A 115343-nucleotide genomic window follows, 5' to 3' on the forward strand; every position below is an offset into this window, starting at 1 on the left:
AGTTCTTCTAAATTAAACATGCCTGAGGATCTCCACGATTTTGTTTTCTTTGACAAAAACTTTGATCGTGCCTCAGGCACTTAGTTCCCTTCTTAAGCAAACCTCAGGTTATATTAGATAATCTCTAACCTTTCTGTTATTAAAAAACCGGAAGATCTATATAGTCTTCCAACTATTTTCTCCAATGTGAGTTAAATAAATCTCATGTAAATGCAACTGGCCTGGGCAGGACGGCTGTTCACCTGGGGAGAGCTGGAGTTCTGGGCCATCTCAGTCCGGAAAGAGGAAACGGTTAGCTGCAATATTCAGTTCTGCGGGCAATATGAAGATGAAGAAAGCAGTTTATTTTATGAAAGGAAGATTAATTACATTTAATCGGAAATCATTAACCATTAATCGCAAGTTGAAAAGAAAACACACGTAAAAGGATATTATCCAAATAGATAGGTAGTAAAGCGCTTTCTCGCCGATTATTTAACAGCGTCAGTAAAGATAAAATGAATATGATCCGCGCTCATTAAACGTAACCCTATGATAATTAAACTTAATAAAAAACCGGTGGTAAAAGGAGTCAAAACAACGGTTAAAACCTCATATCGCTTAAAACCACAAGTTAAAAAAACGGCTTTTAATAGTAGCTCAAATCCTGCCTATCATAAGACTCATAGCGGGATTCACTTTTTTACCCTGTCCTGTTTAATTCGTTTATCTACGATCCTATACTCCACTTATTTTACATTTTTCTGACCTGCCTAATCATTTAAAAACGCGAATAACAAAGTATTAAAACTTCATATCAAGGACGGATTTAAATCAATAAATGCACCTTTTTAAAAGAATAGTTAATGGTATTCAATTGGAAATCATTAATCGCAAGTTGAAAAAAATCGAACGTAAAAGGATATTATCTAAATAGGTGGATATTAAAGTACTTTCTCACCAATTAGTTAACAGCGTCAGTAAAGATAAATCGAATATGATCCGCGTTCATTAAACGTAATCCTATGATGAGTAAATTTAATAAAAAACCGGTGGTAAAAGGAGTAAAAACAACGGTTAAAAAGCTATACCAATTAAAGCCATCCGTTAAAAAACAACGTTTAATAACAGATTAAATCCTGCCCATTATAAAACTCTGAACTGGTTCCCACTTTTTTACCCTGTCCTGTTTAATTCGTTTATCTACGATTCTACATTCCATTTATTTTACATTTTACTGACCTGCTTAATCATTTAAAAAACGAATGCCAAAGTATTAAAGCTTTTATATCAAGGAAGGATTTAACTCAATAAATGCGCCTTTTTAAAAGGACAGTCAATGGCATTTAATCGAAAATCATTAACCATTAATCGCAAGTTGAAAAGAAATCGCACGTAAAAAGATATTATCCGAATAGGTAGGCATTAAAGTACTTTCTCACCAATTAGTTAACAGCGTCAGTAAAGATAAATCGAATATGATCCGCGTTCATTAAACGTAATCCTATGATGGGTAAATTTAATAAAAAACCGGTGGTAAAAGGAGTAAAAACAACGGTTAAAAAGCTATACCAATTAAAGCCATCCGTTAAAAAATAACGTTTAATAACAGTTTAAATCCTGCCCATTATAAAACTCTGAACTGGTTCCCACTTTTTTACCCTGTCCTGTTTAATTCATTTATCCGCGATTCTACATTCCACTTATTTTACATTTTCCTGACCTGACTAATCATTTAAAAAAACGAATGCCAAAGTATTAAATATTTTATATCAAGGACGGATTTAACTTAATAAATACACCTTTTTAAAAGGCCAGTTAATGGTATTTAATCGAAAATCATTAACCGTTAATAGTGAGTTGGAAAGAAAATACATGTAAAAGGATATTATCCGAATAGGTAGGTATTAAAGTGCTTTCTCACCAGCTACTTAACAGCGTCAGTAAAGATAAAATGAATATGATCCGCGTCCATTAAACATAATCCGATGATGAGTAAACTTAATAAAAAACCGGTTGTAAAAGGGGTAAAAACAACAGTTAAAAAGTTATACCAATTAAAGCCATCCGTTAAAAAACAGCGTTTAATAAAAGTTTAAATCCTGCACATTATAAAACTCTGAACTGGTTCCCACTTTTTTACCCTGTCCTGTTTAGTTCATTTATCCACGATTCTATACTCCACTTATTTTATATTTTCCTGACCTGCCTAATCATTTAAAAAAAACGAATACCAAAGTATTAAAGCTTTTATATCAAGGACGGATTTAACTTAATAAATACACCTTTTTAAAAGGCCAGTTAATGGTATTTAATCGAAAATCATTAACCGTTAATAGTGAGTTGAAAAGAAAACACACGTAAAAGGATATTATCCAAATAGGTGGATATTAAAGCGCTTTCTCGCCGATTATTTAACAACGTCAGTAAAGATAAAATGAATATAATCCGCGTTCATTAAACGTAATCCAATGATGAGTAAACTTAATAAAAAACCGGTGGTAAAAGGAGTAAAAACAACGGTTAAAACTTTATACCGATTAACACCATCAGTTAAAAAAATGAATTTTAATCACAGGTTAAATCCTGCCAATAATAAAACGCATGGCAGAATTCACTTTATTTACTCTGCCTTGTTTAATTTATTTATTAGTGTTCCTATCCTCCCTTTATTTTATATTTACCTGACCTGCTATAATCATTTAAAAGCGCGAATACCGCAGTATTAAAGCCTTTATATCATGGTGGATTAAATGCAACAAATACCGTTTTTCAGAAAGAAAGTTAATGATATTTAATCGAAAATCAATAACCGTTAATAGCAAGTTGAAAAGAAATTAGCACGTAAAAGGATATCATCCGAACAGATGGATATCAAACGCTTTATCGCCGGTTATTTAACAGCGTCAGCAAAGATAAAAAGTGGATATAATTAGTGTTTGTTAAACGTAATCCGACAATGATTAAATTGAAGAAAGCAGGGGTTAAAAGTGATAAAAACAACGGTTAAAACTTTATACCGATTAACACCATCAGTTAAAAAAACGACTTTTAATCACAGGTTAAATCCTGCCCATTATAAAACTCATGGCAGGATTCATTTTGTTTACCCTGCCCTGTTTAATCCATTTATCAATGATCCTATCCTCCCCTTATTTTACATTTACCTGACCTGCTATAATCATTTAAAAGCGTGAATGCCGAAGTGTTAAAGCTTTTATATCAGGGCGGATTAAACGTAATACATGCAACTTTTCAGAGGATAGTTAATCGCATTTAATCGAAAATCATTAACCGTTAATAACAAATTGAAAATAAATCTGTACGTAAAAGAATATTATCAGAACAAATGAGTATTAAAGCATTTTCTCGCCAGTTATTTAACAACGTCAGTAAAGATAAAAAGTGGATATGATTAGCGTTCGTTAAGCGTAATCCGATGATGATTAAACTTAATAAAAAACTGGGGTTAAAAAGGGTAAAAATGACCGTAAAAATTTTACATCGATTAACACCATCAGTTTAAAAAATGATTTTTAATCACAGGTTAAATCCTGCCAATAATAAAACGCATAGCAGAGTTCACTTTATTTACTCTTCCCTGTTTAATTTATTCATCAATGATTCTATATTCCACTTATTTTATATTTACCTAACCTGTTATAATAATTTAAAAACGCGAATACCGCCGTATTAAAATCTTATATCAAAGCGGATTTAACGTAATAAATGAGCATTTTCAAAGGGAAATCAATCGCATTTAATCGAAGATCATTAACCATTAATAGTGAATTGAAAATAAATCTGTACGTAAAAGGATATTATCCAAGTAGATGAGTATTAAAGTGTTTTCTCGCCAGTTATTTAACAGCGTCAGTAAAGATAAAAAGTAGATATAATTTTCGTTCGTTAAGCGTAATCCGATGATGATTAAACTTAACAAAAAACAGGGGTTAAAAGTGATAAAAACAACGATTAAAACTTTATACCGATTAACACCATCAGTTAAAAAAATGACTTTTAATAACAGATTAAATCCTGCCCATTATAAAACTCTGAATAACATTTATGGAGATCACTGAATAACAAAACGGGTCAAAAGTGATCTCCATAAATGTTATTCAGCGATCCAGTCAAGTGTTATTACCCAATCTCGACGGATGTTATTGGGTGATCTCCGAGGACGAAAATACTCAGTCGTCGTTCAAGCGCTATGCTAGCAGTTCTTTAACGAATTTAAATGATTTATGAAAATCGGCTTTAGGATCTTTAATTTCACCCGACCCATCCTGATTGAACTCTAAAGACCAGTGATATGGGTAACGCTGTTTCAATTGCTGTAGTTCGTCATAAGTTAATACCGTATAGCCGTGTTGTTTCATGTAAGAAGCAAATACCTCAAGTTTTGGTTCGGCTATAGTAGTAATAACCGCTCGGTCGCAAAGATATTTAGCATAGTGCTGACCAATTTCTTTATTTTCTGCCTCAGCTGCCTGTAAAGCCGCCTCTACAATGTGAAGCGGCGCCTGCTGCGACACAATTGCACTACAAGTTTCGGATAAGTCATTAATAGTAGGATTATTCATAATGATTTTGCCTTTCTTTTTTAATTTTCAATGGTTTGTGCTATTTGTTTTGCGACCTGATGTGCACTAGGATCAGATTGAGTACGCAAGCCTTCTATAATGGCTAAGCGGTCATCAACGTTACGTTGCTGCATCAACTGCCTTTTTCCCAGTAGATTGTGAATAGTCAGCTCGATCCCAACGACATGCTGTTTTAAGCCGTCTATGAAATCTTTCGGTGCTTCTGCAACTTGCCATGGATCCGGTAATCCTGCTTCAAAACAATTAACGGATTGCTCAAAATGCGCCTTTATCCAACTGTCATCATCAATAAACTTGATGGAACACATGGCATGAACTGCCGTGTAAGCCCAACTAGGTTGAACTCGACCATTAATATGTCGTCTAGGTAACCAACTAGGTGAAATATAAGCGTCTGGTCCTTGGAAAATAACCATCACTTCATTAGTTTCAGCCACGCTTTTGTGCAAAGGATTTCCGCGTGCAATGTGTGTTTTCAGCACGCCTAGCTCTAAACCATGCCTATCTAAAGTAAAAGGCAGATGATCAGCACTCAATCCATAACTGCCATAGACGGTCAAAGTCCCCAGAGGGTTTTGCTCTATCAAGTCATGCAAAACAGAGATTCGATTTTCTTCAAATACTTTTTGTATATACATTGCTTGAATCTTATGAGTTCAAAGAAGATAAAGGCTCACTATAACCTTGTTCTTCAAGCTCCCGTTGTGCACGGTCGTTTTTCTTCAAGTCTGCTAATCCCATACCATTGAGAACACCAGGAGACTTAGTAAATTTAATATTCTCGTAGCTGACCACTTCGATATGATTGCCCCAAGGATCCAGAAAACCCAAAAATCGACCAGGCAAAGGTTCAATATTGAATTGCTTTAATGCCTCACGAACCTTTTCTTTATCATCAACAACGAACCCAAAGTGACCAGGTTTGTGAGCTTGTTCTCCTTGGCTGCAAGTAAAGGCAATAAACTGATCACCCAGTTCAATCGATCCCTCAGTCTCTGATAACGGCCCAGGTTTAATGCGCATAAGCGCACCATAAAATGCAGCGGCTTCATTAATGTTACCAACTTCAATTGATACATGGTTGATCCCTACGGCTCTGGCCTTCTCTGTCATGATTCCCTCTTCATCAAATTTTTTTTAAGTTCAATTTGTCTACAACGATATCAAGTGCCGAAATAAATTTTTCGCAATGTTCGAGCTGTGAAATGGTTACTCTCAGCCAACCTTTTAAATTGCTCTGTTCAAACGGACGTCTGATTAAAATACCCTGCTCTTGAAACAATTGTTCTATCTCTTTTGAATCGTATCCGGCAAACTGTACCAACATGAAATTGCCGTGAGTATCTTTGAAAGTCTGTTTTCTTTCGGTTAAAGCTTCTCTCATATAGGCTTTTGCCTGCCTCATCTTCTCCTGAAAACGTTCAAGCACTTCAGGATGATCTAGCTGCCATTCCGCAGCCCATGCCGATAACGCACTAATCTCATATAACGGTCTGACATTTGAAATATGGCCGATTAACTCTGTCTCTCCGATCAAAAAGCCGACTCTTGCTCCTGCCAATCCATGAGCTTTAGAAAGGGTTTGCGCCAAAATAACGTTCGGAAATTTCTGCAAGATATTCAGGTTTGCGCTTTGTTTTCCTTCTACATATAGATAGGCTTCATCAATCAGCAGCAACACACCCTTGTTATAAAGCGCTTCAGCCAAGCCATGCATTTGGGAATAAGATAAACGCGTGCCGACAAAACCACTCGGATCTTCTACAACCACTAATTTGGTATTTTCTTTGACTGCATCGATAATAGCCGCTACATCAGGTTTCCAATCTTCAGTGACCGGTGTTGACGAGATTGATACCCCAGCATACTTTGCATAGTTTTCAAACATAAAGTAGCAAGGGTTATGTAAAACCACATGGTCTCCCTCTCTTAAGCATGCATCAAATAATGCTTTTATCGCTAGGTCTGAACCCGAGCCGAGGTAGATGTTGCGCTCTTCAACGCCAACCAGTTCGGCTATTTTTTTATATAAGTTATTTAGCACCGGATAATTACACAAATGCTCTGGTTTTAATGAGGCTCGAAACGCTTCAAAAAGATCTTCATCCATTGGATGGTGATTCTCATTTTTATCTAGCATCAAGTAATTGGGACGTTCTTCCAGATAGCTCCATAAGCTTTCCCTTTTATTTTCAACTACATGCTCTTTGATTACTGCTTGTATATTGAACATTTATTTTTTCCCTAACTTTTAAGAGTGAGCCATTTGTCCATCTAAGATGAGGATTTGCTTTCAATGGCTAGTGATTGTTTTATGCTGATTGCAACAAATAAAATCTGACCAATAGTAATTACAGCTGCGGTTGCAAGTGCGTATTGGAAGCCTAATTCATGTGCGTAAGAGACCACCATGGCGACAATCCCGATATGTACTGAGGATACGATATACTTAATACTACTTAGCCTACCTATCATGTGAGATGGCAGCTGTTTATGTAGCAGCGTGCGCCAGTAAATACCGGAGTAACTTTGAAACAAGCCGATACTCACAATCGCGAGCGGCATCAAATAGACCGCCTGTTCTGTAAAACATAAACCTAGATAGATTAGAAAAGCGACCTGAATAGCGATAACATCTCTTAGAGAAGTACTTTTGTTCCTTATTTGCTTCGCAATAACAGCGCCACCAACAAACGCACCAATAGCGAATGAGGCATCTAATCCGGCAAGCCAGTATGTGCTGCCGTCAAATGCCTGACTGACGACGGAAACCAGCATAATGTTGAATATGGCTACAGTGACGAAGTCAAAATTACTTAGAACAAAATAGCGCATGTAGGGTTTACTCGCTTTAAACAACTGCCACAGGTTTTCTGGATCTTCACGTTTATCTATATCTGAAGGAGACTCAGCTAACGTCAAATTGGCTGTTGCTCGCCAGTAAAAAAAACTCGCGGCACTATATAGACAGACGACAAATGTCAAAATTGCTATAAAGTCAAACTTATCCAGCAACCAGGCAGATAAGGCCATACCAATCAACTGACCGCCCTGAAATGCGGAAGTCAGTGTACCGTTATCTTTTTCTAAGCGATCATGTTGGGAAAGAAGTGGTGTAACACTGAATAAGGCCATTTTTGAAATTGGCCCAAGAAAACTCAAAAACACCGATATTAGCAATAAAATCGACACGGACATGCCCAATTGCGTCAATGCCAATACACCTGCCAAACAAAAGACAACATGACAAACGGCTGAACCAATAAGCACCTTTTTAATACCTTGGTTATCAACCGACTTGCCAACCAATATTGGTAAAATGGTTGAGATCAAGATTTCAGCTATGAAGATTAAGCTGATTTGCCATATTTGACCCGTTTCATCATACATAAATTTGGCAAAGCTCAGTAGCAATATAGCTTTACCTATATTGATGAACAACTCTGCAATTGCTAACGACTTCATTCATGTTTCCCTTCAGTTAGATACAGTACTAAGTACTTGGATGAACCTATGGTTACACTACTTACCTACAACAAATTCAAGTTTCTGAATGGCTTCCTCTGCAATACTTAGCGCCTGTTCAGCACTGTCGCACAACACCAACACTGAGGCTGAGCGGTCGAAGCTGTTTCCTATTTGGGGCAATACTTCACCTGCCTGATGAGTGATAGATACATCTTCAACACCACTCCAATTTTTGATTTCTTCCTCGCCGTTTACTCGAATCACCTTTTTCCCAGGATGATCGTTGAGTTTAAATTTGATACACGCATGTTTACCGTTTAGTTTTGGTGTTAATTCGTCTTCACCGATAGGCAAACCCAAACTTTGCAGAGCTTGCAGACGATACATATCTATTCCTGTCGTCATCTGTACCAGGTCAAAAATTCTATCTCCGCCTACTCGAGTGTGTGTTTCTATTAGCTCTATCTTTTCACCCAACATAATTTCGCTGTGCGTAATACCCGACACGACCCCTAGAGCAGGTAGCACTTTGGCAATGAATGCAGCAATTTTCTCGTGCTCATCGCTAGATAAACGGGCAGGCACCAAATGCCCTGTCTCGATAAAACTTTGCGCATGTTTGAATTTTTCAGTGATTGCAAAAATATGGCATTTGCCTTCTTGCATGAATGCTTCGACACTGAATTCGCGACCTTCGACAAACTGTTCCACCAGCACAGGGTAAACGTTGTCTAAGTTAGCGGTTTCAAGCTCTTTACGTTCTAGCGATCGAACATTTTCACTGCCTGTACCAGCAACTGGTTTAACGATAACTTTATTTACTTGTGGATAAATCTTGAAAAAATCATGTAAATCTTGCTCATTCTCCGCTATCGCCGATTGCACTTCTGTCAGGTTTTTTTCGCGTAAAATCCGGCGACTTAATTGTTTATCTCTCGTGTTGACTATAGCCCCCATTGACAAACTAAAAGGCAGCTCTAGAGCATTTGCAATAGTCAATGCATCAAGCTGGGCTCCATCGTGAAAAGACACAACTGAATCGATTTTTTGTAGTTGATCAATTGAACGCGCTAAACTGATTAACTGAGTTGCAGACTCGTTGCTGTACATTAATATTCGCTCGCAACGATTGTGATCTTCAGTCGCATGCGTAAAATTAGGTACTTTTTTATACATCCAAGAAATAGCATATCCCTGTGCTTCCAGTGTCTTATGAGGTTGGCGAATATTGCCAATCACAAGAACGTGTTTCTTTTTCTGGGGTATACACTCGCTGTAAGGCAAAGGAGTATCGACAGATATTAGTTGTAACTGTCCAAACAACCTATCAATCAGATCTGTTAGTTCTTTAGCGGATTTGGCTTTTAATAATCCGGCTAACGGAATTTCACTTTCTTTATAAGTGACCGCTTTGACCAAAGGTTGTTGTATCGTAAGCTGATTCAGCATTACAACCTCTTCCTTGCCATAAAGAAACTCATGCCCCGACACCAAGCCATAGTTTCCTGGCAGCTGGTGTCCAGGCACAATAAACCACGCATATTTGTACCCGGTATCATAGTTAAGTTCGAATTTGAAGTCTGGGTCTAGCAACAATCCAAGTTCCAGTATCGATGGATGAATCCCTGTCTGTAACGTCAACGTTTCAGCTATTCTAGCTCCCCCGATACGATGAGCGACTTCAAGAAACACCGGCCCTGTATCTGTTTGAATCGCTTCAAGGTGGAACGCCCCCAAAGATATATCAACCGCATTTAGGATTTGAAGCGCCCAGGTTTTCATCTCTTCCGTGGTTTCTAACTGCACAGACCCTGCTGGATAGCCGTTGGCAAAATCCAGCAATGTATTGATATATTGGCTGACGACAATCATCTCTATTTGTCCGTTACGGATCATGCCGTCGATATGCAATACAGGACCGGATACAAATTCTTCAACTTCAAAGTTTTCAATCCGTTCAGGTGTTTCTTTATCAAGAGCCACAATTCCAGTTGTGCGATCTATAAGCGCCTGTTCCAAAACTTTCTGACTGTCAAACTTGACCACATCAACTGACGAAGCGCCATCCAGAGGCTTTAAAATAACTGGTGAAGAGGGAGGAATCGCTAGTCGTTCTGAGTTCATAAAATCGGACAAAGACATGTACTGCGGAGTACGAATATTTGCAGCGCCAACACAGTGTTTCATCACAATTTTGTTTCGAACTTTTTCGACATCGGCCACTTTAGGGCCCGCAATGTTGAGCTTTTCTCGTATCAAGGCAGCCTCAATCAATTCAAACTCATTAATTGAAACAACGTGATCAAAGCAAACATCAAGATTTTCTATTTGTTTGAGGACTTCTTTGTGTACAGCATCCACGCCGGGTCTTACTATTTTTGTACAACGTAGATCGCCAGGGATTTCATTCAGATTTTCTTCGATACCAATGTAGTAAACATTATGTAGTTCGTGATCGATAGACTGATGGTAAAGTACGTCAACGTACCTAACTCGGTGTAAAATAAGTATATTCATTAGCTTTCACCCATTCCGAAAATTTGTTCAGTCAATTGTTGTGTAAGCATCAGGTACTCTTTCGGTTTTCCATTTAGCTCATAGTCTGGCCAGAAGAATTCAACATAACCCTCAAGTTCTGCGTTGCTGTATAGCGGATTGACCCGAGCTCCTTCGGATGTCCAAAGTTGTAGTCCAAACGCCTCTTTTGGTAACTCATGCTGAGCCGGCAACTTAATTCGCTCAATCGTCCCTTGCTTAGCTTTCATAAATCCAATCGCAGCTAGTCCAGACATGTGATATGCAGGTACTTCAACTTCATCGTATAGATAAGAGCGAGAGTGAAGCTCGAGCATATTCACTCCAGCTATTTTCTCGAATATTTCAGGAATGCCGCCGCCTGGAGTACGCGCATTCAACTCCAGTAGGTAAATCTTGCCACTGTGATCAATCATAAATTCAACATGAGCTATACCATGTTCAACATCCAAGACTTCACAGGCTTTAAGCGCTGCTTGTTTAAGCGCTTCGTTATCAGATTCTATACTGGGTAAGGAATGGCCGATTTCAACAAAATGAGGCAACGGGGTCAGTTCTTTATCGGTCACTGCCAATACACGTCTTCCCGTTTTAGTATTTAGTACTTCAACCGAAAGCTCAATTCTAGCATCGACAAACTGTTCTATCTGATAGTCGTTATCTGCCATACCAAACTTACTACCATAATTTTCGGTCACTCGACGCAAGTTAGCAAAAGCACTAGCCAAATCATCTTTGCCAGCTACGTAGGTTACACCTTCACTGCCCCCGGCGTTGGTCGGCTTTACAACTGCTGGAAAAGGAAAATCTTCAGCAAGGGTCGCTAGCTGCTCAAGGTGATTAAAACGTGCAAATTTCGGAACGTTCAACCCACCTGCATGTGCAGCCTTACGCATTTCAAATTTGTTGCGGGTTAATGTCAGCGCTTTTTCAGACAAATAATTTAAATTATAGTACTGCGCGATACGAGCTCCCGGGGCTATCGTCATTTCTGTCAATGGAACAACTGCGCCTGGTTGCATTCCTTCTCGCTCAGCAAAGGCCTGTACTGCAACCAGAGCTTGTTCAATGTTTTCTGGGTTACCCTCAATCACTAGATCAGCGTAACGGTTTCCATTAACATAACCACTTGGGGCCATGATCGCTATTTTCATGTTGGTTGCCCTAGCCGTAGCAACCAATGCACGAAATCTGTTTTTCTCTGTTCCTAGTAACAAGCAGTACTTTGAAGACATCGACTTTTCCTTAAAAACTCTTCGCAAATTAACTTTGTGTTATTCAACAAGCGCCAACACCCTGCAAGGGCTTCCTGAACCACCAACAATGGGAAGCGGCGCTATCATGATCACTGCACCTGTTGGCGGTAACTTTGCCAGGTTCTTCAACTGAGTCAGGCCATATTTTCCCGCCCCATGAAAGTACCAGTGTACGGGGTAAGGTTGTTCAAATTTTCCGGCTTGACCTGCGTCGGTTCCAACAGTCTCCACCCCGATACCTATAATTGGTGTTTGCTCAGCCAACCATTTTGCACAAGCTTCACTTACCCCTGGAGTATGACCATGATTAAGAAAGGTATCAGCATCTGAGTCTCGACTGTCCCAACCTGAGCGGAATAACAACCAACCACCTTCAGGTAAAGGTCCATGGACTTCGCACCATTGATCGACATGTTCACGTTCGAGTAAAAAATCTGGGACTGTTACTTGATCAGATACATCAATTACAACGGCAGGCGCGACCAAGTGCCTAGGAGGTACACTTGAGACATCGATAGAATCTTTGCCTGACCGCCAATGGATAGGGGCATCAAAATGAGTCCCTGTATGCTCGGACATCTGGATATTATTCCAATAAACTTCTTTGCCTTTTTCGTCATAACGGCTTATTTTTTCCAACTTAAAAGGCCAAGGTTGCCCTCGTTCAGGCGGCAAACGGATCACAGGTGTTTCCGTTGACAACGGCGCTGTAAGGTCAAGTATCTCAACTTTCCCCTGCATGAACTTCGCATAGATTGAAGATGTCATCGTATTAAGATTTCCTTATTCTTATTATGGGTTTAATAGACAGGGGTTGAATATTCAGATGTCGAATTCGACATCACCTCGTCTTCATAAGCAACCTGAAGCTTACGGGTCATCAAACCAGGACGCCCGTCCCCAATAGACTTTCGGTCAACACTAATCACAGGAACGATTTCAGCGAGAGTGCCACAGGTGAAAACTTCATCAGCCAAATACAACTCGGTACGATCAATTTCTCTTCGTTCACATTCAACCAAAAGCTTATCCTTCGCTAGTCTTATAATGCTATCTACCGTAATCCCTTCAAGTACGCCTGCTGAACCTGGCGGCGTGATCAGTCGGTTATTTTTGACCATCATGATGCAAGATCCAGGGCCTTCAGCCACAGTGCCTCTGTGATTTAGAAAAAACGCAGTATCAAAACCATTTCGCATCGCTTCATGCTGAGCTAAGCGGCTATTATGGTAATTTGCTCCTGTTTTAATCCTCGGCGGCATTGAATCGTCACTGATTCGTCTCCAAGTTGAAAACGAAGCCGTCATCCCTGTGTCATAACGCGCAGACCTTGGCATAGGTAATGCTGTAATATGCATACCCGTGTCTTCGGTATAAATAAGTGGATCGAAGTTTTTCCCCATCGCAAAATAAGGCGCGATAACCAGATGCACATGTTGCTTAAAGTTGTTTTTTCGTACTAGGTCGATGCAAGCTTCAACAATCTCTTGATCTGTGAAAGTGACAGGCATGTCAACACACTTCATGGAATCGCGCAGGCGCTTGATATGCTCTCGTATCCGATACATATACATTTGCTTATCCGTTTTATTCCAATAGACTCGCACACCTTCAAAAACATTTGCGCCCCAAAAAGCGCCCTGCGTTCTGGCATGTAAGGTACACTTTTCCCAAGGCACGCATTCACCATTTAGCCATGCGAATTCTGGCGTATTGTGGGTAGACGACATAAGTTAATCTCCGTTTATGATGCTTCACGCTGAAACGTTAAGGAATCAGTACCACTGACTTTTTCCAGGATTAAACTAAGAGACGGTGCGTTATCAAGCAGGTAATGTCCGGCTAAATGGCCATCAGGACGGATAACAAACAATGAATCTTGTTTTTCTGTCAGGGTTTCAAAAAACAGAATATCGTCGTAAGTAACACTGATAAGTCTCTCGTCCACTTTTGGCGAGAAATATCCTTTTGGTACAGCAGTAACCAAACTAAAATCCAAACCATTATAGGTGTGGCTTTGCTTATTTAAATACTGCTTCACCCTATTTGGGTCTGCGCAAAAAAGACAAACAAACCCTTCCCCGAACAACTTACGTAAGCGGCTTTTTTTTCCGTCGATATAAACCACTACATCCGGAGCGAACGCACCGACATAGGGTGTCCGATGGTTATAATCAATCAAACTAGAAGATTCGTAGGTAAAAGGTTCTGTCATTTTCCCGTGATTCACTTGCTTACGAAACGGTTTCCAGACTTCTGAAATTCGCAGCACGGTGTCACGCCAGATTTGCTTCAAAGGTGTTGGCGGAACCATGAACTGTATCGTGGCTTCCGTCAGTCTCAAATTCTCTTTCGCTGCAAGGAACCTTTCCTCATGATAAGTATCCAACAATTCATCCCCTGCGCTTCCTCTAATTACTAGCGCCAATTTCCATGCCAGGTTGTCTGCGTCTTGAATCCCGCTGTTCATGCCGCGAGAGCCATAAGGTGGAAATGAGTGAGCCGCATCACCAGCAAAAAACAGTCGATTGAGTCTGAACTTCTCCACGACTCGCTGGTTAAAACGATAGGTACTGATCCAGTCAATCTGATACGGAATATCACCGATGACAGACTTGATACGCTTGTCTAGTTGACCATTTTTCTTTTCAGCTTCAATATCCGCATCTGGAGGCAATTGCCAGTCGATACGCCATATATTGTCGGGCTGAGGATGCATCACCAACTGACGGCCTGGATTAAACTGAGGATCAAAATGAAAGTGACGTTCTTTGGTTAAAGCAATATTTGCTTTAATATCAGTAACTAAAAAACGATCTTGGTGAGTGTATCCGGTAAAGTTAACCCCTGTCAGATCGCGTAACGTGCTTCTAACTCCATCGCAGGCAATTACATAATCAAATTCTAGGGTCTCTGTTCCGGTACAGTGTTTTACCTCTAGCTTAACCTTGTCCTGTTGTTGTGAATAACCAACGACTTCACTTGACCACCTGAGTTCACATAGGGGATTAGCTTCCAACAGCTTAACGAGCTCTTGCTCTATACGGTATTGGGAAATATTGACAAATTCACCATAACCCGGACGTTCGGGGTATTCTTGGGTGATCCTTTCAACATTTCGAATATAGGTGTGCGCTATCCGCCAATGAATCCCTTCTTTTGCAATCTGTTCTCCACACCCGACTTTATCAAGTACTTCTAGCGCATCGCCGTGGATCAGGCAGGCTTTAGAACCTTTTCGAAGCAGATAAGAGGCTTTATCCATCACGATGCTCGTAATACCGAATGAAGCCAGTCGAGCTGATAAAATCAGGCCAACTGGACCTGCGCCAATAATAGCAATCTTGGTTTTATTTGAACTATTCATCTTAGTAATCTACTTATCAAGCTGGGTTTCAAAAACAGGAATGTCTTTGACAGAAGCCAAGTAAGGAGTGCCTTCCGTGTAACCAGTACCCGAGCCCTCACCCAACATCTTCATCGCAAGACCATAATGGGTTTGCTTCCAACGTTTCAACGTCGTAGCAAAACTTTTCATGGCTTGTTTGACCTCACCAAAGTCGTTGCTATCGAAACGACCACTCTGTTGCGCTTGACTCAATGCAAGGTCTAAGTTATTTGGCCGCGCCAACAGTTTTTCTTGAACTTCAGGGACAGAGCCGTAAGCAATAGAGTTCAACCGATCCTCATCCGGTTGTCTGCATAGTGATTCAATACGCTTGTAGTTTCTTGATTGGATCGCGCTTGCGCCTTCAGTATATGCACGAAACACCTTAAAGGATTCTGCACGCATAGAAGACAGTAAATGGAAAAAACCGATGGCTTCTTTAATTTTTTTCTCGCAACTTTCAACCAGAATACTTGTCTGGCTAGGCGAATCAGTGCAAGCTTCAATTGCCGCCCTCAAACCAACTGCAATCCAAGAGAAAGTGTATTCGAACGTTTGTAAGACCCGAATGAACATATATTCGTCGTGAATGAGATAGACAGGTAAATTAGTTGTCATCAGCATTTGCTCATCGTTGTGTGTTTTCCTTTGCTCTACTGCGGCAATAAAATGTTTTGCTGATTCGATAACACATTCCGATGAAATATAGGACAACTTAGCCCGTTGTACGTATGGAGTCACCGCTTTTAAAGCCATAACACAACGTTTTTCAACTAAAGTACGTTCTGGCAACTGATGTCTGAAATTTTCCTCTGTTTCTAACCCGCCAAGTTCAAATTTGAGTAGATCCGCTGTAAGCAGCAACGTCATACGGTCAATGTGGGATTGCGCTTCTGCGTATGCTTTAATCTCTGTCTGGTCATCAGGCATGTTTAACAGTTCAAGCGCCAGATAAGAGCGGTAGTCATAAGTACCGTCGTATTTATCCAACAAGACATTCAAAAAACGTGTGACTTGCTCGATTTCCTCACTGTTTAATTTTGCGCACTCTTTTCTAATAATATTCAACAGCTCGAGAAAATATTCAGGAACGAAATGTTTACCTGTCTTATGATACATGCGAACAACATCCTGATATGGGAAGGTTGTTTTATTTTCCTTGGCAAACCGCAATATGGTGTGAATGCTAAGATTAATAGTGATTTTTTCTGAATCACTGTAATCACAAAGCAAACTAGTAAATTTTGGATGCTCAAGTTCTAATATATCCAGCACAGTAAAACTTTCCTTTTATTATAATTTATTGAAATAATTAACCTATATTCACCATATTTGGGTTTTGAAGTACGCGCAAATCAATCTACATGTTTGAACAACTTCGTCTGCCGTATTAAAGTGATGAAACGCAAGTCTGAGCATCTCACCTCGCGGGCTTGTAATTATCTTGTGCTGCTTTAAGTACCTGTCCAATGCAGGAACATTTGGAACAAGTAAAGCAATATGCGCCGAAAATAATGTTCCGGGGACCTTTACGATTGTCACGTCGCCTTTTTCCAAAATGTCGATAGCAAGTTCAACTAATGTCTGAATATGCAGCCGACCTTGCTCAAAATCTAAAGTCAAAAGCGCAGTTAAGGCGCTGCTTGCCGCATAAAGCGCGGGCACAGCGGGAGTTCCGGTTTCAAATCGTTTGGCGCAATCGGGGAAATCCACCAACGATGGGTTAAAAGCAAATGGCTCTTTACGTCCTTGCCATCCAGTCAGCCCCAGTGCAACGGTGTTACGAATGCCATCTTTTACATAAAGGAATGCAATACCTGGCAAACCTAACATGTACTTCATGCTGCCGCAGATCAGGTAATCACAATTCAATTCACTGACATTAATTTTTTCAGCGCCTAGCCCTTGGTATGCATCGACTAATATTGGAACTTGTGATTGATTAGCGAGTTCTGTTATTAATTCGACCGGGTATCGTCTACCTGTGCGGAAACTGGCTAACGGTACTGAAACTAAACATGTATTGCTGCCCAACATTGCGCGGGTAATGGCGACAAAACTTTCGTCTGAAACCTGACTTTCTATGCAACGCGTGACGAGTCCACGATTCGCTTGTTGCAACCAAACATGGGACAGAGACGGAAATTCATCTTCCGTACAAAGAATTTGTTCTCCGTAATTGGCTACTAGCGTTGAAATAACCTGATAAGCAGCTATCGTTGCGTTTGGCAAAATCGCTATTTGTGATGCATCTGCGCCTATAAACTCAGCAAACAAGCGCCTGGCCTGTTCGGTTTGCTGCTCGAAATACACCCACGCCAGCTCATTTTTTGCCATATCACCTAGCATCGTTTCCATCGCTGCATCAAGGAACTGAGAACGAGGAGAAATACTACAACTGGCAAGATGAACAAGGCCATGCAACCCGCTAAAATAATTGTCCCGAAATGCTTGAGGTGAATACATAGCGACTAGTAACTGTTGGCATTAGTCATTTCGGTACGCAATTCCCACAGTTCTGGAAAGAATTGCTTATTCATCAGCACCGTCAGTTTTTCAACCGGAGTTCCCTTGGTGCCTATCGTGTTAAGTCCGATAGTACGTATTGCGATTTTATAATGTCTGCTGCGCCATAAACTGACCATTTCATCCCAGCTCACCATCTCCTCCATTAGGAAATAAAGCGGCGACTTGTCTTCCTCGGTATAAACGCCCATCAGGTCGATACTCATAGATTTAACAATACGAATAAAAGTTTGATGGAGTTCCCGCCCAACTGATTGCAACCGCCTCCAGCCTGGAGATTCGAAGCCTGAGCCGTTGCCTAATGCAGGTCTGACTTTCTGAAAGTCATACGGAGTCATGTATTTGAACATTTCGAGTTGCTTAGTAATTAACTCAATAGGATAGCTGGACCGCTTAATTAATTCAGTTGCAGCAACAAAGTCTTTCTTGGATAGCTTTTTTATCGCTTCAGCTAACTCATTATTGCTCAGTTTCAGCCAAAGCTCAGTAGATTGATGAACCACCTGAAATAATAATTCATCGCGGTGGAGCATCTCTTCTGGCGTTACTTGCAAATTGAGCAGCGCAGGAATGCGCATATACTTCTCATAATCGCTATCCCCTTCACCAGACAGTACACTTGTTGAATAATCCCTATTTCCTATCACGTTCTTTCTCCTTCTCAAAAACGGATCAAAGACAGCCTTTTATTTGCAAAATATCAGCCGTCAATGTAGTGAATTAATAACTCTAACGGGTGTCAATGTATATAAAATAGCGAGAAATCGCAACATAAAAAAACAATAAAAATAACAAAAAACACACATATAAATAACCTAATGCGTATTTCGGTGATTGTGATCACCTATTTCCGCTTTTTCTCTCTCTTCCTATTTTTACGCCGCTGTTTTTCAAGTTTGGCGTAAAAGCGCTGCAAAGGATAAGGATGCGCAATTCGTGAGCTGCATCCCGACCGCAGTGGCCGTTATGCACAGAGCATGGGGTATCACGCAATCCTGACGTCACTCCGGCAGGCAAATCACACTGGCTTATATCGCCGTTCACAATCACCGTGACATTTTCCCCAAGCCGGGTCAGAAACATTTTCATCTGGTTGATCGTCACATTCTGAGCTTCATCCAAGATCACGAATGCATTTTCAAACGTTCGGCCACGCATATAGGCAAAAGGGACAATTTCTACTTTACTAATTTCAGGCCGCAACTAACGAATCATCATGACAATATAATGACAATCTTTACGTTATGACAAATAAGCCAAAAACTTTCCATTAAAAATAATCGATAGTATTGTCTGTTTATTTTTATGGGAATTTTAACTTATAGCTGTTGTTGGCAAGTGTTGATCTATTTACTACGATATTCGGTTGCCATTGGGTAAGAAAGTCACTATCTGAGGTAATCTTTTTTCACCCTATGGCAACCATTTTATTAAGATGCCTGCTGCTGACAACAGAACAATAGTTAATTATCTGTATTGTTAAGTACGCTTACAATTTCCAGCCAATCGGAAGCCAGCATTTTTTGCTTCAGCTTCTGTTTGAAAATAAATAGCATTCTTCTCCAAAATCCCCTTATATCCTGGACAATGAGAGAAATGATAAATTTTGCTATTGTTATTACCTTTGATTAATCCTGTATGTGACGAATCAGATGACACTCGTTTTTTCTGAGTATCTGTTTGATTACGCTTTCCCTGCCCCTTTCTCTGCTCTGCGGGTGAAACACCAATAGCTGAATTCTTATGCCATAATTCCCATTTCTGCTCACCGGTAACAAAAGGATTATGATGCCCCATAATGCCGGCAATTCGGTTATCTCTCTCCCGTTCCCATTGATTTGGTGGATATTGACGATCCCAGGCCATAAATAACTGCTGCTGTTGACGCGACATAGAAAGGTTGTAACGATCGTGCATATAAAAATTGATCCGGGCAATTTGCCCTTTTACTGCATCCCGCGGCTCGAACGTGCGAGATTTAGCATCGACTTTGCTAGTACAAACACCATAATCATTCGGTTTATTCTTTGGCAACATTCCATAACTGAAATTACTGCGATCACCGTTAACCTCACCAATGGATGGAGACAAATTATGTATATCCGATTCCATTGCCCTGAAAACCGGATCTGTGGATACACAATTTTTCCTGCCTCCCTTTTGCCAACACTGCCGCTGATGCCCAAAAACCCAGGCAGGAACAATATGTTCCCATTCAATCCGTTCGGCCCGATTCCGATTCTGTTGTGACCTGATTTGATAACCACACGAAGACAGATTGACACGTCCCCCACTCTTCCCCGTCCACTGCCAATGACAGCCACAATACAATGTTCCCGTCTTTGATCTAAATTGATCATGATAAACATGATGACGCAGTTCAGTTTTAGCTTGTTCAAATGTAGCCGGAACGGCAAAAGAAGATAAAGGAACAATTAAACTTAAACACCCAATATAAATCGCCAAAAAATTAATTTTTCGTTTCAATGACATACCCTATTATTCAAAATATCATTTTGATCTTTCCCTTTTATGTTGCCTCATAATCGACCTATAAGACAAATATTGTTTATTTGCATTTCTTCCTAAACGCTCCTTTTAAAACGAAAGACTATCTAACAAGCAGGTTGAGATACCACATTAATTTTACCTGACAAAAGATTATTGATGTTAAAACGAACAATAAAAGGGAGGTTATTGCATTATTGAGCAGTGGTTAATATACAGAGGCCACGCTATCGCGTGGCCTTAAAGCAAAGTCACTCCACCAGTAAAAATCATTGTTTTTCAGCGAGCAGTAACCTGTAGACAACACCACCCACAATCCCGCCAATAATCGGCATAACCCAGAATAGCCATAACTGCTCTAAAGCCCAGGTATTCTGGAATATAGCAACAGCAGTGCTTCGTGCCGGGTTAACCGAGGTGTTTGTAACAGGAATACTGACCAAGTGAATTAAAGTCAACGCCAAACCTATTGCTAATGGCGCAAAACCCGCATAGGCTCGTTTATCTGTTACACCAATAATGACAAGCAAGAAAATAGCCGTCAAAACAACTTCAGCAATAATAGCTGACTGAAGTGAAAATCCACCAGGTGAATGCTCACCATAACCATTGGATGCAAAACCACTGGCTGTCGCATCAAAACCAGCTTGTCCGCTGGCAATAACATACAACACAGCTGCCGCAAGAATACCGCCTATAACTTGAGAAATAATATAAGGAATAATTTCTGCGGCCCTAAAACGTCCCCCCGCCCAAAGGCCAATTGTCACCGCAGGATTAAAGTGCCCGCCAGAAATATGTCCTACCGCATACACCATCGCCACAATGGTTAAACCAGATGCTAAAGAGACACCAACAAAGCCAATACCTAATTCAGGAAATCCAGCAGCTAATACAGCACTACCACATCCCCCAAAAACCAGCACGAATGTCCCAAGCAATTCAGCCGTTAGCTTTTTTAACATATTTTATCCTCACCCAGTTATCGAATAGAGTCACCTGACTGGAATTAACTATAGCCAATAAATGAAAATCATGCTTATTTTTGACACAACCACATAACTTGCTGATTAGTTAGATATATTTATACCGCATTCACTTTAAACACAATATTCAATGTATAATTTACCCTATTGGATCAACTTTTCGATTAAATATGGATAATTTAAAATCAATTATCTCCAAAATAAACTTAACATTCTTTTTAAAATATAAAAATCCGGTGCAGAATATAGGCACCGGATTATCACATAAGTATTGAATAGCTCAATATATATTAAACAATGGGTACAATACAGAAGATAGTCTTTTCACTACTAAATAAATAACTTACCTGACTACCAAAACGGAAATATTCGCATATCCGACAATTCCTGAAGCATTTGAACCTAATAAATGCGTCGAAATATTAGGTCGCCTGGAGCCAATGATAATTAAATCGGCTTTAATCTCATTTGCTGTTGATAATACTTTGTCTCTTGGTGATCCAAAAGCGACAGAGAAAGAGATCCGCTCTTTTGGTAAGTTTATTTTTTCAACAACTTTTGCCAGTTCTTCTTCTGATCTTGCAATAGATTTCTTGGCAAAAGAGTTGATCAAGTCATAATGATAACTATAACTAACTGAAAATCTCGGTACATCAGGAATGGAATGGAAAAGATGTATATTGGCATTAGACAACTTAGCCAAATACTCTGCATGTGCAATCGCTTTATCGGTCAATTCATCTTCTGAAATTTCCACCGGCACTAAAATAGTCTTGTACATATGCACTCCTATATTTATATACCAAACCGAACTACTTCAATGAGTATATAAAATATTCCATTATTTGCTGTGAGTTGTTTAACTAAATCAAACAAATTACTGTGTAACTCATTTTTCATTACTCAACGTCAAGATGCCATTTGTGTAATATCCGGTGGATGAACGGTGTTACAACAAGCCCTAAAGTAATCAAGAACACACTTTCCAGAAATAACCCATATATCGCAATAAAATATTTACCAGGCAAACTAACAGGGGCAGGATCTAACCCCTGTGCTCCAAGCATAGATAAGGCGTTAAGCAAAGACTCAGAAAATGAGTGCCCTTCTATCAGGTAAAAACCCAACACACCCGGAATTATTCCAATAAAGAAAAATGTGGCGGCGATAAGGTAAAAACGCGCCACTCGCCATAGAAAATGATCCAGACGAATCAGTTTATCAGTAAATTTTTCCATAATTATTTCATCCGCAATAATTCTGCACAGTCACATGCAATCTCAATGAAAATGAAGCCAAATCAAGATTTACTAAACAGTTTTAACTAATGGTAAGCCATACTAAGATGGCTTACCAATTTACCTAATTAAGAGCCCATCCCATTAGGGCTATTTTATTTACCATTTTGTCAAAAAGAGCGAACACTCCTCACGTACTCCGTATACGCCCCGGTTTTCTGAACACTGTCTATGCTCACTGTTCATTCACAAGAACAGTCTGCAACAATTACGCCTACTGGGATAGGCTCTAAATTTCAGCTATCTTACCTGATAACCAAAACAGATATTTTCGAGTATTTGACAACGCCTGCTGCATTAGATCCTAATAAATGCGTTGTGATATTGGGTCTCCTTGATCCAATAACAATAAGATCAGCATTAATTTCTATAGCAGTTGCGGTTATTTCGTCTCTTGGTGAACCAAATGCAATGGAATAGGATAGCTTATCATCAGGAATATCCATCTTATCAAGCAGCACTTTTAAATCATCTTCTGCTTTAATTGTCGCTTTATCCCTAATTTCCTCATATCCTAATGAATATGCATTAACAATCGCCGATGAGATTGGCAACACATGAAGTATATGGAGCTGCGCACCCGTTTCTTTAGCTAAAGACAGTGCATGCTTAACCGCTTTACTCGTTAGTTCATCTTCTGAAATATCTACCGGTACTAAAATAGTTTTGTACATATGCACTCTCCTATATTTACATACCAAACCAGACTACTACAATTTAGTATACTCTATATCTGGTTAATTACTATGAGTTATTTAATCAAACGAAAACAATGATAAAAAGAAAAAATATTTATAAAAATAAAAATCAATCATCATGATAATAATAAATCTATTACTGTTTGTCATCAATGATTATAGATTAAGGATTTTTCACCTATCACACCTGCTTACCTATCCTTTCTCTATCGCGTTTTTAAGGTATGCCAAAAGTGACATGTACAGGGGCAATAACGTCAACCCCTGAAGCCTATTTTACTGCCGGTATAACACTTTTATTTGCTGGACGGTATTTTCAAATATCTTAGCTTGTGTTTCATCGCCCATTTCTGCAATAGCACGCTCCACGTTCAGTATAACTTTCCCGGCATTAGCTTGCCCCAGCGTTTTAAGAACCGAAGCCAACAACATTTTTAAACATGTCACTTCTGTTGCCAAGATTTCGATATCGGAAGATGAAGCCAAATCAATGTTACCCATAGTCGTTACCTGCTTAAGTACTAATTACGTCATGAAAATAATAATTATATCACATAATCCAGCCCCTATTTTTATACATATGGTAAATATATCTACAAAAATAAATGTTGGGAAATTGTTAAAATCATTTATTTTATAACTATTTTTTCAGTTATTAATTCTATGATAATCAGAATATGCGGGATGTTATTGTTTTAAATAAATAATACATGTTACCATATAAGATAATTCTCTTTTGTCTTTGAGAGATATAAGTATAATATTCACATTCCTGATGAATTTTTGCGATAATTTATCTATTCTATTGTTTTATATAATTTTTACTAAAAATCAAAAAATAGATTACTGAAGTTCACTCTTCTGAAACAAATTTAATTCACAAGCAATATCAATGAAAGCTCATGTATGAGCATAGGGCCAGTTGGAGATACTTTTTTGATAAATGTTTTGTTAGTCGATGATCATGAATTGGTCAGGGTTGGTGTAAAACGTATTCTTGATGACGTGAAAGGGATAACAGTTACAGGAGAAGTCAATTGTGGTGAAGACGCGATAAAATGGTGCCGGACGAATAAAGTAGATATCGTGTTAATGGATATGAATATGCCAGGCATCGGTGGCCTGGAGACAACAAAAAGAATCCTGCGTTACCATCCTGATGTTCGGGTAATTATGTTGACTATCTATACTGAAAATCCATTACCGATGAAGGTGATGCAGGCAGGCGCCAGAGGGTATCTCAGTAAAGCCTCTACCCCTCAGGATATGGTCAATGCGATTCGTACGGTTAATGCCGGGCAGCGCTATATCGCACCCGATATTGCACAACAGATGGCCCTTAGCCAAATTAACCCACAGACAGATAATCCACTCAGTTGCCTGTCTGATCGTGAATTACAGATTATGCTGATGATCACAAAAGGACAAAAAGTGAGTGATATCTCTGAACAACTTAACCTCAGCCCCAAGACCATCAATAGCTATCGCTATAGAATGTTTAGTAAACTCAATATCAACGGTGATGTAGAATTAACACATATGGCAATACGTTATGGGCTGTTCGACACAGAGAGTCTGTTAAATAGTGACGGAACAATTTGATTCAAAAGCATTTTTAAAAACAGTAACCAGTCAGCCTGGTGTTTATCGTATGTATGACACCTCGGGAACGGTTATTTATGTCGGTAAAGCTAAAGATTTAAAAAAGCGGCTTTCCAGTTATTTTCGGGCGCAGGTCGCCAGCCGTAAAACCGAATCGCTGGTTAAAAACATTGCTCAAATAGACGTTACTGTCACACATACAGAAACCGAAGCGTTGTTACTGGAGCATAATTACATCAAGCTTTATCAGCCCCGATATAACGTTTTACTGCGAGATGATAAATCTTATCCTTATATTTTTCTCAGCGCAGATAAACACCCGCGACTGACAATGTATCGGGGCGCTAAACATTCTAAAGGTGAATACTTTGGCCCATTTCCAAGCTCTTATGCAGTACGTGAATCATTAATCTTACTGCAAAAACTTTTTCCTATCCGGCAATGTGAGGACAGTGTCTACCGCAATCGCTCCCGGCCATGCCTTCAATATCAAATTGGCCGATGTCTTGGACCTTGCGTTAACGGGTTGGTAAGTGAAGAAGAATATCAACAACAAGTTGATTATATTCGCCTGTTCCTTTCAGGCAAAGATCAGCAAGTTTTAACCAAATTGATTAGCCGAATGGAAGAAGCCAGCCAGCAACTGAAGTTTGAAGATGCTGCAAGATATCGCGATCAAATTCAAACCGTTCGTCAGGTCACTGAAAGACAATTTGTTTCAGGCACAGACGACGACTTGGATGTTATCAGCATTGCATTTGAAACGGGCATGGCGTGTCTGCATGTCCTGTTTATACGTCAGGGCAAAGTACTGGGAAGCCGAAGTTATTACCCTAAAATACCCGCCGGAACAAAACCCGACGAGATTGTGCAAACATTTCTTGGTCAATTTTATTTACAAGGTAGCCAAAACCGGACTTTGCCATCAGAAATTTTGCTGGATTTTGCTCTGCAAGAGAAAGATATTTTATCTGATTCTTTATCTGAAATATCTGGTCGAAAAATTCATATTCAAACCCGCCCTCGCGGAGATAGGGCTCGTTATCTGAAGCTCGCCCGGACAAATGCAGCAACAGCGTTGATTACCCGCTTATCTCAACAATCCACCATTCACCAAAGACTAGAATCTCTCGCCCATTTAGTTCAGTTGGTAAAAATTCAGAGAATGGAATGTTTTGATATCAGTCACACTATGGGGGAACAAACTGTTGCATCTTGTGTTGTTTTTGACAGTAATGGCCCACTACGTTCTGAATATCGGCGCTATAATATTAGTGGCATCACGCCCGGTGATGATTACGCTGCCATGAATCAAGTATTGCGCCGTCGATACGGAAAGGCATTGGATGAATCAAAAATCCCCGACATTATTTTTATTGATGGCGGTAAAGGGCAATTAGCTCAGGCAATAGATGTATTCCAGTCTCTTGATGTTGAATGGGACAAAACACGCCCACAATTGATAGGCGTTGCCAAAGGAAGTGATCGCAAAGCCGGGCTTGAAACGCTATTTTTCGCGGCAGAAGGTGAAGGTATGGCGCTGCCACCGGACTCACCGGCCCTGCATGTGATTCAACATATCCGTGACGAATCACATAACCATGCGATAACGGGGCACCGCCAGCGGAGAGATAAAGTGAGAAAAACCAGTACGCTGGAATCTATTGCCGGTGTTGGTCCAAAACGCCGGCAAATGTTACTGAAATATATGGGGGGGTTACAGCCTTTACGCAACGCAAGTGTCGAAGAGATCGCAAAAGTACCGACTATTTCCTATGCATTAGCAGAAAAAATTCATAATGCATTGAAACACTAGGTGCATTGATGCACCATACTTATAAATTCCACTATAGCCAGATAGTTAAGAAGCACTATGCAATTAAATATACCAACATGGCTCACCCTATTCCGTATCGCCCTGATCCCATTTTTTGTTCTGGCATTTTATTTGCCATTCAAATGGGCGCCGATGGTCTGTGCCATAATTTTTGTTGTCGCTGCGGCGACAGACTGGTTTGACGGCTTTCTTGCCCGTCTTTGGAAGCAGACAACTCGCTTTGGCGCATTTCTTGATCCTGTCGCTGACAAAATCATGGTTGCCGCCGCATTAGTATTGGTTTCCGAGCATTATCATACATGGTGGATAACACTCCCCGCGGCAACCATGATAGCACGTGAAATTATCATCTCTTCTCTCAGGGAATGGATGGCTGAATTAGGAAAGCGCAGTAACGTTGCCGTTTCCTGGATGGGTAAGGTAAAAACAACAGCACAGATGGCGGCCTTAATTGCCTTATTATGGCGCCCTAATTTTGAATTCGAACTGGGTGGATTCATATTACTTTATGTTGCTACAGTGATGACATTTTGGTCAATGTTTCAATATGTCAACGCGGCGTGGTCTGACTTGCGTGAAGCTTGATCGAAATGACGTAAAAACCATCGAACAAACACACCCTAACAATAATTGTGTTGACTCAATACGTGAAGTAAGTAGAATGCAACGCATCGAACGGCACATGAGATTTACGAAAACAAATAAGTAAATCAGCCAGTTCGAAGCGGTGCGGGAATAGCTCAGTTGGTAGAGCACAACCTTGCCAAGGTTGGGGTCGCGAGTTCGAGTCTCGTTTCCCGCTCCAAGTTACTAGTTAGGATAATGATTGGTAGCTTAATAGCTGATAAGTAAGGCGCGTTGGCAGAGTGGCCATGCAGCGGATTGCAAATCCGTCAACCTCGGTTCGACTCCGGGACGCGCCTCCAAATTCAGCCCAGGTGGTGAAATCGGTAGACACAAGGGATTTAAAATCCCTCGGCTGTAAGGCTGTGCGGGTTCAAGTCCCGCCCTGGGCACCAAATAAAATTCACTGATAAAACAGTGAGTTAGGGAAAAAGAAAAGGCCACCGAAAGGTGGCTTTTTTGAATGTCGAGATGGCATAAAAATTGAAAAGTGGCGGCAAAATGGCGACACTTTGGCACCACTGTGTAAATATACATTATCTATTTCAGGCAATCTCTTCCCCTCAAAACATCATCAGAAAAATATTTTTCACATAAAAAAAACACATCTGAACGAATCATAATGTGCTTTTTATGATTTTTTATTCATTTGGTCTAATCAAGAAGACATTAACATCAGCTATCCTGTCTAATATGATGTTACGTTCTGACACGGCACTGATACGGCCGCCGATAATTCTACCGGCGCGATTTCTATTGGCAACCCCGATGATGTGACCGGGTAGCGGGATTTGTCCCTCAAGGCCGACACTGAACGATATGGCATCATCTTCGTTGTTGGTCAGTAAAATCCATCTTCCTCGCCGATTAGCTTCGCTCTGTCGTGTACACCCGATTGCTGTGATTTCAGTCTGATTGTTAAGCGGCTAGACATGAATAAAATGACGAGATAGCAATTAATGGCTGGTGGTAGGGCGCTTGAGAGCCATGCTCAACAACAGAGATGGCGGGGATTGCTCCCCGCCGTTGCTCTTACTTGGGTTCGTAATCCATGAAAACAGCAACCTCCGTTTGACCGCTTCGGATGCGAACCTCACAGAGGTCCTTCCTCGTGACCAGCACAGCCGCCAAAGCGGCAATACAAATAACGATGGCGATAAATATCGCTTTTTGCTGTTTCATGGTTAGCGTCTCCTTGCCTTTCGGCGTGTAAGAGGCTAATCTTATGTTGCTATGCATAAAGAATTGGCCTCAAATTGATTGAAAGATCATTTGGGGCTTTCTTCTATCTGCTCCAGCGCGCCAGAGACAGATAGTCCCAAGCGCCCGCCAAAAATATACCAAAGCAAAATGTATATACCCATTACATTACGCTACTGAATTTATTTATAGTGAGCCATCCCTAGCTTGTGATTTACTGTTGATCTTCGGTATATATCCCGGCAGAAATGATAGCTCCACCGATTTCACGGGTTCCGTACAAGACAGCAACCGGATTACCCTGCACCGTTGTGTTAACCGGGCCGCCAAATGCGTAAGAGGATTTATTGTCCGGTGACTCTCGCATTCCCAAACCCGGCATCTGTGGCGATAACATTTGAACAACACCGCCGAGTGCCGTTGACGCGCCTACCATAGCCAGAGCCCCGCCCCAAGTACCCGTTGCACCAAGTATTAATTGCTTTTTTTGCATCCAACGCTTTATATTTAAATTCTTTTCCAAAGCGTTTAATTAAAGGTCCGTGCATACGAATGGTTCGCATTGGTACGTCAATATAAGCCATAAATGAACCCCAATAAATATCCGACCGGAGATAGGTTGTTAATGCTAAATTTAATTATTGATAATCATAGAATTCCATCAGGAAATAATTTTTACTTTTTTGCATGACATTCTGAGTAATGAATATTCACTATATTCAGCAACAATTACTTCACTTTTTTTGTTGACCTCTATCATCTGCACTAAGTCGTCACCGTTATCTTTTTTTAAAATTACCTGCCTACAAATATCAAATGATGGTACATCCATAGGGTAATCCGATGCTTTTATAACATCTGGCTTCCTACCATCCTTAAGCATGGATTTTATTTCATCTAGTAGATACCCTTTATTTCCTATAAAAGGGTTATTTTTAGTTGAAAACTCTAAAATATTTTCACCATTTTCATAAATGGTTATCTCTATTAGAATTTTCTTAGACCACTACACTGCTCTCACTATGTAGTTAAATGCGATATTGCGTGGCTTTGAGACTCCTATAAAACCAGTATTAGCAGTCCATCTATATGCGTTTGCACTTACATACCTAGCCCCCAATGAAATAGCTTTATCTTGAGGAGTATCCCACTTTAGCGCCGCACGATCATGAGATGAGAAACTAACAACATTATTAACTGGATTAACATCCTGTAACAAATAAGATCCCTCCTGCCATGACAATAATGAACGAGATGAATCTACCCCTCTTCCATCATCCCATCCCCGGATAAACTCCCCTCTTAAATCAGGTAATCTACCATCAGGATAAGCTTCCGCTAATTTTGGGTACTGTAATTTATTAAAAGCTGAACCATTACAAGTGAAATAACCAATAGGTGGATGGGGTAACGGCCACGGAATAGGAGAACCGATAGGAATTTCATTGGCTGTTTTAATCCGGTTAAAAATCAGCCACGACAGATGATATCGTTGATGCCTGACGTAATACTTTATTTAACATATGAGTAGGAACATCATTTGGTGGAAACCCAGCCAGCAAACTCTCACTTTCTTCATATTTTCTCTGACTCACTACGTTCGCATTATCATTAATAGAAAAAGCCTTAAAATCACTCTTGTAACTCATATATATCCCTTACATTAAATGATGTTATAATCAATATATTGAATTGTTGTAAAAACAACCTTCTGTAATTAACGACAATCAAAGTATAGTTCAGGAAAATAATAACGTGGCATCCTTATTAATTACAAAGTTAACTTTTTTATATAATGACAGAAATAATCAGTTCAACATTTTTGAGTCAAAAATATATCCAAAAATTTATATTAAACATCTGAAAACTATTTTTCTTTTATTCCCTCCATCTCTTCCTGCCACTCCCTATGCTATATTTTTCATCATAAAAGAAACAAACCCCGTTCTTTTAAACGAGGTTTGTCAGGTGGTCCGAAGCCGCCATCAGGTAGCTTTTTTATCGATTTAAATCACATTCATAATATGATTTCAAAATATGTTTTTTAAAATTGAATAAACATTTTTCCACTGCGACTATCTATTAACAAAACTATCAATAGCAATTAGAACCACAATGGCCCTGTTTATCACTCCGGCGCCTCCGGCCATTCAACATCGGGAACCTGTGAAGTATCTACCCTGCTCAGTAATACCCGATATTTCTTCCATGCCAATAAAGCGGCTTCTTCGGACTTTGTCGAGATTTCCAAGTCAACAGAATCTTGGAGTAACGACAATATTTCATTCGCTTGTCGTAACCGTGTTGCTTTCTGCTGCTTGGCTTCTTCAATTTGATGGGATTTCAGTAGGTCTTTATCAGCTACCCACTCTTGACCATCCCACTTATCGTAGTCAGTGACGGGTTCTTTAAAAGTCAGGGTTTCAGGTAGTTCACCGATTTCAATAACTTCCTGCGGCAAGCGTGTCTGCTTGTTATAAGCTGTTTTTCCACGGTAATCGGGTACAATCAGCCAATGGGTTAAATCAGATGAACGGCAAGCGACATATCCCTCCTTAATATCAGGTGGCGCATCTGTGCAAGCATGAGCAGGAAGACCGACACCAACAGGAAGATACTCATCAGTACTGTTTAAATATTCCAGCGTAATCGCATCGTAATTAAACACAATGATACTTCCGGTACTGATAGCAATATTATTTTTATCCAGTACAGCCTTATTCATCAGGCAATCCTCACAATGTAATTAAATGCTACGTTTCGCGGACGTGTTTCTGTTCCTGTTGAAGCAGCAACCGCATTATCCATATAACCGAAACCACCAGATCCCATTCCGATAGCAATACCTAGTCCGCGAGAATCAATCCCGTAGTTAACATTTTGGTAGACACTATTGAGAATACGGCTTGGTGTACCCAAACCCTCGGCTCCAGCATTTGAGTTGGACCACATCCGGCCAATCCTGTGAATATGTGGAGCAATATCTGCCAGTTGATTGGAAAGTAGATATCGATTAACGTCCACCCCACGCCCATCATCCCAACCACGAATAAATTCACCCCGTAAATCGGGTAATACGCCACTAGGATAAGCTTCCGCTAATTTTGGATATAAATATTTGTCAAAGATAGCTCCATTACATTTCGCCCACCCATTTGGTGGTATGTTAGTCGGCCAAGGAAGAGGTATTCCTACCGGGATTTCTTCAAGTAAAGATATGTTCATTATGCTGCCCTTACAATATAGTTAAATACCATGTTTCGTGGTCTTGACGCCCCTATAAAACTAGAATCCGCTAACCATTCCGCTCCAGTTGAATAATTTACAGCTTTTACTGAAAAATAGGGCAACGAGATAGGAGAACCCACAGGTATATTAATTTCTTCACGTAATAAATTTATTATTTTCTGAACAAGCTTTTGTGTAACCGCTAATGTATTGCTATTACCCAAATTTAATTGATCGATGAATTTGGCTCTATTCATATCTTTCTTGACTCACGACATTAGCATTATCATTAATAGATAAAGCCTTAAAATTATTTTCCTTGCTCATATACTCCTCTTAAATTAAATAATTTTCACATGAAATAAGCATATTAAGTTATTGTAAAAAACTCCCTATGCAATTCACATCAATCAAAGTCTAGTTCATAAAAATAATAATGCGGCATTCCTATTTATTATAAGATTAACTGTTTTATATAATTAATAACAATAAGTAGTTAAATATTTTGGAATCGAAAATATATTCAAAGTTTACATTTAACATCTGAAAACTATTCTTCTCTTCCATCTTTTCCTAATATGACGTAAAGAGTATTTTTATTCAGTCATTATTCTGCTCTCACTATGTAGTTAAATGCGATATTGCGGGGGCGAGTAACGCCAACAAAATTTGCACCCGCAATAAAATTTCCCGTTGCTGATACTGATCGTCCATTTACTTGCACATTACCGGCGGGAACATCCCAGTTTAGTGCTGCTCTATTATTTAGCGAGAAGTTAACAACATTATTAGGTGGATTATTAATTTCTTGTACTAAATAAGACCCTTCTTGCCATGACAATATTGAACGAGATGGATCCACATTTCGACCACTGTCCCAACCACGGATAAATTCTCCCCTTAGATCAGGTAATCTGCCGTCAGGATAAGCTTCTGCTAACTTTGGATACTGTAATTTATTGAAAAATGCACCGTTACAAATGAGATAGTCAACAGGTGGATAAGGCAACGGCCACGGAATAGGAGAACCAACAGGAATGTTAGAGATACTTGAAATTTTTTGTTCTAACGCTCTGTTTAATTGCACGGTGAGTTTGTCTGTATCACCATCATCCAAAACATCATTACCAGATTGTATCGCAATAAAATCAGCCACAACAGAGGCTATTGTTGACGATTGGCGTAATACCTTATTTAACGAATGCGTAGTAATATTCTCTAGTGGAAACCCTGCCTGCAAATTCTGACTTTCTTCATACTTTTCCTGACTCACTACATTCGCATTATCACTAATAGAAAAAGCCTTAAAATCATTCTTAGGATTCATATATCCTCCTCGAATTAAATAACATTATTTTATAATTAACATATTAAATTATTATATAGACAATTTCTCGCAATTCATGCCAATTAAAACCTAGTACAAAAAAATGATAATAATATATTCCCATTGCTTATAAAGTTAATTATTTTTTACATAATCACAGTAATAATAAATTCAACATGTTAGAGTCAAAAACACATCCAACAATCTATATTTAATCTCTAGAAACTATTTTTCCTTCACTCTTTCCGACAATTCAATAAATATCTATCATCAACTTCAATGAGTAAAAAAATAAACCCCATAGAGGCTTTATTTAATATTGTTCAACAGAACTTCCTGCGTTACTACCTCCAGATTATTTAGCAGCTTCAATCCGCTGGGTTTCGAGCATGATTGGTGTATGGTGATGTCCGGAACGCGCATACATAATGGTTCCAGTTACGCTTACACGATGCCCGACAAGGCTTCGATACTCGTTATAAAATTCGGACTGAACTACCAGCTGCATAAAGTTACGCTCCCCCCATTCTGGCGCACCCTTAGCATATCCTATCGTCTTATCCGGTTGCAGCGCCAATAAGTCTCAGGGATATCCCCGTTTTCCACGTTTTCGTAATTTGGTGGGCCAGGATAGGTAATCCTTAATAACGTACCATCAAGAGTCAATTTTTGCCCTTCTTCATGGCAGTTCTCTGTTGTTTTACCTGCTGCAATTCTTCTGTACATTTCTCACTAAGTTTCCAATAAAAATAACCCTGTGAATTCAGGGCTATATTTTCAGAATAATATTCAATCAATTACTACGTATCCTGCCACTATATCGTAGCTACATAGTTTTATTTCTTTCAGACCAGAGTCGGCCATACCCGCAATAGTGCAGCAAAAGATAATCATGCAGAGCGATGACTTCAGCCAAGGTAACGTGCTTAATCATTTATTAGTCAGAGCTTTGTTAGTTACATCAAATTGACCAATAAGCTGTGAAAATTCCGCATTTAACATTGCCTTACAATACTCTTCAAAACTGGCTTTGCTGATCACAATAGCGGATTCATTGTTACGTCGGGTTATCTCTACTGGTTCGCCAGCAATAGCTTGATCGAGGACTACCCCAAGGTTTTCCCGAGCTCTGCTGTAAGTGACCGTGATCATAATTCAATTCCTTCTCTGGTTAGTTGTACTTATTTTTTGTACATATTTTGTGTAATTAATGCAATCTTTATACGCTACAATTGGACAAAAACAAGACAGAAAGCACAAAAAAGCATCAAATTGGGCTGTCAAAATTTTCAGCGACTTTGGTGTACTTCCAAACAGTATTAAAAAAGTTCTACTGATGCCGGATTTTCGCCCCAAATAACCCGTATCAACCATTGCCCGCTAACGTTTATTTATTAAATAAATAGATTAACTCCGCAACTAATTTAATAAGAATTTAATCTACAATGGCATATATAATTAAACAATCCTCGTAATAAAATAGTCATAATCATTATGTTCTCAAAAAATTTGTCTTTACTGGTAATAAAGTATTAAACTGACGACACAACTCAAACATACCACGATTGACGTCCAAAAGCTGTGGAAAAAGGAATTATAATATGAGCCATCACACCACCCTATCACCTCAAATTATCAACACACTGGCAGCAAGTAATGATCCTTGGGGAATCAAAGATAAAAATTCATGCTTTATTTACGGCAATCTGGCATTAAAATCTCTTCAGAATTTTTCAAATTCATTTGAATTTGAGGGGTTTTATGAGAATGAACTTCCTTGGGATAGTGCTAAATTTGCAGAAGAATTTATTAAGCATGATAAGAAAGTGATAGAAAAACAACAAAGAATATGTTCAGTTGAAACACATATATTTGGCAGAGAACAAGTTCTGTCATCTTATTTTTTCGAAAAATTTCCTTTTTATCATGAAGACGGAAACTGTATAGGAGTCATATATCATGGCTGGAAAGCTCAGAATTATTCATTAACTCATCTGTATCAATATCATGATAAACTACCCGCCTCCATTATTCTCCAACCACCGACTGATCTTTTTACTCAACGTGAATGGGATATCATTTTCCTCTTTCTACAGAAAAATACCAGAAGACAGATCGGGCGGATATTGAATATTGCCTATCGTACTGTTGAATCTTATATGGCTAGAATATATCGCAAGATAGATATTAACTCCGCTCAACAACTGGAAGAATATTGTCGGGCCAATAATTTTAATCACTATATACCGGAAAAATTTTTACTATCTTAAATTAAATATTTATTCTTGTTTTCATATATTGTGTATAAACCGTACTGTTTCTTAGCGCCTTACTGAGCGCTTATTAAATTCATCACAATAGTTAACTTTTTAGTGCCCAGATGTATATTTTAGTATTAATCTCCCTATGATAAGTAAATTATTAATTAGCACTTTAACATCAATTACCATTATTCATAATGATTTGCAGTAATACAGGGCTACATAGCCCTGATTACATTATTATTATGGTTTTTCAGGCAATTGCACGCGAACATTTATTACTCTTCCATCTGGAATATCGCATAGCTCACCATCATTGTAATAAATGATTTCCCCTGTTGCAATTACGCTTTTGACACGCTTATTTTGAGCAAATCTTGGAGCATCTGTATTTTGACGGTGGTAACATTCAATTGTTATATCTCCGTTGGATGTGTCTACCGATTCATAAACCCAAATAAGATTTAACCCGTTGTTGTCTGCTGGGACAATAGTACCGCTATGAATTACCCGCGCACCATCTTTAGCAAAACCGTTGCAGCCGCTGATACGATATTTCCCTGTATCTATGTGCTTAACAGTAACGCCTTCAGCTTCGCTAGTTAACTCGTAAGTTCCGTCAGGATGAATATCTACAATTGAGCTGGATACTCTGAGATTGCCATTAGCATCGGGACGCGCATTTTTATCTGTCCAAAGCCGGCTAACTTTTGTATCACCGCCCCCATCATGTCCATGGATGAAACTAATACCGGTATGCCCATACTGTGCGATAAATCCAGCCCATACGTCATGCATTCTTGTTACATAACCGCCTGACCATGGATATCCAATGCCACCATGATTTTCACTAAATCTGAATGCATGACCGCCCTGCGGTAATGATCTTATCCATGCTGTAAAATCACTTATATTTGCTTGAGTAACATATTTTGCCTGGATAAATTCAGATCCTTCGGATTTTGTATATGCCCCAATATCCGCCGCAGTCGGTTTATTTTTTGTTGTATAAATATCAATCCAACCTTCCTCAAAACCATAATTATCACGGGCTGAACGATAAGCAATTCCCCCATTCCTGTACCGCACTTTCAACTGAAAAGCGGGGCAACTCCCAACACCATTATTGAAATGAGCAACATGCGCAGAATCTACTCCGGGGTTCAATAAATCATATAATCCTGTATCTGCATTCCAAGGGACTTGGTTATTAACAGAGTATTTTCCTGTTAATCCGAGCCGAAATGCTCCCACATCCCCGGCATTCAGAATGACATCCCCGGTTAACACCTTCCCGTTAATTTTTCTACTATTCGGTACAGCATTAGCAGCCTGATTTACCGTCTCCAACAAACCGATATTCTTCACAAACGCATTTTTATCAGGAATATCTGCACCATTTTGGTTTTTTACTAATCTGCTGTTAGCATTATTATTGACATCAGAAACAAATTTCTGAGTTGCTGCCAATGAATGACTATCGCCTGTTTTATCTGTAAGTTGAACTATTCCTTTTTGGATTAATGAGGCATTTGGAACTGTTGCTGTGATTTTTTGTTCTAAAGCTCTACTTAATTGTGTGATGAGTTTAGCTATGTCCCCATCATCCAGAACATCATCTCCACACTGTGTAGCAATAAAATTAGCCAGTACAGATGATATCGCTGACGACTGACGTAATACCTTATTGAGCAAATGAGTAGTAATATTCTCTGGTGGAAAACCCATTTTTAAAGGCGGGCTTTTTTCATATTTTTCTTGACTCACTACATTAGCATTATTACTAATAGAAAAAGCTTTAAAATCATTCTTAGGATTCATATACTTTCCTCAGATTAAATAATACTATTTTATAATCAACATATTGAATTATTGTAAAAATAATTCCTCCGAAACTTACGCCAATCACAGTCTAGTCCGAGGCAAGAATAATGAAATATTCTTATGACTTAGAAGGTTAACTATTTTTATATAATTGATGAAAATAAATATCCCGACAATTTTTGACCGAAAATATATCCAAACCATTTATATTTATCACATGAAATCTCTCCTTTTATTTCATTATTCTCCAAAAATTAAATTAAGAAGAATTTACCTAACTTTGATTTAATTTAAGAATAGCGCTTTCCATCCCCGGTTTATGACAGAAAATTTTTAACACATGTCACTTAATTATTCATGACTGAAAAATCAAAGTCATTAATTTATCTGATTACTATTCATCATAAAATATTTTTATATAAAATAGTATTATTTGTTACATTTACTCAAAATTAAAGTTACAATATAAAATAATAATAAGGTTTAATTAATAAACATATGTATTTTGACGCGAAAGTTATTATATTCTATTATGAGTTCAAGATATTTTAAGTATAGTGAATGTCTAATTAGCAAGCAGCCCTCGCAGATAATGGCTGAAATAATCATTCAGGAGTCAAAATGCAACAGATAAAAAACAAACCCAGTAATATTACCCCACAATTAATTCGCATGTGGGAAAGAAGCAGCGAACCTTGGGGCGCTAAAGATCGCCAATCAAGGTTTATCTATGCCAACTCCGCTTTTTATCAATTACTCAATCTACCAGAAGATTTCGATATTACCGGGCTTTCTACCGGTGAATTACCTTCTCCTGTTGCAGAATATGCAGAAGCGTTCTACCGTCAGGATCAGAAAGTTATTCAAACCATGCAACGAGTTACTTCATTAGAAACCCATCCATTTGAAGAGCATAGGATTAAGCAAATCTATTTTTGTAATAAATATCCACTTTGTGATGAAGATGGCAATTGTATTGGTATTACTTTTCATATGTGCAAAACTGAAAACTTTTCCATTGCCTATTATTATGAAAAAACCTCTCCGTCAGCACTGCAATTCGTACCACCTAACGACACGCTGACGCAAACTGAATGGGAAGTTCTCTTTCTGACCCTTCGTTCATTGGATGAAGAGAGTATCAGCGAGGAATTAATGATAAGTACGGAAGATGTGGTTAATCATATTCAGTCAATTTACCGAAAATTTAATTTACCATTGCATGCAGAATTAAAAGATTTCTGCAAAGAAAACAAATTTGATCTTTATGTTCCAGAAAGATTTGTCACTATTGGTAGCATAGCGTTAGATCGACCATAAAATTAAATATCAATATCTTAACCCTAAATTTAAAAAGAGGAATGATACTATGAATAGTAAATTAGCCCTTTCTTCCCAAGTAATTAATACATTACAGCAAAGTAATGACCCTTGGGGAATTAAAGATATAAATTCATGTTATATTTATGGTAATTCAGCATCAAAAAAACTTCATAATTTTGAAGAATCGTTTGATTATGAAGGGCTTTATGATGATGAGCTTCCCTGGGCTGGCGCTGAATTTGCCAAAGAATTTATTTCTCACGATAAAAAAGTGATGGAAATAGAACAGAGAGTATGTTCCCTTCAAACACAGATACACGGGAAAGATAAGTTTCTATCATCTTATTTTTTCGCGAAATATCCTCTTTATCATGAAGATGGAAGTTGTATGGGTATTTTATATCACGGTTGGCAAGCTCAGGACTATTCTTTAACCCGTCTATACCATGGAAAACTCCCTGCATCTATTATGTTCCAGCCACCGACTGATTTATTTACTCAGCGTGAATGGGATATTATTTTCCTTCTTTTACAAAAGTATACCAGTAAGCAAATGGGTAAAATGTTAGATATCTCCTATCGCACCGTTGAAACGCATATCGCACGGATATATAGAAAAATTGGTGTTAATTCCAGTTATCAGTTGGAAGAGTATTGCCGGCTGAATGATTATGATCTCTATGTACCAGAAAGATTTGTGCATCCAGAAAGTAAAATGTTTCTTTAAGTCATAGGTTATAAAGGATTTCATATGAATATGAAGAAGAACTATACAATATCGCCTCAGATTATTAACACAATGGAAATAAGCAATGAGCCATGGGGCATAAAATATAGTTCTTCAAATTTTTATAATGGGATGTCCTAAATAAGCCACTGACTCTAGGATATGCAATTAAATTGGCTTTTAAAAAAACCTTGATTCCCGGTGTGGGCTGGAACCTGAAACTCCTGTTCGTTCGGCATCCATAATATCGTTGGCCGATTTTCTCCCGGCTCCCAGAATTCATAATTACCGGTGGCCCAATTCAGCCTCATTATATGAACCAGGCACTTTATCCAGACCAACGACCCCTAAACCGTCATCCTGCTGCTTTCTTCATCTCTGATCCAGCGGAAACGAGCACGAATCGGGGCATGACCAAACTGTTCGGCAATCTCACTCAGGCAATACGGATTTGAAACTACCAACCAACACCCAGAACTGAATAAAAACCCATTGAGACAAATTTCGGGAAATAGGGTAAAGCTCCGGTTGCTACAAATATCTAAGTTGAACTTAAAATACAATTTTATATCTTGTAGCTATACCATTTTAAGTAAGTTTTTTATTTCATTATTCTTCAAAAATTAAATTAATCAGAATTTACCTAACCTTAATTTTATTTAAGTTTAATTATTCCAACAGCCAAAAATTTCAAACCCGGTTTTTGAGTTAAAAAGCCAATATAGTTGATTATGCTGATAATTCCTAAATATGTCTTATCGAATTACAATATCTCGCAGACTCTATTTAAGCAGCATTCTTTAATTAATCACACATTATTTCAATTAAATACTATTTTATTCGCATTATTCTGGCCCAGAGATAACACCTCTTCCTTCATCCTATTACATGTCATCGTTATAAGAGTAGCTCTCTCCATCCCCCAGTTTATGACAGAAAATTCTTAACACATATCACTTAATTACTCATGACTGAAAAATTAAATTCATTAATTTATTTTATAAGTAAACATTATTAAATATTTTCATATAGAATAGTGTTTATTATTATATTTACCCGTAATTAAAGTTCCTATACAAAACAATAATAAGAATTAATTAATAAATATATGTATTTTGACGCGCAAGTTATTATATTCTATTATGTGGTCAAGATATTTTAAGTATAGTGAAGGTATAATTAGCAGGCAGACCTTGCAGATTAACGGCTGAAATAATCATTCAGGAGTCACAATGCAACAGATAAAAAACAAACCCAGTAATATTACCCCACAATTAATTCGCATGTGGGAAAGAAGCAGCGAACCTTGGGGCGCTAAAGATCGCCAATCAAGGTTTATCTATGCCAACTCCGCTTTTTATCAACTACTCAATCTACCAGAAGATTTCGATATTACCGGGCTTTCTACCGGTGAATTACCTTCTCCTGTTGCAGAATATGCAGAAGCGTTCTACCGTCAGGATCAGAAAGTTATTCAAACCATGCAACGAGTTACTTCATTAGAAACCCATCCATTTGAAGAACATAGGATTAAGCAAATCTATTTTTGTAATAAATATCCACTTTGTGATGAAGATGGCAATTGTATTGGTATTACTTTTCATATGTACAAAACTGAAAACTTTTCCGTTGCCTATTATTATGAAAAAACCTCTCCGTCAGCACTGCAATTCGTACCACCTAACGACACGCTGACGCAAACTGAATGGGAAGTTCTCTTTCTGACCCTTCGTTCATTGGATGAAGAGAGTATCAGCGAGGAATTAATGATAAGTACGGAAGATGTGGTTAATCATATTCAGTCAATTTACCGAAAATTTAATTTACCATTGCATGCAGAATTAAAAGATTTCTGCAAAGAAAATAAATTTGATCTTTATATTCCAGAAAGATTTGTCACTATTGGTAGCATAACGTTAGATCGACCATAAACTTAAATATCAATATCTTAGCCCTAAATTTAAAAAGAGAAATGATACTATGAATAGTAAATTAACCCTTTCACTTCAAGTAATTAATACATTAGAACAAAGTAATGACCCATGGGGAATAAAAGATGAAAATTCATGCTGGATTTATGGTAATCAGGCATTTAAAAATCTTCAAAATTTTCCAGATTCGTTTAATTATGAAGGCCATTATGAGTATGAACTTCCCTGGGATGGTGCTGAATTTGCCAAAGAATACATGCTCCATGATAAAAAAGTGATAGAAAGAGAAGACAGAATATGTTCACTGGAAACACATGTATATGGAAAAGAACAAATTCTGTCATCTTATTTTTGTGAAAAAAACCCTATTTACCGTGATGATGGAAGTTGTATAGGCGTTATATTTCATGGTTGGCAAGCTCAGGACTATTCATTAACCCGTCTATACCATGGAAAACTCCCTGCATCTATTTTGTTCCAGCCACCGACTGATTTATTTACTCAGCGGGAATGGGATATTATTTTCCTTCTTTTACAAAAGTATACCAGTAAGCAAATGGGCAAAATGTTGGATATCTCCTATCGCACCGTTGAAACGCATATCGCACGGATATATAGAAAAATTGGTGTTAATTCCAGTTATCAGTTGGAAGAGTATTGCCGGCTGAATGATTATGATCTCTATGTACCAGAAAGATTTGTGCATCCAGAAAGTATAATGTTTCTTTAACCTACAGATTAAAAAGGAGTTTTTCCTTAACATGAAGAAGAACTATACAATATCGCCTCAGATTATTAACACAATGGAAATAAGCAATGAGCCATGGGGCATAAAATATAGTTCTTCAAATTTTTATAATGGAATGTCCTAAGTAAGCCACTGACTCTAGGATATGCAAATAAATTGGCTTTTAAAAAACCTCCCATCTATTATTAATTACCAACCCACTTCTGATGTGGGTAAAAAAGTCATATATTCTACACGCTCAAGCAGTTCATAAGATATCTGCATACTCGTAGGAATATGAAAATCAAGCAGTGTGTATAATTCTTTCCAACCAAACTGATGTTTCGGAGGATGTGACCTCTCAAGTTCACCAAAATGTTCATGAATCCATTGACGAGACATCATAGGAATTAATGGCGGTGGTAATTCATTAAAGAATTGATATGATAATTTATCACTATCAAACAAAATAATTGTTACAACAAATAAAGCCTTATTATCTCTTCTAAATGCTAGATATACATCTTCTTTGATCATATCTAATGATATGTGGTCACTCCCCAAATATCCTTTTTATTTAGTTTTGTAAGGAATTAATCCATCATCAAAAATCTCCTGATAGGTTTTCCCCAAACTATTAATTAGGGCTTCAACGTTGATAGTCATTTACACACAAAATCTGGCGTATGTGGAACAAAACCTATGTTAAACACGGATAGTGGTTTATTGCTCACTATCGCACTATCCGCTGAATTTCTGTTCACCACAAGTCTCGATAATCAAAAGAGATTTGATAATCATAAGCTGATAAATCAATTTGATGACAGAAGTAAGGCTGTAAAGCGCTCACCCATTTAGATTCCACATCAAAGCCGCCATTATTTATATTATCTTCTGTTGATATTCCCAACCCACTAGCCATAACATCAGCATTATCTCCAAAATCCTTGGAATACTCACACCCTTCCCCTAATTCTGTTTGTTTATCAAACCACTCCAATCTTAATTTCAATCCCATTATATACCTCACAAATACTGTTTAATATTTCGTCCTTTGACAGCAGGCTTTAACTCTTTCCCAGTCTTATAATCTACAGAGCAAAGGTGCTCACCATCACTTACCCGGTAAACCTCCAATTCACCATGTTGAGAGTCCCATTCATAAATTCGGCGGCCTTTGCTATCGATCCATCTATCTCGTTTACCACCTCCGCTTTGTTTTGGCGTTTTTTTCTTAGCTGACCGTAACCCAGAAACCCCAGTAATTTCCTCTGTTTTTGGGGCTGGATGATAGTCGTGTCCATCTTGAGGCAATCCATTTCTAGGTTTACTCAAATACACATACACCGGCGGCATATTCGGGATCGGGAAGATCAGAATATAATCGCGGAAATCCTTCTCTTCCGGCATCGGCAACGATTCAATATCGCTGCCCACTTTTTCCGGGATTGGCAATACGGTGATTTGCGACGGAATAAATGGCCGCTCTTCATTCCCGGTATGAGCTGGAACCTGAAATTCCTGTTCGTTCGGCGTCCATAATATCGTTGGCCGATGTTCTCCCGGTTCCCAGAATTCATAATTCCCCGTGGTCCGATTCAGCCTCATCATATGAACCGGCACTTTATCCAGACCACTTTCCGCGCTGACGTGATACCCCTGAACCGTCATCCTGCCGCTTTTTTCATCTCTGATTCAGCGGAAACGCACACGAGTCGGGGCTTTGCCAAACTGTTCGGCAATCTCACTCAGGCGATAGCAGTTTAAGTAGTCTTCTTCGCCTTCATTCAGCTTCGGTGAATAAAACAATCCCATTAACCCGACCGTCAACGGATTTGGGGCCGCCAGCCAGCGCCCGGAGCTGGCAGCGCCACCGCCAATGTAACGCATCACCAGCGCTTCCCCATCCGCTGCCATGCTGCGGGTGGTGGCCGCCACTGCCGTAGCAGCCGCTTCAGCTTTCTCTTTTCCACCGCGAAACCAGCGTTTATACCATGGTAATTTTTTATCCTGCGGCTTATCCGGCTCTGGCGGGGGTTTCTTGCCCTGGGGTGGCGGTTCTGGCTTTTGCGCCGTTACCGGAGCGGGAGATGACGGCACCTGATATATCCCCATTCTGCCAAAGTTATCTGCGGGTTCAGCCTCGGTTCCGGCATCCGTACAACCTTTTCCCCGCTGGCAGGATTTCGTAAACACCGCTATCGGCGGTGGGGGAGCCTGCGTTACAGGCGGTGGACCGGGCTGAACACTTCCCGCCGCTTTCGCCGGAGAAGAGACATTCTGCGCCGCCATATTAGTGGGAGCGACAACCTGCTCAGCAGTCTCATCCTGCTTTTCATAGCTGTCCATTACGGAATTGATCAGCCGGGCCTGACAGGGGCAGGTGCTGACACTATCTAATGTGCCCGCCCATCGCCGTCCCATGCTAAACATGCTGGCTACGCCCCCGACAATCATGTAAGTACCGGAATGTTTACCACAGGTGACGTGATCCCCTTCACGCGCAGTTGCTCGCCCGTTAAATGTGATGGTCTGGTCACCGGTGATGATAACGCCACCACAGGTCGTTTTATCACCAACGAGCAGATAATAGCCTTTTGCCATTCTATTGACTTCCCCATTGATTTACAGTACGAAGAGTGGGTCTAACTAAAATGGTCATCATATCCTTACCACTTATAGGTTAATAGATAATCAATAGTGCAATGAATTTTACTTAAAAAGATATAGGAATATTCCGAAAATTATAGAAATGAGGTTGATTAATGCCGGCAATTCATCATGTTTATTAATATATAAAATACAATTAATTAACAAAAATAGAATATAACAAGCTGACAGGATTGCACGGTAAGTTTTCTCAAGTACTGACCAAAAGACCGGCACGTTGCCATTAATGTTATAAAATGCAAAGAGACAACACTGTCACCCATTTCTGTTTTTTCCTATAATCATCCCCCTTTTTTATTGGGATATTTTTTACGTGCGGGTTCCTTTTCAACTCTCTATTGATGGTTAATTATTTTCAATTAAATGCAATTCATTCTCTTTTTAAAAAGTCTCATTTATTTGATAGGTAGGATTTAAGCTGTGATTAAAAGTTATTTTTGTGAGGCAAAATACCATGTTGTTACAAATATCTAAGTTGAACTTAAAATACAACTTTATATCTTGTAGCTATACCATTTTAAGTAAGTTTTTTATTTCATTATTCTTCAAAAATTAAATTAATCAGAATTTACCTAACCTTAATTTTATTTAAGTTTAGTTATTCCAGCAGCCAAAAATTTCAAACCCGATTTTTGAGTTAAAAAGCCAATATAGTTGATTATGCTGATAATTCCTAAATATGTCTTATCGAATTACAATATCTCGCAGACTCTATTTAAGCAGCATTCTTTAATTAATCACACATTATTTCAATTAAATACTATTTTATTCGCATTATTCTGGCCCAGAGATAACACTTTTTCTATCATCCTATTACATGTCATCGTTATAAGAGTAGCTCTCTCCATCCCCCGGTTTATGACAGAAAATTCTTAACACATATCACTTAATTAATCATGACTGAAAAATCAAATTCATTAATTTATTTTATTAATAATCATTATTAAATATTTTCATATAGAATAGTGTTTATTATTATATTTACCCGTAATTAAAGTTCCTATACAAAACAATAATAAGAATTAATTAATAAATATATGTATTTTGACGCGAAAATTATTATATTCTATTATGTGGTCAAGATATTTTAAGTATAGTGAAGGTATAATTATCAGGCAGACCTTGCAGATTAACGGCTGAAATAATCATTCAGGAGTCACAATGCAACAGATAAAAAACAAACCCAGTAATATCACCCCACAATTAATTCGCATGTGGGAAAGAAGCAGCGAACCTTGGGGCGCTAAAGATCGCCAATCAAGGTTTATCTATGCCAACTCCGCTTTTTATCAATTACTCAATCTACCAGAAGATTTCGATATTACCGGGCTTTCTACCGGTGAATTACCTTCTCCTGTTGCAGAATATGCAGAAACGTTCTACCGTCAGGATCAGAAAGTTATTCAAACCATGCAACGAGTTACTTCATTGGAAACCCATCCATTTGAAGAACATAGGATTAAGCAAATCTATTTTTGTAATAAATATCCACTTTGTGATGAAGATGGCAATTGTATTGGTATTACTTTTCATATGTACAAAACTGAAAATTTTTCCGTTGCCTATTATTATGAAAAAACCTCTCCGTCAGCACTGCAATTCGTACCACCTAACGACACGCTGACGCAAACTGAATGGGAAGTTCTCTTTCTGACCCTTCGTTCATTGGATGAAGAGAGTATCAGCGAGGAATTAATGATAAGTACGGAAGATGTGGTTAATCATATTCAGTCAATTTACCGAAAATTTGATTTGCCATTGCATGCAGAATTAAAAGATTTCTGCAAAGAAAACAAATTTGATCTTTATGTTCCAGAAAGATTTGTCACTATTGGTAGCATAGCGTTAGATCGACCATAAACTTAAATATCAATATCTTAGCCCTAAATTTAAAAAGAGGAATGATACTATGAATAGTAAATTAACCCTTTCACTTCAAGTAATTAATACATTAGAACAAAGTAATGACCCATGGGGAATAAAAGATGAAAATTCATGCTGGATTTATGGTAATCAGGCATTTAAAAATCTTCAAAATTTTCCAGATTCGTTTAATTATGAAGGCCATTATGAGTATGAACTTCCCTGGGATGGTGCTGAATTTGCCAAAGAATACATGCTCCATGATAAAAAAGTGATAGAAAGAGAAGACAGAATATGTTCACTGGAAACACATGTATATGGAAAAGAACAAATTCTGTCATCTTATTTTTTTGAAAAAAACCCTATTTACCGTGATGATGGAAGTTGTATAGGCGTTATATTTCACGGTTGGCAAGCTCAGGACTATTCATTAACCCGTCTATACCATGGAAAACTCCCTGCATCTATTATGTTCCAACCACCAACTGATTTATTTACTCAGCGGGAATGGGATATTATTTTCCTTCTTTTACAAAAGTATACCAGCAAGCAAATGGGCAAAATGTTAGATATTTCCTATCGCACCGTTGAAACACATATCGCACGGATATATAGAAAAATTGGTGTTAATTCCAGTTATCAGTTGGAAGAGTATTGCCGGCTGAATGATTATGATCTCTATGTACCAGAAAGATTTGTGCATCCAGAAAGTATAATGTTTCTTTAACCTACAGATTAAAAAGGAGTTTTTCCTTAACATGAAGAAGAACTATACAATATCGCCTCAGATTATTAACACAATGGAAATAAGCAATGAGCCATGGGAGATAAAATATAGTTCTTCAAATTTTTATAATGGAATGTCCTAAGTAAGCCACTGACTCTAGGATATGCAAATAAATTGGCTTTTAAAAAAACCTTCATTCCCGGTATGGGCTGGAACCTGAAACTCCTGTTCGTTCGGCATCCATAATATCGTTGGCCGATTTTCTCCCGGCTCCCAGAATTCATAATTACCGGTGGTCCGATTCAGCCTCATTATATGAACCAGGCACTTTATCCAGACCAACGACCCCTAAACCGTCATCCTGCTGCTTTCTTCATCTCTGATCCAGCGGAAACGAGCACGAATCGGGGCATGACCAAACTATTCGGCAATCTCACTCAGGCGATACGGATTTGAAACTACCAACCAACACCCAGAACTGAATAAAAACCCATTGAGACAAATTTCGGGAAATAGGGTAAAGCTCCGGTTGTTACAAATATCTAAGTTGAACTTAAAATGCAACTTTATATTTTGTAGCTATACCATTTTAAGTAAGTTTTTTATTTCATTATTCTTCAAAAATTAAATTAATCAGAATTTACCTAACCTTAATTTTATTTAAGTTTAGTTATTCCAGCAGCCAAAAATTTCAAACCCGATTTTTGAGTTAAAAAGCCAATATAGTTGATTATGCTGATAATTCCTAAATATGTCTTATCGAATTACAATATCTCGCAGACTCTATTTAAGCAGCATTCTTTAATTAATCACACATTATTTCAATTAAATACTATTTTATTCGCATTATTCTGGCCCAGAGATAACACCTCTTCCTTCATCCTATTACATGTCATCGTTATAAGAGTAGCTCTCTCCATTCCCAGGTTTATGACAGAAAATTCTTAACACATATCACTTAATTAATTATGACTGAAAAATCAAATTCATTAATTTATTTTATAAGTAAACATTATAAAATATTTTTATATATAATAGTGTTTATTGTTACATTTACCCATAATTAAAGTTCACATATAAAATAATAATAAGGTTTAATTAATAAATATATGTATTTTGACGTGCAAGTTATTATATTCTATTATAAGACCAAGGTATTTTAAGTTATAGTGAAGGTATAATTAGCAGGCAGACCTTGCAGATAATGGCTGAAATAATCATTCAGGAGTCACAATGCAACAGATAAAAAACAAACCCAGTAATATCACCCCACAATTAATTCACACGTGGGAAAGAAGCAGCGAACCTTGGGGAGCTAAAGATCGCCAATCAAGGTTTATCTATGCCAATTCCGCTTTTTATCAATTACTCAATCTACCAGAAGATTTCGATATTACCGGGCTTTCTACCGGTGAATTACCTTCTCCTGTTGCAAAATATGCAGAAGCGTTCTACCGTCAGGATCAGAAAGTTATTCAAACCATGCAACGAGTTACTTCATTGGAAACCCATCCATTTGAAGAACATAGGATTAAGCAAATCTATTTTTGTAATAAATATCCACTTTGTGATGAAGATGGCAATTGTATTGGTATTACTTTTCATATGTACAAAACTGAAAATTTTTCCGTTGCCTATTATTATGAAAAAACCCCTCCGTCAGCACTGCAATTCGTACCACCTAATGACACGCTGACGCAAACTGAATGGGAAGTTCTCTTCCTAACCCTTCGTTCATTAGATGAAGAGAGTATCAGCGAGGAATTAATGATAAGTACCGAAGATGTGGTTAGTCATATTCAGTCAATTTACCGAAAATTTGATTTGCCATTGCATGCAGAATTAAAAGATTTCTGCAAAGAAAACAAATTTGATCTTTATGTTCCAGAAAGATTTGTCACTATTGGTAGCATAGAGTTAGATCGACTATAAACTTAAATATCAATACCTTAATCCTAAATTTTAAAAGAGGAATGATACTATGAATAGTAAATTAACCCTTTCACCTCAAGTGATTAATACATTAGAGCAAAGTAATGACCCGTGGGGAATAAAAGATGAAAATTCATGTTTTATTTATGCTAATTTAGCATTCAAAAATCTTCAAAATCTTTCAAATTCTTTTAGCTATGAAGGAATTTTTGATGATGAAATTCCTTGGGATGGTGCAGAGTTTGCAAAAGAATTTATTACTCATGATAAAACTGTAATGACAAAAGAAGACAGAATATGTTCACTTGAAACACATGTATATGGAAAAGAGCGAATTCTTTCGTCTTATTTTTTTGAAAAATCACCTATCTATCATGTAAACGAGAGTTGTATGGGAATAATATTTCACGGTTGGCAAGCTCAGGACTATTCATTAACCCGTCTATACCATGGAAAACTCCCTGCATCTATTATGTTCCAGCCACCAACTGATTTATTTACGCAGCGGGAATGGGATATTATTTTCCTTCTTTTACAAAAGTATACCAGTAAGCAAATGGGTAAAATGTTAAATATCTCCTATCGCACCGTTGAAACGCATATCGCACGGATATATAGAAAAATTGGTGTTAATTCCAGTTATCAGTTGGAAGAGTATTGCCGGCTGAATGATTATGATCTCTATGTACCAGAAAGATTTGTGCATCCAGAAAGTAAAATGTTTCTTTAACCTCTAGATTAAAAAGGAGTTTTTCTTAACATGAAGAAGAACTATACAATATCACCGCAGATTATTAACACAATGGAAATGAGCAATGAGCCGTGGGGAATAAAAGATAGTTCTTCTAGCTTCATTTACGGTAATTCTGCAACAAAAAAATTCGTTCATAATTTTAAGGAATCGTTTGATTACGAAGGGCTTTATGATCATGAGCTTCCATGGGGTGGTGCTGAATTTGCAAAAGAGTTTATTATTCACGATAAAAATGTCATGACAAAAGGGAAAAGAGTATGTTCAATTGAAACTCATGTATTCGGCCAAGAGCAAATTCAGTCATCCTATTTTTGTGAAAAATTACCTCTTTATCATGACAATGGTAACTGTGTGGGAATTATGTACCATATGTGGAAAGCTAAGGAATACTCATTAACCCAATTATGTCAATATTATGAAAAATTACCATCATCCATTATACTCCAACCACCGACTGATCTTTTTACTCAACCCGAGTGGGATATGATCTTTCTCTTTTTACAGAAACACTCCAGGAAACAGATTGGAAAAATGCTGAATATCACCTATCATACGGTTGAAAAACATATGACCAAAATATACCGTAAAATAGGCATTAACTCTGGTCAACAGCTGGAAGAATACTGTCTGGACAATAATTTCGATCACTATATCCCAGAAAAGTTTTTATTGTCTTAGATTACGTATTACTTCCCGGTTTATATATACTACCTTTGTTCGTTATTTATTGATAAAATAGACAGCGCTACAGAATTTTTTCCTTGTTTTTAATAAGTATTTATGTTCAATAATTTTAAAAAACAATAATTGCCTTAAAGGATATATATGAGTCAATCAGAATTTAAAAAAGTCCCCTTTATTACTCCTCAGTTAACACATACGTGGGATAAAGGCTCTGATCCTTGGTTTGTAAAAGACAAAGAATCTCGTTTTATTTACGCAAACAACGTGTTTATTAAAGCCAATAAGTTACCTGAAAACTTTAATGTTATAGGATATACTGATGAAGAATTACCAACACCAGTTAGTGGTTTCGCTCACCATTTTAAAGAACATGAGCGCAAAGTCTTAGCATGTATGCAACGAATATCCTCTATTGGTACTTATCCTCAAGGTAGTGGTCAGTTACCTAAATCCTATTATTGCGAAAAATATCCACTGATGTGTGAAAATAATCAATGTATCGGAATTATTTCTCATGCCAAAGAAATAGATCATTTTACCGTATCTCATTATATTAAAAATAATATACCAATATCTATCTGCCCCAGGCCGCCCAATAATTTATTGAAAGATAAAGAGTGGACAATTATTTTTTTATTTTGCTGCGGCATTAGTAATAAAGATATAGCCACTGAAATGAATATTTCATGCCGTACTGTAGAAAAGCATTTTGAAAATATTTATGAAAAATTTTCCGTCACATCGGTTTTGGAGTTAAGGTTACTTTGCAAAGAAAATGGTTATGACCTCTATATTCCACCAAGATATTCTGAGTCTATAGGTCATTTCTTATTATAAATAGTCGATTTTACTATTAACTGTTTCTCACTAAACTATTGATCATTGCAATAATAATCAGGGATACAATAATGGCGTCACAGATTTTTCTACTCCCTCAAACGATAGAGTTTTATGCCGACAAAACATATTGAAAACGTTTTGGATGACTGATGATATATACCGCCCATTGCGGCGGATGTTAGTGTGTCCAGAATAATCTTCTGCTTACTTTAGCCTCTTACTTACAGCAAGGCGACGGCCTGCGCACAACTTTGACTCAGAATCCTCATTACCGTCTCCGCACCACTTCGATTGGGGTTTATTCTTATCATTCGTTTCTCTAATGTGGGATCAGACTGACGGAATGTACCAGACACCCGGTAAAACAAAGGCGGTATTTCAAATTTTGATTCGGCGCCTACTGGATAAGGCAGTGCACCAAGTTGATGGGCGAAACAAAGCACCTGCTCTGCAATCCCTTCATAAAATTCCACCAGCAATACTTTCGATTGTGCATTTGCGACAAATGCCTGTTTTACCTGCGGTATAACGCCCTGATTAAGCCAGATAACCAGCGTTTCATTAACCTGAGCCTGTACCGCATGCATCACTGGCGCAAATACCAGTCCACGCAATACTTCTAACGCCTGGAATCCCTGTATCTGACTTCCACCGGAATACATACTGCGCCGGATGCTGTTTATTAGCGCTTGTTGACCTGCCACAATACCGACACCTTGCGGGCCGAACAGTTTAAAGCTGGAAAAAGTCGATAATGCAGCACCACATTCACAACCGATATGTTCCACTTTCATAGCAGCATAGTTATCGTCAACCAGAGCCGGTAGTAACGCCGAGTTCATCAGTGATATGACAGCCGCCAGCTCATAAGAATCATCAATTTTCTGCCGCGTATGCTGTACCAGCCCGGCCACCGGCCGATGTTGCAAAATCGCAGTCCGTATTTGTTCTGGTTGATTAAAATCCGCCCGAATAAGATGTAATCCCATCTGTTCAGCAATCATCGCTGTCGTAGGATATAACGGCGCATCATGAATCAGCAGGGTATCGCCTGCGTTGAGTAATGTCGCTAACCCACAACGTATTGCGCCAGTTCCCGCCCCTTGCACCAACACAGCAGCCTCTGCGGAAAAGAAATCAGCAATGACCCGCTCAACCCGCTGTGTCATCTGTGGCTGGTTTAACCCCGGTGCCAACCCTAAATCTCCCGTGGTAAGAAAGTCCGCGCCAGGAAAATGGCGGCAGATAATATCAACCAAACGAAACTGTTTTTGCTGTGCCTGCGCCATATTCAGGCTATGTAATGGATAAGTATTCAACATCTGCTCTCCGGCACTCCCCCTCTATTTTTTCATCGCAAAATAAGGGGGAGATCTATTCGATTAACCGATGCCTATCAGATGGATAATGTTAGCCAAAATACCAACAATAATCGTTGCAATAGGCCCAATAGCCATTTCAACCAAAGGACGTTTAGACGTACGGTTGAGCAGATAAATGCCCGCCACCACCATAAATCCCATTCCCGGCAGGATAGCGTTGGCAGCAATCATTCCCCCTACCAATAGCGCCACTTCCAGCATACGGGTAATGACAGTACGAATATGGTCGCCACATGCTTTTACGCCAGGGTATTTATCCAACCAGATAGCAATTTTTGCCAGTAGTTTGATTTCCATAAACATAATCACACTGCCGGCAATGAAGGCGATCCACAGGTTATTCGTGACTAATCCAGCGACAAACACGAACTTCATGCCGACCGGGCTATAAACCCCGGTGGCAATTGCCGTCATCCCCACTAACGGAACAAAACTGATCGCCCTGGCAAGCGCGACCAACATGGCGTTAGCCCCTTCTCCTTGTGCCATCAGTTGCAGTGATACAGGACCTTCCGCCAATAAACTGAGTGACATCGAGGCCGCTACCGCAGTTAAGCCCCCACTGAGTACCAGTAACCAGATGTTGTTTTGAATACGTTGGATCCGCGTGGAAAACAAGCCTACCAGCATCTCATTCGCGCCTTTAGCCGGGGCTGGCTCATCTCCTGCTTTGGGCGCACGTTCTTTCATGGCAAAGTAAAACATCACAATCATCGAAATCAGCAACGCTATCCCGTTAGGATCCAGTTGTACCGGCTTATCCAGGGAACCGCCAAAACTCAGTGAGCCTATCGCTTTGGTCGCGACATACCCCGCCAGTGTCGCAATCAGTACCCATATTCCTTTGCCATATCCGTATTGATAGGCCACAACAATGGCAGGAAACAATGCGAAGCAGGCAACAATGGGATCGCCAACTTTACTCAGGTTATTCATGAAATTAACCGGCAAATGGGCAAAGATATCGACAACAGATCGTAAACCCGTCATCAAAGCAACGGCATACAGCGCCCCCAAAACACCAGAAAGTATGAAACCTTTTTTACTGTTTGCGCACCAGGTACCAATGACGTCGGTTCCCAGCAACAGGCTATGCACCAGAATAATTGGCGCCGTCAGCGAGAAAGGGATACCAAAACCGATAACCAGGCCAAAACTTAACGCAAAACTGGTCGCAGCCAGGGTTTTACGATTCATCCGTCCTTCAAGATGTTCCGGGATCAAAGGGCGCAACCCGTCATGAAACACCGCAATACCACGGTTAGCCATCATGGTGGATATTCCACCAATAATGGCCAGCAAACCAGCTTTAAACGGATCAATTTCCATTAAACGTGTGAAAAATTCATATTCCATCTTCCTGTCCTTATGAAGAAAAAATAGCCCTGATAACCACCGGAATAACCGCTTCTATGTCCTGACCGGTAAAACCAAACGCCGTTTTCCCAGCGTTAATATGGGCAATTATTTCTTCATCAGGCAGGATTTTCCCCGGCATGCTGATGGTAACGCATTGATCAATACCCACGATGGCAATCGCCATTGCCAAAGCGCCTCCACCGGTATTACAGGCCCCCAGGTAGTAATCCGCATTGCCGCTCTTGAGGGCCATAGCGGCATCAATGTCACCCATTATGGTAATGGATGAGGCTTTATCCCCGGCCAGACGGCGTAAGGTTTCAGCAATTTTTTCTTTCTCAATTTGTCCTCCAATAACAAATCTCATATGTTTTTCCTTTATTTGAAAAATACAGCAGGGTTATCACGTAACATCAAATCAATTTCTGTCTGCCTTAATCCGGCATTGCTCAACATCGGCACAAAAGTGCTGATTAAATATTCAAACCCATTGCCGCCATTGGCCCTCAAATGGGAACGGCGGGTAATATCCATCGACAACATGACGCGGTTAAGCAAGCCGCGTTGGGCCAGTGTCTGTAACATGGCAATCCGTTTTTCATCCGGGTAGTAATCGTTTTTGCCAATTGTGTCGAACTGTATATAGGCCCCCTGTTCAATCATGCGCAGTATGTTGTCAAGATTGTCTCTGAGATCACAGTGACCAATAACCACCCGTTCAGTATCTACGCCCCGCTTTTTCAGTAACGCCAATTGCTCAAGCCCCATCGTGCTTAATGAAGTATGGGTAGAGACAGGACGCCCGGTTTCCAAATGCGCGATAGCCGCGGCGTGAAATATTTTTTCTTCATCAGGCGTAATCACCCCTTTGCTGGAACCAATTTCCCCAATGACCCCGGCTTTTAACGTCGTGCCATCAATACCCTGCTCAATCTCAGCGATCATTTCATCCGCCAGTTGCCGGGCTGTGGTGTGCGTCACATGCTGAGGAAAAAAAGCAGACTGGTAATAACCGGTTGAAGCCATCACATGAATGCCGGAATCCCGCATCAAATCCAGCATAAACTGTGGGTTACGTCCCATGTAGCGATTGGTCATTTCTACAATATTGCGTACCCCCAGGCTGACCAATGTTTTCATCTCATCACAAATCAGGTCGTATTGATCCAGCCGGCAGTCAAGGTTGTTTTTAAATGACGATAAATCAATATGCAGATGCTCATGCGCATAGGTATAGCCCGATGCATCAAACCTGTTTTGCTTAGTCATGAGGACGCTGCCCATTAGCAGGGATACAATTTCCCTGGCTATCATAAAGCCCTTCCAATAGCGGATATCCGGACTGGATGCCACTGACCAACGCCACATCACTGCGGGTGGCAAATATCTGAGTGCGAAAGCACAACACGACAGCACACCCGATCGGAAATTCACCGCTAAGGGAAAAGTGGTAATCAATACTGCTGTTATCCATCGGTAACAGGCGAGTAGATATGATTTGGCCGTTTGGCATGAATATCAGCGCGTTATGAGCTCGCCCGCGGCGATAATAACCGCCTCCATAGCAATAGCTGTTGCCGTTAAACCGATGAGATACTTCTGTCAAATACAGCATAGCAATACGTTCGGGCTGTTCTCCCTGAAAATTGGCAAGGATTGTTCCGGTTAGTGCATGTCCGGGTTCTGTATGGGTAACACCATATTTTGCCAGTAACGGCAACGTGCTACAGCTTGACGCCGACGGTGCATTTATCTGTGTTACCTCAACTCCTGCCCGCTGTAGAATCTCTTTTGCTTTCAGCAAAGTAAATAAGTTCGGCGCCGGCAGCGTCTGTTGCAGCGCCTCTTGCCACAATAAGCAAGGAAAATGTGTTAATCCCATCAGTTTTACGCCGGGCATTGCCATAATGCGTCGCACAACGGTGTTCAATGCCGATAAATGAAAACCGGCTTCCTGTCCGGGATATAAATGATCATTATCATCATAGATCTTCAGCATAATGCATTGCACATTTCCCTCATACTGTGCCAGACAAGAAATTTCTTCCGCTTTTTCCAAAGAAAATACCGTGATCACTTCCGGGTGTTGCTGTATCACTGAGGAGATAATGTTACGGGGGAGCTGCACCAGATGACCGGCATGGATAACCGGGATCTTCCTGCTCATTAATATCCTGGCTTCTTTAAAATCCACCGCAGTGACCCCCTGATAGCCCAGTACTATCAGCTTATGCGCCAACCAGGGGTTGCGCCCAACCTGTTTGGTCATCAGGTACAGCGCAATATCATGGTGCTTCGCTACTGCAAGCAATCGTCCGGCATTTTCCAATACCTGATCAACGTCAATGACATAAGTATCAGGCAGTAAAACTCCTTGCGCCCATAATGTATGGGCGGCCTCAATCAGTGCAGGATTTTGTTTTTTTAGTGCGTGAATAAACATGCTGTACCTCCTTGTACGCCTGACAGCGATCAATGCCAAAGCAAGAAATAAATAAATGTTTAAATAATTATTTTTTTGAATATTTGATGGAAAAAAAATTCCTTCACCTCTGTTGCCGTGCTACTCCTGATCTTTTGCCGCCCAAAGGCTAAACAAGTTCGCCAGCAGATAACCCTCTTCACAGGGATGTAATTGCACGTCAAATTGTGCCAGCAATGAAGCGTTAATCGCCTGCAAATATGCAAAAGCATCAGATTGACGTACTTCCATCAGCAGTTCAGCATCCATTGAACCGATTTGTTCTCCCCGGCGCGAGCGCATCAACGCATTTGCCATATGTGTTATTACCATTTCACCCAGCCCGTTCCTGACAGGGATTTCCCAATCATTCTCAAGCTGAGTCACAACTTGCAGCATGCCATCGCAGATGTCCTGATCGATGACATTTCCCTGACAGAGCAGATACAGTCGATTTTCCATTTCATTTACTTCGTCCATTTCAAACTAATAACTTGGATCCTGTTGGCCTGTCAGTACACGTTGTTGATGAGCCAACAACTCTGTTTTATTCACTGTAGTACGTAAAAGTTGTTGAATCGGAATGTCATCAACTCTGGTTAAAATTACCGCCTCAGAAGCTTGTATAAAGAACGGGCTTCCATGAAGCGGCACCGCGATAAGCTCCCGGGAAATCAGTTCATCCTCTCTGCTAACGTTCCAGATCACGGCATCAATGTCGCCTTTCGCCACCTTGTCCAGGCTTTCGTGGTAAGAGATATCCACTAGCGTGATATCCTGCCCGGCAAAGTACACTTCTGTCATGATCTTCTGGTCGGCAGAATGATTATCCAACCCAACACGACGGATGTTATGTTCACCTCCCTTGCGATAAATCAGTTGATGTGCCCCAACATAGGTATGTGGGCCTAATTCAAGTACAGCGCACACATCATGCTGTTCCAGATACGTTTGCGCCGCCAGATGAGATACCACTGCCAGGTCATAAATACCATTACGCAGACATTCCACCCTGGCGTCTGAACCTCTCATATGGGCGAAGTAAAACGGAATACCATCAAATTGCGCTTTCAGACCACTCGCCAGCCCTTCGTACAATCGGGTATAAGGCAGCGGCATCACACAAACCACGTTACCAATATCGGCATGTGCTAACAGCGCCTTGTGATTCAGACTGACCAGGTAACTGCCGTTACGCCCCCGCCGATCCACACAAATTGCACCAGAATTCTCCAATTTTTTTAATGCAAATTGTACCAACCCAACAGACAACGCATAGTCAGACGACAGCTCTTCAATGGTCCTCAAGCGGTTACCATTGCACTCACCTAGCAGATAACGCGCCAGACATGCCTGAGCAACCCCCTCTTTTTTAAGCAGACCACGACTCATAATTATTCTTCATTTTTTTGAATGTATTTATATCCAATTTAAGGAGACAAATAACAATCTAAAAATAGCAAAAATGCGGGCGAGGTCACGATAAAATGAGTTTTTTTTTGAAATTACCGCAAAATTCGGCTTTTTCTTAAACTATTTTTACGCATTGGTTGTAGCCGGCTCCGGACGTTTCAGCACGGCATAAGCTAACCCTCCCAACAGTGTACCGATAATAATCGACATCAAATAACCCAGTACTGGTGTGATAGCGCCTGGGATCAACAGCACAAACAAGCCGCCATGCGGTGCCATCAGTTGTGCACTCACTGCCATCGAAATCGCCCCGGTCACCGCACCACCGACGATACAGCATGGGAGCACACGCATCGGATCACGGACAGCAAAAGGGATCGCCCCTTCGGAAATAAAGCACAGGCCCAGCACCAGTGCTGCCTTGCCGCTTTCTCGCTGAACGCTATCGAATTTCTTCCGGGCAATCAGTGTCGCCACGCCCATGGCCAACGGTGGGACCATTCCCGCCGCCATAATGGCCGCCATTGGCGCGTAGGTTTGTGAACTGAGCAAACCGACACCAAACGCATAGGCGGCTTTGTTTACCGCGCCTCCCATATCGGCACACATCATCCCGCCCAAAATGGCGCCTAACAGGAGCGCGTTGGTTGTGCCCATATTTGAGAGCCAATATGTTAAACCCGCCATGATGCCGGCGACCGGTTTACCAACAACGTAAATCATAATTAGACCGGTAATCAGGCTGGCGAATAGCGGGATGATCAAGATCGGTTTTAGCGCGGACATACTCTGCGGCAGCTTCACTTTTGCGCTGATCAACTTCGCCGTGTAACCGGCAAGGAAACCGGCAATAATGCCGCCGATAAATCCCGCGTTCGTGCTGACTGCCAACATGCCGCCAATCAGGCCGGGCGTCAGACCAGGGCGATCAGAGATGGAGAAAGCGATATAGCCTGCCAGCACGGGCACCATCAAGGCGAAAGCCGATCCACCTCCGATCTGCATCAGCGCCGCCGCCAATGTGCCCGGTTCTTTAAATGCGTTGATACCAAAGGCAAATGACAGCGCGATACATAGCCCACCCGCCACCACCATCGGCAACATATAAGAGACGCCGGTCAACAAGTGACGATAAACGCCGGTGTTCTCTTCCCCTTGTCCAGCTTTAGCATCTTGCCTTTCCGGCTCGAAAAGCGTTGCTTCAACCAATGCTTTATCAAACTCTTGAGCCGTTTTCTTCAGCGCCAGACTAGTTGAGGTGCGGTACATCGGCTTACCGGCAAATTTCGCCAGATCCACGTCAATATCCGCGACTATCAGCACCAGATCCGCATCTGCCGCCTCTTCCGGCGTAATAACATTACCCGCCCCCACTGAACCACGGGTTTCCACTTTCACCCACCAGCCACGCTTTTTGGCTTCGGTTTCGATGGCTTCGGCGGCCATAAAAGTATGCGCTACCCCTGTAGGACAGGCGGTAACCGCAACAATGCGTTTTGTGTCGCAACTCAGGTCGGTTGCCGGTATCTGATATGGCTTCGCGTCAGTTTTTGCTTGCCGAAAGAAATCTTCCGGCGCATGCAATGCCTGTTCCGTGTTGCCAAGATAAACCCGTTTGCCATTCAGGGTGTTATCGGCGGGTATGGTATCGCCGGTCACGGCTACCAAATCGGCTTCAGCCGGATTTTTTGTCAGTATCAGCCCATTTTCCGCCGCAGCGGCACTGAGGACGGTTTTCACCAGATAGCTTCCGGCCAGTCCCAACGCAGGATCAACGATAAGCAACATTTTCATTACATCTCTCCCTCACCCAAACCGGAAGCAATCGCTTCACCAATGGCAGCTATCGCCTGCTGCGCATCATCACCGTTGGCAGTGACGTGAAGCCGATGACCTTTTTTCACGCCCAGCGCCATGATTTTCATCAGGCTGCGGCCATTTACCGGTTGACCGGTACCATCAAGGTTGATGATAGTAATTTCACTGGAGAATTGCCGGATCACGTTAACCAACACGGCACCGGGACGAGCATGCAAACCGTGGTCGTTACGCACGACGAACTCTGCGCTAAATATTTCGCTCCGCTCCGATGCGCCACTGGTCAGCAATGCCAGCACTGTCGGCGCATCAGCCTTCAGCAAGTGTTCCGCTTTTCGTGCTAATAGCAAGTTGCTCAGGTGATGCAACACATTCAGCGGCTGATCGTCGGTAACCGCAACGGTCAACAACATCACCACCACCGGTTCGTTGCCTCGCGTGCATAACCGGCTGACAGCTACCGCGCTGGTTAAGTTACCGTCGGGGCTGTCGCTCAACCAAATACCTTGCCCGAGATCCAGCGGCTTACTGTTAATCACTTTACTGACAAAAGTAGTATCCACTGCACCCGCTTGCTGTAACCGCCCGGCATTCAACGCCTGTAGCGTCATCAGATCGCCGGCATTAATATCCAGCATAATCAGGCTGGTATCGAATTTAAACTCGGCTTGCCGGCCTTCGCCCATTAGCAAGCTACGCAGTGCCTGGGCTGAATCAATAGCTTTTAGCCGCCCGGCAATGCGATCATCGCTCAACAAGTGCGCTAACTGACGCAATAGTGACAAATGCTCATCGGAACATGCAGCGATACCGATGACCACATAACATATAGCGCCTTTATCCCATTCCACACCCTGTGGGAAGTGAAATACCTGTACGTCGGTTTTCAGCACCAAATCACGAGCATTAATCGTGCCATGCGGTATGGCAATCCCGTTGCCAAGGTAAGTGGAAATTTGCCTTTCGCGTTGCAGCATGCCATCAACATAGGCATCACTGACGTTACCGCTAGCGGCTAGCATGGCCGCTACCTGACGGATGGCGTCCTCTTTACTGGTTGCAGTTGCACCAGTGTGGATATTTTGCAGAGCCAACTGGAACATAATTTTCCCCCTCTTACTGAAGATAAAATCGTCTCAGTTATGCTGAGAAAAAAGCATTAATATCCACCGTGAAGGAAAAAGCAATAAAACTGAAACGTTTCAATCAGTGTGGGATACGATTGATTTTTATTCAATAGTTGCGCTAAATAAGATTGTAATTTTTTGAGATTACGCACATTTTTCCCGGTATCGTTCTTTGAGTATTTCCAGTTCAAGGCATTAGCAAATAGATGACCACCAAGAATATCTCCCCCAATTGCCAAGAACCTTCAAGGAAACCGGCCAACAACGGAATATAATCGATTGGGAAAAATAGTAATATCATTATCCTCGGTATTTAATGAAGAGCGAGCTATTAGTGAAATAATTAAATTGATGGCGTTATTAGTTATCACAGCAGGTTGGGTAAGTATATTTTTTAATTAAAAAAATCAATGCATTATTCTGTCACAATGATAATTAGACGGAATTTAAGTGAATGAGAAGTTGTTTTACCTATCGTGGATTATTTTTCTGAAAAAATGGCATGTCACTATCCGTTTCATAATTTATTAGATTGAAGACAATTGAATTTATATTGAGTCTGTCATGCTTTCTTACAGTTTGTAACAATTTCTTACAAATTTATATTTTTGTAAATTTATAAAAAATGCTTGCTATCTGATGAAAGTTTAATAATTATTACTTTAAATTCCATCATATGAACAATATGAAAGGAATTTTAACCTCTGTTCCCTTTATTCAAAAGGGATTAATCGATTGGAATACATTGCTGTCTTCCTGTCGTTCAATCTGTCATGACTCACTGCATAAGCTGTGCTTTTTGTCTGTGGTAATAGGATTTTTGCTACCTTATTCTTAGGGTTGATGGTCAGACAGGAGAAATCTTGTGGCATTTTCACCGGCTGATGTTCGGGCTGCATGCCTATATTTAATAATAAGCAGAGGAAACAGCACTGATGAGTAGATTAGATCCGCGTGAAACTCTTGATTGCAGGCGTTTGAAACACTGGGTGGAATTTCAGTTGATGGATGAACAGGGAAAACCGCTCATCAATGTGCCTTATGGCTTGGTAAGCTGGGGATTACCGAATCATGTGCGCAAGGGGACGACAGATGGTTTCGGGGTACTCAGGGAAGAAAACCTGTCAGCTCATCCCGTGATAGTGTCTATCCATGCCCAATCGTTGGCCGATGAGATGGAACAGCGCCCGTTGCGGGAAATACGCGGTGAAGCGGCATCAGTGGTGAAGCCCAAAGCAGAAGCGGAAGGCCACCAATATCACTATGTGACTATCGGGCAGATTAGTGATGGGCTGCCGATGATTGAGGATTGGAATGACCCTAAAAAAATTCCACCCCCCTATCATTTCCCAGACCCGGAGCCAAGTGGCTACACGGTTCATCCATTAAATCAACGGTATGTCTTGGAAGTATGCCCGTTTCGGGCCTGGGCCTTGCAGCTACATCATCAAAAAGAGTATTCCATTGTCAATGCGTATAACCAGTGTTTGATGAGTGTGTTGGCTTATGCCGGTGGGGATGTTGATACTGAAGGCTCTGTGACTCACTTTTTTAATCGGCAGATGGTGGATGTTTCAACGTTGCCCTATAAGGTGGAAGAATTGTCTGCGACTCCTGTGGTTTATGATGTGCCGTTCAGTGAACGTTATTCCCGAGTAGAGTTTATTAATTCAAAATCGGGAGATAAACAGGGTGATACCCAGCTGTTTTATGTGGCCAGTCAGCGTGATGTGATTGTTAGCTGGCGGGGTACAACTAATATGACGGATGCTATCACTGATGAACGTAATCCCAGTAATCATGTACGACTCAGAACCACCTTACCCACCAAAACAAAACTGTATTTAGTTCCGTCACTAAACCGTGAAACAGAAAATAATCTGAAAGATGCCGGGGACATTCAGAAAAGATTTTTTCAACAGATCAGTGAGGCAGATAAAGCCAAATGGTTTCCATTGAATGAAAACCCGACCTTAAAAGATGCGCTGGGTTTCCCTGATCACAGCTCACTGAAATATGCTCGTTATATTGGCGCACGGCTTGCCGAACTGGTTGCACCGGAGAAATACCATTTTTTCCGGGATCAGGAACAATTATTTGAAAAAACGCTAAATGAAAGGACCGATATTGTTCAAGGTATTCGGCAACGGGATGCATTATTTTTACAGATGGATCATCAGTTGCAGCAAGCATTGATTTGCACTCAACAGGATGAACAAGGTCCGTTGGCCTTATTACGCTATACAGATAACGGGGTAAGAATTGAGGAAGATTTATGATGATAAATATAAAAAAATACTTACTGATATTGTCAGTAATATTAATATCAGGCTGTGCTGACCCAAATGAGCCACTTTCACCGCCGAAAGAGAATCAGTGGATAACCGTAGAAGGGGTGGCACCAAAATACACAAAACCACATGTATCGGCGGAATATATTTCAAAAGATTGTCTTGAGTATCAGCTGCATGCCGATATGTCACCTTATAAGGTACCGTCTTATAACGGGCTTCGTTTGAAAGTAGAAGCCGATCCACAAACGGGTTATTTTCAGGCTAAATTACCTTTCAATGGTGGGGGACGGTGCAAATGGAAAATCAACCGTGCCTTTGTGTCTGTAAGTTATACCGATGTTAGTCATCTGATGAAAGATGTTGTTATATATGAAGGAGGTGGTGGAACGGGTTTAACCGCCTTTATTAACGATGCAGCCCGAATAAATCTTAGCGAAACTCAAGCATTGAATATTCTGGATTACCGTCCAGTTATTTACCCTGTTTTGGAAATATCTGAAAAATTCCCAAAAAGTATATTTTTGCAGGGAGAAGTCGGTATGCGGCCCTTTAGATTGAAGTTAACTCCAGGAGCTGAATGGAAAATTACCTTTAAGCCTAAATTAGATGAAACTAAGATGCCTAAAATCATTATCCCCCCCGGTAAAGAACCTTCAAGAGTTGAATATCCTGATGGCAGAGTTGATTTAAACAGAGATTACATTGATTACTGGAAAATAAAGTAATTTCACCTTCTTAAGGTTTAGGAATTGAGGAAAACCTACCATGATAAATATGAAATGCAATAGTAAGGAACTCTCAGTATGAAAATAGTAAAAATTACGCTGTTATTGTTATTTTCATATTTTATTTACTGGGCGTTAGGCGATACCTTTTTTAACTGGCTTCTCCCCTTTTCATCTGCTGGAAAGGATTAGTGTAAATGGAAAAATCCATATGAACAACAGATGACATGTTCTCCGAATCAACGGAGATGAACCATAAATGAAGTGATAATTCGATTGACTTCAAATACTGTTCCTCGTGTCCACGGGGATGAGAATTCATTGGCATTTATTTTGGCTTCTCCCTTCATCCATGACCTTACCCCCGGTATTGAATGAAAAATGGGTCATTAGTAAAACACGTAAACAGATAGTGTTATTAGTTATAATAACAAATTGGAGTAAATATATTTTTGATTAAAAATCAATGTATTATTCTGTTACAATGATAATTAAACAGAATTTAAATTACAGCCTCATCGTAGATTCTTTTTCTGAAAAAGTAATATGTTACTATCTGTCTTATAGTTTATTAGATTGAAGATAATCGAATGTATACTGAATCTGTCGTGCTTTCTTACAGTCTGTAACAATTTCTTACAAATTTATAGTTTTGTAAATTTATGAAAAATGCTTGCTATCTGATGAAAGTTCAATAATTATTACTTTAAGTTCCATCATATAGATAATATGAAAGGAATTTTAACCTCTGTTCCCTTTATTCAAAGGGATTAATCGATTGGAATACATTACTGTTTTCCTGTCGTTCAATTTGTTATTACTCACTGCATTGAGCTGTGCTTTCTGTCTGTGGTAATAGGATTTTTACTACCTTATTTTTAAGGTGGTGGGATCAATTATTTCAATTCCTGACGGGGATCAAACCATTGCGGAAGACACTTCGGCTGCAATTGGGACCCATCAACAGAGGCCGCGCTGGAGGGCATGAAAACCTCGCGTGGCGCCACGTTGATCGCGTCACAGTCACTTTTTCAGGTAAAAATCTCATAGGACAGATGTAATGAATAAAAGAGAATCACTGCTCCTGCAAGAGCTCAACTAATGCGACAATTGGCGCTGGAAGCCGCAAAGGAAAACCCTCACCTGGCCCATCTTTTATCTGAAGGGGCGAGAGATCCGGACATTGAGCGGTTGATACTGGGCTACGCCCTGCTCTCTGCCCGTCTTCGCCACAAAATTGAGGATGATTTTCCTGAAATCACGCTGGAAATACTGGATCGTGTTTGGCCGCAAGCAATACGTCCGTTACCGCCAACCAGTATCGTTCAATTTTCACCAACGGGAAAAGACCGCCTGGTCGGGACGACTCTGCCCGCCGGTACAACGGTTTTTGCCGGCGAAGGCGAACAGGAAATACGTTTTGAAACCTGTTGTCCTCTGCGTATTGAACCGCTGACGGTTATCGATCGGCAATTGAGCGCTACCGCCGAGTACAGTGAAATAACGTTAACCCTGCGCTGTTCGGATAATACCCTGGAATGGCGAAGCCAGCCGCTGCATTTTTTTCTCGGCAGTGATCGTTTACAGGCGGCGAAATTAGCTTTGTGGCTTGATGTTCATCTCTGTGATATCCAGTTACGGACGCAGGATAAAACTATCACGCTTGATGGCGGTTACCCGGTGCCGGCCTTGTGGGGAACCGAGCGGCGGGTTGACATTCTTCCGGCCAAGAAAACCCTGCCGTTTTCCATTCTGCAACTGATGATGGAATATTACTATATGCCTCATGTGCATGATTTTGTGACGATTAATATCAAGAATGAGCGTCCGTTGGTGAGGTTGAATGATGACCGGACATTCGAGCTGATTTTGCGGTTTAAAGGCAATCTGGAACTGACTGATATTGCCCAAACCTTTTTGTTGGATTGCGTTCCGGTCAGACAACTGGAGCAGATGACCAGTGCGGCCATTCCGATAAACAACGGCGTCAGCCGTTATGAAATCCCATTAAAGCCGACACAACATCTGTTCAGTCTCGATAACGTTTATGCATCGACTGAGCCGAAGCTGGAACGCGGGCAACCCTACCGCTATCTGCCCATTAAAAAAATTACCCTGTCCGCCCATTTTATGCCGGATGCCGAGTATCTTTATTTTTATCAGCTGAATACGGAAGGCAATATTTTGCAGCAAATCCGACAACAGCTGCGTTTCTTTGACTGCCATGGTAAAGCAGCGAATAACCTGCCGTCGCAGTCCATTTTTTGTCAGTTTACCGGCTATCAGTCACAGGCAGCTGAACTGGGCATCGGCGATATCAATCTGGTGGGAGAAGACGCCTCCGGGCTGACAGTCAGTAATATCACCCCGGTTTCCGCCTGTTATCCACCAATGGAGGAGGAAGACAGATCAGCCTGGCCGTTGTTTTCCTGCTTCTCCGGCTCGCCCTGGATAATGTTTCAAACGCAGTCGTTAAAAGCGCTTCTGAAGATATTTGATTTTTCCCCTGATCGGTCATTAAGCCAGCGCATTCAGGAACATATTAACGGTATCGTCCGGCTGGATAACATTCCGATAGATCGCCTCGACAAAGGGGTTCCTATACGGGGTCACCAGCTTATCCTGACGCTGAACCCGGATTGCTTCGACAATCAGGGGGAGATGTATCAGTTCAGCTTGGTGGTGACACGCCTGATGACGGTTTTCATTAGCATGGGCGCTTTTTTGATAATGAAAGTGATTGATGGTCAGACAGGCAAAGTCTTGTGGGATTTTCAACGGCCGATGTTCGGGCTGCGTGCCTATATTTAATAATAAGCAGAGGAAACAACACTGATGAGTAGATTGGATCCGCGTGAAACTCTTGATTGCAGGCGTTTGAAACACTGGGTGGAATTTCAGTTGATGGATGAACAGGGAAAACCGCTCATCAATGTGCCTTATGGCTTGGTAAGCTGGGGATTACCGAATCATGTGCGCAAGGGGACGACAGATGGTTTCGGGGTACTCAGGGAAGAAAACCTGTCAGCTCATCCCGTGATAGTGTCTATCCATGCCCAATCGTTGGCCGATGAGATGGAACAGCGCCCGTTGCGGGAAATACGCGGTGAAGCGGCATCAGTGGTGAAGCCCAAAGCAGAAGCGGAAGGCCACCAATATCATTATGTGACTATCGGGCAGATTAGTGATGGGTTGCCGGTGATTAAGGATTGGAATGACCCTAAAGACATTCCGCCTCCCTATCATTTCCCAGACCCGGAGCCAAGTGGCTACACGGTTCATCCATTAAATCAACGGTATGTCTTGGAAATATGCCCGTTTCGGGCCTGGGTCTTGCAGCTACATCATCAAAAAGAGTATTCCATTGTCAATGCGTATAACCAGTGTTTGATGAGTGTGTTGGCTTATGCCGGTGGGGATGTCAATGTTGAAGGCTCTGTTAAACATTTTTTTAATCGGCAGATGGTGGATGTTTCAACACTGCCGTATAAAGTGGAGAAATTATCGGCAACACCTGTGGTTTACGATGTGCCGTTTAGTGAACGTTATACTAAAGTGGAGTTCATTGATTCAGCAAATGTTGATGGTGTAGGAGGTAATACCCAGTTGTTTTATGTGGCCAGCCAGTGTGATGTAGTTGTTAGCTGGAAGGGCACGGCCAGTATGACGGATGCCATGACAGACGCAACGTATCAGCCTTTGGGGTTAGGCTGTGATGATAAAGCCCTGTGCAGCGGATTTATCCATAGTGGCAAAGTGCATAAAGGCTTTTGGGAGGCATTCAATTTAGTTGAAAAGTTAACAGTCCCCGGAGATAAAACCAAAACAGTATTCGATGATATTCTGGATTTGGCCGCAAGCAGAAGATTGTTTGTCTGTGGTCACAGTCTGGGAGGTGCACTGGCATTGTTGCACTGTGCCCAATTGAAAGAATTCGATCCTTGCCTTTACAGCTACGGGATGCCCAGAGTACTAACATGCAGTGCAGTGAGGGAATTATCAGCCATCACCCATTACCGTCATGTTAATGAAGATGATCCGGTTCCTGCGGTGCCCCCGGAAAAAAATCTGGATAACTGGCTTTATCGTTGTTGGGGGCCACTAGGTTATCTATTCAGTCCGATTGAATTGCTGGATTTTACCGACAGCGGTGAAATTTATCTGCATCACGGAAAAATAGTGCACTTTTGTAAAATCAATTTGGTTATTGAATGGCTGGAAGAACGTAATCCCAGTAATCATGTACGACTCAGAACCACCTTACCCACCAAAACAAAACTGTATTTAGTTCCGTCACTAAACCGTGAAACAAAAAATAATCTGAAAGATGCCGGGGACATTCAGAAAAGATTTTTTCAACAGATCAGTGAGGCAGATAAAGCCAAATGGTTTCCATTGAATGAAAACCCGACCTTAAAAGATGCGCTGGGTTTCCCTGATCACAGCTCACTGAAATATGCTCGTTATATTGGCGCACGGCTTGCCGAACTGGTTGCACCGGAGAAATACCATTTTTTCCGGGATCAGGAACAATTATTTGAAAAAACGCTAAATGAAAGGACCGATATTGTTCAAGGTATTCGGCAACGGGATGCATTATTTTTACAGATGGATCATCAGTTGCAGCAAGCATTGATTTGCACTCAACAGGATGAACAAGGTCCGTTGGCCTTATTACGCTATACGGATAACGGGGTAAGAATTGAGGAAGATTTATGATGATAAATATAAAAAAATACTTACTGATATTGTCAGTAATATTAATATCAGGCTGTGCTGACCCAAACGAGCCACTTTCTCCCCCGAAAAAGAATCAGTGGATCTCGGTAGAAGGAGTCGCGCCGAAATACACAAAACCCCATGTGTCTGCTGTGTATATATCAAAAAATTGCCTAAGATATCAATGGCATGCTGACATGTCCCTTTATAAGGTGCCGACCTATCACGGATTACGTCTAGATGTGAAGGCCGATCCGCAAACGGGTCACTTTCAGGCGAAATTACCTTTTAATGGCGGAGGCTGGTGCAAATGGAAAATTGACCGGGCCTTTGTATCGGTGAGTTATACCGATGTTAGTCATCTGATGAAAGATGTTGTTATATATGAAGGAGGTGGAGGAACAGGTCTAACCGCCTTTATCAACGATGCAATTCAAACAAATCTTAGCGAAACGGCAGCATCGAATACCATTAATTACAGTCCTATTATTTACCCTGTTTTGAAGAGGGTTGAAAAACGTCCGAACAGAATATTCTTACAGGGTGAATTGAGAATGCGCCCCTTTCGATTAACGTTAGTTCCAGAAGCGGAATGGAAAATCACCTTTAAGCCTAAATTGGATGAAACCAAAATGCCGAAAATCACCGTGACTAAAGAAAAGGAGTGGGTTGAATATCCAAATGGACACATTGAAACCAATACCCAAGAAGTCGGTTACCGATATATAAAGTAATCTCATCAGGAAAACTGACCATGATAAATATCAAGCAATGCTTATTAGTATTGTTAATTACATTAATATCAGGCTGTGCTGACCCAAATGAGCCACTTTCTCCCCCGAAAGAGAATCAGTGGATCATGGTAGAAGGCGTCGCACCGAAGTACATGAAACCATATGTTTCCGCTGTATATATATCAAGAAAATGCCTTAAATCTCAGTGGCATGCTGATATGTCACTTTATGAAGTGCCGACCTATCACGGATTACGTCTGGATGTGAAGGCCGATCCGCAAACGGGTCACTTTCAGGCGAAATTACCTTTCAATGGCGGAGGCTGGTGTAAATGGAAAATTGACCGGGCCTTTGTGACGGTAGGTTATACGGATGTTAGTCATCTGGCCAAAGACGCCACTATGTATAAAGGAGGAGAAGGAACAGGTTTAACTGCCTTTATCAACGATGCAGTCCAGACAAATCTTAGTGAAACCGCAGCATTAAATATCATAGATTACAGTCCGGTTATTTACCCTGTTTTGAAGATGGTTGAGAAGCGCCCGAAAAGAATATTCCCACGAGGTGAATTAGGTATGCGCCCCTTTCGATTAACGTTGGTTCCAGGAGCTGAATGGAAAATTACCTTTAAACCTAAGTTAGATGAAACCAAAATGCCGAAAATCATTATTCCCGGTCGTAACAAAGGACCCAATCGAGTTGAATATCCTGATGGCAGAGTTGATTTAAACAGAGATTCCATTGATTACTGGAAAATAAAATAACATCACCAAAGCCATATTATTCATTTACCTAAACAACTAACACCAGAAATAAGGAGTCCCTATGAACGATGGATTACATTTTCTCTGTCAGGTTACCGATTTGCCGGAGAAAACATTTGCGGTAGCGGAGTTCTCTTTACAGGAGGAATTATCCGAACTGTTTACTCTCTCTTTAACTCTGGTCAGTAAACGGGCCGATATTGATCTGGAGTCACTGTTATTACAGTCGGTGAAGTTCCGGGTGGTTTTCAACGGCGTTGAACAACGTCAGGTCAGTGGCATTATCGCACAGGCTGTACTGGGTGATACCCATACTCACCGCACGATTTATTATCTCACCGTCCGGCCTGCGCTCTGGCGGATGAGCCTGAATCAGGACAGCCGGATTTATCATCGGCAAAGCGTCCCGGAAATCCTAAAAAGCTTGCTGAAAAAACACTATATTCTGGCCGACTCCCAACTGAATGAGTTTCATTACACACGCGAATATGTGACGCAAAAGCGCGAGTCCGATTATGACTTTTTTGCCCGGTTAGTCGCCGAGGAAGGGCTGAATTTTTGGTTTGAAGACGACAAACTGTTTTTCAGTGACAGCCACTTAGGCATGACGGCCAATTTACCGTTGGTTTACAATCCGCAGGCACAAGTCGCCACTGAAATGAATGTGATTAATCAGGTGCGTCTGGGCGTCTCCATGACCCCGCAACGGGTGATCTATAAGGACCGGAATCCGCAAAACCCGTCTTATCGCCTGACACACCGGGCCAATATCGATCCCCGTGTAGAGGGGCAAGAAACCCTGTTTTCGATCTTTGAAAGCTACGGTCGTTTTCAGAAAGACGCGGAGGCGAAGCCGTTTGTCCAACGCCGTCAGCAGGCCGTCCAGAATCAACGTCAGTCCGGCAGCGGGCAAAGCAACTGTTTTAAACTGATGCCCGGTAAAATCTTTGACCTCAACGAGCATCCGATTGATGCCATGAACACCCGCTGGCAAATCGTGACCATTCATCATTACGGCAAGTGTCCGCAGGCCCTGCAAGAAGCCCGTGGCGGATCAGGAACTTATCTGCATAATGAATTCAGTTTTATTTCCGGCTATCAGGATTGGCGAGCGCTGTATCGCTACAAACCGCTGGCGGATGGTGATGAAGTGGCAACCGTGGTTGGCCCGGCCGGGGAAGAGATTTATGTCAATGAAGACGGTTGTATCCGCGTTCATTTTCACTGGGATCGTTATGATAAAGCCGATGAAAACGCGTCTTGTTGGGTACGGTTTGCGCAAGGCTGGAATGGCAGCGGTTACGGTTTTATGGCGGTTCCCCGTATCGGTCAAGAGGTGATCGTCTCTTATCTGAACGGTGATATTGATCGGCCGATTGTCACCGGCTGCACCTACAACGGCTTAAACCGGCCACCGTTGGATTTACCCGCTGAAAAAACCCGCACCACGTTTAAAACCCAGACTCACAAAGGTGACGGTTTTAATGAATTGCGGTTTGAGGATGCCAAAGATCAGGAAGAGATTTACCTGCACGGGCAGAAAGATTTGACCGCCCATATTCAGCACGATGCCTACTGGCATATTAAACACGACCATAAACAGCGGATCGATAATAACCGGTACAGTGAAATCCGCGCTGATGACCACCGGAAAATCACCGGCTCCGGTAAATACAGTACTGATGGGGATGTATCACACCGTATTACCGGCAGTCAGCATTTACAGACCGGGGAAGCACTGGTCACTGAAAGCGGTCAGGAAACGCACCTGAAAAGCGGCGGTAAAATCGTGCTGGAAGCCGCGTCGGAAATTACCTTAAAAATCGGCGGTCATTTTATCCGGTTAACTCCCGGCGGTATTCTGACCTCCCCAAATTTATTAGTCGGGCAAGGCGCTGCCGGTGCCGGGCGTGGACTATCCTTGCAACTGCCAGAAGGTGTAGAACCGCTGCCTGATGTGAAATCTCCAGTCAAACCGATTTGTGCCTTACAAGCCCAGAGGGATGTTAATTTAACTATCAATAACCAGGAGGATGAATGAACACGTCCATAAACTGGCAACAATGGCTGACCACGCCTAATAAGCCGCCTGTTTTCTTTATGCTCAATTCATTGGCAGAACCTAACCCAATCGGTCGCTTTTACAAAAACGACTGGGTAGAACAGGCTTTTCCGCTATACAGCGGTACACCGATGGATCACCTGCTGGCGCAAAGCCCCTGGCTGGTTCAGCCCAGGTCAGGCTATCTGTCAATCATCGGTCATCTGCTTGATAACCATACCCTGAGCGACAATAGTTGGGGGTGGGCTTACCGCAGTGAGGATTTATGGACCCAACAGCTTAATCACTGGCGTTCACGCCAGCAGGTGATATTGCGGGAAAGACAGATGATTTTACGCAGTATGGATCCCCGTATTCTCAGTCAGTTGTTACCGGCAATGATCATCAGCGATTGGTCAGCATTTTTGACACCGGTGAGTGAGTTAATGATCGATACACCCGAACCTCATTGGTACTCACGTCCTGAAAATTGTGGTCACAGCGGCAGTGAACAGCCCTTCGTTCTGGGTAGTCATTTACTGCATGCCTGGCATCATTCCGATTACGCCCTGCAAGGGATGGCATCTGTGATTGGTGATAATTTATGGGAAAACCACGGTAAGCTAGCAATAAAGCTGGATAAGCCACGAGGGAAATTACAGGAACAGATTATTCATTGGCTGAAAACACATTTAAAAAACGGCGATGACATCAGCAACATGACCTGTGGGGACTATTTGCAGATGCTCAATGAGCAATATCCAACCACTGATTACCAATATATAAAGTAATCTCATCAGGAAAATTGGCCATGATAAATATGAAAACATACTCGCCAGTATTGTCGGCAATATTAATTAACATTGTTTTTATGTATGCGCCTTAACAGGCGCATACATCAGAGCCACTTATTCAACTGAACAGGCGGAAGCCTTTGGAACATAATCGAAGTGTAATTCCCGATGCCGGTTTCTTTTTATACTCCAAACACCGTGAAAACGCTCCGCATTACTGGCGGTATACCGCACTGTGTGGCGAATATTACTGTGTCCAAGATAATCTTGTATCAGCCGGGTATCCACCCCCCTATCTGCAAGAGCAAAACCGCAGGCATGCCGCAACATGTGCGGGTGCGAATTTATAGAAATATTAGCCCGTTGCCCTAACTGGCTAATAATTTGATAAATGCGCTGGCGAGTCAACGGGTTCCCATAACGTGACAAAAATAACCAATCGCTGTCCGCACCCTGAAAGGTTTTACGCACTTTGAGCCAGGCCTTGATCGCCCGAATTTCATAGCCCAAGAGAGGATGATTTGTACAAAATCCACCTTTCAAACGCCGGATGTACAAACTTCCATCTTCCAAATCCAGATCGGATAACCGTAGATACCTAGCTTCACTAACACGTAAGCCATGAACAAAACTCATATATACCAGACAATAGTCGCGCTCCGGATTAGCGCTCTCTTTTGCTACTTCCAGCATACTTTCCACTTCGCGTTGCGTCAGATGTTTTCGTTGACCCATTATGGTCTATCCCAAATATTCTTTGCCTTAACGCATTGAACACACTGCGTTATCTGTAACTGATTAAGACCCGGAACCAACCCTAAATCCCCCATAGTAGCTAAATCTGCACCAAGATGGCGGCAGATGACTAAACGAAACTGCTTTTGCTGTGCCTGATCCATGTTCAAGCTGTGTAATAGATAAGTTTTCAATGTCTTTCTCCGGTGGCCCTCCCCTATTCTTACCATCACACAATAAAAAGAAAAATAGTGATTCAATTAACCGTCCCTCAACAAATGAGTCATATTGGCTTAAAATATCAACAAAAATCACTGCGATAGGCTCAACAACCATTTTAACAAAAGGATCTGTGCCAGATTGATTTTTGGTTCAAATCACAAGGAAGGATGTTGATGTAGTAATACATGTCAGCTGTCGATAAACGTTCCATCTCTCTATTTCTCTGCCAGAGAAATCCGGCGGGCAACAAACATGACTGGCTGGTCACACTAACACATGTTCCTTTGTGCAAAACGATGCAGTACACCAGCCAGATACGAAATTAGATTTTTTAAATCGTTGTCCAATTTTACCCATGTCGCCATAATAATGCCCTTCACTGCCAAGTGGTATCTTTAAAACCCATACATTATGACTCATTATCCCCCTTTTCAGCTAATTATTTACGCAAAAATATAATTTGCGAGTGTACTCGCACGTTTAAAGGCCACATGTTATTTTCTCTTTTATTTTTCATTTAAAACAATAAGATAGATACAGTTTCATCCTACCCTACAGCTATTCTTAATCTGTCTAATGATATCTATGCCAAGGAATAGGTTATTGAAAACAATCATTGTTGTGTTGCAGAACCCCGATAAATCTTCATACCGGTCCCGTGTTGATTTCAGCAAACCGAACAATTGATCTCCTGATCCGCCATCTCAGTATAGCGCAACCTGACATGAGTTTTTTTCGTCAAAAGTACCAATGGCTATATCCCCTGCATAAAAGTATTTTTACATCAAATAATAAATCATTTAATTAACACGTACAGGTAAAAATAAAAAATCTTATTTTTTAACGAACTAACTATTGCAATATGTTATATAATCAGGTTATTTTAATTAGAATCATTAAAAACGCTTCCAATAATTACTTAAATGATAATTAAGGAGTTGCCATGTCAAATATAAGAAGCAAACCAAATAATATCACTCCGCAATTAGTTTACATGTGGGAAAGAAGTAATGAACCTTGGAGAGCTAAAGATTGCCAGTCAAAATTTATCTATGTCAATCCTGCCTTTTACCAACGACTCAATTTACCTGAAAACTTTGATATTACAAGGATTTCAACAGATGAATCACCCTCGCCTATTGCAGAATATGAAGAAGAATATTACCATCAGGATCAAAAAATTATTCAAACTATGCGAAAAGTAACTTCAATGGAAACATTGACACAAACTAGTGGGAAGTTCTTTTTCTCACCCTTCGCTCATTAGATGAAAAAAGTATCAGTGAGAAATTAATGCTGAGCACAGAATATTCATAATATATTATATAAAAATAAATATGACTAGAAAAAATTCGACTATTTCGTTACAAATAATAAACACCTTGGAAATCAGCAACGAGCCGTGGGGAATAAAAGATAAATCTTCCTCTTTTCTCTATGGTAATGATGCATTAATTAAACTTCAGAATATAGACAACAATTATGATTATGAAGGTAAATATGATAGTGATATTCCCTGGAAAGGCAATGAATTTTCCGAAGATTTTATTAAACATGATTTAAAAGTAATAGAAAATGAAGAAAGTGTTTTATCATTAGAAACACATGTATTTGGACGAGATAAAGTTCTATCATCTTATTTCCAGGAAAAATTTCCACTCTATGATGATAAAAACGAATGTATCGGCATCCTTCTCCATGCCTGGAAAGTTCAGGATAACTCACTAACTCGGCTATTCCATAACAAACTACCCGCTTCTATTATATTTCAATCGCCAACTCACCTCCTTACTGAGCGAGAATGGGAGGTAGTCTTCCTTTTTCTGCAAAAATATAGCAGGAAACAAATCAGCAAATTACTTAATATTGCTGATAAAACCATAGATAGATACATAAAAAAGATTTATGATAAATTGGACGTTAGTTCAGATTCACAACTGGAGGAATATTGCCGGCTAAATAGTTTTGATCTCTATGCACCAAAAAGGTTTTTATTGTCTTACTTATAAATGTCGTCTATTTATTCAAATTTTTATAAGGTAATAATGTTATAAAGGTCAAATATGAGTCAATCAGGATGTAAAAAAGTCCCTTTTATTACTCCTCAGTTAACTAATATGTGGGATAAAAGCTCAGAACCGTGGTTTGTAAAAGATAAGGAATTCCGTTTTATTTATGCAAATGCAATATTTCTTAAATTCAATAACTTAGCTGAAAATTTTAATGTTATCGGATATACCGATAAAGAATTACTAACACCAGTTAATAAATTTACTCACCTTTTTGAGGAACATGATCGTAAGGTCTTACAGTATATGCAGCGAATATCATCTCTTACCACTTATTCTCCAAACAAAAACGAACAATTTATATCCTATTTTTGTAATAAATACCCACTAATGGATGAAAATAATCAGTGTATTGGCGTAATTTCTCACGCCAGAGAAATACATAACTTTACCGTGTCTCATTATATGGAGAATGATATTCCTATATCGATTATATTTCAGCCACCAAACGATATTTTGAAAGAGAAAGAATGGGTAATAATTTTTTTATTCTGCCGTGGCGTCAGCAATAAGTATATTGCTGACGAAATGAAAATTTCATATCGCACTGTGGAAAAATATTTCGAAAGTATCTATGAGAAACTATCAGTTAACTCAGCTATTGAATTAAGAACACTTTGCAAAGAGAATGGTTATGATCTTTATATTCCCACCAAATACCTTCAGTCTATAGGCCATATTTTATTATAAGTAATTGATTTTATTATATGTTTATGTTTGCTTGTTTAATTAACCTGCGTTGTGTTTAAAATTCCCCTTAACCTGATATATGGAAAACAATTTTATAAATAAAAATAAAGGGCTTAATACGAGACTAAATCATCACTTTTCTGAATGTTTACTCCCTCGTTTCTTTTGTTAAAGACTTTTAGAAAACTAAGAAACCATTCGACCAGCATCAGCATTGATTGAATGCTTATTATGGTCAAATGGTTTGCATTAATATTTTAGGTAAAAGAGATCGAGACAGGGCATCTGTAACTCTGTATCAACCCCAAAATCCCGATATTTCAATCAACGAACAATAACTCCCAACAGAATTCCCAATACGCCAAAATCAGCGTCACTGAATGTCGTGTTAGCAATACCGATATCCCCCAAAACAGGTAACAGGAATACAGGCAGAAAAGTTATCAGCAAGCCTTGAGCAAAAGCACCGAGAATAGCACCTCTGCGACCGCCCGTCGCATTACCGAAAACCCCAGCCGCAGCTCCAACGAAGAAATGTGGTACAACACCGGGAATAATTACCGTCATACCCAATATATACAATATAAACATACCGATGATACCGGCAATAAAACTGCTCAGGAAACCAACTAATACCGCATTAGGCGCGTAAGGGAATACAACCGGACAATCCAAAGCAGGTTTAGCATTCGGAACTAATTTGTCAGAAATTCCTTTAAACGCGGGGACAATTTCTGCAATCACCATTCTCACACCTTGCAGTATGATATATACACCTGCGGCAAAGGTAATAGATTGCATTAGCGAAAACATAAACCCATTTTTTCCGCCACTGACTTCTCTCACAAAATCACCACCAGCAAACAAGCAAGTGACCATGAAAATAATTGCCATCGTGAAAGAGATAGCAACTGGTGTATCACGCAGGAACAGCAAGCTTTTCGGTACATTCATCTCTTCCGTTGAGTGCTCTTTGTTACCCAGTTTACTGCCAATAAAACCGGACAAAACATAGGAGAGCGTGGAAAAATGCCCAATGGCAACGTCGTCGGAACCTGTCACTTTCTTCATATACTGATGAGCGATCGCCGGAAAGAAAACCATAGCAATCCCAACAACCACAGAACCAATAACCACCAACATAGTTCCGTTGATCCCTGCGGTTGCCAGAATGACCGCGGCCATCATGGACATAAATAGTGTGTGATGCCCTGTCAGGAAGATGAATTTCCACGGGGTAAAACGGGCAATCAAGATATTGATCACCATAGCAAAGAACATAATCATTGCCATTTCTTTGCCAAAACTTTTCTGCGCAATGGCAACAATCGCTTCGTTGTTTGGCACTACCCCCTGAATGCCAAAAGCATGTTGGAAAATTGCAGCAAAGTCTCCCAATGAAGAGACAATTAATCCGGCCCCAGCCCCCAAGATCACAAAACCCATAATGGTTTTTATGGTACCTTTGATACATTCAGTCACCGGCTTTTTTTGCGCGACCAGACCAATAAGCGCGATAAATCCCACTAAAATCGCAGGTTCTGACAATACATCACTCATCAGAAAATGGAAGAATTCCATGACAGCCTCCGGTTACAACGCACCAAATTCGGCTAACGCCACGGACAGACGCGCTTTCATTGCAGCTTTATCCACCATATTGTCCAGCGCAACAATTTTGCCATCAACTGCCTGAGCAACCAGTTGTTCTGCAATATCTTTAGTACCAACAAAAATATCGCTTTGAGTTGCTTTTGCTGAACCCAGATCAACATGATCAACGCTGGCATCTATCCCCATCTCTTTCAGAATATTTTTAATGCTCATTTCCATCATCAGGCTGGTACCTAGCCCATTTCCACAAACGACTGTAATTTTCATACTGTTTTCCCATAGCAAAAAAATAACGAATTAGTATCTGTTAATAACAGCAAGAATCTCTTCTTTACTTTTAGCCTCCATCAGCAACGCTGTATCTTGTTGATTATCAAATAGTGCAGCAAGTTGAGAAATCACTTCAATATGGCTATTGCTGTCAATCGCGGCCAAGACAATCAACAGTTTGACCGGATCATTTTCTTCAGAACCAAACTCAACACCTTTACTAATAACGGTTAATGCTAAAGACAGCTTATTGACACCTTCCTCAGGTCTGGCATGTGGCATGGCAATTCCCGGGCCAACAACGTAATAGGGCCCAATGGCCTCATGAGAGCAATAAATAGCATCAATATAACGCAGTGAGATTGAACTATTCTCCACCAGAGGCTGGCAAGCAATAGCAATAGCTTCGCGCCAGTCTTTCGCGTTAGAGATAATTTGGATCACATCACTGGTGAGTAAAGTTTTTAGCATCAGCTTCTCCTGAAATTACATTCCGCTTTCTATCCCCGGTTTTCTACCCAGTGATATTAGTCACAAATGGTAGCGCTATCTATCATTGCAATTCATTATTGTGATAGCACTATCATTTGTTACCTGATCGATTTACCTGAATGTAAAAAACACGTCATGGTTTTTTCCCACGACTTGCCTGAGATAAGGTAGAATCCCACCGTCAAATTCATAGCCGTTAGTTAAAAAAAGAAAAATATTGATGGAAAAGACACGAAAACGCCGTAATACAGGGCGAGTAACATTACAAGATGTTGCTAAGTATGCCGGCGTCGGTTCAATGACGGTTTCTCGTGCATTGAGAACGCCAGAAATGGTATCGGATAAATTACGGGAAAAAATTGAACGGGCCATACAGGCATTAGGCTATATCCCCAATGGCGCTGCCGGCGTACTTGCCTCAGGCCAAAGCAATATTATCGCGGTTCTTGTTCCATCTCTGACAGATAGAGCCAGCGCCACATTTATACAATCCCTGCAACAGGTGCTGAATAAACATGCCTTCCAAGTTTTACTCGGATGTCATGAATATAACCGCAATAAAGAAGCCGAAATTATCATGACATTGCTGCAAAGCAACGCAGCTGCATTGGTTATCTTCGGTTCTCAACTGGTAGATAAAATCTATAACAACATTTCTCATATCAATATCCCGATTATCAATGTCGCGGGATCTCATCAACAACAAACAACAATCAATATAGAAACGGATTTTTCCGCAGCAGCTTATACCCTGACTGAACATATGCTGAATAAAGGCCGGAAGCATATTGGTTATATTGGCGCACAGATGGATAATCGTTTGCAAAATCAGCAAATTAATGGCTGGAATAAAGCCATGTTGCATCACTATCAGAACACAGACCAAAATATCACGACACCGGATGCTGCCAGTATGCAATTTGGTTGTCAGGCAATCGCTGAAATGTTATTACGTCAACCGGAATTGCAAGGCGTGATTTGCAGCCATGAAGTGATTGCCTTAGGAGTCATGTTTGAATGTCAGCGTCGTCTGCTTAAAATACCGGCTGATCTGGCTGTTGCCTGCCTGGAAGGCTCTGATAACTGCGATCACACACAGCCAACACTGACATCAATCCGCATTGACTATCCCAAAATAGGAAAGGACACAGGAAAATGGCTGGTAAAACTGCTTAATAAACAGGATGAAGATGAGCCAGAATATCAAAATAATCAATATCATCTGTTTTCGTATAAGTTTGAACCAAGACAAAGTACTTAACGGAGTTGAAAATCCCAGTAAACTGCCACAAGAGCCTATAAAAGCGCTAATTATTTAATCTGCCGACAACTTAGATCATGTGGCTTAAAAGGAAAACCCGCGCAATCTTCAACCCGATTAACTATGTCAGCAATTGTCGTTTCAGCCAGGGTAGCTTCCAATACACAGGTAATACGCAAGAACTCATCTTCTAAAACCGGAGTGATATTATGTCCGATATAACATTTGGGATTGGGTTTGGAACGGTGTAACGTGAAATATAATGGATCTTCAACTGTACGATAAACATCCAGCAATGAGACCTGCTCCGGTGGCCGAGCCAGTAACGCTCCCCCGCCCTGACCCATTTGCGAATAGGTCAACCCGGCTTCGGCAAGGGCACCCAAAAGCCGGCGAACGACAGTCGGATTAGTATTCACACTTTTTGCGATATCTTCGGAGCGTACAGCTTGACCATGATGAAGCGCAATATCAGTGAGAATATGAATAGCCACGGCAAAACGGGTAGATGTCGGCACTGGAAAACCCTGTATATCTTAAGGATGTCATTGAGAATAGCAGAAAATAAGAAAAAAGTTATATGATATGTCACTAACTTCGCCGCATAGTAAATAGTGAAATTCAGGATGTCAATCTGTCTGATTAACATTCCTGCTCCTCCCGATCTGTCACCACATATCATTATCTGGTTTAGCTAGTGCGACGAGCTTGATATATCAGGTTAAATACGATCTGCATGGGCGCGTTCAATCTGAAGAGTATCGGCAACCTGCTGTAATTTAATTAACTGACCATCCCGTACTGTCCATATGTGAACAAAACGAGCAATAAATCGTTTGCCTTTCTTTATTCGTCCCAAGTAATTCCCCAACACAATGACATGATCACCTGACTCGAAATATTCAGAGCCATCTGCAACGAATTCATCAGTATCGTTAAAAAGCGGCACAAAAAAATTGTTTAATATGTCTTCAATGCCTTCATAAATCCCACTATATCGGGAACCTTCGGTAATATCCCAAACAACATCACTCCCCATGATCTGGCGAAGAATATCGACATCACCCATAGAATCGTAAAAACGACGAACAATAGATATATTTAATGAATCTGACATTGATACTTCTCCTTCAAATTACCCCACGTTGATAATAAGGTCGCCTCTGGTCAAACGAGCCGACCTGATATTCTGGGATGTTCAGTAAAAATTCTATAGAACTTTTAATTTACATCCCCGGAAAATAACCCGAACATCTTTCATCTTAGGCTATCCATTGCGGGTAAGATATCCCCTTACCTAGGTAAGCACAGGATAATCGGTATAGCCCACAGGCCCAGGCACCATAAAGGTTTCCGGTTGTTGTTCGTTAAATGGCGCTGCAACTAAAAGCCGATAAGGTAAGTCTGGATTAGAGATGAAAAAGTGACCGAAAGCCACCGCATCAGCCCTACCGTCAGCAAGCGCTTGTGTAGCACTCTCTCTTGTCAGCCCCTCATTGGCAATATAGGTTGACCCAAAGGCTTCTTTTATCATCTTGCCTAGATCACCGTCAATAACAGGATCACGCGAGAAAATGAAAGCAATGCCACGTTTACCCAGTTCACGCGCGACATATCCGAAAGTCACCATAGGATTGGAATCCGCCATGGAGTAATAACCACCACGTGGTGACAAATGCATACCAACGCGAGATGCTCCCCAGACTGAAATACAAGCATCTGTTACTTCAAGCAGCAACCGGGCCCGGTTTTCTACTGAACCGCCGTACTGATCCGTACGCTGATTAGCATTATCTTGCAAAAATTGATCGAGCAAATAGCCATTGGCGCCATGTATTTCCACGCCATCAAATCCTGCCACCTTCGCATTTTCCGCTCCGCGTCTGAACATCTCAACAATGCCGGGAATTTCATCAGATTCCAGAGCCCGAGGAACCACAAAGGGGCGTTTTGGGCGTAATAAGCTGACATGACCATCAACTGCAATCGCACTTGGGGCCACTGGTTGTTCTCCATTAAGAAAAATGGGATCCGATACCCGCCCCACATGCCAAAGCTGCATGAAAATACGCCCACCGGCAGCATGTACCGCATCCGTCACTAACCGCCACCCAGCAACTTGTTCGTCTGACCAAATGCCAGGAGTATCAGCGTAACCCACACCCTGTGGCGTCACTGAAGTCGCTTCACTGATAATCAAACCAGCAGATACGCGCTGAACATAATATTCCACCATCAGAGCATTGGGGATACGTCCTTCTCCCACTGCACGGCTACGTGTCAGAGGCGCCATAATGATACGATTCGGCAAGTCAAGATCACCAATGCGAATTGGGTCAAAAAGTGTAGGCATATTTTTTCTCTCATATAGACTAAATAAATGCACTTCGTTGTAAATCATTACTAGGTACATAACCAGGTAATACCACCAGCAAACAACATCGGTCAGGGAATGTATTCATTCTCAAACCCTTAGTAACAGGGGATCCGCCGATATGAATTAATGTAACTTACACAGTTACATTAAACAAGAGGGATCTGATATCAGATGTCAGGATATCTGCCAGATGATAGTGCTATGACACAACAATTAATAACCTGCGTTTGAGTCCACGTTTATCGTGATTTTTGACTCACATTAACTGTAATTCTCAAATAGCTGAAATTCACGGCGTCATGACCGGCAGAACCTCTCCGGACTATTGACTCAGATGAGCAGTTGTATGCCAACCCAATTTTATCTTTTTTAGCACTCCCCCCTCAAAAATTAGCTATGATTACAAATGGCTTGCCTGATGCTGGCAGGTTGTCGATTGATATGTAAGAAAATTGTTACGAGGAGGATAACCATATGAATTTATTAGATGATTTACAAAAAAAACTGGACGGTTACTTTAATAAAACAAGTGGAATCAACTATGTAAAAATATTTGATACTCCCAAAATATGGGGGCTTCCTTTTGGAAAAGAGATAATGCCACAGGCTGTTAAAAGGGCAGCGGAATTTGAAGATGCTATTGTAAGCATTCTGGAAAACATGCGTTATCGCTGTGATATTTCCTCCTTAAATGCCCCGGATGCAGAGTGGAGAAAAGTTATCCTATCAGCTATTGATAGCGCATTTACCAAAAAAATCAACAGGAAGGACAGAACTCAGATAAGGTTCTTATTCGCTCAAACACCGACATCTTTGTTAAACGGTGTGAATTCATACTTTGAAGGTACCCCTGAATATTTGGCATTGAAGAATGATATTATTAAATTAATTCAAGAAAGGAGAGATCATTGGGAGTGTATACCTGAAATATGGATTGGTCGGTTTTACAGGATAGTAGACGGACTCAAAGTATCATTAGAGAAAAAAGTACTACCAGAGGAAATGTTTCCAGAAGATGATACCAGAATGACATGGAATCATACAAAAATTATCGCAGTTGATGGAATTGAGTCATTTGTCGGCGGCCATAATTTAAATATGGATCTTTTTAGAAATTACCCTCCAGTTCATGATGTCTCTGTTAAAGTTATAGGAACAGCATCATTAAGCTCACAATTATTTTTAAATAACATGTGGGAAACAGATACAGACCTCTTAACTAAAGAATTCTTTGATATAGATGAAAATAGATGGGTTAATGCAAATGGTCTTGTGGGAAGTCCGGAAGATCCATTAAAAAAAGAGCGCGTTACTGAATATATCGATAGAAAAGAAGAAGAGAACCTAAAAAATCCACCTAAGGACCCAGAATATAAGAAAACAAGCAGGATATTATCCGTAGGTAAATATTGGTCTGGGCCTGATATGCGAACGGATTATAAAAAAGGCTCTGAAATAATGAAAGAGTTTATAATAAAGAATGCAAAGAAGAAAATTCGCATGTCCCAACAGGATCTTGTCAGTGCATGGAAAAAACAATGGCGAGATCATCATGTGTGCCGATGGTTGATCGAAGCACTTCTTTCCAACCCCGAGCTGGAAGTTCAAATTGTTGTATCGCCACTTGATGCAGCAGCAGGTGCTGCTGGTGATCAATATTCTTTTGGTTCTGGAGCCAAAAGAACGTTTGAAATATTTAAATACTATTTAACACATGATGAGCATACCGATAAGAAGCTAGAAGATCCGGATGGAATCAGGCAAGCCGCACTGAAAAGAATAGAGGTTGCCCCTTTTTTCTTTACAGACAAAGTCCCTGAAGATCTTTTGATTGAAGGTACTACATACAAATGGCCAACCCCAGATGAAAATTCTTATACCGCTACGCTAAAAGAACCGTCTCTTTCTGAAAGACCTCCACAAATAGGTGCGATAGGACGCCCATTCCGATCCTTAATTAAAGCAAGTGGTCCGGTATATCCCAAAGTTCCCCCTGCTCCTGGGAATCATGCAAAAGTAACAATAATTGATGATGAACTCTACGTGGTTGGTTCTGATAATCTCTATCCGGGTTATCTTTCGGAGTTCAACTATCTTATTGAGGGAGAAGATGCGGTGAAAACTTTCATAAAATCCTACTGGGAACCGTTGTGGAAATACTCAGGAAAACATTCATTTAATTACAAAAATGTTTGATGTAAGCAACAAGTGTACTGATATATTCCCGCCAAATACGCGGGAATATAACTGGAAAAACATTAAGAAGATGACTTTTCAGAGAGAGTAGGAAACTAAACGATTAGATTTTGGCTGCATCCAGGTATTTTGTCATTTCATCATCAGGCACCATACCACCGCCGGTTGCCCAAACCAGATGTGTAGCCTGCTTCATTTTGTCCACCGAAAGGTTTTTACTATTCAGGTAATCAAGGTTTCCGCTAACACGAGCAGGGCCAGCCATCCCAACTAACGCCGAAGGCTCCAATCGGATACCCTCATCACGATTAAGTAAGCCCAACAGATTATACATTTCCTGATCATGAACGGTATAAAAACCATCCAGCAAACGTTCCATAGCACGCCCAACAAAGCCGGAAGCCCTTCCTACCGCAAGACCATCAGCAGCAGTAATATTGTCGATACCAATATCCTGTACACAAATATTGTCGTGCAGACCGGTATATACACCCAACAACATACAGGGGGAATGGGTGGGTTCAGCAAAAATGCAATGCGCATGATCACCAAAAGCCAGTTTTAATCCGAACGCGACACCGCCAGGACCACCACCAACACCGCATGGCAGATAAACGAATAACGGATGATCTTCATCAACGACCATATTCATTTGCTCAAGCTGCGCTTTTACCCGTGCCCCCGCTACAGAATACCCCAGAAATAACGTTTGGGAGTTTTCATCGTCGATAAAGAAACAATTGGGATTAGATTCCGCTTCTTTACGGCCCTGGGCCACGGCCACCCCATAATCTTGTTGATATTCCACGACATTAACCCCATGTGAACGTAGCTTTTGCTTTTTCCATTCACGGGCATCGGCAGACATGTGCACACTGACATTAAAACCCAGCTTCGCACTGATAATACCTATGGATAACCCCAAATTACCGGTGGAACCTACCGCAATGCTGTATTGATTAAAAAACTGCCTGAACTCTTCTGAAAACAGTTTGCTGTAATCATCATCTTCAGAAAGCAAACCAGCTTGTAATGCTAATTTTTCCGCGTGAGTTAATACTTCATAAATTCCACCACGGGCTTTAATCGAACCAGAAATGGGCAAGTGACTATCTTTTTTGAGCAAAACTTTTCCTGCGATATCCACACCATAATGTTGCTCCAGTGTTTTCTGCATCGCAGGAATAGCGACTATCTCTGATTCAATAATGCCATGTGTGGCTTCTGTTTCTGGGAAAGCTTTACATAAATAAGGTGCAAAACGATTCAGGCGTGCTTCAGCATCCCCGACATCATTAGCATCCAAACCCACGAAAGGTAATCCCTCTTTAAAAGTAGTGTTACAAGGGTTAAACCAAAATATTTCCTCCAATTCCATTAAATTTTTTACTAACGGATACTCATTTAGTAATTGTTGAATTTCAGTACTTTTCATTTATGTGTTAACCCAAGATTGGTGTTTCCCTGGTATATAAAAAAACTCTTACTTTTTTAATTATTAAAATTATTATATTCAATATGTTATGTTTACTACGATTTTCTACAAAACATCAGCACATCACAGTTTATCTATTTTTTATCTTCCCCTTATTTTGATTACTACGGTTACTATTTATTTTTTATTATTTTAGCTATAAAGCTGCCTATTTTATAGGCTTCCCTGGTACTGACACATTCGCACTTCTTATTCTTATTTTTCAAGGCTGAACTATTCTTCCCTCTCATTACACGATGGTAGAAAGAAGAAATGTCCCAGCCAACGCAACAATAGATGCAATAAATGTTGCGGTTGTATAGTATTTAAAAGTTTCACTGAGCGTTGCACCACAATACTGCTTAACCAACCAAAACAGCGAATCAGTTACAATAGTACAGCCGATAGCTCCGGAACCAATAGCTAACGCAATAATTTCAGGGCTGATATCCGGATATAACGGCAATATTGGTGAAACAATCGCTGTTGCACCCATCATTGCTACAGTTGCTGAACCAACCGCTGCATGCAAAATAATAGCAACCAACCAAGATAAAAAAATTGGATTCATATCCAGGCCCGACAAAATAACGGCCAGCGTATCACTAAGCCCACTTGCTTTCAGAATGCAATTGAATGCTCCGCCTGCGCCGATAATCAATAAGATATTAGCGATAGAGGAGAAACAATCTTCTGTCTTCGTCAACAGTGTACTCATGCCCATATTTTGCCTGATGCCCAAAGTGTAATAGGCAACAAACGCGGCAATAAACATGGCTGTAATAGGGTTGCCGATAAATTCCAACACCGTATAAAAAGTGGTGCCTTTTTCCATATTTAATTCGGCAGCCGTTTTAATCAGCATTAAACCAATTGGCAATAACACAGTAAATAATGTCATGCCTAAAGAGGGTAAATCTTCTTCCTTGTGAACTTTAATTTCAGAAAATTCAGCCGAAACCGATTTAAAAGGCAGACGGCTACCGAGAAGTTTCTGGAATAATGGGCCGCTAATTAAAGCAGCAAACAGAGCAACTACCAGCCCATAAACAATGACTGAACCAATATCCGCACCCAGTTTATCCGTCACAAATAATGCGGCCGGGTGTGGAGGAACAATACAGTGAACCGCCATCAACGCTGTGCATAATGGGATCGCTAATTTCAACAGTGATGTGTTGGTTTTCCTGGCAATAGAAAAGGCCAGTGGGATTAACAATACTACTCCCACTTCAACAAACAGCGTAATACCACAAACCAGACCAATCAGTACCATAATGATGTCTGGTGAAAGCCATCGGCATTTTTGCAATGTGATACCAATGCGCTCTGCTGCGCCGGATATCTCCATCATCTTACCAAGAATAGTTCCCAAACCAATCACCGCAGCCAAAAAACCCAGCGTACCACCAATCCCCTTCTCAATGGCACTTACCATCTCAACAGGGTTCATTCCCATCAATGCACCGACATAAAAACTTGCCAACAATAGCGCTAAAAAAGGGTGAATTTTTAATTTAATTATCGTAAATACAATTAGCACAATACTTGTGAGTAACGTACCTATCACCCAAGGTTGTGAATCCATTCAATCATTCCTCACAGTTAGCCTCTGCTCATCACATGCATTTTTACTATTGAATATGAATATTCAATTTTTGACAAATGATTAATACATAGTCATGCATGAGCCAGATTGAGCCAATTCAGTGATGCAGATCAAATTTTTCACTTTATTTGAGATTTAAATCACTAAAACTATCTGAAACATACCGCCTTAATGATACGGTTGCATTATCCCGTCGTCGACGAAACAGAAACATCATAAATATGTACACAGATGATAATTTCATGGTTGTAAATAAGCTACTCAATGGAAACCAGTTATCAAAACTGCATACATTTGAGATAGCGGCCCGTCACTGCTCTTTTGCTCTGGCTGCTGATGAGCTAGCTATCAGCGCCAGTGCAGTCAGCCATCGAATCAGTTCACTGGAACAAGAACTGGGGTTCAAACTTTTCCAACGTTTTCACAGAAAGATTGAATTAACTTGTGAAGGAAAGCGTTTATTTTGGACAATTAAATCAACTCTGGAGCATTTGAATCAGGAAATTCTGGAAATAAAAAATCAGGAGTTATCGGGTAATCTGACTATTTACTCCCGCCCTACTTTTACTCAATGCTGGTTAGTTCCCAAATTGGCTACTTTTAATCAACTATATCCGTCCATCAATTTGAACATTCTGGTCGGTAACGAAAATGTGAATTTCCGCGGTTATGGTATCGATCTTGCGATTTACTTTGATGATATTATGTCTAATGAGCTATCACATCAATACCTGATGAGTGAATACATTACTCCAGTCTGTAGTCTACAATATGCAGAAAAGCATAACCTGATGGGAAATATCGATAATCTGCAATATTGTACACTATTGCATGATAAACAAGCATGGAGCTACGATTCTGATACCAAAGAATGGGACACTTGGACAGAACGCTTTGACATTACACTGGACCCATCACAAAAATGTATAGTCTTCGATCGCTCTGACTTAGCTGCCGTCGCTGCAATGCACCACGCGGGTGTTGCAATGGGAAGAAAAAATATGATTTGGGAAAAAATTGAAAATAACGAATTAGTCGCGCCATTTCCCAACACCGAAGTGCTATGCAAACAGTATTACTATACCTGTACCCTACCCCAACAACAGAATGAGAAAGTCAATGCATTTATTCAATGGCTGAAATCAACCATAAACGAATAAAAATATAGCCAATCATCAGTCTGCCTCCAAAAAACCCCCTCCTTCAAGACAAAGGGAAAGGAGGCGATTTTGCTGTTAACGATTAGTTTTTGGGTTTTCACATTTTCCGATACAGTATGTGGGAGCCATGAAACGGGCATATAAATATCCCCGCAAGAATTGTTTCCCCATAAACTGCCATGTCAGACTATTTTTCATTCAATTCAGTACGTATTAACACATTATTAATGTAGATATAAGTCACATTATTTGCATTTAGACAAGAATAGATTTGTCTGTTTACCAACAACAGAATCAACATAACATTAATTTAATCATCTACATCAAAGTATCACCAGAAAATATACTAAGAATTGCAGGGATTATCTTAGATTCTTTTTATTACGTAAAAAATGACGATAATTTTAGGAAAAAAAGTTAAGGTAAAGGAGAGTACATTATGAGAAATTTATTAAAAACTCTAGGAAAAGTCCCTGTTTCTATTACTATCTTAGATCTCATTTCATCTAATAATGATGATGAAGATATTAATTAAACTGTGTATCATGGCCATGGATAGGCCACAAAAATAAAAAACAATTTTTTCATTCAAACTAATGTACATTAACACTTCATAGATATAAATCACATCTTATGCAGTTAATAAAACAATATAATCATTTGATTTATATATAAAAAATTAATTTAACTTAATCCAATGAAAAAATATTTTATTAGATAACTAAATAAAGTGTTTCTATTTACGCCTTACTCATTTCAACTTCAATAAAACCACCTCAATACTTTTAATCTATAAATGCTTAATACTCTTTTAATGTTCCTAAATAATTCCTTATTTGATTATATAAAAATAAAGAATTTTTAATATAGCTCATTCATTGACAAGAAAAGAGGAAAGAATTTTCAGTTAATAATTGATGAACATTACAACAATAAAAAAATTATTTATGATAATTAAAGTCATCCTTCTCTGCTGCTATCCACCAGGAAAAAATAATAATGGTTAGTTAATCACGTATAAAATATAAAATTCACCAAAAAAATATATACTAAAAGTCTAAGTTATGATATTTATTATAGCCGTTGGCAAGAAAGTCATTAAAATAGTTATAAATTATTTTACTTGTAAATTATATAGAGTGTAATTAAATGCAAAAACTTTTACTAAGCTGTGGCGCTATTTTTTCTGTATTTGCAATAACTTTACCTGCTCAAGCTGAACAACATACAGCTTCTATCGGGTATGCCTATATGAAACCACAAGACATTAAAGCGCTAAATGGCGCGACCCTGAGTTACCGATATGAATTGGATGATCAATGGGGCGTGTTATCATCATTTACCTTTACTAAAGGAGATGAAAAGGAAACAGCAGAACGCCAAAAAATTGATACTAAGTATTATTCTTTGATGACTGGCCCAACTTATAGAATTAACGATTATATTAGTTTATACAGTCAGGTAGGATTATCCAGAATGAACCTGAAATGGTCCGATAGCGATAATAATATAAATGGAAAGATAAATGAAAACGCCTTAGGTTGGGGAGCCGGACTTATTATAAACCCAACAACGAATACATCAATTACAGCCGGTTATGAAGGCAGCCGCTTTGATATCAAAGACGGTGGAGATAAATATAAAATTTCCACCAATGGCTTCAATATAAGCGTCGGCTATCGTTTCTAATTTAAGCAATAAATGGCTACACCGTCAGGGTTTTTCTTATAAAAAACCTTGTGGTATCCCTCATAAATTCGATGCAGAAAAACAGATACATTTATTCAAATTTTTCACCACAATGCTACCTGATATAGCGAACTCGCTGATGTCTAGAATTAACGACCATTTTCAGGTGTTAAAAACTGCATCTTGAAGTTTCTTGGGTATAAGAGAAGATAATGTCTTTTAGTTCTTCTCAACTAAAAACAAAATGGTACGTTCAGTACCATTTTGTTTTATACTTATAATGGTATTATCTTTACGCCAGCGTTCATCTTTCCAATACTTATCATAGTATTTTATAAATCCCATGTTTTCAGTGTGTTTTATTAATTCTGCCAGACGACTCAATTTTACATTTGAAAATATAATTTCGTTAGTCATGGTGTTGTTACCATCAGGGGAGTCATAGTATATGATATAATCATTTGAAATTAAAGGTAAACCCTTAATCTCATCAAAGGTAAATGCGTAATAATAAATAAAATTTCTTTTTGTATATGATAAGTTAACATTCGCTAATGATGCAAAAAAAAGAATAACAACAATCGCTAAAATAAATATACATATACATATACGTATGAAACTACTCAACCGCAATCCCAGCATATTCTTTACCTATATTAACCATTTTTAATCTCAAGGCTTTTTTGTTCTTGTATGCAGCTTGTTTTGTACAGCAATTACATTAACTCGTTATAGTTTCTATTACTTTGAAAGGGTATCCTATAGGTATCCTTGAAAAAGAAAAGGACTCACAATATTAGCGTAAGTCCTTGTTAAATCTGGTGGGTCGTGGGAGGCTCGAACTCCCGACCAATTGATTAAGAGTCAACTGCTCTGCCGACTGAGCTAACAACCCAATGTGAACGATTATTCTCCTATACAAAGCTGCCGTCAATATCTTATTACTCTTTCTGCTAAACGAATAATTCATATTCAATCCCAAAAGTACTAACTAATGAGCTAAATTGTAACCAATTTGTTTTTAACGTGAGATCAAGCTGTTATTATTATAGTAATCTGTGTCACAATATTTTTCGCAAACATCATCACATATAAGGCCACTTAAAGAGCCGTAACAATTTACCTAAGAAAATATTGGACACTTTTATTATGGCAGAAAAAATACACTCTACGCTTTCCACTGAAACCGGGGAAACACAACTACAACGCAATCTAAGCAATCGGCATATACAGCTTATTGCTATCGGTGGCGCCATTGGCACAGGTCTGTTTATGGGATCAGGGAAAACCATCTCTCTTGCCGGACCATCGATTATATTCGTTTATATGATTATCGGTTTCATGTTGTTTTTCGTTATGCGCGCAATGGGCGAACTACTGCTCTCGAACCTGCAATATAAATCATTCAGTGATTTTTCCGCAGATTTACTGGGGCCCTGGGCAGGTTTTTTTGTCGGCTGGACTTACTGGTTCTGTTGGGTCATTACCGGTATCGCCGATGTCGTCGCCATCACCTCATATATCAGCTATTGGCAACCCGATTTTCCGCAATGGATCACTTCCCTGCTCTGCGTTTCCCTATTGCTGGCCTTAAATCTGGCAACAGTGAAATTGTTCGGCGAAATGGAATTCTGGTTCGCCATGATAAAAATAGTTGCCATTGTCGCGTTAATTATGATAGGCGTGGTTTTGATTGGTATGCATTTTCAATCCCCTGCGGGTCATACCGCCTCACTGACAAATATATGGAATGATGGCGGATTATTTCCAACAGGGTTAAGTGGATTTTTCGCCGGGTTCCAGATAGCAATATTTGCCTTTGTGGGAATTGAATTAGTGGGTACCGCCGCCGCAGAAACTAAAGACCCAATGAAATCACTTCCCAGAGCAATTAATGCTATCCCAGTTCGTATTATCACCTTCTACGTGCTGGCACTGATAATTATCATGTCAGTCACACCGTGGCGTTCAATCATTGCAGACAAAAGCCCTTTTGTTGAGCTGTTCGTCCTGATTGGTTTACCCGCTGCCGCAAGTATCGTGAACTTCGTAGTATTAACTTCTGCCGCATCTTCAGCAAATAGTGGTGTTTTCTCCACCAGCCGTATGCTGTTTGGACTGGCAAAAGAAGGTGATGCGCCACAGCAATTCGGCCGCCTTTCACGCCGTTCCGTGCCCGCGTCAGGATTAATTTTCACCTGTTTATGTTTATCCTGCGGTGTGGTGCTGATTTATTTAATTCCTGATGTGATGCATGTATTTACCTTGGTGACAACCGTTTCAGCCATTCTGTTTATGTTTGTCTGGAGTATGATCCTGTGTTCATATCTGGTTTACCGGAAACGTCGCCCCGCATTACATAAGGCTTCAATATATAAAATGCCGCTCGGGATTATTATGTCGTGGGTCTGTCTGGCATTTTTTGCATTTGTTCTGGTATTGCTCACATTACGGGATGATACTCGCCAAGCATTAATCATCACACCTGTTTGGTTTCTGATGTTAATTGTTGGCTTTCAAATTGTAAAAAAACGCAAAACTCGCTTATACAGCTAACGCATTTAAATTTCTAATATCTATAGTTAGCTCCCCTTATATCGCCGCCCGATTGGGCGACGATATAAGGGGCAATTGCTAAAAAACTTAAAGCTTAAATTAATGTGAAGGCATTTTGCCTTCACAATTTCTGGTCTTACATTAAATCACTTAGTTTTGTATTGCGCTTCAGCATCAATAAAACGCTGTTGTGCTTCTCTGCTTGGCGCTTTACCCAACAGGCTGACAACAACTATCGCAATAGAAGCAAAGATAAAACCAGGGATAATTTCATACAACGCAAGCCACTGATACTTCATCCACACCAATACGGTTATTGCACCCACCAACATACCCGCCAGTGCGCCATTGCGTGTCATACGCTTCCAGACAACAGAGATCAGTACCACCGGACCAAACGCTGCGCCGAATCCAGCCCAGGCATTACTTACCAGCGCCAGCACTTTATTATCAGGATTAGTTGCTATTACCATAGCGACGGCTGCCACCAATAGCACCATAAAACGCCCCACCCATACCAGCTCTTTCTGACTGGCAGATTTGCGAATAAAGGGCTTATAAAGATCTTCAGTCAATGCACTTGCACATACTAGCAACTGGCAACTAAGAGTACTCATCACCGCAGCCAGAATCGCCGACAATAAAATGCCCGCTATCCACGGATTAAACAGAACAACTGCCAATTCCATAAAGATACGCTCACGATTGGCAGTGACCGGACCAGCCAAGTCAGGATGCACTTCAAAATAAGCAATACCAAAGAAACCGACAGAAATCGTGCCTGCCAGGCATAACACCATCCAGGTCATACTGATGCGACGAGCTTTACGGACAGTGTGATGGGAATCTGCCGCCATAAAACGCGCCAAAATATGCGGCTGACCAAAATAACCTAATCCCCAACCCAATAGCGAGATAATAGCGATAAAGTTCAACCCCTTAAACATATCCAAATAAGCGGGGTCTTTCGCTGCTATCAAAGCAATAGAAGTATCAATACCGCCGATAGAGAAAATAACGATAAGCGGGGTCAGAATAAGAGCGAAGATCATTAACGAAGCCTGGACAGTATCCGTCCAGCTGACAGCCAGGAAACCACCGAGAAATGTATAGGCAATTGTTGCCGCGGCACCAAGCCACATAGCTTTCTGATAACTGATACCGAAAGTGCTTTCAAATAACAATCCTCCGGCAACAGCGCCAGAAGCACAATAAATAGTAAAGAAGATCAGGATAACCAATGCGGAAATAATGCGCAGGATCTTACTGCTATCTTCAAAGCGACTGGTGAAATAATCGGGTAGCGTCAGCGCATTGTTATTGACTTCCGTCTGGATCCGTAACCTGCCCGCAACTAATTTCCAGTTCAGGTAAGCGCCTAAAGAAAGGCCAATCGCTATCCAACTTTCTGAAACCCCGGCAAAATAAACTACGCCAGGCAAACCCATTAATAACCAGCCGCTCATATCCGAAGCACCGGCAGATAAAGCCGTTACCACGCTACCTAATCGCCTTCCTCCCAAGATATAGTCATCAAAATTTTTGGTTGAGCGATAAGCCAAAAAGCCTATCAACAACATTCCAGTAATGTAGACAATAAAGGTGATTAGCATTGGTGTATTTACTGTCATGCAGGTTCTCCATAGTGTTATCTGTGTTTTGCAAAGCCGCAGTTCTCCTGGGGACACAGAGTTTTCCCTGTCAGGTTCAGGAACGTTGCACCTGATTGCACCTAAAAATAGTTTATAATTTTAAATTGAAATAATTATTTTTGTAACAAATTAGAAAGTCACAATGAATCCTAGATTAGCACCAGGTAATTTAACAACTAATTAACGCCATTTTTTACAAGAAACGTTTGCTGAATCACATTTATTTGATTTAAAAGTTATACTTTTTAACCGTTTCATGGTTACCCCACTGGTATTAGCCATAAAATGCCGAACCAATATATATCAATTAGATAAAGTTACAAAAATAAATACCCTATCTTAATTATAATAACTGGATTAATTTCACAAAAATCAAACAAGCAATACGCATAAGGTTGCACAAAGTTGCAACATGTCAGATATTATCATGTAACTTAGATAAACCTTACCTATTGAGGAGCGAGGATGGGTAGTACAACAATGGGCGTGAAGCTTGATGAGGCAACTCGTGATCGCATTAAAGCCGCTGCACTGCGGATTGACCGCACGCCACACTGGCTGATTAAACAAGCTATTTTCAATTACCTTGAGCGTCTTGAAAATGATGAGCAGATCACTGAGCTATCTGCCAGTCAGGATCTTCAAGAAGAGAAGATAACCGCAGAAGAAACCGTCATAGACTCTTCTCATCAACCTTTCCTCGACTTCGCAGAACATATCCTGCCTCAATCAGTAAAACGTTCTGCAATTACCGCTGGCTATCGCCTGCCGGAAACACAGGCAGTGCCAATGTTGCTGCAACAGGCGCAATTACCGGAAGATCAGGCACAAGCAACGCATAAGCTGGCTTACAGCATTGCAGAAAAATTGCGTAACCAGAAAAACAGTGTTGGGCGTTCTGGTTTGGTTCAAGGGTTGTTGCAGGAATTTTCATTGTCATCTCAGGAAGGCGTTGCCCTGATGTGTCTCGCGGAAGCCCTGCTCCGCATTCCAGATAAAGCCACCCGTGACGCGCTGATCCGCGATAAAATCAGCAATGGCAACTGGCATTCCCATCTGGGTCAAAGTTCATCCATGTTTGTCAACGCAGCAACATGGGGCCTGCTATTTACCGGTAAACTGGTTTCTACCCACAACGAAGCCAAACTCTCCAATTCACTGAATCGCATTATCAGTAAAAGCGGTGAGCCATTAGTCCGTAAAGGCGTAGATATGGCGATGCGCCTGATGGGTGAGCAGTTTGTAACAGGTGAAACTATCGCTCAGGCATTGGCAAGCGCACGTAAACTGGAAGAAAAAGGGTTCCGCTACTCCTATGACATGCTGGGTGAAGCCGCATTAACTGAGGAAGATGCTCAGAATTATATGGTTTCCTACCAACAAGCGATTCATGCTATCGGTAAGGCATCCAACGGCCGCGGTATCTATGAAGGACCTGGGATTTCCATCAAGCTCTCTGCCCTTCACCCACGTTATAGCCGTGCTCAATATGAACGCGTCATGAGCGAGCTGTATCCGCGCCTGCTTTCTCTGACATTACAAGCCCGCCAATATGATATCGGCATCAATATTGATGCCGAAGAAGCCGATCGTCTGGAAATCTCCCTCGACTTGCTGGAAAAACTCTGTTTCGAACCACAATTGGCTGGCTGGAATGGCATTGGCTTCGTTATTCAGGCTTATCAAAAACGCTGTCCATTTGTTATTGATGCGATTGTTGATTTAGCACAGCGCAGCCGTCGTCGCCTAATGGTGCGACTGGTAAAAGGCGCTTATTGGGATAGTGAAATTAAACGTGCGCAAATAGATGGGCTGGAAGGCTATCCGGTTTACACCCGCAAACTTTATACCGACGTTTCCTATCTGGCTTGCGCCCGCAAACTATTGTCAGTACCAAACCTGATCTACCCTCAGTTCGCTACTCATAACGCTCATACTTTATCTGCTGTTTATCATATGGCCGGACAAAACTATTACCCAGGTCAATATGAGTTCCAATGCTTGCATGGCATGGGAGAACCACTGTATGAACAAGTGGTCGGGAAAATTGCTGATGGAAAATTAAACCGCCCATGCCGTATTTACGCACCGGTAGGCACTCACGAAACACTATTGGCCTATTTGGTCCGTCGTTTGCTGGAGAATGGTGCTAATACCTCCTTCGTCAACCGTATCGCCGATACCACGTTGCCGCTGGATGAACTTGTTGCCGATCCGGTAAAAAAAGTTCAAAAGATAGCCGAAACCGAAGGGCAAATTGGTCTTCCACATCCGAAAATCCCTCTTCCTCACGACCTGTATGGCAAAGATCGCGCGAACTCAGCCGGTCTGGATCTTTCCAACGAACATCGGCTGGCTTCCCTTTCCAGTGCGCTACTGGGCTCTTCTACTGAAGAACGGTACAGTGAACCACTACTGGGTGGCAATTATTGCCATCAAGGTGAGCTGCCTGCTGCCAAGCCTGTCATTAACCCTGCCGCGCCACTAGATATCGTCGGCCATGTTCGTGAAACAACGGAACAAGAAGTCGCTCATGCTCTGGATGCCGCAACAGAAGCTGGAGCAATCTGGTTTGCAACTCCTCCATCAGAACGTGCAGCAATTCTGGTTCGCGCTGCTGAATTGATGGAAAGCCAGATGCAGCCGCTGTTGGGTATTCTGGCCCGGGAAGCCGGCAAAACCTTTAATAATGCGATTGCTGAGGTACGCGAAGCAGTAGATTTCCTCCATTATTATGCGGGACAGGTCCGCCATGATTTCGCTAATGATACCCATCGCCCACTGGGGCCCGTTGTGTGTATCAGCCCATGGAACTTCCCATTAGCCATTTTTACCGGGCAGATAGCGGCTGCATTGGCTGCCGGTAACAGTGTGTTGGCGAAACCGGCGGAACAAACCCCATTAATTGCAGCGACGGCGGTCAAAATATTGCATCAGGCCGGAATTCCCCATGATGTATTGCAATTATTACCTGGCCGGGGTGAAACCATTGGTTCGCTTCTGGTTGGTGATGAGAGAGTACGTGGTGTGATGTTTACTGGCTCCACTGAAGTGGCTGGCCTGTTACAACGTAACATTGCCGGACGGCTTGACGCACAAGGGCGTCCAACCCCGCTCATTGCAGAAACCGGTGGTCTGAACGCAATGATTGTTGACTCTTCCGCTCTCACAGAGCAAGTCGTTACTGATGTAGTCGCCTCTGCTTTTGACAGTGCAGGTCAACGCTGTTCAGCCTTGCGCATCCTCTGTATTCAGGATGATGTGGCAGAACGCACTATCACCATGTTGAAAGGCGCAATGTCTGAATGCCGGATGGGCAATCCTGAACGCCTTTCTACCGATATCGGCCCGGTCATTGACGCTGAAGCCAAAGCCGGTATTGATCGTCATATTCAGGCAATGCGCACCAAAGGACGCGCGATTTATCAAGCAGCGCAAGACAATGTGACTGACAGTAAAGAGTGGGAGCAAGGTACTTTCGTTAAACCGACACTGATTGAACTGGAAAGTTTTGATGAATTGAAACAGGAGATCTTCGGCCCGGTTCTGCATGTTGTCCGTTTTAAACGCAATGAGCTGGATAAGTTGCTGGATCAGATTAACAATTCCAACTACGGCCTGACGCTGGGTGTACATACCCGTATTGATGAAACGATTGTACAAGTCACCTCTAAAGCGAAAGTGGGTAATCTGTATGTTAACCGCAATATGGTAGGCGCGGTTGTTGGTGTGCAACCGTTCGGTGGTGAAGGCTTATCCGGTACAGGTCCAAAAGCGGGTGGTCCGCTCTATCTGTATCGCCTGCTCTCTTGCCGCCCTCAGAATGCCATTAATCAGACGCTGGAACGTCAAGATGTTGAATATCCGCTGGATGCCCATGCCCGCTCAGTGCTGATGGCGCCATTTGATGCACTGGCAGAATGGGTGACCACTCAGCACAATGAAGAACTAAATCAGTTGGTTCAGCAGTACAAATTACTGGCACAAGGCGGCACAACCCGCCTGTTGCCGGGACCAACAGGTGAACGCAATACCTACACCCTGTTCCCTCGTGGTCAGGTACTATGTTTAGCGGATAATCAGCAAGATACATTAATCCAACTGGCAGCAACATTGTCCGTTGGCTGTCAGTTACTGTGGCAAAATGATGAAATCCATCAACAACTGTTCCGTCAATTGCCGGATAGTGTCCGTAAAGCAATCACTCTGGTCCGGGACTGGCAGAGTGAAGAGACGGAATTTGAAGCGGTTATTTACCACGGCGATTCTGATCAACTCCGTCAGGTTTGTGAACACGTCGCCCAACGTAAAGGAGCCATCATCTCAGTACAAGGTTTTGCTCGTGGAGAAAATAACCTGCTGTTAGAACGTCTGCTGCATGAACGTTCACTGAGCATCAACACTGCCGCGGCAGGGGGCAATGCCAGTCTGATGACTATTGGTTAATTCCAGATAAAGCGAAGGGGAACACACTGAAAATGTGTTCCCCTGAAATTGAACATCTCTTTGCTGTTTATACTTCCAGCTTAGTGGCCGCCCTGCCGCCAGCTCAAATACTGCTCATACTTCCGCAAAGCGATGTTGTAGTTACTGAATGCTGACTGTGACAGTTTCTCACTCAGTTGTTCTTGAATTTTCTCTGTTGTGAACTCTTTTACAGGGTAATTGCTTGAAGTGAGCAATTCATCCAAACGTCGTAAACGAACCACATACTCACGAATAGTGCTATGACTCATTTCAGTTTGCTCAAACAAGTACTGTTTGAAAGACATGATGTCAAAATAATCTGTCTCGCTATTGCAATAAATCTCACTGCAAAAACGGCATAACGCGACAAACTTATCTTGCAGTTCATCCCAGGTCTTGTCATCAATCAACTCCGTCATTTCGGAGATAGACTCTTTGTTGATCACTTGGCCATTAAAAACCAAAGAGATGCGGTCAAGAGCTTTGTGACAATGCAAGCAATGAGTTTGACTATGTTTGTAGTCTTTAATATAACGGCTGAGCGGCCGTTTCTTTTGTGTTGTAACAGACATAAGAGATAAAGCCCTGTGTGTAGTCTTAAACAAAAAACAAATAAGCAAAAAGTTACTTTTCCGGATTTAAGCGTGCCCGCAAGCGTTTAATCGCCTGGCTGTGTAACTGACTTATACGGGACTCCCCGACTTCAAGTACTGCGCCAATCTCTTTCAGATTAAGTTCTTCCTGATAATATAGCGTCAGAACCATTTTTTCTCGCTCAGGCAACGAATCAATAGCATCAATTACCCGCTGACGAACGTCACTTTCCAGCAATTGTTGTAAGGGATTGGTTTCATGCCCTTCTTCAATAACAGGCTCACAGCTTTCACCGTGCATTTCACGCCATTCGTCATACGAAAACAACTGACTGTTATTCGTATCTAACAGTATCTGCCGATATTCTACCAGATCAATCTTTAATTCTTTAGCAACTTCCTGCTCACTGGCTGGACGGCCTAAGTCTTGCTCAAGTTTACGGATGATTTGCGTCACTTCGCGCGCATTACGTCGCACGCTACGCGGAGCCCAATCGCGACTCCTTAACTCATCCAACATTGCACCTCTGATGCGCTGTACCGCATAAGTGGTAAACGCGGTTCCCTGTAAGGAATCAAAACGTTCCACCGCATTTAGTAAGCCGATTCCCCCGGCCTGAAGCAAATCATCCAGCTCCACACACGCGGGTAACCTAACTTGTAGCCTTAACGCTTCATGGCGAACTAATGGTACATAGCGCTTCCAGAGGCTGTTTTTGTCCATCACGCCTTCGGCGGTATACAAATCGCTCACAACAACAGACACCTTTGGAATAAGAGACTAACTACCATTATCCAATCCCCTAACAAGGGCAATCGTTTGAACAATGTAGTAAAAGCACTTCTTTTTCACCTATGCGAAATTTATTGCCCGCCTAATAGTAACACAAATTTTAGGCTGTTCACGATAAACGACTAAAAAAGAAGGACCGGCGAGCCGATCCTTGATTTATTTGAATTTTTATGTGAATCAGGTTCACATACTGCCTTAGCTAAAAAATTAACGCAGCAGAGACAATACAGTTTGAGGAACTTGGTTAGCCTGAACCAGAACCGCAGTACCTGCCTGTTGCAGGATTTGACCACGGCTCATGTTAGACACTTCGGTCGCGTAGTCAGCATCTTGGATACGGCTACGAGCAGCGCTCAGGTTGTTAACGGTGTTGTTCAGGTTGTTAACGGTAGATTCAAAACGGTTTTGAATAGCGCCCAGAGAACTACGCAGTTTGTCAACCTTTGACAAAGCATTGTCTAAATCGCCTAACGGCTTAGCGTTATCGTCGATCTTGGTTGTTTTATCCTGTACCGTAACTTTACCCTCATTATCAATAGTGGCTTTATAATATACGTTTTCACTATTTTTTGCATCTTTACCGACTACAACGTATTCGCCCTTAATTGCTTTACCATCTTTATCATTAGATGCAAAGACCTGGGGCTCATTAACACCATCAAGGCCAGTTACTGGTTTTACTTGAACCTTTTCGGTTTTACCCGGAACTTCAATCTCAGTAACTGCAGTGCCAACACGCACTCCAAATAATGAGTTAACATTAAATTCGCCCAGCCCCATAGTGCCTTTGTCGATTTGTTCCAGATTAATGGTGATAGTTTCACCATCGTTAGCACCAACCTGGATGGTCAATTCGCTATCTTTACTTAGGACATTAACACCATTAAATTGAGTTTGTTTAGAGATACGATTAATCTCGTCTAAACGCTGATTCACTTCGTCCTTAATAGAGTTAACATCGCTTTCAGAGTTGCTGCCATTTTGCGCCTGTACCGTCAGTTCACGGATACGCTGTAAGTTGGTATTGATTTCGTTCAGAGCACCTTCGGTAGTCTGTGCAATAGAGATACCGTCGTTAGCATTACGTGCTGCCTGAGATAAACCTTTAACGTTTGCAGTGAAACGGTTAGCGATCGCTTGACCAGCAGCGTCATCCTTCGCGCTGTTGATACGCAGACCAGAAGACAAACGCTCGATAGCGTTACCCAAAGCACCCTGGGATTTATTCAGGTTATTCTGAGTCAGCAGGGACAGGCTATTAGTGTTGATGACTTGTGCCATAGTTAGAGTTCCTTTTTTAAATCAAGCAGATATAAGTTTGGGCCTTTGCCCACGGTGTTCATCACCGCCAACAGTTTTATCGGCGCTCCTCAAAGAACCTTTAATTTTTCTTGAAAAAACTTTTTCTTTTTTATCACGCTTCTCTTATAAGCCAAACAGCGCTCGTTCTTCTCGATTATTCTTACCATCAAAAAATTATTTTTATTAGTAAACTTTTTTCGAAACTTACCGATAACCGGTTCAATAAAGATTTACTAATAAAGGAGTCAATATGGCTAGCATTTCTTCATTAGGGGCCGGGTCGGGGATGGATCTGGGTTCTATACTGGATAAACTTCAGGCAGCAGAACAAAAACGTTTAGAACCACTGACACAACAACAAACCAGTTATAAAGGTAAGCTAACAGCTTTTGGTACGCTAAAAGGCAGCCTGGAAAAGCTGGAAACTGCGTCTGAATCACTGAAAAAATTTGATAAACTCAATACAACCACCGCCAGTGAAAAACATGAGGCATTCACTGCCACGACGGACTCTAAAGCCAGCCCGGGCAACTACAGTATTGAAGTTGAACAATTGGCGCAATCACAGACATTAAAGACAAAAGAGGTCAATGATCTAAAAACGCAAATGGGTGCTCCCCTGGGCGAAGGTAAAACCCGGACAATCACCATCACTCAACCTGGCGAAAAAAAGCCAATGCAAATCAAGTTGACAGACACACAAACTTCCATCCTTGAACTGCGTGACGCAATTAATAAACAGGAAGGTAATGTCAACGCCAGTATTATTAAGGCAAAAGATGGCGAAAACTATTTAGTTCTGACGGCTAAAAAAGCCGGCACTAAATCAATCATGACCATCAAGGTTGAGGGTGACGACAAACTGGCTCAGTTTCTGAACTACACTCCGGGGACAAATGGCGGTAAAGGCACCGGTGGGTTAACTCAAACAGTTGAAGCTAAGAACGCACTCTTGAAAGTTAACGACATCCCAATTGAGCGTCAAACAAACCATATTACTGACGCACCAGAAGGCGTTAAACTGGATCTGAAAAAAACGACCCACGATAAAGATAAACCGGGGGAACATAAGCCTGAACTGCTGGTGGTATCCCGTGATATTGAGCCGACGAAAGAGGCGATTAAAAACTGGGTTGATGCTTATAATGAACTGCAAACGACGTTTGATTCTCTGACCAAATTTAAACCGGTAAAACAGGGTGAAGAACCGTCGAAAGATAATGGCGCTTTACTCGGCGACAGCACCCTGCGTGGAATACAAAACCAGTTGAGAAGCCAAGTTTTCAGCTTTCAGGCCGCTAATGATATTTCGACCCTGAATAAACTGGGTATTAAGCAAAAGCTTGATGGCAAACTGGAAATTGATAACGAAAAGCTGGAAAAAAATCTAAAAGAAAAACCCGCTAATGTGAAAGCATTCTTTATGGGCGACGGTAAAGAAACCGGTTTTGCCACCCAGACACATAAACTATTAAAAGGTGCCTTGGATAGCCATGAAGGCACATTAATCACCGCGACTAACGGCATTAATAAGCGTCTGAAAACACTTGAAAAACAAGTGGGCAGAACACAAAGCAACATTAACGAAACGATTGAACGTTATAAGCACCAATTTTCACAACTGGATAAGATGGTCACTTCCCTGAAACAGACCAGCAACTTCCTATCACAACAGATAAGATAATTAAAGGAAATTATGTATCAACGTTCGGCAAGTCAATTATATGCCCAGATAGATGTGGAGAGCGAAATTATGAATGCTTCCCCCTATCAGTTGATTCAGATTTTGTTCAACGGGGCGCTAAGCGCCCTGCGTCGAGCAATTATTCTGATGGAGCAAGGTAATATCGCGGAAAAAGGCGCCGCTATTTCCAAAGCGATCAATATCATTGATAATGGCCTCAAACAGGGGTTAGATAACGAGAAAGGCGGAGAGCTGGCACACAATCTTGCTTCCCTTTACGACTATATGACCCAACGTTTACTCCACGCTAATTTACGCAATGATGAGCCAGCCATTACCGAAGTTATAAAGTTACTCACCGAGATTTCAGAAGCTTGGCGGCAAATTGGCCCTCATTACAACGCCAGTCAGGATATTGTTTAATGGATAATGAAATGGATCTTTTGTCAGCTTACCAACGGATCCTAAGTTTAAGTGAGCAAATGCTTAATTTAGCCAAAAACGAAAAATGGGATGATCTTGTTGATATGGAAATCACCTACCTCAAAGCAGTAGAAGTGATCAGCCACTCTTCAATATCATCTGCCACCTCTGTTTCGTTACAGCAGAAAATGACCCACATTTTGCAGACAATCTTAGATAATGAAAATGAGATAAAAGGACTGCTACAGAGAAGACTTGATGAACTCAGCAAACTCATCAAACAAGCAGGCCGACAGCAGTTATTAAATGATAGCTACGGCCAATTCCCTGTTGAACCCTATCATACTCTTACGGAATAAAAGTAATTGAGAAATAAAGGTGATGTACTCCCATCACCATTATTTACTCATTTTGTGAGCTTGGTTTATAACGAGTCGATCTCAATTAAAATTAGAGTAAATAGATAAAACATCTTGGTAATTAAATAAGATTCGAAAATAGTGCTACATCTTATACCACTCATAATTCTATGTATAACAATGGGTTGAGGAAGGCCATGTGTAGCATAATTACGAAACGTTATTTAAATAGTTCTCTGTTTTTCACTCTCAATAGAACATGCAAATAATTATGTTACACTTATTAGTCGAATCCGCCATTAACTAAACCAATATATGATTTACTTATTTTATGTTTTTTATAGTTTTCAATAGAAAATACCGATGGTTAAAGCCGTTATTTATTTACCTATTACCGCGAAAGAAATACCAAACCAGACTCACATATATATTCAAGATATCATCTGGCGTGCTCAATCCTTTTGTTATTGCAACACAAATGGGTCATATTCCATCACAAATGGTTTATCACAAGATATATCAATAACTATACCCTTCATCTTTCAAGTTGCTGCTTTGTTGGCTGCTTTCACTTACCCCAGTCACATAGTTATCTATGCTCCTAAGGATGCGTTCACTTGCCGCCACGCTGCAACTTGAAATCTATTGGGTATTATATGTCTACACCTGCATACTCATAATTTCCTGATAAGAAGCCACCAGCTTATTTCTTACCTGAACGCCCATTTGCAAAGCAATACTGGATTTTTGCATATCCACCATCACATCATTCAACTCAATACCCGGTACACCCAAGGTAAAATCCTGAGTTTGTTTCGTGGCATGCAAACGTGTTTGATTAATTTTACCAACAGCCGTTGCGAGTTGACTGGTAAATCCCCCCTGCAACGGCATGGGTTTTGCGATGCTTGCCGCCTGTAATGCCTGAGCCTGCATCTGTTGCAATACCCCTTCAATTGCCTGAATTGACATAAAAACCTCGTGTTAAACCACCCTATACCTTACACAATTCAATGCCATATTAACCCAAGATACATACGGCACATTTTCACGCTGCCACCCTAACATAGCCCTCTCAATCTAAAGCGGGTAATTAACGTAAAAAGTCAGGGCTTATTGTGCCATTAAAAGATGAGTGAACAGCGAATAATGACAAGACTGAAAATAGGAAGAATTTTTTCGCTTGCGTATGGGGAGTCTGTTTTGTTACGCCACGCTTTTAGTATTCATGTTGAACAGCAAGGCAAGGATCGTCTATGAGTGCCGCAACAACCGACGTTGAAAATCAAACTAACGGTTTCAGTGCTATCATTAACCGGATAAAAGCTGATCCTAAAGTACCATTATTAGTTGCAGGCAGCGCAGCCGTCGCGATTGTCATTGCCCTTTTCCTGTGGTTACGCAGCCCGGATTATCGGGTGCTCTACAGTAATTTGAGCGATAAAGACGGCGGCGATATTGTCACGCAACTAACCCAATTAAATATTCCCTTCCGTTTTGCCGAAAACGGCTCTGCGATCATGATCCCTGCCGAGCAGGTCCATGAGACACGGCTAAGGCTGGCGCAACAAGGGTTGCCTAAAGGGGGTGCCGCTGGATTTGAGCTGCTTGATAAAGAAAAATTTGGTATCAGCCAGTTCAGTGAACAGGTTAACTACCAAAGAGCATTGGAAGGCGAATTGTCACGGACCATTGAATCGCTGGGACCGGTGCAGAATGCCCGTGTTCACCTTGCGTTACCCAAACCTTCCTTGTTTGTCCGCGAACAGAAGTCGCCTTCCGCATCGGTTACGGTCGGACTACTGCAAGGCCGTTCACTGGATGAAGGCCAAATTAACGCCATTGTCCATATGGTTTCCAGCAGTGTCGCTGGCTTACCTCCGGGTAATGTCACCATTGTTGATCAGACCGGACGTCTTCTGACACAAGCAGATGCTACCGGACGTGATCTGAACACCAGTCAGTTAAAATACATTCAGGAAGTGGAAAATCGCTTCCAGCATCGTATTGAAGCCATTCTGACCCCGGTTGTCGGTCGTGGCAACGTTCACGCACAAGTGACTGCCCAAGTGGATTTTTCCCGCCGTGAAGAGACCGCAGAGGAATATAAACCTAATCAGCCGCCTAATCAGGCGGCGGTTCGCTCAAAACAGTTAAGTGAAAGCGAACAAAGTGGTGGTTCTCAGGTTGGCGGCATTCCTGGCGCGCTTTCCAATCAACCCAGCCCGCCACCGAGTGCGCCGATTGATAAGCCGAATACCAAAGAGAGTAATAAAAACGACAAGAGCGATAAGAAAACATCATCCGCCGGTAACAGTAACGAGCGCATGGTAAACAATAATCGCAATAACCGCCGTGATGAAACCACAAACTACGAAGTGGACCGCACCATTCGCCATGTGCAGCAACAAGCCGGTGGTGTTGAACGCTTATCGGTAGCCGTTGTGGTCAATTATGTCACGGTCGATGGCAAAAATGGCCCGGAAACTCAGGCGCTGACACCAGAACAACTGGCGAAAATAGAAGCGCTGACCCGAGAAGCGATGGGCTTTTCCAAAGAGCGTGGCGACAGTTTGAATGTGGTTAATACACCGTTTACTGAAAGCAAAGAAAATATCGAAGTGATTCCGGTATGGCAGAACCCTGCTCTGCTGGAAAAAGCCTTTGATTTTGGTCGCTACCTTCTGTTGATACTGGTGGCATGGCTTCTGTGGCGCAAAATGGTTGTTCCTCAACTCGCCAAAAAACGTGCTGCGGAAAAAGCGATTGAAACACAGAAAGTTCAGAAAAGACAAGTGACTGAATCCAGTGCAGAAATGGATGAAAAAACCCGCCAGAGACTGACACGTCAACGGGTCAGTGCCGAAATTCAAAGCCAACGTATCCGCGAATTGGCAGAAAAAGATCCTCGCGTAGTGGCGCTGGTGATCCGTCAATGGATGAGTAACGAACAATGAGCCTGAACGGAACAGAAAAAAGCGCCGTCATGTTAATGACCCTGGGAGAAGATCAGGCGGCCGAGGTGTTTAAACACCTGAACTCCAGGGAAGTCCAGCAACTCAGTATCACCATGGCGGGTATGCGCCAGGTTTCCAACCAGCAACTGGTTGATGTCTTGGCTGAGTTTGAAGAAGATTCCGGCCAATATGCGGCACTGAGTATCAATGCCAGTGATTATCTGCGTTCGGTGTTGATCAAAGCGCTGGGTGAAGAACGCGCTTCCAGTCTGCTTGAGGATATTCTCGAATCCCGTGAAACCACTACCGGTATGGAGACCCTCAACTTTATGGAGCCGCAAATGGCAGCCGATATGATCCGTGAGGAACATCCACAGATTATCGCCACCATTTTGGTTCACCTAAATCGTGGACAAGCAGCCGATATTCTTGCGCTGTTTGATGACAAATTGCGCAACGACATCATGCTACGTATCGCCACTTTCGGGGGCGTACAACCGGCTGCATTGGCCGAACTGACGGAAGTGCTCAATAACCTGTTAGATGGTCAGAACCTCAAGCGCAGCAAGATGGGCGGTATTCGTACCGCTGCTGAGATTATCAACCTGATGAAAAGCCAACAGGAAGAGAATGTTATCGAAGCCATGCGCGCCTACGATAACGAACTGGCACAAAAAATCATCGATGAAATGTTCCTGTTCGAAAACCTTGTCGATGTGGATGACCGCAGTATCCAGCGCCTGTTGCAGGAAATCACCACCGATTCCCTGCTCATTGCACTGAAAGGCTGCAACCAGCAACTACGTGATCACTTCCTCAACAACATGTCTCAGCGTGCCGCAGAGATTATGCGCGATGACCTGGCAAACCGTGGTCCAGTGCGTATGTCTCAAGTGGAAAGCGAACAGAAAGCGATTCTGCTTATTGTTCGTCGTCTGGCAGAAAGCGGCGAGATTATCCTGAACGGTGGCGACGATAGCTATGTCTGATAAGTTGAACAATGCTGGCTGGCAACCCTGGAAACCAAACGAACTCACACAGTGGGAAAAACTGCGTGTTAAACCAGAGCCTACTGACGATTCACTGGAAACTTCCGGATGTGATGAAATCCTTGAACAGGCAGCAATGCTGGATAACCTGAAAGAACAGGCCCGGCAGGCAGGCCATGAACAAGGATTTGCCGAAGGTCAGGCGCAAGGTTATGAAAAAGGATACCAATCCGGCTTAGAAGCCGGTCTGGAACAGGGATTAAAAGATGCAAGTCAGCAACAGCAACCTATCACAGAGCAGTGGCAAAATATGCTGGCTGATTTCCGCTATTCACTTGAAGGGCTCGATACCATTATCGCATCCCGCCTGATGCAGCTATCGCTGACGGCCGCGAAACAGATCCTCGGACAACCCGCGATTTGTGATGGTACCGCCCTGCTCAATCAGATCCGTGAATTTATCCAGCAGGAACCGATGTTCAGCGGTAAACCGCAACTTCGAGTTCACCCACAGGATATTCCCATGGTTGAACAGCAATTGGGCACCACGCTTTCACTCCACGGCTGGCGTTTACTGGCAGATAACAAGCTGCATCCTGGTGGTTGCAAAATCAGTGCAGATGAAGGCGATTTGGATGCCAGCCTGGCAACACGTTGGCATGAATTATGCCGGCTGGCAGCACCGGGAGAATTGTAATGACGGCAAGACTCGGACGCTGGCTGGCGACACTGGATGCTTTTGAGCAGAAATTAGAGAAGACTTCGCCGGTTCGTCGTTATGGCCGTCTGACCAGAGCGACAGGTCTGGTCATGGAAGCAACGGGTTTACATCTGCCTCTGGGAGCAACCTGTCTGATTGAACGGCAAAATGGCGGCAATATTGAAGAGGTTGAAAGTGAAGTCGTTGGTTTTAATGGCGAAAAGCTCTTACTGATGCCACTTGAAGATCTGGAAGGTATTGTACCCGGCGCCCGTGTTTATGCCCGTCCGTACAGTGAAGATTGTGGTATCGGACGCCAGTTGCCTCTTGGCCCGGAACTATTAGGACGGGTTTTAGATGGCGCCGGCCGCCCACTGGATGGTTTTCCATCGCCAGATACCGGCTATCGCGCCTCACTCACGACACCGCCAATCAATCCTCTACAACGCACGCCAATCAGCGACGTATTGGACGTGGGAGTGCGGGCGATTAACGCCTTACTCACGGTAGGACGCGGCCAGCGGATGGGATTGTTTGCTGGTTCTGGGGTGGGTAAAAGTGTTCTTCTTGGTATGATGGCGCGCTATACACAGGCAGATGTGATTGTCGTTGGCTTGATCGGTGAACGTGGCCGCGAAGTTAAAGACTTTATCGAAAACATCCTTGGTAAAGCCGGTTTAGCCCGCTCAGTAGTCGTCGCCGCGCCTGCCGATATCTCACCTTTATTGCGTATGCAAGGCGCATCCTACGCGACCCGTATCGCAGAAGATTTTCGTGACCGGGGTAAGCATGTATTACTGATTATGGACTCATTGACCCGCTACAGTATGGCTCAACGCGAAATTGCCTTAGCCATTGGCGAGCCACCGGCGACCAAAGGTTATCCACCTTCGGTTTTCGCCAAACTTCCGGCACTGGTGGAACGAGCAGGAAACGGCGTGAACGGCGGCGGCTCGATTACCGCGTTCTACACCGTACTGACCGAAGGTGATGATCAGCAAGACCCAATAGCCGATGCTGCCAGAGCCATTCTGGATGGTCATATCGTGCTCTCCCGTTCTCTCGCGGAATCAGGACATTACCCGGCAATTGATATTGAAGCCTCTATCAGCCGCGCCATGACATCATTAATTGATAAACAGCACTATCGGCGGGTACAGCAGTTTAAACAACTGCTCGCAAGCTATCAGCGTAACCGTGATCTGATTAATGTCGGCGCCTATGCTTCGGGCAATGATCCGCTATTAGACAAGGCGATTGAACTTTATCCCTACATGGCGCAATTTTTACTACAAGATATTAATGAACGTAGTGAATATGAAGCGGCCTGTACTCAACTGCAACAGTTGTTACCTATATAACGTAACGATTTTCTGTATGTTGCCATTAAAAAGCGAGGAATAAGATGCAGCAGCAATCACCTCTCATGACCTTGCGTGAACTTGCACAAAATGCGGTGGAGAAAGCCGCCACTCACCTTGCACAAGTTCGTCAGAACCATCAACAAATGGAGCAACAACTTGCAACACTGATGGGCTATCAAGATGAGTACCGTGTGCGCCTGAACGACACGCTCAGTAACGGTATGTCGTGTACGACCTGGCAAAACTACCAGCAATTCATGAAAACGCTGGAAAAGGCGATTGAACAGCACAAATTGCAGCTCAATCAATGGCAACAGCGGCTTGAAACCGCTTTATCACAGTGGCAGGAAAAGCAACAACGTCTCAATGCCTTTAATACTTTGCAGCAGCGGGCAGATAACAACCGAAGATTACAGCAGAACAGAACGGAGCAAAAACAGATGGATGAGTATGCCCAACGTAGTGCACAACGGAGAAATAGATAATGAATATCACTCTTTTGCCTGCTGACCTGAAACCGGCAGAAAATCAGCAAACGCGCGGTGATTCTTTTACTGACACAGATCAACCTTCTGTCTTTGCTCAGTTTCTTAATCTGGAAACCGAGCCGGCACAGAAAGGTATGGTCAAACCAGAAAAATTTTCAGCCGAAGAAGGAAAAGAGACCGTGGATGAAACAGACATCGGTCTATCGCCATTATTATCTGTATCATCTGTCTCAAATGAAATTCCAGCGGAGCCTATCATCTCCTCACGAATTCCTCTGAATGTAAAAGCAGAGGCAGACAAACAACCGGCTTCTGTTGATGAAAAGCTCATGTCAGCAGAAGAATTGGCGGCAAATTTGCCCGTACAATTGTCCAAATTAACCATCAGATCAGAAAGCCAGAAAGACAATCCACAACCAACCGAACTGATTAAACATAGTGATAAAAACAGTGATAAAAACCATCCAGTTATCGCTAAAGAATGGGTGATGACAGAATTACCGACAGAGAAAAATCTTCTGACGGATATGCCGGAACAACCAAAACATGAAGAAAAAACGGAAAACCTTGACACGCTTCTTAAAACAAAACCTGAAAACGGATTAGTACAGAATTCTCAGGTAAAACCAAAGATCTCCCCCGCCGTTATTCAGCATGAAAGTGCAACTCAACACTATTCACGTGAACCGGCGCTGGGCCAGACCCCCATTCAGGCTGAAATTCAGCCCACTGCCGTGGCAGCCGAAAATCAGCAAACCGGGCAGGTACCCTCAGTAGCCGCGTCACCTCTGCTTTCCGCCGGGCATAATCAGACGGCTCAGTTTCAGTTATCCAGCGCCTCCACCCCTTTGCTGAATGCGCAGTTGGGTAGTGAAGAGTGGCAGCAACAATTAAACCAGCAGATTATCTTGTTCAACCGCAACGGCCTGCAACAGGCAGAGTTGCGCCTGCATCCGCAAGAGCTGGGGGCATTACAAATTCGTATGTCTGTTGAAGACAATCAGGCGCAATTACATCTGGCATCGGCTCACAGCCATGTTCGGGCAGCCCTGGAAGCTGCCTTACCTGGGCTCCGTCATGCATTGGCAGAAAGTGGAATTCAACTTACCCAAAGCAATGTCAGCAGCGACAACGCCAGCCCGTGGCAACAAGAACAACGTTCCAGTTCACAAAATTCAGGCGGAACGGGTGGTCATGGCACTGACGCCACGCCGGAAAACCATTCGGCTACTGAATCCACAATACGTTTAACACCTCGCCAACTGGCGTCAATCCGCGGAGGTGTGGATATTTTCGCCTGATAATGGAAGGTATTTATCCGTAGTAAACAAGACTCACAACAAACGAATGAGTTAGTGGTTTTTTCCCCGTTTGTTCCGGCTATTGCCAGCGGAAATACGCGGGATAATTATTATCGATATTGATGGATAAGCAGGTCCGCCACGGAATGAGTGGACACTTGTCCGCAACGAAAACAGGAATTTGTCTGTCCATGTCTGACTATAGCTACGAGCATAAACGCAAAAATCCATTTTGGATGATACTGTTAATACTGATTGCCGTTATCGGCGCCGCCATCGGAGGATACAGTTGGTGGACATTTAAGCAGGCAGAAAAGAGTGATTCTAAAGCATCCCGAATCATAGAAGTCCCTGTATTTATGACTCTGGAGCCTTTTACCGTCAATTTGATCGACAATGAAGATCACTTTGACCGAGTGCTCTACATCGGCGTAACGCTACGTTTAGCCGATGAAAAAAACCGCAAGCGCTTCCATGAGTATCTGCCGGAAGTTCGTAGCCGTATGTTGTTATTATTATCACGCCAGAAATCAGCGGATCTGGCTCATGACAGCGGCAAACTGCGTCTGATGACCGATATCAAGCAAACGCTGCGCCCAACATTGGTACCAGGTGAGCCAGATCAGGTCATCACCGATGTGCTGTTTACCACGTTTATTCTGCGATAATCACCATGAGTGACAATATTCTTTCACAAGCAGAGATTGATGCTCTGCTCAATGGCGACAGTGCCAGTGACGACGCAGAAAACACCGCGTCCGGGGAAAACGAGATTCGCCCTTATGATCCCAACACCCAACGCCGTGTTGTTCGGGAACGTCTGCAAGCACTGGAAATTATTAACGAACGCTTTGCCCGTCATTTCAGGATGGGGTTGTTTAACATGCTCCGCCGTAGTCCTGACATTACTGTCGGAGCAATAAAAATTCAGCCCTATCATGAATTCGCCCGTAACTTGGCGGTGCCGACCAACCTTAACTTGGTTCATCTGAAACCGTTGAGAGGAACAGCGCTGTTTGCATTTGCTCCCAGCCTAGTTTACATCGCGGTAGATAACCTGTTTGGTGGTGATGGGCGTTTCCCGACCAAAGTGGAAGGTCGCGAATTCACCCATACGGAACAACGGGTGATTAATCGGATGTTACGTATGGCGCTGGATTCCTACCGTGATGCCTGGGATTCCATTTTCAAAATCGAAGTGGAATATATACGCTCTGAAATGCAAGTGAAATTCACCAACATCACCACATCACCGAACGATATCGTCGTCACAACACCGTTTCAGGTGGAAATTGGCGCGTTGAGTGGTGAATTTAACATCTGTATTCCGTTTGCCATGATCGAACCACTGCGGGAACGCCTGACCAATCCACCGTTGGAAAATGTCCGGCAGGAAGACAGCCTGTGGCGGGAAAGCCTGGTAAAACAGGTTCAGCATTCAGAGCTGGAGCTGGTCGCCAACTTTGTTGATATCCCGCTGAGGCTGTCAAAAATTCTGCAACTTCAACCGGGCGATATATTACCTATTGATAAACCCGAACGCTTGATCGTTCACGTCGATGGTGTGCCGGTGCTCACCAGTCAATACGGAACATTAAACGGACAATACGCCCTGCGTATCGAACATCTTATTAACCCTGTTTTAAATGCTCTGGATGAGGAACAGCCCAATGAGTGACGCTAAACAACCCACAGATACCGCTTCAACCGGATCTGCCGAAGATATGTGGGCAGAAGCGCTGGAACAACAGGCCGCACAACAACAAACCTCTGACAGCAGCGCGGCAATATTCGAATCTCTGGAGCCTCAGGATGCACTGGCTCATTTATCAGATATCGACCTGATTTTGGATATTCCGGTCAAATTATCCGTCGAACTGGGCCGGACAAAAATGACGATCAAACAGCTGCTGAGATTATCTCAAGGCTCCGTCGTCTCTCTTGATGGCCTTGCCGGAGAACCGTTGGATATTTTAATCAACGGGTACCTGATTGCGCAGGGTGAAGTTGTGGTTGTATCAGATAAATACGGCATCCGTATCACCGATATCATCACCCCTTCCGAACGTATGCGTCGCCTGAGTCGCTAATATGGCTTTCCAGCCTTCTCTTCATCATGGCGCGGCAGAACCTGTCGCGCAAACTCAGGCGGTTACGCAGGTCGCCACTGCCGCGCCGCTTACCGCCGGTCAGACGCTGATACAGGTCAGTAGCGCGTTAGCCGGTGTTTTGCTGTTAATTTTCACCCTCACCTGGTTAATACGCCGTATGGGGTTGGTTTCCGGCAAAGGAAAAACACAGCAACAACTGAGTATCAAAGCCAGTTGCTCACTTGGACAACGTGAACGTGTCGTCATTGTGGAGGTTGAAAATGACTGGTTAGTATTAGGTGTCACCGCCCAGCAGATTAATTTGTTACATCAGATGCCAATACCTGAATCCAGCGGCGATAACCCCGAAGGACACCCCATAAAACCGGCACTGTTTGGTCAGATTCTAAAAAATACCCTGATGCGACAAGGCAAGGCCGATGAAAAAAAGTAGTTCTTTCCTTATGACGAGCAGTAAATTCCCATTATCATGCCGCCTGGCAATGGCACTCACTGCGCTGGCTTTACCAATGGATGTCGCAGCACAGCTGCCGGGCATTATCAGCCAGCCGCTGGCAAACGGCGGACAAAACTGGTCCCTGCCGGTTCAGACTTTAGTTTTTATTACCGCGCTGGGTTTTATTCCCGCGGCTTTGCTCATGATGACCAGTTTTACCCGCATTATTATTGTGCTGGGTTTACTGCGTAATGCGTTAGGCACCCCATCGGCTCCACCCAATCAGGTTTTACTGGGGCTGACGCTATTTATGACCTTTTTTATTATGTCGCCGGTTTTCGATAAAGTT

At 41.4% G+C, this 115343-nt stretch carries 101 protein-coding genes, 4 tRNA genes and 9 pseudogenes (1 of these 114 running past the window's edge); 49 read left to right on the forward strand and 65 right to left on the reverse strand.

Features of this window, described 5'->3' with window-relative positions; all coding sequences use genetic code 11:
• Window positions 1-4190 precede the first annotated feature (4190 nt).
• The 20 genes and pseudogenes from ABR397_RS01675 to ABR397_RS01770 form a co-directional block, all read right to left on the reverse strand.
• Complete coding sequence (locus tag ABR397_RS01675) at window positions 4191-4565, reverse strand: hypothetical protein (protein ID WP_350304195.1); 375 nt, start codon at window positions 4563-4565, stop codon at window positions 4191-4193.
• 20 nt (window positions 4566-4585) lie between these two features.
• Window positions 4586-5224, reverse strand: a complete 639-nt coding sequence (locus ABR397_RS01680; RefSeq protein WP_350304196.1) for an FMN-binding negative transcriptional regulator — start codon at window positions 5222-5224, stop codon at window positions 4586-4588.
• 10 nt (window positions 5225-5234) lie between these two features.
• Entirely contained in the window at window positions 5235-5699 is a 465-nt protein-coding gene (locus ABR397_RS01685; RefSeq protein ID WP_350304197.1) for a VOC family protein, read from the reverse strand.
• Between the two features lie 13 nt (window positions 5700-5712).
• Window positions 5713-6819, reverse strand: coding sequence for a pyridoxal phosphate-dependent aminotransferase (locus ABR397_RS01690; RefSeq protein ID WP_350304198.1), 1107 nt, complete (start codon window positions 6817-6819; stop codon window positions 5713-5715).
• A 41-nt stretch (window positions 6820-6860) separates the two neighbouring features.
• Window positions 6861-8051, reverse strand: coding sequence for an MFS transporter (locus ABR397_RS01695; protein ID WP_350304199.1), 1191 nt, complete (start codon window positions 8049-8051; stop codon window positions 6861-6863).
• Window positions 8052-8108: 57 nt separating this feature from the next.
• On the reverse strand, window positions 8109-10571 hold the full coding sequence (locus ABR397_RS01700) for an ATP-grasp domain-containing protein (protein ID WP_350304200.1): 2463 nt from the start codon (window positions 10569-10571) through the stop codon (window positions 8109-8111).
• Window positions 10571-11824 carry an ATP-grasp domain-containing protein gene (locus tag ABR397_RS01705; protein WP_350304201.1) on the reverse strand — a complete coding sequence of 418 codons (1254 nt, stop codon included), beginning with the start codon at window positions 11822-11824 and terminating at the stop codon, window positions 10571-10573. The genes ABR397_RS01700 and ABR397_RS01705 overlap by 1 nt, the downstream gene beginning before the upstream one ends.
• A gap of 39 nt (window positions 11825-11863) precedes the next feature.
• On the reverse strand, window positions 11864-12613 hold the full coding sequence (locus ABR397_RS01710) for a cyclase family protein (RefSeq protein ID WP_350304202.1): 750 nt from the start codon (window positions 12611-12613) through the stop codon (window positions 11864-11866).
• A gap of 32 nt (window positions 12614-12645) precedes the next feature.
• Complete coding sequence (gene ilvE / locus ABR397_RS01715) at window positions 12646-13575, reverse strand: branched-chain-amino-acid transaminase (RefSeq protein ID WP_350304203.1); 930 nt, start codon at window positions 13573-13575, stop codon at window positions 12646-12648.
• A gap of 14 nt (window positions 13576-13589) precedes the next feature.
• On the reverse strand, window positions 13590-15212 hold the full coding sequence (locus ABR397_RS01720; protein ID WP_350304204.1) for an FAD-dependent monooxygenase: 1623 nt from the start codon (window positions 15210-15212) through the stop codon (window positions 13590-13592).
• A gap of 9 nt (window positions 15213-15221) precedes the next feature.
• Window positions 15222-16508 (reverse strand): tryptophan 2,3-dioxygenase, encoded by a 1287-nt coding sequence (locus ABR397_RS01725; protein ID WP_350304205.1) that lies wholly within the window; start codon window positions 16506-16508, stop codon window positions 15222-15224.
• A 48-nt stretch (window positions 16509-16556) separates the two neighbouring features.
• Window positions 16557-17699 carry an aminotransferase class V-fold PLP-dependent enzyme gene (locus tag ABR397_RS01730; protein WP_350304206.1) on the reverse strand — a complete coding sequence of 381 codons (1143 nt, stop codon included), beginning with the start codon at window positions 17697-17699 and terminating at the stop codon, window positions 16557-16559.
• 5 nt (window positions 17700-17704) lie between these two features.
• Entirely contained in the window at window positions 17705-18406 is a 702-nt protein-coding gene (locus ABR397_RS01735) for a tryptophan 2,3-dioxygenase family protein (RefSeq protein ID WP_350304207.1), read from the reverse strand.
• Between the two features lie 337 nt (window positions 18407-18743).
• Window positions 18744-18962 (reverse strand): annotated as a pseudogene (locus ABR397_RS01740) (PhoH family protein); the annotation flags it as partial.
• Between the two features lie 276 nt (window positions 18963-19238).
• Complete coding sequence (locus ABR397_RS01745) at window positions 19239-20246, reverse strand: endonuclease (protein WP_350304208.1); 1008 nt, start codon at window positions 20244-20246, stop codon at window positions 19239-19241.
• Window positions 20247-20536: 290 nt separating this feature from the next.
• Window positions 20537-21232 carry an aquaporin Z gene (aqpZ, locus tag ABR397_RS01750; RefSeq protein WP_350304209.1) on the reverse strand — a complete coding sequence of 232 codons (696 nt, stop codon included), beginning with the start codon at window positions 21230-21232 and terminating at the stop codon, window positions 20537-20539.
• A gap of 364 nt (window positions 21233-21596) precedes the next feature.
• Window positions 21597-22034 carry a universal stress protein gene (locus ABR397_RS01755; RefSeq protein ID WP_350304210.1) on the reverse strand — a complete coding sequence of 146 codons (438 nt, stop codon included), beginning with the start codon at window positions 22032-22034 and terminating at the stop codon, window positions 21597-21599.
• Between the two features lie 118 nt (window positions 22035-22152).
• Complete coding sequence (locus ABR397_RS01760; protein ID WP_350304211.1) at window positions 22153-22491, reverse strand: hypothetical protein; 339 nt, start codon at window positions 22489-22491, stop codon at window positions 22153-22155.
• A 305-nt stretch (window positions 22492-22796) separates the two neighbouring features.
• Window positions 22797-23225, reverse strand: a complete 429-nt coding sequence (locus tag ABR397_RS01765) for a universal stress protein (protein ID WP_021325149.1) — start codon at window positions 23223-23225, stop codon at window positions 22797-22799.
• Between the two features lie 300 nt (window positions 23226-23525).
• A complete protein-coding gene (locus tag ABR397_RS01770; protein WP_350304212.1) occupies window positions 23526-23750 on the reverse strand; it encodes a DUF2594 family protein in 225 nt (74 codons plus the stop codon).
• Window positions 23751-24185: 435 nt separating this feature from the next.
• Between ABR397_RS01770 and uvrY the strand changes: the two genes are divergently transcribed.
• The 6 genes from uvrY to ABR397_RS01800 all read left to right on the forward strand — a co-directional run bounded on the left by uvrY (window position 24186) and on the right by ABR397_RS01800 (window position 27707).
• Window positions 24186-24851: a UvrY/SirA/GacA family response regulator transcription factor gene (uvrY, locus tag ABR397_RS01775; RefSeq protein ID WP_350304213.1), complete on the forward strand. Its 666-nt coding sequence runs from the start codon at window positions 24186-24188 to the stop codon at window positions 24849-24851.
• Window positions 24835-26667, forward strand: a complete 1833-nt coding sequence (gene uvrC, locus ABR397_RS01780) for an excinuclease ABC subunit UvrC (RefSeq protein ID WP_350304214.1) — start codon at window positions 24835-24837, stop codon at window positions 26665-26667. Before uvrY ends, uvrC begins: the two co-directional genes overlap by 17 nt.
• Before the next feature lie 57 nt (window positions 26668-26724).
• On the forward strand, window positions 26725-27273 hold the full coding sequence (gene pgsA / locus ABR397_RS01785; RefSeq protein WP_133815721.1) for a CDP-diacylglycerol--glycerol-3-phosphate 3-phosphatidyltransferase: 549 nt from the start codon (window positions 26725-26727) through the stop codon (window positions 27271-27273).
• A 144-nt stretch (window positions 27274-27417) separates the two neighbouring features.
• Window positions 27418-27493 (forward strand) — tRNA-Gly (locus tag ABR397_RS01790).
• A gap of 47 nt (window positions 27494-27540) precedes the next feature.
• A tRNA-Cys gene (locus tag ABR397_RS01795) sits at window positions 27541-27614 on the forward strand.
• Between the two features lie 6 nt (window positions 27615-27620).
• Window positions 27621-27707, forward strand: a tRNA-Leu gene (locus ABR397_RS01800).
• A gap of 276 nt (window positions 27708-27983) precedes the next feature.
• Here ABR397_RS01800 and ABR397_RS01805 read toward each other — a convergent pair.
• The 13 genes and pseudogenes from ABR397_RS01805 to ABR397_RS01860 form a co-directional block, all read right to left on the reverse strand.
• Window positions 27984-28229, reverse strand: a pseudogene (locus ABR397_RS01805) (hypothetical protein); the annotation flags it as partial.
• A 115-nt stretch (window positions 28230-28344) separates the two neighbouring features.
• Window positions 28345-28494 carry a type I toxin-antitoxin system Hok family toxin gene (locus tag ABR397_RS01810; protein ID WP_051225736.1) on the reverse strand — a complete coding sequence of 50 codons (150 nt, stop codon included), beginning with the start codon at window positions 28492-28494 and terminating at the stop codon, window positions 28345-28347.
• A 232-nt stretch (window positions 28495-28726) separates the two neighbouring features.
• A pseudogene (locus ABR397_RS01815) lies at window positions 28727-28981 on the reverse strand (tail assembly protein); the annotation flags it as partial.
• Between the two features lie 192 nt (window positions 28982-29173).
• A complete protein-coding gene (locus ABR397_RS01820; RefSeq protein WP_350304215.1) occupies window positions 29174-29395 on the reverse strand; it encodes a hypothetical protein in 222 nt (73 codons plus the stop codon).
• A gap of 123 nt (window positions 29396-29518) precedes the next feature.
• Window positions 29519-30028: a phage tail protein gene (locus ABR397_RS01825; RefSeq protein ID WP_407072849.1), complete on the reverse strand. Its 510-nt coding sequence runs from the start codon at window positions 30026-30028 to the stop codon at window positions 29519-29521.
• Complete coding sequence (locus ABR397_RS24945) at window positions 29976-30161, reverse strand: hypothetical protein (RefSeq protein WP_407072847.1); 186 nt, start codon at window positions 30159-30161, stop codon at window positions 29976-29978. Before ABR397_RS24945 ends, ABR397_RS01825 begins: the two co-directional genes overlap by 53 nt.
• 479 nt (window positions 30162-30640) lie before the next feature.
• A complete protein-coding gene (locus tag ABR397_RS01830) occupies window positions 30641-31237 on the reverse strand; it encodes a tail fiber assembly protein (protein WP_350304216.1) in 597 nt (198 codons plus the stop codon).
• Window positions 31237-31719, reverse strand: a pseudogene (locus ABR397_RS01835) (phage tail protein); the annotation flags it as partial. The gene ABR397_RS01830 and the pseudogene ABR397_RS01835, both read right to left, overlap by 1 nt.
• A gap of 17 nt (window positions 31720-31736) precedes the next feature.
• Complete coding sequence (locus tag ABR397_RS01840) at window positions 31737-31997, reverse strand: hypothetical protein (protein WP_350304218.1); 261 nt, start codon at window positions 31995-31997, stop codon at window positions 31737-31739.
• Window positions 31998-32347: 350 nt separating this feature from the next.
• Window positions 32348-33067 carry a phage tail protein gene (locus ABR397_RS01845; protein WP_350304219.1) on the reverse strand — a complete coding sequence of 240 codons (720 nt, stop codon included), beginning with the start codon at window positions 33065-33067 and terminating at the stop codon, window positions 32348-32350.
• A 355-nt stretch (window positions 33068-33422) separates the two neighbouring features.
• A complete protein-coding gene (locus tag ABR397_RS01850; protein WP_350304220.1) occupies window positions 33423-33575 on the reverse strand; it encodes a DUF4431 domain-containing protein in 153 nt (50 codons plus the stop codon).
• A 41-nt stretch (window positions 33576-33616) separates the two neighbouring features.
• Window positions 33617-33793: a hypothetical protein gene (locus ABR397_RS01855; protein WP_350304221.1), complete on the reverse strand. Its 177-nt coding sequence runs from the start codon at window positions 33791-33793 to the stop codon at window positions 33617-33619.
• Between the two features lie 204 nt (window positions 33794-33997).
• Window positions 33998-34219 (reverse strand): type II toxin-antitoxin system Phd/YefM family antitoxin, encoded by a 222-nt coding sequence (locus ABR397_RS01860; protein WP_350304222.1) that lies wholly within the window; start codon window positions 34217-34219, stop codon window positions 33998-34000.
• 449 nt (window positions 34220-34668) lie between these two features.
• Here ABR397_RS01860 and ABR397_RS01865 point away from each other — a divergent pair, with 449 nt between their 5' ends.
• Window positions 34669-35337, forward strand: coding sequence for a LuxR C-terminal-related transcriptional regulator (locus ABR397_RS01865; protein ID WP_350304223.1), 669 nt, complete (start codon window positions 34669-34671; stop codon window positions 35335-35337).
• 234 nt (window positions 35338-35571) lie between these two features.
• Here ABR397_RS01865 and ABR397_RS01870 read toward each other — a convergent pair whose 3' ends face one another.
• The gene (locus ABR397_RS01870; protein ID WP_350304224.1) at window positions 35572-37149 is read right to left on the reverse strand and encodes a phage tail protein; all 1578 of its coding nucleotides are present in this window, start codon (window positions 37147-37149) and stop codon (window positions 35572-35574) included.
• A gap of 624 nt (window positions 37150-37773) precedes the next feature.
• Between ABR397_RS01870 and ABR397_RS01875 the strand changes: the two genes are divergently transcribed.
• On the forward strand, window positions 37774-38472 hold the full coding sequence (locus ABR397_RS01875; protein WP_350304225.1) for a PAS domain-containing protein: 699 nt from the start codon (window positions 37774-37776) through the stop codon (window positions 38470-38472).
• 49 nt (window positions 38473-38521) lie between these two features.
• Entirely contained in the window at window positions 38522-39202 is a 681-nt protein-coding gene (locus ABR397_RS01880; RefSeq protein WP_350304226.1) for a helix-turn-helix transcriptional regulator, read from the forward strand.
• A gap of 191 nt (window positions 39203-39393) precedes the next feature.
• Here the strand turns inward: ABR397_RS01880 and ABR397_RS01890 are convergent.
• Window positions 39394-39699, reverse strand: a pseudogene (locus ABR397_RS01890) (S-type pyocin domain-containing protein); the annotation flags it as partial.
• Window positions 39700-40434: 735 nt separating this feature from the next.
• Between ABR397_RS01890 and ABR397_RS01895 the strand changes: the two are divergent.
• On the forward strand, window positions 40435-41133 hold the full coding sequence (locus ABR397_RS01895) for a PAS domain-containing protein (protein WP_350304227.1): 699 nt from the start codon (window positions 40435-40437) through the stop codon (window positions 41131-41133).
• A 49-nt stretch (window positions 41134-41182) separates the two neighbouring features.
• A complete protein-coding gene (locus ABR397_RS01900; protein WP_350304228.1) occupies window positions 41183-41863 on the forward strand; it encodes a helix-turn-helix transcriptional regulator in 681 nt (226 codons plus the stop codon).
• Window positions 41864-42070: 207 nt separating this feature from the next.
• On the opposite strand, the pseudogene ABR397_RS01910 reads toward ABR397_RS01900, so the two are convergent.
• From ABR397_RS01910 to ABR397_RS01920, 3 genes and pseudogenes are all read right to left on the reverse strand, one after another.
• A pseudogene (locus ABR397_RS01910) lies at window positions 42071-42526 on the reverse strand (DUF6392 family protein).
• Between the two features lie 94 nt (window positions 42527-42620).
• On the reverse strand, window positions 42621-42878 hold the full coding sequence (locus ABR397_RS01915; protein WP_350304229.1) for a colicin E3-like toxin immunity protein: 258 nt from the start codon (window positions 42876-42878) through the stop codon (window positions 42621-42623).
• A gap of 8 nt (window positions 42879-42886) precedes the next feature.
• Window positions 42887-44464: pseudogene (locus ABR397_RS01920) on the reverse strand (S-type pyocin domain-containing protein).
• A 1227-nt stretch (window positions 44465-45691) separates the two neighbouring features.
• Here ABR397_RS01920 and ABR397_RS01925 point away from each other — a divergent pair.
• Entirely contained in the window at window positions 45692-46390 is a 699-nt protein-coding gene (locus ABR397_RS01925) for a PAS domain-containing protein (RefSeq protein WP_350304230.1), read from the forward strand.
• Between the two features lie 49 nt (window positions 46391-46439).
• Window positions 46440-47120, forward strand: coding sequence for a helix-turn-helix transcriptional regulator (locus ABR397_RS01930; RefSeq protein WP_350304231.1), 681 nt, complete (start codon window positions 46440-46442; stop codon window positions 47118-47120).
• A gap of 192 nt (window positions 47121-47312) precedes the next feature.
• On the opposite strand, the pseudogene ABR397_RS01940 reads toward ABR397_RS01930, so the two are convergent.
• Window positions 47313-47618 (reverse strand): annotated as a pseudogene (locus ABR397_RS01940) (S-type pyocin domain-containing protein); the annotation flags it as partial.
• 735 nt (window positions 47619-48353) lie between these two features.
• Between ABR397_RS01940 and ABR397_RS01945 the strand changes: the two are divergent.
• The 4 genes from ABR397_RS01945 to ABR397_RS01960 all read left to right on the forward strand — a co-directional run bounded on the left by ABR397_RS01945 (window position 48354) and on the right by ABR397_RS01960 (window position 51327).
• A complete protein-coding gene (locus ABR397_RS01945; protein ID WP_350304232.1) occupies window positions 48354-49052 on the forward strand; it encodes a PAS domain-containing protein in 699 nt (232 codons plus the stop codon).
• A gap of 49 nt (window positions 49053-49101) precedes the next feature.
• A complete protein-coding gene (locus tag ABR397_RS01950; protein WP_350304233.1) occupies window positions 49102-49782 on the forward strand; it encodes a helix-turn-helix transcriptional regulator in 681 nt (226 codons plus the stop codon).
• 30 nt (window positions 49783-49812) lie between these two features.
• Window positions 49813-50484, forward strand: coding sequence for a LuxR C-terminal-related transcriptional regulator (locus ABR397_RS01955; protein WP_350304234.1), 672 nt, complete (start codon window positions 49813-49815; stop codon window positions 50482-50484).
• Between the two features lie 147 nt (window positions 50485-50631).
• Window positions 50632-51327: a helix-turn-helix transcriptional regulator gene (locus tag ABR397_RS01960; RefSeq protein ID WP_350304235.1), complete on the forward strand. Its 696-nt coding sequence runs from the start codon at window positions 50632-50634 to the stop codon at window positions 51325-51327.
• 224 nt (window positions 51328-51551) lie between these two features.
• Here the strand turns inward: ABR397_RS01960 and ABR397_RS01965 are convergent, their stop codons facing one another.
• From ABR397_RS01965 to fruB, 9 genes are all read right to left on the reverse strand, one after another.
• Window positions 51552-52649 carry an aminotransferase class V-fold PLP-dependent enzyme gene (locus tag ABR397_RS01965; protein WP_350304319.1) on the reverse strand — a complete coding sequence of 366 codons (1098 nt, stop codon included), beginning with the start codon at window positions 52647-52649 and terminating at the stop codon, window positions 51552-51554.
• Between the two features lie 63 nt (window positions 52650-52712).
• Window positions 52713-54068: a YhfT family protein gene (locus tag ABR397_RS01970; protein WP_350304236.1), complete on the reverse strand. Its 1356-nt coding sequence runs from the start codon at window positions 54066-54068 to the stop codon at window positions 52713-52715.
• Between the two features lie 10 nt (window positions 54069-54078).
• Window positions 54079-54438: a DUF2620 domain-containing protein gene (locus ABR397_RS01975; protein ID WP_350304237.1), complete on the reverse strand. Its 360-nt coding sequence runs from the start codon at window positions 54436-54438 to the stop codon at window positions 54079-54081.
• Window positions 54439-54449: 11 nt separating this feature from the next.
• The gene (locus ABR397_RS01980) at window positions 54450-55340 is read right to left on the reverse strand and encodes a phosphotriesterase-related protein (protein ID WP_350304238.1); all 891 of its coding nucleotides are present in this window, start codon (window positions 55338-55340) and stop codon (window positions 54450-54452) included.
• The gene (locus ABR397_RS01985) at window positions 55333-56514 is read right to left on the reverse strand and encodes a YhfX family PLP-dependent enzyme (protein WP_350304239.1); all 1182 of its coding nucleotides are present in this window, start codon (window positions 56512-56514) and stop codon (window positions 55333-55335) included. The genes ABR397_RS01980 and ABR397_RS01985 overlap by 8 nt, the downstream gene beginning before the upstream one ends.
• 120 nt (window positions 56515-56634) lie before the next feature.
• Window positions 56635-56994 (reverse strand): PRD domain-containing protein, encoded by a 360-nt coding sequence (locus ABR397_RS01990; RefSeq protein ID WP_350304240.1) that lies wholly within the window; start codon window positions 56992-56994, stop codon window positions 56635-56637.
• Window positions 56995-57018: 24 nt separating this feature from the next.
• Window positions 57019-57924 (reverse strand): GntR family transcriptional regulator YhfZ, encoded by a 906-nt coding sequence (gene yhfZ, locus ABR397_RS01995; RefSeq protein WP_350304241.1) that lies wholly within the window; start codon window positions 57922-57924, stop codon window positions 57019-57021.
• Window positions 57925-58071: 147 nt separating this feature from the next.
• The gene (fruA, locus tag ABR397_RS02000; RefSeq protein WP_350304242.1) at window positions 58072-59739 is read right to left on the reverse strand and encodes a PTS fructose transporter subunit IIBC; all 1668 of its coding nucleotides are present in this window, start codon (window positions 59737-59739) and stop codon (window positions 58072-58074) included.
• Entirely contained in the window at window positions 59739-60866 is a 1128-nt protein-coding gene (fruB, locus tag ABR397_RS02005) for a fused PTS fructose transporter subunit IIA/HPr protein (RefSeq protein ID WP_350304243.1), read from the reverse strand. Before fruB ends, fruA begins: the two co-directional genes overlap by 1 nt.
• 959 nt (window positions 60867-61825) lie before the next feature.
• On the opposite strand from fruB, the gene ABR397_RS02010 reads away from it, so the two are divergent.
• From ABR397_RS02010 to ABR397_RS02045, 8 genes are all read left to right on the forward strand, one after another.
• Window positions 61826-63169, forward strand: coding sequence for an alpha/beta hydrolase family protein (locus ABR397_RS02010; protein ID WP_350304244.1), 1344 nt, complete (start codon window positions 61826-61828; stop codon window positions 63167-63169).
• A complete protein-coding gene (locus ABR397_RS02015; RefSeq protein WP_350304320.1) occupies window positions 63169-63909 on the forward strand; it encodes a hypothetical protein in 741 nt (246 codons plus the stop codon). The genes ABR397_RS02010 and ABR397_RS02015 overlap by 1 nt, the downstream gene beginning before the upstream one ends.
• 1101 nt (window positions 63910-65010) lie before the next feature.
• Complete coding sequence (locus ABR397_RS02020) at window positions 65011-66720, forward strand: type VI secretion system baseplate subunit TssF (RefSeq protein ID WP_350304245.1); 1710 nt, start codon at window positions 65011-65013, stop codon at window positions 66718-66720.
• Window positions 66721-66744: 24 nt separating this feature from the next.
• Complete coding sequence (locus tag ABR397_RS02025) at window positions 66745-68628, forward strand: lipase family protein (RefSeq protein WP_350304246.1); 1884 nt, start codon at window positions 66745-66747, stop codon at window positions 68626-68628.
• Entirely contained in the window at window positions 68628-69362 is a 735-nt protein-coding gene (locus ABR397_RS02030) for a hypothetical protein (protein ID WP_350304321.1), read from the forward strand. Before ABR397_RS02025 ends, ABR397_RS02030 begins: the two co-directional genes overlap by 1 nt.
• Before the next feature lie 20 nt (window positions 69363-69382).
• Complete coding sequence (locus ABR397_RS02035) at window positions 69383-70126, forward strand: hypothetical protein (protein WP_350304247.1); 744 nt, start codon at window positions 69383-69385, stop codon at window positions 70124-70126.
• A 61-nt stretch (window positions 70127-70187) separates the two neighbouring features.
• A complete protein-coding gene (locus tag ABR397_RS02040; protein WP_350304248.1) occupies window positions 70188-72167 on the forward strand; it encodes a type VI secretion system Vgr family protein in 1980 nt (659 codons plus the stop codon).
• Window positions 72164-72958, forward strand: coding sequence for a DUF4123 domain-containing protein (locus tag ABR397_RS02045; RefSeq protein ID WP_350304249.1), 795 nt, complete (start codon window positions 72164-72166; stop codon window positions 72956-72958). Before ABR397_RS02040 ends, ABR397_RS02045 begins: the two co-directional genes overlap by 4 nt.
• A gap of 117 nt (window positions 72959-73075) precedes the next feature.
• Here ABR397_RS02045 and ABR397_RS02050 read toward each other — a convergent pair whose 3' ends face one another.
• Together ABR397_RS02050 and ABR397_RS02055 are read right to left on the reverse strand one after the other, a co-directional pair.
• Window positions 73076-73696, reverse strand: a complete 621-nt coding sequence (locus tag ABR397_RS02050; RefSeq protein WP_350304250.1) for a tyrosine-type DNA invertase — start codon at window positions 73694-73696, stop codon at window positions 73076-73078.
• Entirely contained in the window at window positions 73696-73890 is a 195-nt protein-coding gene (locus ABR397_RS02055) for a hypothetical protein (protein ID WP_407072848.1), read from the reverse strand. Before ABR397_RS02055 ends, ABR397_RS02050 begins: the two co-directional genes overlap by 1 nt.
• A 971-nt stretch (window positions 73891-74861) precedes the next feature.
• On the opposite strand from ABR397_RS02055, the gene ABR397_RS02060 reads away from it, so the two are divergent.
• From ABR397_RS02060 to ABR397_RS02070, 3 genes are all read left to right on the forward strand, one after another.
• Complete coding sequence (locus ABR397_RS02060; protein WP_350304251.1) at window positions 74862-75185, forward strand: hypothetical protein; 324 nt, start codon at window positions 74862-74864, stop codon at window positions 75183-75185.
• A 70-nt stretch (window positions 75186-75255) separates the two neighbouring features.
• A complete protein-coding gene (locus ABR397_RS02065) occupies window positions 75256-75927 on the forward strand; it encodes a helix-turn-helix transcriptional regulator (RefSeq protein WP_350304252.1) in 672 nt (223 codons plus the stop codon).
• A gap of 54 nt (window positions 75928-75981) precedes the next feature.
• Complete coding sequence (locus ABR397_RS02070; RefSeq protein ID WP_350304253.1) at window positions 75982-76677, forward strand: helix-turn-helix transcriptional regulator; 696 nt, start codon at window positions 75982-75984, stop codon at window positions 76675-76677.
• 324 nt (window positions 76678-77001) lie between these two features.
• On the opposite strand, the gene ABR397_RS02075 is transcribed toward ABR397_RS02070, so the two are convergent.
• Genes ABR397_RS02075 through ABR397_RS02085 form a run of 3 tightly spaced genes read right to left on the reverse strand, consistent with a single transcriptional unit; the run spans window position 77002 to window position 79032 of the window.
• Window positions 77002-78258, reverse strand: a complete 1257-nt coding sequence (locus ABR397_RS02075) for a PTS ascorbate transporter subunit IIC (RefSeq protein WP_350304254.1) — start codon at window positions 78256-78258, stop codon at window positions 77002-77004.
• Window positions 78259-78270: 12 nt separating this feature from the next.
• Window positions 78271-78558: a PTS sugar transporter subunit IIB gene (locus ABR397_RS02080; RefSeq protein WP_350304255.1), complete on the reverse strand. Its 288-nt coding sequence runs from the start codon at window positions 78556-78558 to the stop codon at window positions 78271-78273.
• Between the two features lie 30 nt (window positions 78559-78588).
• Window positions 78589-79032, reverse strand: a complete 444-nt coding sequence (locus tag ABR397_RS02085; RefSeq protein ID WP_350304256.1) for a PTS sugar transporter subunit IIA — start codon at window positions 79030-79032, stop codon at window positions 78589-78591.
• A 241-nt stretch (window positions 79033-79273) separates the two neighbouring features.
• On the opposite strand from ABR397_RS02085, the gene ABR397_RS02090 reads away from it, so the two are divergent.
• Entirely contained in the window at window positions 79274-80314 is a 1041-nt protein-coding gene (locus ABR397_RS02090; protein WP_350304257.1) for a LacI family DNA-binding transcriptional regulator, read from the forward strand.
• Window positions 80315-80364: 50 nt separating this feature from the next.
• Here the strand turns inward: ABR397_RS02090 and ABR397_RS02095 are convergent, their stop codons facing one another.
• The 3 genes from ABR397_RS02095 to ABR397_RS02105 form a co-directional block, all read right to left on the reverse strand.
• On the reverse strand, window positions 80365-80832 hold the full coding sequence (locus ABR397_RS02095; RefSeq protein ID WP_350304258.1) for an Rrf2 family transcriptional regulator: 468 nt from the start codon (window positions 80830-80832) through the stop codon (window positions 80365-80367).
• Window positions 80833-81035: 203 nt separating this feature from the next.
• Window positions 81036-81431 (reverse strand): nuclear transport factor 2 family protein, encoded by a 396-nt coding sequence (locus ABR397_RS02100; protein WP_350304259.1) that lies wholly within the window; start codon window positions 81429-81431, stop codon window positions 81036-81038.
• Between the two features lie 180 nt (window positions 81432-81611).
• Complete coding sequence (locus tag ABR397_RS02105) at window positions 81612-82667, reverse strand: alkene reductase (protein ID WP_350304260.1); 1056 nt, start codon at window positions 82665-82667, stop codon at window positions 81612-81614.
• 498 nt (window positions 82668-83165) lie between these two features.
• Between ABR397_RS02105 and ABR397_RS02110 the strand changes: the two genes are divergently transcribed.
• Window positions 83166-84887: a phospholipase D-like domain-containing protein gene (locus ABR397_RS02110; protein WP_350304261.1), complete on the forward strand. Its 1722-nt coding sequence runs from the start codon at window positions 83166-83168 to the stop codon at window positions 84885-84887.
• 103 nt (window positions 84888-84990) lie between these two features.
• Here ABR397_RS02110 and ABR397_RS02115 read toward each other — a convergent pair whose 3' ends face one another.
• Both ABR397_RS02115 and dsdX read right to left on the reverse strand, forming a co-directional pair.
• Window positions 84991-86322 carry a D-serine ammonia-lyase gene (locus ABR397_RS02115; RefSeq protein WP_350304262.1) on the reverse strand — a complete coding sequence of 444 codons (1332 nt, stop codon included), beginning with the start codon at window positions 86320-86322 and terminating at the stop codon, window positions 84991-84993.
• Between the two features lie 289 nt (window positions 86323-86611).
• Window positions 86612-87949 (reverse strand): D-serine transporter DsdX, encoded by a 1338-nt coding sequence (gene dsdX, locus ABR397_RS02120; protein WP_350304263.1) that lies wholly within the window; start codon window positions 87947-87949, stop codon window positions 86612-86614.
• 242 nt (window positions 87950-88191) lie between these two features.
• Here dsdX and dsdC point away from each other — a divergent pair, with 242 nt between their 5' ends.
• The 3 genes and pseudogenes from dsdC to ABR397_RS02135 form a co-directional block, all read left to right on the forward strand.
• The gene (gene dsdC, locus ABR397_RS02125) at window positions 88192-89130 is read left to right on the forward strand and encodes a DNA-binding transcriptional regulator DsdC (protein ID WP_350304264.1); all 939 of its coding nucleotides are present in this window, start codon (window positions 88192-88194) and stop codon (window positions 89128-89130) included.
• 1149 nt (window positions 89131-90279) lie between these two features.
• Window positions 90280-90819, forward strand: a complete 540-nt coding sequence (locus tag ABR397_RS02130; protein ID WP_350304265.1) for an Ail/Lom family outer membrane beta-barrel protein — start codon at window positions 90280-90282, stop codon at window positions 90817-90819.
• A gap of 7 nt (window positions 90820-90826) precedes the next feature.
• Window positions 90827-90904 (forward strand): annotated as a pseudogene (locus ABR397_RS02135) (winged helix-turn-helix domain-containing protein); the annotation flags it as partial.
• 134 nt (window positions 90905-91038) lie between these two features.
• Here ABR397_RS02135 and ABR397_RS02140 read toward each other — a convergent pair.
• Window positions 91039-91461, reverse strand: coding sequence for a hypothetical protein (locus tag ABR397_RS02140; RefSeq protein WP_350304266.1), 423 nt, complete (start codon window positions 91459-91461; stop codon window positions 91039-91041).
• A 177-nt stretch (window positions 91462-91638) separates the two neighbouring features.
• Window positions 91639-91714: transfer RNA gene (locus ABR397_RS02145), tRNA-Lys, on the reverse strand.
• A 254-nt stretch (window positions 91715-91968) separates the two neighbouring features.
• Here ABR397_RS02145 and cycA point away from each other — a divergent pair.
• Entirely contained in the window at window positions 91969-93375 is a 1407-nt protein-coding gene (gene cycA / locus ABR397_RS02150) for a D-serine/D-alanine/glycine transporter (protein WP_350304267.1), read from the forward strand.
• A gap of 146 nt (window positions 93376-93521) precedes the next feature.
• On the opposite strand, the gene putP is transcribed toward cycA, so the two are convergent.
• Window positions 93522-95006, reverse strand: a complete 1485-nt coding sequence (putP, locus tag ABR397_RS02155; protein ID WP_350304268.1) for a sodium/proline symporter PutP — start codon at window positions 95004-95006, stop codon at window positions 93522-93524.
• Window positions 95007-95492: 486 nt separating this feature from the next.
• Here putP and putA point away from each other — a divergent pair, with 486 nt between their 5' ends.
• Complete coding sequence (gene putA / locus ABR397_RS02160; protein ID WP_350304269.1) at window positions 95493-99473, forward strand: trifunctional transcriptional regulator/proline dehydrogenase/L-glutamate gamma-semialdehyde dehydrogenase; 3981 nt, start codon at window positions 95493-95495, stop codon at window positions 99471-99473.
• A gap of 80 nt (window positions 99474-99553) precedes the next feature.
• Here the strand turns inward: putA and fliZ are convergent, their stop codons facing one another.
• The 3 genes from fliZ to ABR397_RS02175 form a co-directional block, all read right to left on the reverse strand.
• Window positions 99554-100066, reverse strand: coding sequence for a flagella biosynthesis regulatory protein FliZ (fliZ, locus tag ABR397_RS02165; RefSeq protein ID WP_350304270.1), 513 nt, complete (start codon window positions 100064-100066; stop codon window positions 99554-99556).
• 52 nt (window positions 100067-100118) lie between these two features.
• Window positions 100119-100841: an RNA polymerase sigma factor FliA gene (locus ABR397_RS02170; protein ID WP_350304271.1), complete on the reverse strand. Its 723-nt coding sequence runs from the start codon at window positions 100839-100841 to the stop codon at window positions 100119-100121.
• A gap of 246 nt (window positions 100842-101087) precedes the next feature.
• Window positions 101088-102161 (reverse strand): FliC/FljB family flagellin, encoded by a 1074-nt coding sequence (locus tag ABR397_RS02175; RefSeq protein ID WP_350304272.1) that lies wholly within the window; start codon window positions 102159-102161, stop codon window positions 101088-101090.
• 271 nt (window positions 102162-102432) lie between these two features.
• On the opposite strand from ABR397_RS02175, the gene fliD reads away from it, so the two are divergent.
• Genes fliD through fliT form a run of 3 tightly spaced genes read left to right on the forward strand, consistent with a single transcriptional unit; the run spans window position 102433 to window position 104648 of the window.
• On the forward strand, window positions 102433-103866 hold the full coding sequence (gene fliD, locus ABR397_RS02180) for a flagellar filament capping protein FliD (protein ID WP_350304273.1): 1434 nt from the start codon (window positions 102433-102435) through the stop codon (window positions 103864-103866).
• Between the two features lie 12 nt (window positions 103867-103878).
• Entirely contained in the window at window positions 103879-104289 is a 411-nt protein-coding gene (gene fliS / locus ABR397_RS02185; RefSeq protein ID WP_021324066.1) for a flagellar export chaperone FliS, read from the forward strand.
• Window positions 104289-104648 (forward strand): flagella biosynthesis regulatory protein FliT, encoded by a 360-nt coding sequence (fliT, locus tag ABR397_RS02190; protein ID WP_350304274.1) that lies wholly within the window; start codon window positions 104289-104291, stop codon window positions 104646-104648. The genes fliS and fliT overlap by 1 nt, the downstream gene beginning before the upstream one ends.
• A 660-nt stretch (window positions 104649-105308) precedes the next feature.
• On the opposite strand, the gene fliE is transcribed toward fliT, so the two are convergent.
• Window positions 105309-105620: a flagellar hook-basal body complex protein FliE gene (gene fliE, locus ABR397_RS02195; protein WP_350304275.1), complete on the reverse strand. Its 312-nt coding sequence runs from the start codon at window positions 105618-105620 to the stop codon at window positions 105309-105311.
• Window positions 105621-105904: 284 nt separating this feature from the next.
• Between fliE and fliF the strand changes: the two genes are divergently transcribed.
• The 11 genes from fliF to fliP all read left to right on the forward strand — a co-directional run.
• Window positions 105905-107605, forward strand: a complete 1701-nt coding sequence (gene fliF, locus ABR397_RS02200) for a flagellar basal-body MS-ring/collar protein FliF (RefSeq protein WP_350304276.1) — start codon at window positions 105905-105907, stop codon at window positions 107603-107605.
• Window positions 107602-108594: a flagellar motor switch protein FliG gene (gene fliG / locus ABR397_RS02205; RefSeq protein WP_021324071.1), complete on the forward strand. Its 993-nt coding sequence runs from the start codon at window positions 107602-107604 to the stop codon at window positions 108592-108594. Before fliF ends, fliG begins: the two co-directional genes overlap by 4 nt.
• Window positions 108587-109291 (forward strand): flagellar assembly protein FliH, encoded by a 705-nt coding sequence (gene fliH / locus ABR397_RS02210; protein ID WP_350304277.1) that lies wholly within the window; start codon window positions 108587-108589, stop codon window positions 109289-109291. The genes fliG and fliH overlap by 8 nt, the downstream gene beginning before the upstream one ends.
• On the forward strand, window positions 109291-110655 hold the full coding sequence (gene fliI, locus ABR397_RS02215) for a flagellar protein export ATPase FliI (protein WP_350304278.1): 1365 nt from the start codon (window positions 109291-109293) through the stop codon (window positions 110653-110655). Before fliH ends, fliI begins: the two co-directional genes overlap by 1 nt.
• Window positions 110656-110699: 44 nt before the next feature.
• Entirely contained in the window at window positions 110700-111143 is a 444-nt protein-coding gene (gene fliJ, locus ABR397_RS02220; RefSeq protein WP_350304279.1) for a flagellar export protein FliJ, read from the forward strand.
• Window positions 111143-112447 (forward strand): flagellar hook-length control protein FliK, encoded by a 1305-nt coding sequence (locus tag ABR397_RS02225; RefSeq protein ID WP_350304280.1) that lies wholly within the window; start codon window positions 111143-111145, stop codon window positions 112445-112447. The genes fliJ and ABR397_RS02225 overlap by 1 nt, the downstream gene beginning before the upstream one ends.
• 191 nt (window positions 112448-112638) lie before the next feature.
• The gene (gene fliL, locus ABR397_RS02230; protein ID WP_350304281.1) at window positions 112639-113115 is read left to right on the forward strand and encodes a flagellar basal body-associated protein FliL; all 477 of its coding nucleotides are present in this window, start codon (window positions 112639-112641) and stop codon (window positions 113113-113115) included.
• 5 nt (window positions 113116-113120) lie between these two features.
• Window positions 113121-114125 (forward strand): flagellar motor switch protein FliM, encoded by a 1005-nt coding sequence (gene fliM, locus ABR397_RS02235; protein ID WP_350304282.1) that lies wholly within the window; start codon window positions 113121-113123, stop codon window positions 114123-114125.
• Complete coding sequence (gene fliN / locus ABR397_RS02240; RefSeq protein ID WP_021324075.1) at window positions 114118-114537, forward strand: flagellar motor switch protein FliN; 420 nt, start codon at window positions 114118-114120, stop codon at window positions 114535-114537. Before fliM ends, fliN begins: the two co-directional genes overlap by 8 nt.
• 1 nt (window position 114538) lies before the next feature.
• The gene (gene fliO / locus ABR397_RS02245; protein ID WP_350304283.1) at window positions 114539-114991 is read left to right on the forward strand and encodes a flagellar biosynthetic protein FliO; all 453 of its coding nucleotides are present in this window, start codon (window positions 114539-114541) and stop codon (window positions 114989-114991) included.
• Between the two features lie 49 nt (window positions 114992-115040).
• Window positions 115041-115343, forward strand: the beginning of a protein-coding gene (fliP, locus tag ABR397_RS02250; protein ID WP_350304322.1) for a flagellar type III secretion system pore protein FliP. The gene runs 414 nt beyond the window's last position; the window shows 303 of its 717 coding nt (coding positions 1-303); its start codon is at window positions 115041-115043; the stop codon falls past the right edge of the window.

The sequence above is a fragment of the Photorhabdus viridis genome (genome assembly GCF_040256935.1).
GTDB lineage: Bacteria > Pseudomonadota > Gammaproteobacteria > Enterobacterales > Enterobacteriaceae > Photorhabdus > Photorhabdus viridis.

Bases quoted from the DNA above. Each gene is read 5' to 3' on its own strand.
- ABR397_RS01675 (WP_350304195.1), bottom strand. From the start codon at position 4,565: ATGAATAATCCTACTATTAATGACTTATCCGAAACTTGTAGTGCAATT.
- ABR397_RS01680 (WP_350304196.1), bottom strand. From the start codon at position 5,224: ATGTATATACAAAAAGTATTTGAAGAAAATCGAATCTCTGTTTTGCAT.
- ABR397_RS01685 (WP_350304197.1), bottom strand. From the start codon at position 5,699: ATGACAGAGAAGGCCAGAGCCGTAGGGATCAACCATGTATCAATTGAA.
- ABR397_RS01690 (WP_350304198.1), bottom strand. From the start codon at position 6,819: ATGTTCAATATACAAGCAGTAATCAAAGAGCATGTAGTTGAAAATAAA.
- ABR397_RS01695 (WP_350304199.1), bottom strand. From the start codon at position 8,051: ATGAAGTCGTTAGCAATTGCAGAGTTGTTCATCAATATAGGTAAAGCT.
- ABR397_RS01700 (WP_350304200.1), bottom strand. From the start codon at position 10,571: ATGAATATACTTATTTTACACCGAGTTAGGTACGTTGACGTACTTTAC.
- ABR397_RS01705 (WP_350304201.1), bottom strand. From the start codon at position 11,824: ATGTCTTCAAAGTACTGCTTGTTACTAGGAACAGAGAAAAACAGATTT.
- ABR397_RS01710 (WP_350304202.1), bottom strand. From the start codon at position 12,613: ATGACATCTTCAATCTATGCGAAGTTCATGCAGGGGAAAGTTGAGATA.
- ilvE (WP_350304203.1), bottom strand. From the start codon at position 13,575: ATGTCGTCTACCCACAATACGCCAGAATTCGCATGGCTAAATGGTGAA.
- ABR397_RS01720 (WP_350304204.1), bottom strand. From the start codon at position 15,212: ATGAATAGTTCAAATAAAACCAAGATTGCTATTATTGGCGCAGGTCCA.
- ABR397_RS01730 (WP_350304206.1), bottom strand. From the start codon at position 17,699: ATGTATTCACCTCAAGCATTTCGGGACAATTATTTTAGCGGGTTGCAT.
- aqpZ (WP_350304209.1), bottom strand. From the start codon at position 21,232: ATGTTAAAAAAGCTAACGGCTGAATTGCTTGGGACATTCGTGCTGGTT.
- ABR397_RS01755 (WP_350304210.1), bottom strand. From the start codon at position 22,034: ATGTACAAGACTATTTTAGTGCCGGTGGAAATTTCAGAAGATGAATTG.
- ABR397_RS01760 (WP_350304211.1), bottom strand. From the start codon at position 22,491: ATGGAAAAATTTACTGATAAACTGATTCGTCTGGATCATTTTCTATGG.
- ABR397_RS01765 (WP_021325149.1), bottom strand. From the start codon at position 23,225: ATGTACAAAACTATTTTAGTACCGGTAGATATTTCAGAAGATGAACTA.
- ABR397_RS01770 (WP_350304212.1), bottom strand. From the start codon at position 23,750: ATGGGTAACATTGATTTGGCTTCATCTTCCGATATCGAAATCTTGGCA.
- pgsA (WP_133815721.1), top strand. From the start codon at position 26,725: ATGCAATTAAATATACCAACATGGCTCACCCTATTCCGTATCGCCCTG.
- ABR397_RS01810 (WP_051225736.1), bottom strand. From the start codon at position 28,494: ATGAAACAGCAAAAAGCGATATTTATCGCCATCGTTATTTGTATTGCC.
- ABR397_RS01820 (WP_350304215.1), bottom strand. From the start codon at position 29,395: ATGCTTAAGGATGGTAGGAAGCCAGATGTTATAAAAGCATCGGATTAC.
- ABR397_RS24945 (WP_407072847.1), bottom strand. From the start codon at position 30,161: ATGAGTTACAAGAGTGATTTTAAGGCTTTTTCTATTAATGATAATGCG.
- ABR397_RS01830 (WP_350304216.1), bottom strand. From the start codon at position 31,237: ATGAATAAGGCTGTACTGGATAAAAATAATATTGCTATCAGTACCGGA.
- ABR397_RS01840 (WP_350304218.1), bottom strand. From the start codon at position 31,997: ATGAATAGAGCCAAATTCATCGATCAATTAAATTTGGGTAATAGCAAT.
- ABR397_RS01845 (WP_350304219.1), bottom strand. From the start codon at position 33,067: ATGAATCCTAAGAATGATTTTAAGGCTTTTTCTATTAGTGATAATGCG.
- ABR397_RS01850 (WP_350304220.1), bottom strand. From the start codon at position 33,575: ATGCAGCTGGTAGTTCAGTCCGAATTTTATAACGAGTATCGAAGCCTT.
- ABR397_RS01855 (WP_350304221.1), bottom strand. From the start codon at position 33,793: ATGTACAGAAGAATTGCAGCAGGTAAAACAACAGAGAACTGCCATGAA.
- ABR397_RS01860 (WP_350304222.1), bottom strand. From the start codon at position 34,219: ATGATCACGGTCACTTACAGCAGAGCTCGGGAAAACCTTGGGGTAGTC.
- ABR397_RS01865 (WP_350304223.1), top strand. From the start codon at position 34,669: ATGAGCCATCACACCACCCTATCACCTCAAATTATCAACACACTGGCA.
- ABR397_RS01870 (WP_350304224.1), bottom strand. From the start codon at position 37,149: ATGAATCCTAAGAATGATTTTAAAGCTTTTTCTATTAGTAATAATGCT.
- ABR397_RS01875 (WP_350304225.1), top strand. From the start codon at position 37,774: ATGCAACAGATAAAAAACAAACCCAGTAATATTACCCCACAATTAATT.
- ABR397_RS01880 (WP_350304226.1), top strand. From the start codon at position 38,522: ATGAATAGTAAATTAGCCCTTTCTTCCCAAGTAATTAATACATTACAG.
- ABR397_RS01895 (WP_350304227.1), top strand. From the start codon at position 40,435: ATGCAACAGATAAAAAACAAACCCAGTAATATTACCCCACAATTAATT.
- ABR397_RS01900 (WP_350304228.1), top strand. From the start codon at position 41,183: ATGAATAGTAAATTAACCCTTTCACTTCAAGTAATTAATACATTAGAA.
- ABR397_RS01915 (WP_350304229.1), bottom strand. From the start codon at position 42,878: ATGGGATTGAAATTAAGATTGGAGTGGTTTGATAAACAAACAGAATTA.
- ABR397_RS01925 (WP_350304230.1), top strand. From the start codon at position 45,692: ATGCAACAGATAAAAAACAAACCCAGTAATATCACCCCACAATTAATT.
- ABR397_RS01930 (WP_350304231.1), top strand. From the start codon at position 46,440: ATGAATAGTAAATTAACCCTTTCACTTCAAGTAATTAATACATTAGAA.
- ABR397_RS01945 (WP_350304232.1), top strand. From the start codon at position 48,354: ATGCAACAGATAAAAAACAAACCCAGTAATATCACCCCACAATTAATT.
- ABR397_RS01950 (WP_350304233.1), top strand. From the start codon at position 49,102: ATGAATAGTAAATTAACCCTTTCACCTCAAGTGATTAATACATTAGAG.
- ABR397_RS01955 (WP_350304234.1), top strand. From the start codon at position 49,813: ATGAAGAAGAACTATACAATATCACCGCAGATTATTAACACAATGGAA.
- ABR397_RS01960 (WP_350304235.1), top strand. From the start codon at position 50,632: ATGAGTCAATCAGAATTTAAAAAAGTCCCCTTTATTACTCCTCAGTTA.
- ABR397_RS01970 (WP_350304236.1), bottom strand. From the start codon at position 54,068: ATGGAATATGAATTTTTCACACGTTTAATGGAAATTGATCCGTTTAAA.
- ABR397_RS01975 (WP_350304237.1), bottom strand. From the start codon at position 54,438: ATGAGATTTGTTATTGGAGGACAAATTGAGAAAGAAAAAATTGCTGAA.
- ABR397_RS01980 (WP_350304238.1), bottom strand. From the start codon at position 55,340: ATGACTAAGCAAAACAGGTTTGATGCATCGGGCTATACCTATGCGCAT.
- ABR397_RS01985 (WP_350304239.1), bottom strand. From the start codon at position 56,514: ATGTTTATTCACGCACTAAAAAAACAAAATCCTGCACTGATTGAGGCC.
- ABR397_RS01990 (WP_350304240.1), bottom strand. From the start codon at position 56,994: ATGGAAAATCGACTGTATCTGCTCTGTCAGGGAAATGTCATCGATCAG.
- yhfZ (WP_350304241.1), bottom strand. From the start codon at position 57,924: ATGAGTCGTGGTCTGCTTAAAAAAGAGGGGGTTGCTCAGGCATGTCTG.
- fruA (WP_350304242.1), bottom strand. From the start codon at position 59,739: ATGAAAATGTTGCTTATCGTTGATCCTGCGTTGGGACTGGCCGGAAGC.
- fruB (WP_350304243.1), bottom strand. From the start codon at position 60,866: ATGTTCCAGTTGGCTCTGCAAAATATCCACACTGGTGCAACTGCAACC.
- ABR397_RS02010 (WP_350304244.1), top strand. From the start codon at position 61,826: ATGAGTAGATTAGATCCGCGTGAAACTCTTGATTGCAGGCGTTTGAAA.
- ABR397_RS02015 (WP_350304320.1), top strand. From the start codon at position 63,169: ATGATAAATATAAAAAAATACTTACTGATATTGTCAGTAATATTAATA.
- ABR397_RS02020 (WP_350304245.1), top strand. From the start codon at position 65,011: ATGCGACAATTGGCGCTGGAAGCCGCAAAGGAAAACCCTCACCTGGCC.
- ABR397_RS02025 (WP_350304246.1), top strand. From the start codon at position 66,745: ATGAGTAGATTGGATCCGCGTGAAACTCTTGATTGCAGGCGTTTGAAA.
- ABR397_RS02030 (WP_350304321.1), top strand. From the start codon at position 68,628: ATGATAAATATAAAAAAATACTTACTGATATTGTCAGTAATATTAATA.
- ABR397_RS02035 (WP_350304247.1), top strand. From the start codon at position 69,383: ATGATAAATATCAAGCAATGCTTATTAGTATTGTTAATTACATTAATA.
- ABR397_RS02040 (WP_350304248.1), top strand. From the start codon at position 70,188: ATGAACGATGGATTACATTTTCTCTGTCAGGTTACCGATTTGCCGGAG.
- ABR397_RS02045 (WP_350304249.1), top strand. From the start codon at position 72,164: ATGAACACGTCCATAAACTGGCAACAATGGCTGACCACGCCTAATAAG.
- ABR397_RS02050 (WP_350304250.1), bottom strand. From the start codon at position 73,696: ATGGGTCAACGAAAACATCTGACGCAACGCGAAGTGGAAAGTATGCTG.
- ABR397_RS02060 (WP_350304251.1), top strand. From the start codon at position 74,862: ATGTCAAATATAAGAAGCAAACCAAATAATATCACTCCGCAATTAGTT.
- ABR397_RS02065 (WP_350304252.1), top strand. From the start codon at position 75,256: ATGACTAGAAAAAATTCGACTATTTCGTTACAAATAATAAACACCTTG.
- ABR397_RS02070 (WP_350304253.1), top strand. From the start codon at position 75,982: ATGAGTCAATCAGGATGTAAAAAAGTCCCTTTTATTACTCCTCAGTTA.
- ABR397_RS02075 (WP_350304254.1), bottom strand. From the start codon at position 78,258: ATGGAATTCTTCCATTTTCTGATGAGTGATGTATTGTCAGAACCTGCG.
- ABR397_RS02080 (WP_350304255.1), bottom strand. From the start codon at position 78,558: ATGAAAATTACAGTCGTTTGTGGAAATGGGCTAGGTACCAGCCTGATG.
- ABR397_RS02085 (WP_350304256.1), bottom strand. From the start codon at position 79,032: ATGCTAAAAACTTTACTCACCAGTGATGTGATCCAAATTATCTCTAAC.
- ABR397_RS02090 (WP_350304257.1), top strand. From the start codon at position 79,274: ATGGAAAAGACACGAAAACGCCGTAATACAGGGCGAGTAACATTACAA.
- ABR397_RS02100 (WP_350304259.1), bottom strand. From the start codon at position 81,431: ATGTCAGATTCATTAAATATATCTATTGTTCGTCGTTTTTACGATTCT.
- ABR397_RS02105 (WP_350304260.1), bottom strand. From the start codon at position 82,667: ATGCCTACACTTTTTGACCCAATTCGCATTGGTGATCTTGACTTGCCG.
- ABR397_RS02110 (WP_350304261.1), top strand. From the start codon at position 83,166: ATGAATTTATTAGATGATTTACAAAAAAAACTGGACGGTTACTTTAAT.
- ABR397_RS02115 (WP_350304262.1), bottom strand. From the start codon at position 86,322: ATGAAAAGTACTGAAATTCAACAATTACTAAATGAGTATCCGTTAGTA.
- dsdX (WP_350304263.1), bottom strand. From the start codon at position 87,949: ATGGATTCACAACCTTGGGTGATAGGTACGTTACTCACAAGTATTGTG.
- dsdC (WP_350304264.1), top strand. From the start codon at position 88,192: ATGTACACAGATGATAATTTCATGGTTGTAAATAAGCTACTCAATGGA.
- ABR397_RS02130 (WP_350304265.1), top strand. From the start codon at position 90,280: ATGCAAAAACTTTTACTAAGCTGTGGCGCTATTTTTTCTGTATTTGCA.
- ABR397_RS02140 (WP_350304266.1), bottom strand. From the start codon at position 91,461: ATGCTGGGATTGCGGTTGAGTAGTTTCATACGTATATGTATATGTATA.
- cycA (WP_350304267.1), top strand. From the start codon at position 91,969: ATGGCAGAAAAAATACACTCTACGCTTTCCACTGAAACCGGGGAAACA.
- putP (WP_350304268.1), bottom strand. From the start codon at position 95,006: ATGACAGTAAATACACCAATGCTAATCACCTTTATTGTCTACATTACT.
- putA (WP_350304269.1), top strand. From the start codon at position 95,493: ATGGGTAGTACAACAATGGGCGTGAAGCTTGATGAGGCAACTCGTGAT.
- fliZ (WP_350304270.1), bottom strand. From the start codon at position 100,066: ATGTCTGTTACAACACAAAAGAAACGGCCGCTCAGCCGTTATATTAAA.
- ABR397_RS02175 (WP_350304272.1), bottom strand. From the start codon at position 102,161: ATGGCACAAGTCATCAACACTAATAGCCTGTCCCTGCTGACTCAGAAT.
- fliD (WP_350304273.1), top strand. From the start codon at position 102,433: ATGGCTAGCATTTCTTCATTAGGGGCCGGGTCGGGGATGGATCTGGGT.
- fliS (WP_021324066.1), top strand. From the start codon at position 103,879: ATGTATCAACGTTCGGCAAGTCAATTATATGCCCAGATAGATGTGGAG.
- fliT (WP_350304274.1), top strand. From the start codon at position 104,289: ATGGATAATGAAATGGATCTTTTGTCAGCTTACCAACGGATCCTAAGT.
- fliE (WP_350304275.1), bottom strand. From the start codon at position 105,620: ATGTCAATTCAGGCAATTGAAGGGGTATTGCAACAGATGCAGGCTCAG.
- fliF (WP_350304276.1), top strand. From the start codon at position 105,905: ATGAGTGCCGCAACAACCGACGTTGAAAATCAAACTAACGGTTTCAGT.
- fliG (WP_021324071.1), top strand. From the start codon at position 107,602: ATGAGCCTGAACGGAACAGAAAAAAGCGCCGTCATGTTAATGACCCTG.
- fliH (WP_350304277.1), top strand. From the start codon at position 108,587: ATGTCTGATAAGTTGAACAATGCTGGCTGGCAACCCTGGAAACCAAAC.
- fliI (WP_350304278.1), top strand. From the start codon at position 109,291: ATGACGGCAAGACTCGGACGCTGGCTGGCGACACTGGATGCTTTTGAG.
- fliJ (WP_350304279.1), top strand. From the start codon at position 110,700: ATGCAGCAGCAATCACCTCTCATGACCTTGCGTGAACTTGCACAAAAT.
- ABR397_RS02225 (WP_350304280.1), top strand. From the start codon at position 111,143: ATGAATATCACTCTTTTGCCTGCTGACCTGAAACCGGCAGAAAATCAG.
- fliL (WP_350304281.1), top strand. From the start codon at position 112,639: ATGTCTGACTATAGCTACGAGCATAAACGCAAAAATCCATTTTGGATG.
- fliM (WP_350304282.1), top strand. From the start codon at position 113,121: ATGAGTGACAATATTCTTTCACAAGCAGAGATTGATGCTCTGCTCAAT.
- fliN (WP_021324075.1), top strand. From the start codon at position 114,118: ATGAGTGACGCTAAACAACCCACAGATACCGCTTCAACCGGATCTGCC.
- fliO (WP_350304283.1), top strand. From the start codon at position 114,539: ATGGCTTTCCAGCCTTCTCTTCATCATGGCGCGGCAGAACCTGTCGCG.